The sequence below is a fragment of the Polaribacter pacificus genome (genome assembly GCF_038024035.1).
GTDB lineage: Bacteria > Bacteroidota > Bacteroidia > Flavobacteriales > Flavobacteriaceae > Polaribacter > Polaribacter pacificus.
The window spans coordinates 576,712-692,054 of record NZ_CP150664.1 but is presented as its reverse complement, the minus strand read 5'-3'; the positions used below and the strand labels follow the sequence as shown (position 1 = coordinate 692,054).

104 protein-coding genes and 1 tRNA gene (2 of these 105 only partly in view) are annotated in these 115,343 nt (G+C 34.0%); 47 read left to right on the top strand and 58 right to left on the bottom strand.

What is annotated here, in order from left to right:
- The 9 genes from WHC90_RS03110 to WHC90_RS03070 form a co-directional block, all read left to right on the top strand.
- Positions 1 to 690: the 3' portion of a Glu/Leu/Phe/Val family dehydrogenase gene (locus tag WHC90_RS03110; protein ID WP_188599460.1), read on the top strand. The gene continues 411 nt to the left of window position 1, outside the view; only the last 690 of its 1,101 coding nucleotides appear in the window; its start codon lies off the left edge, out of view; it ends in the stop codon at positions 688 to 690.
- A 78-nt stretch (positions 691 to 768) separates the two neighbouring features.
- Positions 769 to 1,707, top strand: coding sequence for a transcription antitermination factor NusB (nusB, locus tag WHC90_RS03105; RefSeq protein ID WP_188599461.1), 939 nt, complete (start codon positions 769 to 771; stop codon positions 1,705 to 1,707).
- Positions 1,708 to 1,739: 32 nt separating this feature from the next.
- Positions 1,740 to 2,198, top strand: coding sequence for a DUF1573 domain-containing protein (locus WHC90_RS03100; protein ID WP_188599462.1), 459 nt, complete (start codon positions 1,740 to 1,742; stop codon positions 2,196 to 2,198).
- Positions 2,199 to 2,209: 11 nt separating this feature from the next.
- A complete protein-coding gene (yajC, locus tag WHC90_RS03095; RefSeq protein WP_229664949.1) occupies positions 2,210 to 2,518 on the top strand; it encodes a preprotein translocase subunit YajC in 309 nt (102 codons plus the stop codon).
- Between the two features lie 103 nt (positions 2,519 to 2,621).
- Complete coding sequence (locus WHC90_RS03090; protein ID WP_188599463.1) at positions 2,622 to 3,593, top strand: hypothetical protein; 972 nt, start codon at positions 2,622 to 2,624, stop codon at positions 3,591 to 3,593.
- Between the two features lies 1 nt (position 3,594).
- Positions 3,595 to 4,185, top strand: a complete 591-nt coding sequence (gene coaE / locus WHC90_RS03085) for a dephospho-CoA kinase (RefSeq protein ID WP_188599464.1) — start codon at positions 3,595 to 3,597, stop codon at positions 4,183 to 4,185.
- 109 nt (positions 4,186 to 4,294) lie between these two features.
- On the top strand, positions 4,295 to 5,875 hold the full coding sequence (locus WHC90_RS03080; protein WP_188599465.1) for a sensor histidine kinase: 1,581 nt from the start codon (positions 4,295 to 4,297) through the stop codon (positions 5,873 to 5,875).
- An 11-nt stretch (positions 5,876 to 5,886) separates the two neighbouring features.
- Positions 5,887 to 6,582, top strand: coding sequence for a response regulator transcription factor (locus WHC90_RS03075; protein ID WP_188599466.1), 696 nt, complete (start codon positions 5,887 to 5,889; stop codon positions 6,580 to 6,582).
- Between the two features lie 88 nt (positions 6,583 to 6,670).
- On the top strand, positions 6,671 to 7,291 hold the full coding sequence (locus WHC90_RS03070) for an L-threonylcarbamoyladenylate synthase (RefSeq protein ID WP_188599467.1): 621 nt from the start codon (positions 6,671 to 6,673) through the stop codon (positions 7,289 to 7,291).
- A gap of 3 nt (positions 7,292 to 7,294) precedes the next feature.
- Here the strand turns inward: WHC90_RS03070 and WHC90_RS03065 are convergent, their stop codons facing one another.
- Together WHC90_RS03065 and WHC90_RS03060 are read right to left on the bottom strand one after the other, a co-directional pair.
- Entirely contained in the window at positions 7,295 to 8,293 is a 999-nt protein-coding gene (locus WHC90_RS03065) for a glycosyltransferase family 2 protein (RefSeq protein ID WP_188599468.1), read from the bottom strand.
- 55 nt (positions 8,294 to 8,348) lie between these two features.
- Positions 8,349 to 8,792: a type I restriction enzyme HsdR N-terminal domain-containing protein gene (locus WHC90_RS03060; protein WP_188599469.1), complete on the bottom strand. Its 444-nt coding sequence runs from the start codon at positions 8,790 to 8,792 to the stop codon at positions 8,349 to 8,351.
- Positions 8,793 to 8,809: 17 nt separating this feature from the next.
- On the opposite strand from WHC90_RS03060, the gene holA reads away from it, so the two are divergent.
- On the top strand, positions 8,810 to 9,811 hold the full coding sequence (gene holA, locus WHC90_RS03055) for a DNA polymerase III subunit delta (RefSeq protein WP_188599470.1): 1,002 nt from the start codon (positions 8,810 to 8,812) through the stop codon (positions 9,809 to 9,811).
- A 6-nt stretch (positions 9,812 to 9,817) separates the two neighbouring features.
- Here the strand turns inward: holA and meaB are convergent, their stop codons facing one another.
- Positions 9,818 to 10,894: a methylmalonyl Co-A mutase-associated GTPase MeaB gene (meaB, locus tag WHC90_RS03050; protein ID WP_188599471.1), complete on the bottom strand. Its 1,077-nt coding sequence runs from the start codon at positions 10,892 to 10,894 to the stop codon at positions 9,818 to 9,820.
- A gap of 100 nt (positions 10,895 to 10,994) precedes the next feature.
- On the opposite strand from meaB, the gene WHC90_RS03045 reads away from it, so the two are divergent.
- The 6 genes from WHC90_RS03045 to lgt all read left to right on the top strand — a co-directional run bounded on the left by WHC90_RS03045 (position 10,995) and on the right by lgt (position 16,285).
- On the top strand, positions 10,995 to 11,555 hold the full coding sequence (locus WHC90_RS03045; protein WP_188599472.1) for an RNA polymerase sigma factor: 561 nt from the start codon (positions 10,995 to 10,997) through the stop codon (positions 11,553 to 11,555).
- Positions 11,539 to 12,102: a hypothetical protein gene (locus tag WHC90_RS03040; RefSeq protein ID WP_188599473.1), complete on the top strand. Its 564-nt coding sequence runs from the start codon at positions 11,539 to 11,541 to the stop codon at positions 12,100 to 12,102. Before WHC90_RS03045 ends, WHC90_RS03040 begins: the two co-directional genes overlap by 17 nt.
- Positions 12,083 to 13,510: a hypothetical protein gene (locus WHC90_RS03035; RefSeq protein ID WP_188599474.1), complete on the top strand. Its 1,428-nt coding sequence runs from the start codon at positions 12,083 to 12,085 to the stop codon at positions 13,508 to 13,510. The genes WHC90_RS03040 and WHC90_RS03035 overlap by 20 nt, the downstream gene beginning before the upstream one ends.
- A gap of 104 nt (positions 13,511 to 13,614) precedes the next feature.
- Positions 13,615 to 15,096 carry a cysteine--tRNA ligase gene (cysS, locus tag WHC90_RS03030; RefSeq protein ID WP_188599475.1) on the top strand — a complete coding sequence of 494 codons (1,482 nt, stop codon included), beginning with the start codon at positions 13,615 to 13,617 and terminating at the stop codon, positions 15,094 to 15,096.
- Positions 15,097 to 15,120: 24 nt separating this feature from the next.
- Complete coding sequence (gene yidD, locus WHC90_RS03025) at positions 15,121 to 15,357, top strand: membrane protein insertion efficiency factor YidD (protein WP_188599586.1); 237 nt, start codon at positions 15,121 to 15,123, stop codon at positions 15,355 to 15,357.
- 64 nt (positions 15,358 to 15,421) lie between these two features.
- A complete protein-coding gene (gene lgt / locus WHC90_RS03020; RefSeq protein ID WP_188599476.1) occupies positions 15,422 to 16,285 on the top strand; it encodes a prolipoprotein diacylglyceryl transferase in 864 nt (287 codons plus the stop codon).
- Here lgt and WHC90_RS03015 read toward each other — a convergent pair.
- The 5 genes from WHC90_RS03015 to WHC90_RS02995 all read right to left on the bottom strand — a co-directional run bounded on the left by WHC90_RS03015 (position 16,265) and on the right by WHC90_RS02995 (position 22,748).
- Positions 16,265 to 16,777, bottom strand: coding sequence for a hypothetical protein (locus WHC90_RS03015; RefSeq protein WP_229664950.1), 513 nt, complete (start codon positions 16,775 to 16,777; stop codon positions 16,265 to 16,267). The genes lgt and WHC90_RS03015 overlap by 21 nt on opposite strands.
- 103 nt (positions 16,778 to 16,880) lie before the next feature.
- On the bottom strand, positions 16,881 to 19,094 hold the full coding sequence (locus WHC90_RS03010; protein ID WP_188599478.1) for a M1 family metallopeptidase: 2,214 nt from the start codon (positions 19,092 to 19,094) through the stop codon (positions 16,881 to 16,883).
- A gap of 136 nt (positions 19,095 to 19,230) precedes the next feature.
- Positions 19,231 to 21,363: a M1 family metallopeptidase gene (locus tag WHC90_RS03005; protein WP_188599479.1), complete on the bottom strand. Its 2,133-nt coding sequence runs from the start codon at positions 21,361 to 21,363 to the stop codon at positions 19,231 to 19,233.
- Positions 21,364 to 21,395: 32 nt separating this feature from the next.
- Complete coding sequence (locus WHC90_RS03000; RefSeq protein WP_188599480.1) at positions 21,396 to 21,890, bottom strand: DUF6702 family protein; 495 nt, start codon at positions 21,888 to 21,890, stop codon at positions 21,396 to 21,398.
- 51 nt (positions 21,891 to 21,941) lie between these two features.
- On the bottom strand, positions 21,942 to 22,748 hold the full coding sequence (locus WHC90_RS02995; protein ID WP_188599481.1) for a hypothetical protein: 807 nt from the start codon (positions 22,746 to 22,748) through the stop codon (positions 21,942 to 21,944).
- Between the two features lie 145 nt (positions 22,749 to 22,893).
- Between WHC90_RS02995 and pepE the strand changes: the two genes are divergently transcribed.
- Positions 22,894 to 23,595 carry a dipeptidase PepE gene (gene pepE, locus WHC90_RS02990; protein WP_188599482.1) on the top strand — a complete coding sequence of 234 codons (702 nt, stop codon included), beginning with the start codon at positions 22,894 to 22,896 and terminating at the stop codon, positions 23,593 to 23,595.
- A 36-nt stretch (positions 23,596 to 23,631) separates the two neighbouring features.
- Here the strand turns inward: pepE and ribB are convergent, their stop codons facing one another.
- From ribB to tpx, 6 genes are read right to left on the bottom strand one after another with little or no spacing between them, the layout of a single operon-like run.
- Positions 23,632 to 24,774: a 3,4-dihydroxy-2-butanone-4-phosphate synthase gene (ribB, locus tag WHC90_RS02985; protein ID WP_188599483.1), complete on the bottom strand. Its 1,143-nt coding sequence runs from the start codon at positions 24,772 to 24,774 to the stop codon at positions 23,632 to 23,634.
- Positions 24,767 to 26,209 carry an LptF/LptG family permease gene (locus WHC90_RS02980; protein ID WP_188599484.1) on the bottom strand — a complete coding sequence of 481 codons (1,443 nt, stop codon included), beginning with the start codon at positions 26,207 to 26,209 and terminating at the stop codon, positions 24,767 to 24,769. The genes ribB and WHC90_RS02980 overlap by 8 nt, the downstream gene beginning before the upstream one ends.
- 20 nt (positions 26,210 to 26,229) lie before the next feature.
- Positions 26,230 to 26,892, bottom strand: a complete 663-nt coding sequence (locus tag WHC90_RS02975) for a LolA family protein (protein ID WP_188599485.1) — start codon at positions 26,890 to 26,892, stop codon at positions 26,230 to 26,232.
- A 1-nt stretch (position 26,893) separates the two neighbouring features.
- Positions 26,894 to 29,308: an FtsK/SpoIIIE family DNA translocase gene (locus WHC90_RS02970; RefSeq protein ID WP_188599486.1), complete on the bottom strand. Its 2,415-nt coding sequence runs from the start codon at positions 29,306 to 29,308 to the stop codon at positions 26,894 to 26,896.
- Between the two features lie 40 nt (positions 29,309 to 29,348).
- Complete coding sequence (locus WHC90_RS02965; RefSeq protein WP_188599487.1) at positions 29,349 to 29,723, bottom strand: diacylglycerol kinase family protein; 375 nt, start codon at positions 29,721 to 29,723, stop codon at positions 29,349 to 29,351.
- Positions 29,723 to 30,223 carry a thiol peroxidase gene (tpx, locus tag WHC90_RS02960; RefSeq protein ID WP_188599488.1) on the bottom strand — a complete coding sequence of 167 codons (501 nt, stop codon included), beginning with the start codon at positions 30,221 to 30,223 and terminating at the stop codon, positions 29,723 to 29,725. The genes WHC90_RS02965 and tpx overlap by 1 nt, the downstream gene beginning before the upstream one ends.
- Positions 30,224 to 30,340: 117 nt before the next feature.
- On the opposite strand from tpx, the gene WHC90_RS02955 reads away from it, so the two are divergent.
- Both WHC90_RS02955 and WHC90_RS02950 read left to right on the top strand, forming a co-directional pair.
- Positions 30,341 to 31,717: an MATE family efflux transporter gene (locus WHC90_RS02955; protein WP_188599489.1), complete on the top strand. Its 1,377-nt coding sequence runs from the start codon at positions 30,341 to 30,343 to the stop codon at positions 31,715 to 31,717.
- A gap of 63 nt (positions 31,718 to 31,780) precedes the next feature.
- Positions 31,781 to 32,005 carry a hypothetical protein gene (locus WHC90_RS02950; RefSeq protein ID WP_188599490.1) on the top strand — a complete coding sequence of 75 codons (225 nt, stop codon included), beginning with the start codon at positions 31,781 to 31,783 and terminating at the stop codon, positions 32,003 to 32,005.
- A 23-nt stretch (positions 32,006 to 32,028) separates the two neighbouring features.
- On the opposite strand, the gene WHC90_RS02945 is transcribed toward WHC90_RS02950, so the two are convergent.
- From WHC90_RS02945 to WHC90_RS02935, 3 genes are all read right to left on the bottom strand, one after another.
- The gene (locus tag WHC90_RS02945; RefSeq protein ID WP_188599491.1) at positions 32,029 to 32,484 is read right to left on the bottom strand and encodes an OsmC family protein; all 456 of its coding nucleotides are present in this window, start codon (positions 32,482 to 32,484) and stop codon (positions 32,029 to 32,031) included.
- 26 nt (positions 32,485 to 32,510) lie between these two features.
- Positions 32,511 to 34,025 carry a sodium/proline symporter gene (locus WHC90_RS02940; RefSeq protein ID WP_188599492.1) on the bottom strand — a complete coding sequence of 505 codons (1,515 nt, stop codon included), beginning with the start codon at positions 34,023 to 34,025 and terminating at the stop codon, positions 32,511 to 32,513.
- Positions 34,026 to 34,297: 272 nt separating this feature from the next.
- Positions 34,298 to 36,505 (bottom strand): endonuclease MutS2, encoded by a 2,208-nt coding sequence (locus WHC90_RS02935; RefSeq protein WP_188599493.1) that lies wholly within the window; start codon positions 36,503 to 36,505, stop codon positions 34,298 to 34,300.
- Between the two features lie 36 nt (positions 36,506 to 36,541).
- Here WHC90_RS02935 and WHC90_RS02930 point away from each other — a divergent pair, with 36 nt between their 5' ends.
- On the top strand, positions 36,542 to 37,207 hold the full coding sequence (locus WHC90_RS02930) for a uracil-DNA glycosylase (RefSeq protein ID WP_188599494.1): 666 nt from the start codon (positions 36,542 to 36,544) through the stop codon (positions 37,205 to 37,207).
- On the opposite strand, the gene WHC90_RS02925 is transcribed toward WHC90_RS02930, so the two are convergent.
- The 12 genes from WHC90_RS02925 to rlmD form a co-directional block, all read right to left on the bottom strand.
- Entirely contained in the window at positions 37,168 to 38,208 is a 1,041-nt protein-coding gene (locus WHC90_RS02925) for a glycosyltransferase family protein (protein WP_188599495.1), read from the bottom strand. The two genes, WHC90_RS02930 and WHC90_RS02925, sit on opposite strands and share 40 nt — an antisense overlap.
- Before the next feature lie 3 nt (positions 38,209 to 38,211).
- Positions 38,212 to 39,078, bottom strand: coding sequence for a UDP-2,3-diacylglucosamine diphosphatase (locus WHC90_RS02920; RefSeq protein WP_188599496.1), 867 nt, complete (start codon positions 39,076 to 39,078; stop codon positions 38,212 to 38,214).
- Between the two features lie 261 nt (positions 39,079 to 39,339).
- Complete coding sequence (locus WHC90_RS02915) at positions 39,340 to 40,203, bottom strand: substrate-binding domain-containing protein (protein WP_188599497.1); 864 nt, start codon at positions 40,201 to 40,203, stop codon at positions 39,340 to 39,342.
- Entirely contained in the window at positions 40,200 to 41,072 is an 873-nt protein-coding gene (locus tag WHC90_RS02910; RefSeq protein ID WP_188599587.1) for a nucleoside phosphorylase, read from the bottom strand. Before WHC90_RS02910 ends, WHC90_RS02915 begins: the two co-directional genes overlap by 4 nt.
- Positions 41,066 to 42,013: a DUF1835 domain-containing protein gene (locus WHC90_RS02905; protein ID WP_188599498.1), complete on the bottom strand. Its 948-nt coding sequence runs from the start codon at positions 42,011 to 42,013 to the stop codon at positions 41,066 to 41,068. Before WHC90_RS02905 ends, WHC90_RS02910 begins: the two co-directional genes overlap by 7 nt.
- Positions 42,014 to 42,076: 63 nt before the next feature.
- Positions 42,077 to 42,424, bottom strand: a complete 348-nt coding sequence (locus WHC90_RS02900; protein WP_188599499.1) for a translation initiation factor — start codon at positions 42,422 to 42,424, stop codon at positions 42,077 to 42,079.
- Entirely contained in the window at positions 42,417 to 42,593 is a 177-nt protein-coding gene (locus WHC90_RS02895; RefSeq protein WP_188599500.1) for a hypothetical protein, read from the bottom strand. The genes WHC90_RS02900 and WHC90_RS02895 overlap by 8 nt, the downstream gene beginning before the upstream one ends.
- Before the next feature lie 73 nt (positions 42,594 to 42,666).
- Complete coding sequence (locus WHC90_RS02890) at positions 42,667 to 43,614, bottom strand: isopenicillin N synthase family dioxygenase (protein ID WP_188599501.1); 948 nt, start codon at positions 43,612 to 43,614, stop codon at positions 42,667 to 42,669.
- A gap of 60 nt (positions 43,615 to 43,674) precedes the next feature.
- Entirely contained in the window at positions 43,675 to 44,355 is a 681-nt protein-coding gene (locus tag WHC90_RS02885) for a DUF6048 family protein (RefSeq protein WP_188599502.1), read from the bottom strand.
- Entirely contained in the window at positions 44,336 to 44,818 is a 483-nt protein-coding gene (locus WHC90_RS02880; protein WP_188599503.1) for a DUF6452 family protein, read from the bottom strand. Before WHC90_RS02880 ends, WHC90_RS02885 begins: the two co-directional genes overlap by 20 nt.
- Positions 44,819 to 44,826: 8 nt before the next feature.
- A complete protein-coding gene (locus tag WHC90_RS02875) occupies positions 44,827 to 46,323 on the bottom strand; it encodes a TlpA family protein disulfide reductase (RefSeq protein ID WP_188599504.1) in 1,497 nt (498 codons plus the stop codon).
- A 16-nt stretch (positions 46,324 to 46,339) separates the two neighbouring features.
- Positions 46,340 to 47,752: a 23S rRNA (uracil(1939)-C(5))-methyltransferase RlmD gene (gene rlmD / locus WHC90_RS02870; RefSeq protein WP_188599505.1), complete on the bottom strand. Its 1,413-nt coding sequence runs from the start codon at positions 47,750 to 47,752 to the stop codon at positions 46,340 to 46,342.
- Positions 47,753 to 47,907: 155 nt separating this feature from the next.
- Between rlmD and rocD the strand changes: the two genes are divergently transcribed.
- A complete protein-coding gene (rocD, locus tag WHC90_RS02865) occupies positions 47,908 to 49,152 on the top strand; it encodes an ornithine--oxo-acid transaminase (protein ID WP_188599506.1) in 1,245 nt (414 codons plus the stop codon).
- A gap of 25 nt (positions 49,153 to 49,177) precedes the next feature.
- Positions 49,178 to 49,621 (top strand): DUF5362 family protein, encoded by a 444-nt coding sequence (locus tag WHC90_RS02860; RefSeq protein ID WP_188599507.1) that lies wholly within the window; start codon positions 49,178 to 49,180, stop codon positions 49,619 to 49,621.
- A gap of 57 nt (positions 49,622 to 49,678) precedes the next feature.
- Here WHC90_RS02860 and WHC90_RS02855 read toward each other — a convergent pair whose 3' ends face one another.
- The 3 genes from WHC90_RS02855 to WHC90_RS02845 are packed head-to-tail and all read right to left on the bottom strand — an operon-like array spanning position 49,679 to position 50,631.
- Positions 49,679 to 49,999, bottom strand: coding sequence for a CCC motif membrane protein (locus tag WHC90_RS02855; RefSeq protein ID WP_188599508.1), 321 nt, complete (start codon positions 49,997 to 49,999; stop codon positions 49,679 to 49,681).
- 6 nt (positions 50,000 to 50,005) lie between these two features.
- Entirely contained in the window at positions 50,006 to 50,296 is a 291-nt protein-coding gene (locus tag WHC90_RS02850; RefSeq protein WP_229664951.1) for a DUF2752 domain-containing protein, read from the bottom strand.
- Positions 50,297 to 50,307: 11 nt separating this feature from the next.
- Complete coding sequence (locus WHC90_RS02845; protein WP_188599509.1) at positions 50,308 to 50,631, bottom strand: YbaB/EbfC family nucleoid-associated protein; 324 nt, start codon at positions 50,629 to 50,631, stop codon at positions 50,308 to 50,310.
- Positions 50,632 to 50,694: 63 nt separating this feature from the next.
- Here WHC90_RS02845 and WHC90_RS02840 point away from each other — a divergent pair, with 63 nt between their 5' ends.
- The 3 genes from WHC90_RS02840 to WHC90_RS02830 all read left to right on the top strand — a co-directional run bounded on the left by WHC90_RS02840 (position 50,695) and on the right by WHC90_RS02830 (position 55,270).
- The gene (locus WHC90_RS02840; RefSeq protein WP_373284673.1) at positions 50,695 to 52,860 is read left to right on the top strand and encodes a S9 family peptidase; all 2,166 of its coding nucleotides are present in this window, start codon (positions 50,695 to 50,697) and stop codon (positions 52,858 to 52,860) included.
- A gap of 37 nt (positions 52,861 to 52,897) precedes the next feature.
- Positions 52,898 to 53,920, top strand: coding sequence for a PLP-dependent cysteine synthase family protein (locus WHC90_RS02835; protein WP_188599510.1), 1,023 nt, complete (start codon positions 52,898 to 52,900; stop codon positions 53,918 to 53,920).
- 99 nt (positions 53,921 to 54,019) lie between these two features.
- Positions 54,020 to 55,270 carry an aminotransferase class I/II-fold pyridoxal phosphate-dependent enzyme gene (locus tag WHC90_RS02830; RefSeq protein ID WP_188599511.1) on the top strand — a complete coding sequence of 417 codons (1,251 nt, stop codon included), beginning with the start codon at positions 54,020 to 54,022 and terminating at the stop codon, positions 55,268 to 55,270.
- Between the two features lie 71 nt (positions 55,271 to 55,341).
- On the opposite strand, the gene WHC90_RS02825 is transcribed toward WHC90_RS02830, so the two are convergent.
- Positions 55,342 to 55,415 (bottom strand) — tRNA-Met (locus WHC90_RS02825).
- Between the two features lie 108 nt (positions 55,416 to 55,523).
- Between WHC90_RS02825 and WHC90_RS02820 the strand changes: the two genes are divergently transcribed.
- Positions 55,524 to 55,907, top strand: coding sequence for an START-like domain-containing protein (locus WHC90_RS02820; protein WP_188599512.1), 384 nt, complete (start codon positions 55,524 to 55,526; stop codon positions 55,905 to 55,907).
- A 127-nt stretch (positions 55,908 to 56,034) separates the two neighbouring features.
- Positions 56,035 to 56,874, top strand: coding sequence for an aminotransferase class IV (locus WHC90_RS02815; RefSeq protein WP_188599513.1), 840 nt, complete (start codon positions 56,035 to 56,037; stop codon positions 56,872 to 56,874).
- On the opposite strand, the gene WHC90_RS02810 is transcribed toward WHC90_RS02815, so the two are convergent.
- From WHC90_RS02810 to WHC90_RS02790, 5 genes are all read right to left on the bottom strand, one after another.
- Complete coding sequence (locus WHC90_RS02810) at positions 56,867 to 57,424, bottom strand: YqgE/AlgH family protein (protein ID WP_188599514.1); 558 nt, start codon at positions 57,422 to 57,424, stop codon at positions 56,867 to 56,869. The two genes, WHC90_RS02815 and WHC90_RS02810, sit on opposite strands and share 8 nt — an antisense overlap.
- Positions 57,425 to 57,522: 98 nt before the next feature.
- Positions 57,523 to 57,795 carry an HU family DNA-binding protein gene (locus WHC90_RS02805; RefSeq protein ID WP_188599515.1) on the bottom strand — a complete coding sequence of 91 codons (273 nt, stop codon included), beginning with the start codon at positions 57,793 to 57,795 and terminating at the stop codon, positions 57,523 to 57,525.
- Between the two features lie 189 nt (positions 57,796 to 57,984).
- The gene (gene fmt, locus WHC90_RS02800) at positions 57,985 to 58,929 is read right to left on the bottom strand and encodes a methionyl-tRNA formyltransferase (RefSeq protein WP_188599516.1); all 945 of its coding nucleotides are present in this window, start codon (positions 58,927 to 58,929) and stop codon (positions 57,985 to 57,987) included.
- Positions 58,930 to 60,816 carry a RecQ family ATP-dependent DNA helicase gene (locus WHC90_RS02795; protein ID WP_229664952.1) on the bottom strand — a complete coding sequence of 629 codons (1,887 nt, stop codon included), beginning with the start codon at positions 60,814 to 60,816 and terminating at the stop codon, positions 58,930 to 58,932.
- On the bottom strand, positions 60,813 to 61,355 hold the full coding sequence (locus WHC90_RS02790) for an AAA family ATPase (protein WP_188599517.1): 543 nt from the start codon (positions 61,353 to 61,355) through the stop codon (positions 60,813 to 60,815). Before WHC90_RS02790 ends, WHC90_RS02795 begins: the two co-directional genes overlap by 4 nt.
- Before the next feature lie 81 nt (positions 61,356 to 61,436).
- Here WHC90_RS02790 and WHC90_RS02785 point away from each other — a divergent pair, with 81 nt between their 5' ends.
- The 5 genes from WHC90_RS02785 to WHC90_RS02765 are packed head-to-tail and all read left to right on the top strand — an operon-like array spanning position 61,437 to position 66,522.
- Positions 61,437 to 61,718, top strand: coding sequence for a DUF493 domain-containing protein (locus WHC90_RS02785; protein ID WP_188599518.1), 282 nt, complete (start codon positions 61,437 to 61,439; stop codon positions 61,716 to 61,718).
- A gap of 22 nt (positions 61,719 to 61,740) precedes the next feature.
- A complete protein-coding gene (locus WHC90_RS02780) occupies positions 61,741 to 63,354 on the top strand; it encodes a peptidylprolyl isomerase (protein ID WP_188599519.1) in 1,614 nt (537 codons plus the stop codon).
- A complete protein-coding gene (locus tag WHC90_RS02775) occupies positions 63,351 to 64,211 on the top strand; it encodes a hypothetical protein (protein WP_188599520.1) in 861 nt (286 codons plus the stop codon). Before WHC90_RS02780 ends, WHC90_RS02775 begins: the two co-directional genes overlap by 4 nt.
- 4 nt (positions 64,212 to 64,215) lie before the next feature.
- Positions 64,216 to 65,565: a peptidylprolyl isomerase gene (locus WHC90_RS02770; protein ID WP_229664953.1), complete on the top strand. Its 1,350-nt coding sequence runs from the start codon at positions 64,216 to 64,218 to the stop codon at positions 65,563 to 65,565.
- Positions 65,566 to 65,568: 3 nt separating this feature from the next.
- Complete coding sequence (locus WHC90_RS02765) at positions 65,569 to 66,522, top strand: AAA family ATPase (protein WP_188599522.1); 954 nt, start codon at positions 65,569 to 65,571, stop codon at positions 66,520 to 66,522.
- Positions 66,523 to 66,804: 282 nt separating this feature from the next.
- Here the strand turns inward: WHC90_RS02765 and WHC90_RS02760 are convergent, their stop codons facing one another.
- From WHC90_RS02760 to WHC90_RS02750, 3 genes are read right to left on the bottom strand one after another with little or no spacing between them, the layout of a single operon-like run.
- Entirely contained in the window at positions 66,805 to 67,347 is a 543-nt protein-coding gene (locus WHC90_RS02760) for an RsmD family RNA methyltransferase (protein ID WP_188599523.1), read from the bottom strand.
- Between the two features lies 1 nt (position 67,348).
- Positions 67,349 to 68,188 (bottom strand): DUF3822 family protein, encoded by an 840-nt coding sequence (locus tag WHC90_RS02755; protein ID WP_188599524.1) that lies wholly within the window; start codon positions 68,186 to 68,188, stop codon positions 67,349 to 67,351.
- Positions 68,151 to 68,891 (bottom strand): hypothetical protein, encoded by a 741-nt coding sequence (locus tag WHC90_RS02750; RefSeq protein ID WP_229664954.1) that lies wholly within the window; start codon positions 68,889 to 68,891, stop codon positions 68,151 to 68,153. Before WHC90_RS02750 ends, WHC90_RS02755 begins: the two co-directional genes overlap by 38 nt.
- Before the next feature lie 101 nt (positions 68,892 to 68,992).
- Between WHC90_RS02750 and WHC90_RS02745 the strand changes: the two genes are divergently transcribed.
- Positions 68,993 to 70,420, top strand: a complete 1,428-nt coding sequence (locus WHC90_RS02745) for an ATP-dependent DNA helicase (RefSeq protein WP_188599525.1) — start codon at positions 68,993 to 68,995, stop codon at positions 70,418 to 70,420.
- Here the strand turns inward: WHC90_RS02745 and WHC90_RS02740 are convergent.
- On the bottom strand, positions 70,417 to 71,358 hold the full coding sequence (locus WHC90_RS02740) for a lipid A deacylase LpxR family protein (RefSeq protein WP_188599526.1): 942 nt from the start codon (positions 71,356 to 71,358) through the stop codon (positions 70,417 to 70,419). The two genes, WHC90_RS02745 and WHC90_RS02740, sit on opposite strands and share 4 nt — an antisense overlap.
- A gap of 107 nt (positions 71,359 to 71,465) precedes the next feature.
- On the opposite strand from WHC90_RS02740, the gene ppk2 (WHC90_RS02735) reads away from it, so the two are divergent.
- Both ppk2 (WHC90_RS02735) and ppk2 (WHC90_RS02730) read left to right on the top strand, forming a co-directional pair.
- On the top strand, positions 71,466 to 72,323 hold the full coding sequence (gene ppk2 / locus WHC90_RS02735) for a polyphosphate kinase 2 (protein WP_188599527.1): 858 nt from the start codon (positions 71,466 to 71,468) through the stop codon (positions 72,321 to 72,323).
- 3 nt (positions 72,324 to 72,326) lie between these two features.
- Complete coding sequence (gene ppk2 / locus WHC90_RS02730) at positions 72,327 to 73,112, top strand: polyphosphate kinase 2 (RefSeq protein WP_188599528.1); 786 nt, start codon at positions 72,327 to 72,329, stop codon at positions 73,110 to 73,112.
- Here the strand turns inward: ppk2 (WHC90_RS02730) and WHC90_RS02725 are convergent.
- On the bottom strand, positions 73,109 to 73,768 hold the full coding sequence (locus WHC90_RS02725) for a hypothetical protein (RefSeq protein WP_188599529.1): 660 nt from the start codon (positions 73,766 to 73,768) through the stop codon (positions 73,109 to 73,111). The genes ppk2 (WHC90_RS02730) and WHC90_RS02725 overlap by 4 nt on opposite strands.
- A 62-nt stretch (positions 73,769 to 73,830) precedes the next feature.
- On the opposite strand from WHC90_RS02725, the gene WHC90_RS02720 reads away from it, so the two are divergent.
- Together WHC90_RS02720 and WHC90_RS02715 are read left to right on the top strand one after the other, a co-directional pair.
- Complete coding sequence (locus WHC90_RS02720; protein WP_188599530.1) at positions 73,831 to 74,379, top strand: Smr/MutS family protein; 549 nt, start codon at positions 73,831 to 73,833, stop codon at positions 74,377 to 74,379.
- Between the two features lie 21 nt (positions 74,380 to 74,400).
- On the top strand, positions 74,401 to 75,549 hold the full coding sequence (locus WHC90_RS02715; RefSeq protein WP_188599531.1) for a cysteine desulfurase family protein: 1,149 nt from the start codon (positions 74,401 to 74,403) through the stop codon (positions 75,547 to 75,549).
- 6 nt (positions 75,550 to 75,555) lie between these two features.
- On the opposite strand, the gene WHC90_RS02710 is transcribed toward WHC90_RS02715, so the two are convergent.
- The 3 genes from WHC90_RS02710 to WHC90_RS02700 all read right to left on the bottom strand — a co-directional run bounded on the left by WHC90_RS02710 (position 75,556) and on the right by WHC90_RS02700 (position 86,301).
- Positions 75,556 to 80,016, bottom strand: a complete 4,461-nt coding sequence (locus WHC90_RS02710; protein WP_188599532.1) for a GEVED domain-containing protein — start codon at positions 80,014 to 80,016, stop codon at positions 75,556 to 75,558.
- 158 nt (positions 80,017 to 80,174) lie between these two features.
- The gene (locus WHC90_RS02705; protein WP_188599533.1) at positions 80,175 to 85,739 is read right to left on the bottom strand and encodes a choice-of-anchor L domain-containing protein; all 5,565 of its coding nucleotides are present in this window, start codon (positions 85,737 to 85,739) and stop codon (positions 80,175 to 80,177) included.
- A 331-nt stretch (positions 85,740 to 86,070) separates the two neighbouring features.
- Entirely contained in the window at positions 86,071 to 86,301 is a 231-nt protein-coding gene (locus WHC90_RS02700) for a hypothetical protein (RefSeq protein ID WP_188599534.1), read from the bottom strand.
- Positions 86,302 to 86,558: 257 nt separating this feature from the next.
- On the opposite strand from WHC90_RS02700, the gene WHC90_RS02695 reads away from it, so the two are divergent.
- The 4 genes from WHC90_RS02695 (at position 86,559) to WHC90_RS02680 (ending at position 90,715) form a co-directional block, all read left to right on the top strand.
- Positions 86,559 to 89,366, top strand: a complete 2,808-nt coding sequence (locus tag WHC90_RS02695; RefSeq protein ID WP_188599535.1) for a PAS domain-containing protein — start codon at positions 86,559 to 86,561, stop codon at positions 89,364 to 89,366.
- On the top strand, positions 89,350 to 89,520 hold the full coding sequence (locus WHC90_RS02690) for an ATP-binding protein (protein ID WP_188599536.1): 171 nt from the start codon (positions 89,350 to 89,352) through the stop codon (positions 89,518 to 89,520). Before WHC90_RS02695 ends, WHC90_RS02690 begins: the two co-directional genes overlap by 17 nt.
- Positions 89,520 to 90,176 carry a response regulator gene (locus tag WHC90_RS02685; RefSeq protein WP_188599537.1) on the top strand — a complete coding sequence of 219 codons (657 nt, stop codon included), beginning with the start codon at positions 89,520 to 89,522 and terminating at the stop codon, positions 90,174 to 90,176. The genes WHC90_RS02690 and WHC90_RS02685 overlap by 1 nt, the downstream gene beginning before the upstream one ends.
- A 116-nt stretch (positions 90,177 to 90,292) precedes the next feature.
- Positions 90,293 to 90,715 (top strand): response regulator, encoded by a 423-nt coding sequence (locus WHC90_RS02680; protein WP_188599538.1) that lies wholly within the window; start codon positions 90,293 to 90,295, stop codon positions 90,713 to 90,715.
- 776 nt (positions 90,716 to 91,491) lie between these two features.
- Here WHC90_RS02680 and mnmE read toward each other — a convergent pair.
- Positions 91,492 to 92,886, bottom strand: a complete 1,395-nt coding sequence (gene mnmE / locus WHC90_RS02675; RefSeq protein ID WP_188599539.1) for a tRNA uridine-5-carboxymethylaminomethyl(34) synthesis GTPase MnmE — start codon at positions 92,884 to 92,886, stop codon at positions 91,492 to 91,494.
- A 101-nt stretch (positions 92,887 to 92,987) separates the two neighbouring features.
- On the opposite strand from mnmE, the gene WHC90_RS02670 reads away from it, so the two are divergent.
- Positions 92,988 to 93,323, top strand: a complete 336-nt coding sequence (locus WHC90_RS02670; RefSeq protein ID WP_188599540.1) for a DUF4870 domain-containing protein — start codon at positions 92,988 to 92,990, stop codon at positions 93,321 to 93,323.
- Here the strand turns inward: WHC90_RS02670 and WHC90_RS02665 are convergent.
- Both WHC90_RS02665 and WHC90_RS02660 read right to left on the bottom strand, forming a co-directional pair.
- Complete coding sequence (locus WHC90_RS02665) at positions 93,320 to 93,757, bottom strand: DUF4268 domain-containing protein (protein ID WP_188599541.1); 438 nt, start codon at positions 93,755 to 93,757, stop codon at positions 93,320 to 93,322. The two genes, WHC90_RS02670 and WHC90_RS02665, sit on opposite strands and share 4 nt — an antisense overlap.
- A 16-nt stretch (positions 93,758 to 93,773) precedes the next feature.
- Positions 93,774 to 94,355, bottom strand: coding sequence for a tRNA-(ms[2]io[6]A)-hydroxylase (locus WHC90_RS02660; protein ID WP_188599542.1), 582 nt, complete (start codon positions 94,353 to 94,355; stop codon positions 93,774 to 93,776).
- Between the two features lie 109 nt (positions 94,356 to 94,464).
- On the opposite strand from WHC90_RS02660, the gene WHC90_RS02655 reads away from it, so the two are divergent.
- Positions 94,465 to 96,297: a cation:proton antiporter gene (locus WHC90_RS02655; RefSeq protein WP_188599543.1), complete on the top strand. Its 1,833-nt coding sequence runs from the start codon at positions 94,465 to 94,467 to the stop codon at positions 96,295 to 96,297.
- Here the strand turns inward: WHC90_RS02655 and WHC90_RS02650 are convergent.
- Both WHC90_RS02650 and dnaX read right to left on the bottom strand, forming a co-directional pair.
- Positions 96,294 to 97,130 (bottom strand): glucosaminidase domain-containing protein, encoded by an 837-nt coding sequence (locus tag WHC90_RS02650; RefSeq protein ID WP_188599544.1) that lies wholly within the window; start codon positions 97,128 to 97,130, stop codon positions 96,294 to 96,296. The genes WHC90_RS02655 and WHC90_RS02650 overlap by 4 nt on opposite strands.
- A 60-nt stretch (positions 97,131 to 97,190) precedes the next feature.
- Positions 97,191 to 98,882 carry a DNA polymerase III subunit gamma/tau gene (dnaX, locus tag WHC90_RS02645; protein ID WP_188599545.1) on the bottom strand — a complete coding sequence of 564 codons (1,692 nt, stop codon included), beginning with the start codon at positions 98,880 to 98,882 and terminating at the stop codon, positions 97,191 to 97,193.
- 146 nt (positions 98,883 to 99,028) lie between these two features.
- Here dnaX and msrA point away from each other — a divergent pair, with 146 nt between their 5' ends.
- Positions 99,029 to 99,685, top strand: coding sequence for a peptide-methionine (S)-S-oxide reductase MsrA (gene msrA / locus WHC90_RS02640; RefSeq protein WP_188599546.1), 657 nt, complete (start codon positions 99,029 to 99,031; stop codon positions 99,683 to 99,685).
- A 58-nt stretch (positions 99,686 to 99,743) separates the two neighbouring features.
- Here the strand turns inward: msrA and WHC90_RS02635 are convergent, their stop codons facing one another.
- The 5 genes from WHC90_RS02635 to WHC90_RS02615 form a co-directional block, all read right to left on the bottom strand.
- Positions 99,744 to 101,519, bottom strand: a complete 1,776-nt coding sequence (locus tag WHC90_RS02635) for an AMP-dependent synthetase/ligase (RefSeq protein ID WP_188599547.1) — start codon at positions 101,517 to 101,519, stop codon at positions 99,744 to 99,746.
- A 72-nt stretch (positions 101,520 to 101,591) separates the two neighbouring features.
- A complete protein-coding gene (locus WHC90_RS02630; RefSeq protein WP_188599548.1) occupies positions 101,592 to 103,352 on the bottom strand; it encodes an AMP-dependent synthetase/ligase in 1,761 nt (586 codons plus the stop codon).
- An 89-nt stretch (positions 103,353 to 103,441) separates the two neighbouring features.
- Positions 103,442 to 104,149 (bottom strand): pentapeptide repeat-containing protein, encoded by a 708-nt coding sequence (locus WHC90_RS02625; RefSeq protein WP_188599549.1) that lies wholly within the window; start codon positions 104,147 to 104,149, stop codon positions 103,442 to 103,444.
- 54 nt (positions 104,150 to 104,203) lie between these two features.
- Positions 104,204 to 105,334 (bottom strand): sensor histidine kinase, encoded by a 1,131-nt coding sequence (locus WHC90_RS02620; RefSeq protein ID WP_188599550.1) that lies wholly within the window; start codon positions 105,332 to 105,334, stop codon positions 104,204 to 104,206.
- Positions 105,335 to 105,534: 200 nt separating this feature from the next.
- A complete protein-coding gene (locus WHC90_RS02615; RefSeq protein ID WP_188599592.1) occupies positions 105,535 to 106,905 on the bottom strand; it encodes a sigma-54-dependent transcriptional regulator in 1,371 nt (456 codons plus the stop codon).
- Between the two features lie 163 nt (positions 106,906 to 107,068).
- On the opposite strand from WHC90_RS02615, the gene WHC90_RS02610 reads away from it, so the two are divergent.
- From WHC90_RS02610 to WHC90_RS02600, 3 genes are read left to right on the top strand one after another with little or no spacing between them, the layout of a single operon-like run.
- Positions 107,069 to 108,313, top strand: a complete 1,245-nt coding sequence (locus tag WHC90_RS02610; RefSeq protein ID WP_188599551.1) for an efflux RND transporter periplasmic adaptor subunit — start codon at positions 107,069 to 107,071, stop codon at positions 108,311 to 108,313.
- A gap of 13 nt (positions 108,314 to 108,326) precedes the next feature.
- Positions 108,327 to 109,028 carry an ABC transporter ATP-binding protein gene (locus WHC90_RS02605; protein ID WP_188599552.1) on the top strand — a complete coding sequence of 234 codons (702 nt, stop codon included), beginning with the start codon at positions 108,327 to 108,329 and terminating at the stop codon, positions 109,026 to 109,028.
- A 39-nt stretch (positions 109,029 to 109,067) separates the two neighbouring features.
- Positions 109,068 to 111,482: an ABC transporter permease gene (locus WHC90_RS02600; protein WP_188599553.1), complete on the top strand. Its 2,415-nt coding sequence runs from the start codon at positions 109,068 to 109,070 to the stop codon at positions 111,480 to 111,482.
- Positions 111,483 to 111,562: 80 nt separating this feature from the next.
- Here WHC90_RS02600 and purL read toward each other — a convergent pair whose 3' ends face one another.
- Positions 111,563 to 115,222 carry a phosphoribosylformylglycinamidine synthase gene (gene purL / locus WHC90_RS02595; RefSeq protein ID WP_188599554.1) on the bottom strand — a complete coding sequence of 1,220 codons (3,660 nt, stop codon included), beginning with the start codon at positions 115,220 to 115,222 and terminating at the stop codon, positions 111,563 to 111,565.
- Positions 115,223 to 115,313: 91 nt separating this feature from the next.
- A protein-coding gene (locus WHC90_RS02590; RefSeq protein ID WP_188599555.1) for an endonuclease crosses the window boundary here: on the bottom strand, positions 115,314 to 115,343 show its final stretch. 1,059 nt of this gene lie beyond the right edge of the window; the window shows 30 of its 1,089 coding nt (coding positions 1,060–1,089); its start codon lies beyond the right edge, outside the window — the gene reads right to left on this strand; the stop codon is at positions 115,314 to 115,316.

Below are 115,343 nucleotides of genomic sequence, written 5' to 3'. Positions count from 1 at the left end.
GTTATTAGAGAAGTAACACCTCATGTTACAGGTATTTCAGAAAGCAAAGGTGGTTCAGGAAATCCTTCACCAATTACTGCATATGGAGTGTATATGGGAATGAAAGCTGCTGCCAAATACCAATTTGGGACTGATAATTTAGCAGGAAAGAAAGTCTTAGTTCAAGGAGTAGGTCATGTAGGAGAAACCTTGGTAAAACACATTACTGATGAAGGAGGTCAGGTAGTTATTAATGATATTAACTTGCCACGTCTAGAAGAATTAAGTAAAAAATACGGTGCAAATGTTGTTTTAGGAAATGACATTTATGGATTGGATGTAGATATTTATGCACCTTGTGCTTTAGGTGCTACAATCAACGATGCAACTATTCATCAATTAAAAGCAAAGGTAATTGCAGGGGCTGCTAACAATCAGTTAGCGGATGAAGTAAAACACGGTATGCTATTAAAAGAAAAAGGTATTGCCTATGCTCCAGATTTCTTAATCAACGCAGGAGGAATTATCAATGTTTATGCAGAGTTAGAAGGATACGGTAAAGATGAGATCATTAGAAAAACCGAAAACATCTACAATACAACTTTAGATATTTTTGCACTTTCAGAAAAAGAAAGTATTTCTACTCATAGAGCTGCATTTAACATTGCACAGAATAGAATTGACACCCGTAAAAAGGAGCAAAACAAATAGAAAATATCAATAAATAGTTATATTTTTGCAGAGCGATAGAATTTTTCTTTCGCTCTTTTTTTTAACAAGTTCTTTAGAATGATCAACAGAAGACATATTCGAGTTAAAGTGATGCAATCGGTGTATGCAATGACGACTGCAAAAACAGATGATTTAATCAGAGAAGAAAAATTCTTATCTTTTAGTACACAAAAACTTTTTGAGCTGTACGTTTTGCAATTATTAATGTTGATTGAGGTTCAAAAATTAGCAGCAGCTAAGATTGAAATTTCAAAGAAAAAGCATTTAGCAACCCCAGAAGATTTAAGACCTAACACCAAATTTATTGACAATCCAGTTATTAAAACTCTTGCAGAAAGTGAGTCTTTAAAAATATACCTTGATGATCATAAATTAGACAATTGGGTTTTAGATGATGAGTATGTAAAAATTGTTTGGGCAGCTTTGTCTGAGAGTGATTTATATGCCAATTATATGAGCTCAAAAGAGGATTCTTTTGTTGCTGACAAAAAATTTGTCATTAACTTTTTTAAAGAAATTATCGCTCCAAATGACAAGTTAGCCGATTATTTTGAAGATCAAAATATCAGTTGGTCTGATGACATCCCTTTTGTTAACACTTGGATCGTTAGAACCCTAGATAAAATTAAATCTGAAAAGGTTTTTGTTTTAGGTAAATTGTTTAAAGATGAAGATGATCAGAGTTTTGTGCTAGAATTGTTTAGAAAAGTGATGTTGCATCATACAAAATTCGAAGACGAAATCGCTGAAAAAACTCCTAACTGGGAGGCTGATAGAATTGCTGATATAGACATGATCTTAATTAAGATGGCTATCTGTGAGTTCTTGTATTTTCCTTCGATTCCAGTACGAGTAACCATCAATGAGTATATAGAAATTGCTAAAGATTATTCAACCGAAAAGAGTAGCTATTTTATCAATGGGGTTTTAGACAAACTCTCTAAAGAGTACAGTAGCACAGATCGTTTGAAAAAAATAGGAAGAGGATTGATTTAAATTTATTATTTTTACCCTTTAAATTAAGTAAAATGAAAAAAATTATAGGTTTAATTGTTGTTTTAGGAAGCTTAGTACTTGTTTCATGTACAGAGTCTAATGCAGCTGCAAAAGTTAACAAAGAGAATTTAGCAAGCGCTAAAAAAAGAGATTTAGATATTCATAAAGGAGCGCCTATTGCTTCTGTTGATAAAAAAGAATATAATTTTGGTACGGTTACCGATGGTGATATTGTAAAAACTACATTTGTGATTACCAATACTGGTAAATCTCCTTTGGTGATTACGGATGCAAAAACCACTTGTGGTTGTACAGTGCCTTCATGGCCTAAAGACAAGGCTATTGCACCTGGAGAAAGTACAGAGATTAAAGTAGAGTTTAACACAGCTGGTAAAGGTGGTGGAAGACAGATTAAAGATGTGACATTGTTTACCAACACAGCTAATGGTAGAGAAATTGTTACTCTTAAAGGAATTGTTAATAAAAAATAAGAGATATCACAATGATGATTTTACAAGCAAGTAGTGGAGGTTTAGGAAGTATGTTGCCTTTTTTGGCGATGATAGTGGTTATATATTTTTTTATGATAAGACCGCAAATGCAAAAACAAAAAAAAGAGAAGAAATTTCAATTAGAAATCGCCAAAGGATCTAAAGTTGTTACTAGTAGTGGGATTCACGGTAAAGTAGTTGAGTTTCACGATGATAATACTGTAACTATAGAAACAGGTGCGGGGAAAATTAGATTTGAAAGATCTGCTATTTCTATGGAGTTAAGTAAGCGCTATTTAACGCCTGTAGAAAAGAAGTAATCCTCTATCAGATATAAAAAAAAGTGAGCTTTCAGGCTCACTTTTTTTATGCAATAAAACCAATTTGCTCATTGTGATTGTTAAATGCTTTGTGTAAATTGCAATGAATCCAGATTCTATTTTAATGATTGCAAAAAAGGTCAGTACTCAAAAAATCCCTAAAACGTTTTTAGTTGCGTTGGGCTTTGCATTGTTGTTTTGGACCCTTATCAAGTTGTCAAAAGAATATGAAACTGTCGTTAGTTTCCCAGTAAGCTATGTCAATATACCACAAGACAAGCTTATAGAAGAGGGCCCCCTTCAACAAATAGAGATCTCTCTAAAAGCTTCGGGGTTTAAATTGTTCTTATTGGGGTTTAATACAAAGACACTTGAATTAAATTTGAGAAACATCAAAAACAAATCGGGATCCAATTATTATTTTTTGACGAGTAAAGAAGAACCAACTATTCGTAAACAACTTTCTGATTCTTATGTAATTGACTATTTTTTACAAGACACAATACATTTGAAAATTAGTCAGTTAACGTCAAAAAAAGTTGCGGTAATTGGTGATTTTGATTTGAAATACAAATTGGGATATCAATTGATAAACCCTTTGCAAATAGAACCAGATTCTATTGTAATTTCTGGACCTAGTTTACAAGTAGACAGTGTAAAGAGTTTAAAATTAGAAAAATTAAGTCTAGATGATATTGCCAATTCTATAGATAAAAAAATTAGGGTTAATACAAGTGCAATTCCTTCGTCTATTAAGTTTTCAGTGAAAGAAGTTAAGGTGCAAGGGAATGTTGGTCAATTTACAGAAGGGACCATGATTTTGCCTTTTGAGATTATAAATAAACCAGATGCGTTGTCTGTAAATACATTTCCAAAAACTGTAGAAATTAAATACTTAGTCGAGATTACTCGGTTTAAAGAGGTAACTAAAGAATCTTTTATGGTGGTATGTGATTATCAGCACGCCATAGCAAATGGGTTTAGGTATATGATACCAAAAGTAATTGTTAAACCAGATTTTGTTAGTTCTTTAAAAGTTTCTCCATCTCAAATTGATTTCTTAATTCAAAACTAATATGGTTGTAGGCATTACTGGAGGTATCGGAAGCGGGAAAAGCACAATGGCATCATTCTTAATGAGTCAAGGGGCTGTGGCTATCTATAATGCAGATGCCGAAGCAAAACAACTAATGCTTACTTCATCAGTAATACGAGGAAAGATCATAGAAGCTTTTGGAGCCGAATCATATACAGAAGATGGTCTTAACAGAAGCTATCTCTCAGAATTGGTTTTTAAAGATCCACATAAACTCAAGCAATTGAATGCAATTGTACATCCTGAAGTATATAAGCATTTAAATGAGTTTATAGTTAAGAACTCAACGAAGGATTATATCCTGTATGAAAATGCCATCTTGTTTGAAAATCACAGCGAAACACTTTGTGACTTTATTATTTTTGTCAAAGTAGATTTAGAGGTTCGGATAGCAAGAGTGATGAAAAGAGATGGGGTATCAAAAGAAACAGTTTTAGAAAGGATCAACAATCAATGGCTTGATGCTAAAAAAGAAATTCAATCTCATTATATTGTAGAAAACAATGATTTAAAAACAGCTCAAGATCAAATTATCAGCATTCATAAAAAATTAACAAATAAGCCAGTCTGAAATCATATTAATTCATTGGTTTTCTTAAAATTATCATATAAATGAACTATTTATGTTAATTTTCGTTAAAAACGTTAATTTAAAGATTCAAATCCTCTATTTTTGATCAATGGGTAAAAAGATTTTTGTTTTAATTGTTGTTTTGATGACCGTTTCTTTGGTAGGAATTGTCACCGTTCAAGTCTATTGGATTAACAATGCCGTACAGACCAAGCGCGATCAATTTAAAAATGACGTAAAATTATCTTTGGCCAGAGCTGTTGAACGTGTTAATGAGGATGAGTTTTCAGAATTTCAGCTAAAATACACGCCTATTTTAGAAGCTGCTAAAGATATTAACAGCACCGAGATTAGAAATATTATTTTACAACAAATAGACACTACTGGGAAACAAATACTTTCTTACGGGCAAACCATTATAGAAGAGGTCATCAAAGCTCCTGTAGATTTTTTAGCCAAAGATTCTTCATCTATTTATTTTAAGAAAGTACGTGGTAGGGTTGATATCACCATCAACAGCAATAACAATGCCGGTGCTGATTCTGATTTCTTAAATAACAATAACGAAATAAAGTATACCAATATTAAGCGATTTCCAGAGGTAGAAGAATCTTGGATGCGAAACGTATTTAGAGAATTTAAAGCCTTAACCCCGATCAATCAAAGGGTAAATAATCGAGAACTCAATAGCATCCTAAAAGATGAGTTCGCGAAAAGGAACATTAATATAGATTTTAAATATGGTGTTTATAGTCGCGATGGTTTTTTAACCAATCTAAAATCTGGATATTATACTATAGATAAAACAAACAGTATTGGCTATCCTTTTTTTATGGATGAAAATGACGAAACAGCTTTTACTATTTTCGTAACGTTTCCAGGTCAAAAAGAACATATTTTATCTGACATTTCTGATATCTTGTTGCTGTCCGTATTTTTTATTTTTATCATTGTTGTTGCATTCTCAAGTTCTCTTTATCAGTTAATTAGACAGAAAAAAATTTCAGAGATTAAATCAGACTTTATTAACAACATGACTCATGAGTTTAAAACACCTATTGCGACCATCAATTTAGCTTTAGATGCCATAAAAAACCCTAAAATCATTAATGATAATGAAAAGGTGATTCGCTATGCTAATATGATTCGAGAAGAAAATAAAAGAATGCATGGTCAGGTAGAAAACGTTTTAAGAATTTCTAGATTAGAGAAGAATCAACTTGAAATCAATAAGGTTGCTATAGATATGAATGATGTTATTGAAGAAGCTATCTCTCATGTTAGTTTACTAATCGATGACAAAGGAGGGTCTATCAATTGTCACTTTGAGGCTTTGCAATCAGAGATTTACGGAAATCAATTTCATTTAACAAATGTGGTTGTTAACATGTTAGAAAATGCCTTAAAATACTCAGAAGAGACGCCAAAAATTGATGTCTATACAGAAAGTACAGCTAAATACTTTATCTTTAAAATTAAAGACGAGGGAATTGGAATGAGTAAAAATGCTCAAAAATATGTGTTCAATAAATTTTATAGAGAGCACAAAGGAAATATACACAATGTAAAAGGCCATGGTTTAGGTTTGGCTTATGTAAAAGAAATTGTAGAAAATCATCACGGAACAGTGTTGGTAGAAAGTGAAAAAGGAAAAGGAAGTTTATTTACGGTAAAATTACCACTAGTTTAAAATTATTTAATATGGGAAGCAAAAAAATATTATTAGTAGAAGATGATCCAAATTTTGGAACCATTTTAAAAGATTATTTAGCATTACACGATTATAATATCACACATGCAAAAGACGGAATAGAAGGTCTAATTGCTTTTAAAAATGGTGAATTTGATTTGTGTATTTTAGATGTGATGATGCCAAGAAAAGATGGTTTTTCTTTAGCAGCAGATATTCGTTCTACCAACAAAGAAGTGCCAATTATCTTTTTAACTGCAAAAACAATGAAAGAAGATGTCTTAAAAGGATATCAAGTAGGTGCAGATGATTATTTAAATAAGCCTTTTGATTCTGAAGTGTTACTTTTTAAAATCAAAGCTATTTTACAAAGAAAAGAATCTGATCAAAACAAAGAATCTGATGAGTTTGAGTTTCAAATTGGTAAATTCTTTTTCAATTCTAAATTGAGACATTTAACCATCAAAGATGCTGAGCCTGTTAAGTTGTCGCCTAAAGAAAGTAAATTGCTAAGAATGTTAGCTGTTCATAAAAATGATCTAATGCCTAGAGAATTGGCCTTAACCAAGATTTGGAGAGATGACAACTATTTTACGTCAAGAAGTATGGACGTTTATATTGCTAAATTGCGTAAATATTTAAAACCAGATGAAAACGTTGAGATTTTAAATATTCATGGAGAAGGATTTCGTCTAGTAGAGAAGTAGTCAACTACCTTTTAATATATAAAAATGAAGCTCGATTGAAATACAATTGAGCTTTTTTAGTAACTTTGAAAAGCTAAGACGATAAACCATGGCAGAATTTATTAGAATTTATAACGAAAATCCCAATCCTAAAGAGATTGCCAAAGTAGTAAAAGTACTGCAAAATGGAGGATTGATTATTTATCCAACAGATACTGTATATGGCTTGGGTTGTGATATTACAAATAGCAAAGCAATGGCGCGGGTTGCAAAACTTAAGAATGTAAAACTAGAAAAAGCTAATTTTTCATTTGTATGTAATGATTTAAGCCATCTTTCTGATTATGTTAAGCAAATAGATACCGCCACGTTTAAAATTTTAAAAAGAGCCTTGCCAGGGCCTTATACTTTTATTTTACCAGGAAGTACTTCGCTACCAAAAGATTTTAAAAAGAAAAAAACTGTTGGAATTAGGATTCCTGACAATGCTATTGCTCAGGCAATTGTAAAAGCTCTAGGCAATCCGATAGTATCTACCTCTATACATGATGAGGATGATATTTTAGAGTATACAACAGATCCCGAATTGATTTTTGAAAAATGGCAGCATAAGGTTGATCTTGTAATTAATGGTGGTTATGGAGATAACGAGGCTTCTACCATAATAGATTTAACCACAGATGAGCCAGAGATACTTCGTGAAGGTAAAGGAAGCTTGGATGTGCTTTAAGAGCTATTTTAAATCTTTAAACTTAGTCCTTCTCAAAGCAAAGTATTGCCAAACAATACTGGTGTGAATAAAGTAATCTGATTTTTTTTGTAATCTTTTCCGTTTCTTTAAAAAGCGGTAAAAATTTTTATAAAAACTAATATGGGCTTTAAAGATTGCCCAAGTATGTATCGGTCGAAGCTCAAAAGCAAATTTTAATCCTGCAATACCATCCAAAATTAAACGAGAAAAAATAACCAATAAAAACCATTTTTTTGGCACATTTTTTACCACATTTAAAAGGCTATTTCTAAAGTTGAGATAGGTTTTTCTAGGATTGCTTTCTTGTAAGGTGGCTCCACCAACATGGTACACAGTAGCTGCGCCAACATATTTAATATCGTAACCTAAGTTTTGAGTTCGCCAGCAAAGGTCAATTTCTTCTTGATGCGCAAAATAATCCTCATCAAAGCCTTCTAATAGATGATAAACTTCTGACCGAATGCACAAACAGGCACCAGATGCCCAAAAAATAGGATAAGTATCGTTAAACTGGCCTTGATCAGCTTCTAATTGATTAAAAACTCGCCCTTTACAATAAGGGTATCCCAAAAGATCTACAAAACCACCACCAGCTCCTGCGTACTCAAAGTGAGTTTTCTTTTTGTAATCTAATAATTTGGGTTGGATAATCGCCGTGTTCTTCTCAGATTTAAAAACACTTAAGATAGGGGATAGCCAATTTGGAGTTACTTCAATATCTGAATTAAGTAAACAGTAAATATCTGCATCAATTTGGCTTAAGGCATCATTATATCCCTTTGCAAAACCACCGTTACTTGCATTTTCTACAATTTGAACGCTTGGGTAATGAAGTCTAATAAAATCAACAGAATTATCTGTAGATGCATTGTCAGCTACATAAATTACAGCTTCTTCTGCACTATAATTAATGACTGATGGTAAAAATTCTTCAAGGAGTTTTTGACCGTTCCAATTTAATATGACGATGGCTGTTTTCAAGTTTGCAAACTTACGTTTTAAATCTTAATTTGAATTGTAACAATTTGTTAATTTGCTATTTGTACTCTGGGAGTTCAGGTAAAAATACATAGCTCTCATTTTCTAAGTCCATCTTACAAAAATAATGCGTAATCCCGTTGGTAACCATCAAATAATCAGCATTTAAATTCAAGTTATATCTCGCTATTTGGTCAAAAGTATTTTGGGTAATTGGAATATGAGGTGCTTTGCATTCTACAATTATATGTGGTAGCCCGCTTTTGTTAAAAACAAGGATGTCAGTTCTTTTTTTTCGGGTATGAAGCAGTAACTGTTTTTCTAATGCAATTAAGCTGCTCGGATATTTTTTTTCATTCAACAAAAATTGAACAACATGTTGACGCACCCATTCTTCTGGAGTTAAAACAAAATATTTTTTTCTTAACATATCAAAAATAAGCGTATGTTTTTCGTTACTTTTGAGCTTGAAATTGTATGTAGGAAGATTGAGTACTTGCATCAATCAAAAGTAAGAAAATGAACGCAATAAATTCTATAGTAGCCCAGATTAAGAAGAAGGAAATAAAGCCCATTTATTTTTTAATGGGAGATGAGCCCTACTATATCGATAAAATTTCTGATTATATCGAGCAAAACGTTCTGGATGAGGCAGAAAGAGGTTTCAATCAGGTGGTCATGTATGGTAGGGATGTTACTATTGATGAGATTGTGTCATCTGCCAAGCGTTTTCCGATGATGGCAGAATATCAGGTTCTTATTGTAAAAGAAGCTCAAGACCTAAGCAGATCTATAGAAAAACTCCTCAGTTATGTAGAAAACATACAACCCACTACAGTACTGGTCATTAACTACAAGTATAAAAAATTAGACAAGCGAAAAAAATTATACAAAGCCATTGAAAAGGTTGGTTTGATTTACGAGAGTAAAAAAATGTATGATAATGAAGTCTCTGAGTGGATCCGAAGAGTCTTGTCAGGAATGCAATACAAAATAGAGCCAAAAGCAGCGTTAATGCTGGTTGATTTTTTAGGAACAGATCTAAGTAAGATTAGCAACGAACTAAACAAATTAACTACTATTTTACCTGTAGAAACCATTATTTCTCCAATCCATATTGAAGAAAATATAGGAATCTCTAAAGATTTTAACAATTTTGAACTTCGAAAAGCTGTAGGTGAGAAGCAAATTGTAAAAGCCAATAGAATTATCAATTACTTTATAGAAAACCCTAAGAACAACCCTCTGGTAATGACCATTGCCTTGTTAAATAGTTTTTTTACCCAGCTATTAATCTATCATGGTTTACCAACTAAGGACAAAGCAACAGTTGCTAGAAGATTAGGGATTAATATTTATTTTGTTGGTGATTATGTTACGGCCGCAAGAAACTACCCCATGCGAAAAGTATCTCAAATTATAGCTTTTTTAAGAGAAGCTGATGTAAAAAGTAAAGGAGTAGGAGCCAATCAAACTCAAGGTGATATTTTAAAAGAATTGCTGTTTAAAATTATGCACTAACATTAGTTAGCGATTAATTTTTAAAAGTTTTTCTGCAGCATTAAAAGGCGTTGTGGTGCCTTTTTCTAGATCTTCAATAGCTTTTGACAGCGCTTCGCTTACCAAAGTATTGTTGTAAAAATTATCTTTTAACTGCTGCTCAATAGTAGCAAATAACCAGTATTTGTTTTGTTCTTGTCTTCTTTTGTCAAAAGAACCATTGGTTTTAGTTAAGCTTAGATAATCATTGATCATGGCGTCTATTTTATCAACACCTTCATGATTTAATGCACTACAGGTAAGTACTTTTGGAATCCATTTGCTCTCTTTTGGCGGGTATAAATGCAGCGCTCTATTAAAAGCCGTTTTGGCAATTTTGGCATTTTGAACATTATCTCCATCAGCTTTGTTAATGACGATGGCGTCTGCCATTTCTATAATTCCTCTTTTAATTCCTTGAAGTTCATCTCCGGCTCCTGAAATTTTTAACAACAAAAAGAAATCAACCATAGAGTGTACAGCAGTTTCACTTTGACCTACACCTACAGTTTCTATGATAACAGTATCAAATCCCGCTGCTTCACAAAGAATAATAGTTTCCCGTGTTTTTTGGGCAACACCCCCTAGAGAAGTTCCTGATGGTGAAGGTCTAATAAAAGCATTAGGATCTGTAACCAAAGCTTCCATTCGTGTTTTATCACCTAAAATACTGCCCTTGTTTACACTGCTACTCGGGTCGATAGCCAACACAGCAACTTTTTTGTTTTGTGCCGTTAAATAGCTTCCATAGCTCTCTATAAAAGTGCTTTTCCCAACTCCGGGTACTCCTGTAATTCCTATCCGTACAGATTTATTGGCGTAGGCTAAACAGCGTTCTAAAATAGCATTGGCTTTTTCTTGGTGACTGGCTTTAGTGCTTTCTACCAAGGTGATAGCTCTGCTTAAAAAAGGGATACTTCCTGCCAAAATTTGGCTTACATACTCATCCACACTGTACTGTCTGTTTCTGGTTGCTTTTATTTTATCAGCCGCCATTTTATTGGTGGTTTCTGGTTGAGAAACTCCGTCTACTTCATGAAGTGCTGTTGTCTTTTTTTTAGTCATATAGAATTAACCAATAGAATATGTGTAAATTTATAAATAAATATGTACCCAAATTGCAACAGGGCCAAAAAAGTATCGTCTTTAGGGTAATATAATAAGAATGAATCAAACAGTAGATCTACACAATCATTTGATTGAAGCTTGTAAAAACAATGATGCAAAAGCACAAATGCTATTGTATGATAAGTATTGCAAGGCTATGTGCGCGATTGCATATCGCTATGTAAAAGATGTTTTTGAAGCAGAAGACATTATGCAAGATGCTTTTATTAAAGCTTTTCAAAAGATTGATAGTTTTAAAGGAGATGTTTCATTTGGCGCCTGGTTAAAAAGAATTGTGATCAATCAGAGTTTGGATGTATTAAAAAAGAAAAAATTAGATCTGATAGCAATTAATGATGAGATTCATCACAAGGTAGAAGAAGATGAAACCTGGGAGGTCGAAGTTCCGTACACACAAGAAATGATTTTGAGTGTTATTGAAACACTTAAAGAAAAATACCGAGTTGTATTGTCCTTGTTTTTACTTGAAGGATATGATCATCAAGAGATCTCAGAAGTATTAGGGATTTCAGAGGTGGCATCAAGAACCCATCTCTTAAGAGGAAAGGCACAATTAAAAGAACGATTAAAAGAACAGCATTATGTCGAAGGATATTAGAGAAATCATGGAGGACCAGCCGAGTAAAGACATTTCTTTATCGGAAAATCACAGAAATAAGTTTCAAGAACGATTGCTTAAAGAGGTTCATCAGCAGCCTAAAAAAAGAAGCTTTCTTTGGTTGCAAGTTGCTGCATCAATTGTGGTGCTAATGAGTTTGGCTCTTGGGTATTTTGGTATGGATACGAAACCTTCAGAATTACCCTCAGAAAAACCGACTAAAGAAGTGAGTCTTGGAAGTTTATCTCCAGAACTTAAATCAATAGAAAGTTATTATATAAACACCATCAATTACGAGATCAGTAATTTAAGTGTCGACGAAAATAATAAAGAAATTTTGGATGGTTATTTTGCAAAAATTGCAGAGTTGTCTTCTGAATACAAATCCTTAACTACAGAGCTTAGCACCAAAGGAGTTAATGATGAAATCATCAATGCATTGATAAACAATTTGCAATTGCGTGTACAGTTATTGCAACGATTAAAAAAACAATTAAACGATTTAAAAAATTTAAATTTAAAACAAGATGAAACTAAAAACATATAGTATAGTTGGATTTTTGTTTACCGCTTTTTTTATAAGCAGTTTACATGCACAAAAATTTGACAAAAAATTCAACGAAAAGTTTAGCGTAAATAAAGACGTTTTACTTGCAATTAATGCCACAAACTCAGATGTCAATGTTTCTACTTGGAACAGAAATGAAGTATCTGTAGAAGCCATCATTACTGTAGAAGGCTTGAGTAAAAAGGAAGCAGAAAAATTTCTTAAAAACTGGAAGTTTGAAGCCTTAGGTAATAAAAGTAAAGTTCAAATCAATGCCAATGCAAGTCAATTTTTAAATGTTGATAGCAATGACTTTAAATTTGATTTTGGAAATATTACAATTCCAGAAATCGATATCAATATTGAAGATTTTGATTTTGACTTTAAATTTCCTGAGTTAGACATAAAGATTCCAGAAATCAATATTGATTTTGATAAAATATTTGAGAATATCGATATTGAATTAGACAATCATAATTTTGATGATGCTGATGAGAAAACGTTTTCTTACAAATCAAATGGAAAGCAAAAAACTATCGTTATTAAGACTAGAGAAGAGTGGGAGAAGTTTAAAAAATCGAAAGATTATAGAGACATGAAAGCTAATATTAAAGAAGGTCTTAAACAAGCGCAAGAAGGAATCAAAAAGATTGACAAAGAAATGATTCAAGAGCAGCTTCAGAAAGCGAAGATTCAATATGAAAAACTTGATAAAGAGAAGATTAAACAAAATTTAGCAAAAGCAAAAGAGAGCATTGAAAAGATGAAGGTTCAAATGCAAAACAATTATAAAAATGGCAATAATATTATTGTTATTGAAGATGGAGATAGTAAAAAAGAAGTAAAAATCACAAGAAAAATTACAATCAAAGTACCAAAAAATGCAACCTTTGATTTAAACACAAGACACAGTAAGGTAAAATTACCAAAAGGAAAAACTTCTGGTAAAGTTTCTTATGGGTCGTTTAATTCTGAAGAATTAAATGGTGGAGATTTGTCTATTTATTATGCCCCAGTATCTGTTGCTGCTTTAACAGCAGGTACTTTATATTTAAACAACATTACCGATGCAACTATTGCATCGGTAATGAATACCAATGTCATTACCAATTCTTCTGGTTTACAGATTCAACAACTTGGAAATAACGTAAGTTTAACCAGCAAGTTTGGTGAGTTGACAATTTTAGATGTTGCAAAAGATTTAAAAGATTTTGAATTGAGTTTAAATTTTTCAGAAGCTTCAATTGATTTAAAAAACTACCTTAATACGTTTCCGGTTATAAAAACATCTAGCTTAAAAATATTGGAGAAAGGTTTTCTCTTTAATGGTAATTTTGATGTCAAAAACAAAACCATTGAGTTACAAGGAAAACAAAGTACACTCCAGGTTAAGAACGTAAGGCAATAACAGTGTTTTTAACCTGTATTCTTTTACAAAACTTCTACTAAATTCCCATTTCCTCTTTCCTTAAAACTCCTTATCTTTACGTTTCTATAAATGCAAGTCAATTCATGGAAATCTACAAGGAGAATCAACTTAAAATATACAACTCTCTTACTAAAAGTAAAGAGCTTTTTAAACCACTAATACCAGGTCGTGTCGGCATGTATGTTTGTGGTCCAACTGTTTATAGCAATGTTCACCTCGGAAACGTAAGAACTTTTATGTCTTTTGATGTGGTATTCCGCTATCTATTGCACTTGGGTTATAAAGTTCGCTATGTGCGAAACATAACCGATGCTGGTCACTTAGAAAATGACGCTGATGAAGGGGAAGACAGAATTTCAAAAAAAGCGCGGCTAGAAGAAATAGAGCCTATGGAAGTGGTACAACGATATACTGTTGACTTTCATGAAACCCTTGAAAAGTATAATTTTTTACCTCCTAGTATTGAGCCCACTGCAACAGGTCATATTGTTGAACAAATAGAAATGATTAAAGAAATCATGGACAAAGGCTTTGCGTATGAGGTTAATGGATCTGTATATTTTGATGTGTTGGCATACAATGAAAAAGGGAATAATTACGGCATTCTTTCTGGTCGTAAGATAGAAGACGCTATTCACAATACCAGAACTTTAGACGGGCAGTCAGACAAGAAGAATCCCCAAGATTTTGCTTTGTGGAAAAAAGCAGATGAACGTCATATTATGCGTTGGCCATCGCCTTGGAGTGAGGGCTTTCCTGGATGGCACCTAGAGTGTTCTGTAATGAGTACAAAATACTTAGGAGAACAATTTGATATCCACGGTGGAGGAATGGATTTAAAGTTTCCACACCATGAATGTGAGATTGCTCAATCACATACCTGTAGTGGTAAAACCCCTGTTAATTATTGGATGCATGCTAATATGCTGTTGTTAAACAGTCAAAAAATGGCCAAATCAACAGGTAATTTTGTGCTTCCTAATGAGATTTTAACGGGAAAGAATACTATTTTAAGCAAAGCATTTGCACCTAGTGTGGTTCGTTTTTTTAACATGCAAGCCCATTATAGAAGTATTTTAGATTTTTCTAGTGATGCCCTAGAAGCATCAGAAAAAGGGTATTATAAACTAATGGATGCGGTGCACACACTAAAAACCATTCAAGTAAGTAAAACATCATCTGTAGACATCGCTTCTTGGAAGAAACAATGTTATGCCGCCATGAATGATGATTTTAATACCCCTATTTTAATTGCGCATTTATTTGATGCTGTTAAAATGATCAATCAATTAAAAGAACAAAAAGAGAGTATTTCTGCTGATGATTTAGTAGATTTTGAAAAAACAATTCACGCTTTTGTTTTTGATGTTTTGGGCTTAACAGATGAGTCAAAGCAAGACAGCTCTGATAAGATTGATGGAGTTGTAGCCTTGTTGATTAAATTGCGAAAAGAGGCAAGAGATAATAAAGATTGGGCATTGTCAGATCAGATTAGAGATGAGTTACTAGCTTTAGGAATTCAACTAAAAGACGGAAGAGAAGGCACAACGTTTTCTATCAATTAATACATTTTAAGACCCTATTATACAATTTTGAAAGAAATTCTAACATATCCTTTTATACTTTTGGTTCGGTTTTATCAAACAGCGATATCTCCATTTACACCTTCAACATGTAGGTATTCACCGACCTGTTCTCATTATACAATTGAGGCATTACAAAAGCATGGATTGTTTAGAGGGGGTTGGTTAGCCATTAAAAGAATTTTTAGTTGTCATCCATGGGGTGGGCAAGGTTATGATCCTGTGCCAGAAAAGAAAAAATAATTTAGCTTGATTTTATACTGCCTTAACGTCAGTGTCATTTTAGAAGCTTATAAATAAAAAAAGAATGAATTTTTTATCAATTGTTTGGGACCCATCTTTAGGGATCGATTTAGGTTTTTATGTAATTAGATGGTACAGTCTAATGTTTGTGCTAACCTTTATTTTAGGGTTGCGATTGATGAAAAAAATGTTTATCAATGATTCAATACCTGTAGAAAAACTAGACCCGTTGTTTATGTACACCTTCGTTTCTATGTTAATAGGAATGCGTTTGGGTGATGTATTTTTTTACAGCTGGGATTATTACCAAGATCACTTGTTAGAAATTATTTTACCCTTTAAAGAAAATGCAAATTCTTCTGCCTTATTTGGGATGATTAAAGGCTGGGAATTTACTGGCTATACAGGGTTTGCAAGTCATGGAGCAGCTGTTGGAATCATTACAGCCTTGTATTTCTACAGTAGAAAAGTGATTAAAAAACCTTTTTTATTCATTTTAGATAGAATGGGAATCATGGTAGCCTTGGCTGGTTTTTTCATCAGATTAGGGAATTTCTTTAATTCTGAAATTTATGGAAAGCCTACAGATGGTAGCTTTGGCGTTATTTTTAAAGCTGCTGGAGAAACCGTTCCGAGGCATCCTACTCAATTGTATGAGGCCATTAGTTATTTAATCTTATTTGTAGTCCTTTGGAAGTTGTATTGGAAAACAAATGCGAAAGAGCAGCAAGGATATTTGTTTGGAATCTTTTTTGCTGTATTGTGGTCATTGCGTTTTATTATTGAGTTCTTAAAGGAGCCTCAAGTTCAAGAAAGAGGAGAGGAGTGGTTGTTTAGTCCGTTAAATACTGGTCAAGTATTGAGTATTCCACTAATCTTGATTGGACTTTACTTTGTGTTTAAAAAATCAAGACTTCAGACTAAATAGGCGTATTTCTAAACCCACAAAAAAGCTAAAGCGAAGTACTTTAATCTTTAGGTCACTTCTATCAACAAACTGTAACATACTGCTTAGTTTTAAACGTTTATTTAAAATTAATGCCAGAGATACTGAACCAGATAAACTTAATGAGTTTATATTCTTTCTGTGTATATTTCCTATGCCTATAGTAGGACTGAATTCTATTTTTTTGTTGTTTAAAGTATGTGTCAAAGCATATCCAAAACCCACACCTAATCTATTGTAATTGTTTTTTATACTTGCATTTTCGTATTCTAGATAATAGAAATAATATCCGTTTTCTCGTTCTTTACCTGAATATTTTAATCGAGTTAAAATATCTAATGTTCCAGCATTATTACCACGATTGTCCCCGATGGTTAATAGTCTTAAGTCTTGGTGAGCACTAAAACTAATAGCGTTTTGTGCAGAGATATGAGTCGAAAATAGCAATACCATAGGTACTAGCCATAAAAGCATTCGGTAATACATGTAGGGGATTTAAGATGTTGTTTAAATATAATAAAAAAATCCTAACTATTATTTAATAGTTAGGATTCTATATTTAAGAACAAATTAATTATTAACCTTTTACGTTATTTTTAAATTTGTTGAATTTTGAATCTTCTTTCTTAGGCCAGCTATTGTTTGATGTATCAACATCAGCTGTTTCAAAATCAGGATCAACTGTAAAACTTTTTATTTCTTTAGAAGAAGCAAAAACTCTGGTAGCAGAAGTGTCATTACTCATCCATATTTGTGCTGGGAAAGTTTGCTTTTCAGTAGTTCCATCAGCATAGTTCAATTGAACAATAAGTGGCATAACCAAACCTCCTGGTTTTTCAAATTCTACTTGGTAGATAAATTGAGGAACTTCTTTCATGTTTTTCACATGCTTAGACATTACTTTAGGATTTGAATCCTCTTTTTTATCTGTAATGTATACCAACTCACCCATTCTTTCAAAATATGCTTTTGCTTGTGGATTGTTTTTCATTATCCCAGCAATACGCTGACTTGGTTTGTCTGTTAAGTATAATTGTTTTACATCTTTAATACCTATGTCTGTTACATCAGTTGTGTAGAACCAACCTCTCCAGAACCAATCTAAATCCATTGCAGAAGCATCTTCCATAGATCTAAAGAAATCTGCTGGTGTAGGGTGTTTAAACATCCAGCGTTTTGAGTATGTTCTAAACGCATGATCAAATAATTCTTCACCCATGATTGTTTTTCTAAGCATATACAATCCTGCAGCTGGTTTAGAATATGCATTTGGACCAAATTGTTTTACGTAATCTCCTTGTGACATAATAGGAGAAATGTTACTTTGATCTCCACCCATATATCGTGTAATATTTTTTGCAGGGTTGATCGCAAATAATTCAGGATCGTATTTCAATGATGCTAAAATTTCTACAAAAGAGTTTAAACCTTCATCCATCCATGTCCACTGACGTTCATCAGAGTTTACGATCATTGGGAAAAAGTTGTGACCAACTTCATGTATAATTACACCAATCATTCCCTTTTTAGTTCTGTCAGAATAAGTTCCATCAGGGTTTGGTCTACCAAAGTTAAAACAGATCATTGGATACTCCATTCCTTGTCTTTCTGAGTGAACAGATACCGCTTTACTATATGGGTAATCAAAAGTTAATTTTGAATACTCAATTAAGGTGTTTGCAACAGCTCTTGTAGAGTGCTCTTCCCATAATGGGTTTCCTTCTTTAGGATATAAAGAAGTTGCCATCACTGTCTTACCATTGATATTAACTGCCATTGCATCCCAGATGTATTTTCTAGAAGTTGCAAAAGCAAAATCTCTAACTCTTTCAGCTTTAAAATGCCAAGTTTTAGTTTTTTTACTACGACCTTTTTCAGTTTTTTCAGCTTCTTTTTGAGTAACGATAATTACTGGATCTTTAAAAGATTTTCTCGCTTTATCAAAACGTCTTTGCTGTTCTTTTGTAAGAACTGTTCTTTCGTTTTGTAATTCTCCAGTTGCTTCAACGATATGATCAGCAGGTACTGTTAATTTTACATCGTAATCACCAAATTCTAAAGCAAATTCACTACGTCCCCAGAATTGCATATTTTGCCATCCTTCTACGTTGTCATATACTGCCAGTCTTGGGAAAAATTGTGCGATAGTATAGTTGTTGTTTCCGTCAGGGAAGCTCTCTAAACCAGAACGACCACCGTCTTTATTGATGTCGTTAATCAAGTAGTTCCATTTAATTCTAAAATCAAATGATTCACCTGGAGCAAGTGCTTTTGGTAAATTAATACGCATCATTGTTCTGTTAATTAGATGCGATAAGTTTTGACCATTGTGCTCAACTTTTTCAATTTTAAATCCAAATCCTTTTCCTTGGTTCATGTAAGAACTTTGAAAGTTGTCTGGCGTAATAAACTCAGCTACTCTAGTTGATTGAGTCAATGGAGTTTTAGAATCATCAGCTCTCATGTTTTGATCCAATTGAACCCATAAGTATTCTAAATGATCTTTAGAGTTGTTGTGATAGGTGATTTTTTCATCACCATAAATGCGATTTGAATCTTCGTCTAAACGAATATCCATTACATAATCCACCTTTTGTTGTGAATAGGTATGACCAGGAGCTCCAGACGCAGTTCTGTCTGTGTTAGGCGTAGCCAACACATCTTTCATTTGTCTAAACTTGTTTTGATCAGTGTGTCCTTGTTGTACTTTTTTCTTTGTTGTATTGACTTGTGCAAAAGCACCTGTAGCAATAAAAAACACAGAGAAAAGTAAGAGTGAAATTCTTTTCATTTGAGTATAGTTATTTTGATTAAATTAAGTGTATGTATTGTAAGTGGCGCTAATTTATGCCTTTTTTTTAAAAAAAGCTTTTTGTTAAAAAAAAAAGAGACAAAATAAAATGTATTTTGTCTCTTTTTGGCTTTTTTTAACCTTTAATATTCTTTTTAAACTGGTTAAATTTATTTTCTTGTTTTTTAGGCCAGCTATTATTGGTTACATCTACATCAGCAGTTTCTAAATCTGGATCTATAGTTATGTTGGTAATTTCTTTATCAGAATAGATGGCTTTTGTTACTTGATCATCTGATAATCTCCAAATTTGAGCTGGATAGGTTTTGCGATCTTTTGTTCCATCCTTATAGGTAAACTCTACAATGATTGGCATTACCAAACCTCCTGGTTTATCAAAAGTTACTTGATAAAAATATTTAGAAGTTGCTCTGTCTTTTGCCGTGAATGCTGCTCCTTCAGAAGTGTCTTCAACAAAATCTAAACGATCTTTTGAAGTTGATGATTTTGTATAAAATTTCTTCACACTTTTGATTCCGATATCAGTAACATCTGTTGTGTAAAACCAACCTCTCCAAAACCAATCTAGATCCATTGCAGAAGCATCTTCCATGGTTCTAAAGAAATCTGCAGGAGTAGGGTGTTTAAATTTCCAACGTTGTGCGTAGGTTTTAAAAGCATGGTCAAATAACTCAGGTCCCATAATGGTTTGACGAAGGATCCATAAAGCTGTTGCAGGTTTTCCATAAGCATTGTTTCCAAAACTATAGGTATTATCACCTTTAGACATAATAGGGGCAATTCTAGATTGATCACCGCTCATATATCTAACAATGTTTTTAGGTAATCCTCTTCCAAGTGGGTACCCTTCTTCGTAGTCCATTTGTGCAAACATTTGTAAAAACGAGTTCAAACCTTCATCCATCCAAGTCCATTGACGTTCATCAGAGTTTACAATCATCGGGAAAAAGTTATGACCTACTTCATGAATCGTTGTTCCAAGCATTCTGTATTTTTGTCTGTCTGTATAAGTTCCATCAGCGTTTGGTCTTCCAGGATTAAATGCAATCATTGGATATTCCATTCCCATTTGTCCATCTACAGAAATGGCTTTGTGATATGGGTAATCAAACGTATACTTTGAGTATGTTTTTAATGTTTGTGCAGCAGCTCTAGTTGAGTGGTCACCATATAAAGAGTTAGCTTCTTTAGAATAATATGAATATGCCATTACAGTTCTACCGTTAATATCTACAGCCATTCCATCCCAAATAAATTTTCTAGAAGTTGCAAAAGCGTAGTCTCTTACGTTTTCTGCGAAAAACTTCCAAGTTTTGGTTTTTTTAGATCTGCTTTTTTCAATTTTTTCAGCCTCTTTTTGTGTGTGAATCACTACAGGTTTGTCATAGCTTTTTCTAGCTTGTGCTAATCTTCTTTGTTGTGTTCTTGTTAAGACTTCATTCTCATTTAATAACAAACCAGTTGCACCAAGCATGTGGTCATCAGGTGTGGTTATGTTTACGGTAAAATCACCAAATTCTAGAGCAAATTCACTTCGTCCCCAAAATTGATCATTTTGCCAACCTTCAACATTGTCATAAACACAAAGTCTAGGGTAAAATTGAGCAATTACATAATTGTTGTTTCCATCTTTAGGGAAATGCTCATAACCAGAGCGACCTCCTTGCGTTCTGTGGTTATTGATAATGTACCACCATTTTACGCTAAATTGGAAAGTTTCTCCAGAAGCCAAAGGTTTTGGTAAATTAATACGCATCATAGTTTGATTAATGGTATGAGATAATTCACTACCGTCAATATTGGTAACGCTGGTAATTTTAAATCCACCATCAAAAGGGGCGCTTTCATAGTTTTTTGTGTAGGCATCCTTTGTGACACCTTTAGGGATTCTACTTTGTTCAATATCTGGAGTTTTTGAATCCGAAGCACGCATGTTTTGATCTAACTGCAACCACAAATAGCTTAACTCATCTGCTGAATTGTTGTGATAGGTAATTGTTTCACTACCCGTTATTTTTTGATTCTCATCATCCAAAACAATATCAATTACATAATCCACCTTTTGCTGTGTATAGGTCTTTCCAGGAGCTCCAGAAGCAGTTCTTTGGCTTGTAGGTGTAGCCAAGACATCCTTAAGTTGTCTAAATTTATTTTGATTTGTGTGTCCTTGCTGCGTTTTCTTTACCTGAGCAAAAGAAGCTGACGCAATAAATACTAGCGAGAGTACTAGTAAACCGAGTTTTTTCATGGTATGGTTTTGATTTGTAATTAGTAAATTATTTAGTACTTTAAAACAGCATGCTGCTCTTTTTTTGTAAGCAAGGCACTTTTGTGTTTGCCTCTAACCTTTGATTTGATTAAGTTTTGTTGTTCAGGAAACTCAGCAACGAGAATATCATTGGTTACATCAATTTCTTTTAAAGAGTTGATGTTTTTTACTTCTAAATAAAAGTATACGATATCTCCATCATATTCTTTTCCTATGAAGTCGTACAATACGGGTTTTCCGTCTATTTTAAATTGAACATGCTTTTTGAGATATTGATAAAAAAAAGTATCAGAATCTTTGGGCTCGTTTTTGGTGTCCAATTCAAATTTTTTGTGGTGAATTTCTTCCAATGCTTTTTCGATATCATCAATAAAAACATTGATAATAATTTCTAAAGATTTTTGCTTTTCATTATATTCTAACTGAGTTAAACTCAAATAGTATTTGTGGGTAGTAAACGCAAAAAGAGGTATTACTAAAAAGAATACAAGCACTTTGGATTTCATATAGTATGAATTGGGATAGTAAAATTAGAAATAATAAGTTGCAAAGCAACATTATTTTGATTTTTCTATCATTTTAAGATAGTTTATACTCTCTTTTTTAAAAATAGCAATCAATTCTAAGACCTTATCTTTTTTAAAGAGTGTCTCTATACCTAGATAGCTGCAGTAATTTATAAAATGCGGAAAACTTTCTTTTGGAATTTTAAGAGAAGTAAAGAAAAATTGCTCTCCCAATCTTTCTAAGAGTTTGTTTGCTAAACTGCGTTTAAAATCTAAAGCTTTGCGCTGAGCTCTTTTTTTTATAGAAGATTTGTCAGGGATCCCAACACTAGCAATTGGTACACCAGCAACTTTTGCAACTGGATCTGTTAGCAATTGAGAACTTGGTGGCTTTTTACTATGATCAAGAGGGATTTTAGAAAAGTCCATTTTAGAAAAGTCATAATAACCTTTGTCTAGTTTAGGCGTGGTATCAGCCTTTTTCTTAATCATATCATGTTTTAAAAAACCAGTAAGTTTTTTCTTGAGCTCTACTTCATTTAGTTCATTGTTGCGTTCTAGTAAATAAATTAAAATAATACCTTCTTTAATGTTGGTTTGTGATATTTTAATTTTTTTAACTTTGTATTGCAGATTTGTAATTTCTAACCAATCACCTAGTCTTACTGGGATTTCAAATTCTCCATCTTTGTTTGAAATCGTTCCTTTACTCGTATTAAGATTGATGATATGTGCGTCTTTTACAGGGAGTAAATAGGTGTTTTTGATAAGCCCTTTGATGCTTATTTTCTTTTCTTGCCCTGTTATGGAAAAACAAAGTAAGAAAGCGCATATAAATGCAGAGGCCTTTTTTTGCATGGTTCGTTAGGTTGGTAGTTCTTCTACAAAGAAACATTGTGTGGCTCTTAAAACTCTATTAAAAGACTTGTAAATTTTTGTTAAACCCCAAATTTAAATTAAGTTGAAAGAAAAATAGCTAATAAAATTCACCTATTTTTGAATTATGAGAAGAATACTAATTGCCAGTACATCCACAGTGCATTCTAGTGGGTATTTAACTTATTTACAACCCGCATTAAGCACCTTCTTTGAAGGCATTCAACAACTCCTTTTTATTCCGTATGCAAGGCCTAGTGGGATCACTTATGATGCTTATACCGCTAGAGTAAGTGAGGCGTTTAAACCACTCAATATAACTGTAAAAGGAATTCATGAATTTAAAAACCCAATAGAAGCTGTACAGAAAGCAGAGGCTATTTTTACTGGAGGAGGAAATACTTTTGAATTGGTAAATCAATTGTATAAAAACAATATGATGCAAGTTCTTAAATCAGCTGTGAATGCTGGCACTCCATATCTAGGGACCAGTGCTGGGAGTAATATTTGTGGTTTAACTATGATGAACACCAATGATATGCCCATTGTATATCCGCCTAGTTTTGAATCCATGGGGTTAATTCCGTTTAACATCAATGCTCATTATTTAGACCCAATAGAAGGATCTACTCATATGGGAGAAACAAGAGAGACAAGAATACAAGAATATCACACACTCAATCAAACCCCTGTTTTGGGCTTAAGAGAAGGTAGCTGGTTAGAAGTACAAGGATCCTTAATTGTTTTAAGAGGTTCTTATACAGCTAGAGTATTTAAAGCGGGTGCTACTCCGTTTGAACTAGAGAGTGGGAGCGAGGTGCTTTTGTAATTTGCTTTGTAAAGTAAGCGATATAAGTAGTGGTGATTAATAGTTTACATACTCAACAATCTCCAAACCATAGCCAATCATTCCAACTCGTTTTTCTTGCTCAGAATTAGAAATTAAACGCAATTTGTGTATGTTTAAATTATGTAAGATTTGTGCACCAATTCCAAAATCACGTTGATCCATCTTAATAGGAGGTGCTTTTAGTTGACCTTCTTCTTGAGATTTTTTGAGTAATTCTAATCTGTTTAATAAGTTTTGTGATTGATTTTGTTGATTGATAAACAAAATAGCTCCTTTACCAGCATCATTAATTACCTGAAACATTTTATCCAATTTATGATCAGCATTGTTGGTAAGGGTTCCAAGAATATCGTTGTTGACTAAAGTAGAGTTTACACGCGTTAACACTGGCTCATTTTTGGCCCAATTTCCTTTTGTAAGGGCAATATGAACCTGATTGTTAGTGGTTTGCTGAAATGCGCGAAGTCTAAAATTACCGAAGCGTGTTTGAATGTCAAAATCTTCTTTCTTTTCAATTAAAGAATCATGTTCCATTCTATAAGCAACCAAGTCTTCTATAGAGACAATCTTTAGGTCGAATTTTTTTGCAACCTTGATCAACTGAGGCAAACGTGCCATGGTTCCATCTTCGTTCATGATTTCTACAATCACACCAGCAGGTTGAAACCCAGCCAATCTTGCAAAATCAATGGCGGCTTCTGTGTGTCCAGTTCTTCTAAGCACACCTCCTTCTTTAGCGATTAAGGGAAAAATATGTCCAGGTCTTGCCAAATCAAAAGGCTTAGTGTCTGGATTTGTAATTGCTTCTATGGTTAAGGCTCTGTCATTAGCAGAAATCCCTGTTGTAACTCCTTTACCTTTTAAATCAACAGACACTGTAAATGCCGTTTCCATAGGATCGGTATTGTTGTTTACCATCATTCCTAGTTGAAGCTCTTTACCGCGTTTTTCTGTAATAGGTGTACAAATTAAACCACGACCATGAGTAGCCATAAAATTGATCATCTCTGGGCTCACTTTTTCTGCAGCAGCTAAAAAATCACCTTCATTCTCTCTGTCTTCATCATCTACTACAATTATAATTTTTCCATTGCGAATATCTTGAATGGCTTCCTCTATACTATGAAGTTGAATTTTATTTTCCTTAATTTTATTCATCGTTACTAATAGCGTTTGTGTTGCTTTTTGTGTTTAACTTTTTAAACAGTTTTGTAATCGGCTGTAAAAATACACCAATATTGAAGATACCCCTATCTTTTGTCGCTCTTCTTGTTAAGAAAAATGCAAATGGAATCATGATAATTGCAGAAATCCAAGAACCTAAAAGAGCAGTAACAGAACTTTCTTCGGCTAAGTTTCTTCCAAATGTGTTTGTAAAAAAATAGACTACGTAAATACAAATGGCTAGAATCATCGGCAAGCCAAAACCACCTTTTCGAATTATAGACCCTAATGGAGCACCTATAAAAAATAAGATTAGACAAGACAGCGAAAAAGCAATTCTGTTGTAGTATTCCGTTTCGTATTTGTTTAAAACAGTTCTCTTAAATTTCAGAAATGTTTTTTTGTTTTTGATAATATTAACTGCTTGGTCAGATTTTTGCGCAGCTGCACTTAAAATTCGCAATTGTGCTTGAGAATCAAAATTGTCTAAAATACCGGGTTTTAGTTTTTTATTGATTAAAGAATCTGGGTAAGCGTATAGTTTTTTTGCGTCAGAATTTCGATACAAATTAAGTGCTCTACCTTCAATGTACTCATCGTAATTAAGTTTAATACTAGGTAAGGTGTCATTTAACTGATCTAAACTTAATGTTTGATAACTTTTAATGGAGTCAATTTCTACATTACCGCTAAAAGAAGAAATGTTTATTAAAATTTCATATTCGTCAAAAGTAGCTGTAGAGGAAGGCATCTTATCAGAATTTCCTTTTACATGGTCTTCAAAGAAATTACCGTCGTTTAAAACTAATGACATGTACTTACTGCCTTTCTCTGATATTATTTTTCCTGTTTTTGCAGTGATGATCTTGTTATTTCCTTTGTTTTCTGACAGATCATATATTAATATATTGTCTAAAAGGTTTTCATCTTTTCCGTATTTTTTGTCAAATTTAATATGATAACCAGGGATTTCTGTATTAAAACTTCCTGCAACCAATGCCAGTGCAGGTTTCTTCTTTTTAATATTTAAGTACAGTCCTTTTTGCTTTCCCATGGCATAGGTATATACCTTGTTTAAGAATAGAAAATTGACAAAACTTAATAAAATAGTTAAAATAAGTAAAGGTCTAACCAAGCGTTGAAGTGAAACACCTGCTGATTTTATAGCTGCAAATTCATAGTTTTCTGCCAAATTACCCAAAGCCATAATAGAGGAGAGTAGTACCGCAATTGGCAATGCTTGTGGGGTAACAATTAAAGCTGTGTAGTACAGAAATTGCAAGATAAAAACTAAGTCAATTCCTTTACCGGCAATATCGTCAAAGGCAAGCCAAAGCGCTTGCATTACTAGCACAAACAAAACAATTAAAAAAGTCGCCAAAAAAGGCGTTAAATAACTCTTTAAAATATATTTGTCTAAAATTTTCATGAGCTAGGCGCTACAGCGGTTTAGTCTATGCTGTAGTTTTTTTTCAAATACTCAGCTTTATTTAAAGTAAAGGTGGTAGGTAAAAGTTTTTGATTGCTCTTAAAGTCCGTTATGGTTAGCGTTGTTTTAGCAGCATTTGCTCCCAACTGTATTAGCTGATAAATATGATTGACTTTAATATCTATTGCCAATTGCACTTGTACAATTTCAGATTCACTATCAATAGGGGTTAGGTCTATAAACTGAATTTTTTTTCCTTTGATGGTTTTTTTCGCCCCCAATTTATAAGTATATCCTTCTTTGTAAAAGCTAAACAGTTTAGATGGGTAGATAAAACCATCTTCATTGTCAAAATCACCTTCATTAATATTGATTTCTTTTTCATCGTGATTGATAACCACTAAATTTTTTCCGTTAAAAAGAAATGTAGTCCCAAGGTAATTTAATAAGTATTTTTCACCAGAAATAATAATATCACCTTTAATAGGAGGTTCATCACCTTCTAAAATGCCAGCTTCTTCATTAGTTAAACTCGATGAAAATTCAATACTCATATTTGAGTATGAAGTCATGGTTTTTGAAACCTTATCTAATAAAGTTTTTGCATCCGCTTGCTGCGCTTGCAGTCCAGATATTAATGTAAAAAAACTAAAAATAAAATAATATGCTATGTGTTTTTTCATGCTATGATTGTTCATTTTCAAAAAATTGATCAAGAGCAACAAGATCAGAAATTAGTACTTGTCTTGCTTTGCTTCCTTCAAAACCACCAACGATACCAGCTGCTTCTAATTGATCTATTAATCTTCCAGCTCTGTTGTACCCTAGTTTTAATTTTCGTTGTAAAAGCGATGCAGACCCTTGTTGGGCTGTTACGATCACTTCTGCAGCCTCTCTAAATAACTTGTCTCTTTCTGAGATGTCATTATCAAGAGTTGTGCCAGCTTCTTCACCAACGTATTCTGGCAGTTGATAAGCTTCTGCATAAGCTCTTTGCGATCCAATAAAATCAGTAATTTTTTCTACCTCTGGTGTGTCTATAAAGGCACACTGTATTCTTTGTATGTCATTACCCGCAGTATAGAGTAAATCACCACGACCTATTAATTGGTCAGCTCCTGATGCGTCTAAGATGGTTCTTGAATCTATTTTAGAGGTTACTCTAAAGGCAATTCTAGCAGGGAAATTTGCTTTGATAATCCCTGTAATAACATTAACCGAAGGTCTTTGAGTAGCTACAATTAAGTGGATTCCAATAGCTCTGGCTAGCTGAGCCAGACGCGCAATGGGTGTTTCTACTTCTTTACCAGCAGTCATAATTAAATCTGCAAATTCATCAATTACCAAAACAATGTAAGGCAAAAATTGATGTCCATCATTAGGATTTAATTTACGTGCTTTAAATTTCACATTGTACTCTTTGATGTTTCTAACCATAGCAGATTTTAACAAATCATAGCGGTTATCCATCTCTATACAAAGTGAATTTAAGGTGTGTATTACCTTGGTAGTATCTGTAATTATGGCATCGTCAGTGTCAGGCAATTTAGCCAAATAGTGACGTTCAATTTTGTTAAACAAAGTTAGTTCGACCTTTTTAGGATCTACCAAAATAAATTTGACTTCTGCAGGGTGTTTTTTATAAAGCAGAGAAGCTAAAACAGCATTCAATCCTACCGACTTTCCTTGTCCTGTAGCTCCAGCCATTAATAAATGGGGCATTTTTGCAAGATCTACTACAAAGGTTTCATTAGAGATAGTTTTCCCTAAAGCAATAGGTAACTCCATTTGTGATTCTTGAAACTTGTTTGAAGAAATCACAGAATGCATAGAAACTATGGTAGATTTTTTATTCGGCACTTCTATTCCGATGGTTCCTTTACCAGGGATAGGAGCAATGATTCTAATTCCTAAGGCAGATAAAGACAGCGCAATATCATCTTCTAAGTTTTTTATTTTTGAGATCCTAACTCCTGCTTCTGGTACAATCTCATACAAAGTAATTGTTGGACCAACAGTTGCTTTAATCTTATCAATCCCTATTTTGTAATTTTTAAGCGTTTCTAAAATCTTATTTTTGTTAGCTTCAAGTTCTTCAGGATCAATAGATATACTTTCGTTGTATTGTTTTAATAGATTTAGACTAGGGAATTTAAAATTCCCCAACTCTAATTTTGGGTCAAACTCTCCGAAGTCTTTGACCAACCTATCTGATAAATTTTCAGTAACATGATCTTCTTCTGACAACTCTTCTACATCAATGACAACCTCTTCATTTTCAGCCTCCTTAGGTTTAGGTACGGTTTCAGGTTGCTCTTTTTTACTGTCTTTAGCATCAGAAAAATTACTTATTGTCGGTTTTAAATCTTTAACAGACAATTCAAATTCAGAGGTTTTTTTAGTAGTATCTAAATCAATTTCTATTGGTTCTTCATTGCTTTTAGTAGGGTAGCTGTCTTTAAAATCTTCATCTTGTGGAGCTTCATCTACTGGATTAGATTCTTTCTTTTTACTTCTAATCTGAGCAATGACTTTTTCTGGTGTAATTTTAAATTTGATAATCAAATAGCTAAACAAAATAAAAGCTAAAGATAGGGTTAAGCCGGTGCTTCCTAAGAAAGTTTGTAAATATTCATTTAATTCAAAACCAACAATTCCAGAGAGTATTTTATTGCTTGCAAAACCAAAAGAAATGGCAATCCACAACATAAAGAGGATTCCCCAATTCCAATTTTTAACAATGGTTTTAAGGCTTACTTTAAAAAGTATAGAAATTCCAGTTAAAAAGATAAGCACAGGGATAATAAAGGCAGCCAAACCAAAACCACGAAAGATAAAAAAGTCACTAAGTTGGGTGCCAATTTTTCCGAGTAAGTTTTTGCTTTTTATTGTTTTATCTGCAAATTGGTTAAGTGTGCTTTGATCCTCTTGCCAAGAAAAGAAGAATGAAAAAAATGCAATGATTAAAAATAGCGCAAATACAATTAAAAATAAGCCAGCAACTGTTTGAGTCTGTCGATTTTTAAAAAAAGCCTTTAAGCCTTGAAATTTAGGCTTTTTTGCTGAACTTGTTTTTTTTGTGCTTGTTTTTTTTGCCATTCAATGAAGTAATAATGTAAATATACGTATTTGCTTAGAATTAGTTAATGATTTTAGGGATGTATATGATTCCGGCAATGATCAAAGAAATGATAGCTGCAAAACCAGGGCTTCCGGCAGCAATATCTTTGATGAATCCAATTTTTTGATGGTAGTCTTTGTGTACAAAATCAGCCATTTTCTCTACTGCTGTATTCATCGCCTCAGCAACCAAAACCAATGCAATTGCAATTAATTGAAACATCCATTCAGTTGCAGAAATATGAAAATAGAACCCAGCAATAATTGCTAAAACAGCCACGCTAAATTGTACTTTTATACTGTCTTCGGTTGTAAGCAAAAGCCACATTCCTTTAAACGCAAATTTAATGCTACGAAGTCTTCCTTTTACAAATCCATCGTTTGGGTTTTTCATTACTCTACTGCTTTTAGTGCTTTTGCGTAATCAGGTTCTTCTGTAATTTCTGGAACCTGTTCTGTATAAATTACTTTTCCGTTTTCATCAACAATAATAATGGCTCTTGAATGTAAATTTGTCAAAGGGCCTTCTAAGATTTCAAGACCGTAGTCTTTACCAAAATCACCAGTTCCAAAATCAGATAAGTTAATGACATTTTCTAAGCCTTCTGCACCACAAAAACGAGCCTGGGCAAAGGGTAAATCTCTAGAAATACACAATACTTTTGTGTTTTTAAGATTTGCGGCTTCTTTGTTGAAGTTTCTTACAGAAGCAGCACAGGTACCTGTGTCAATACTTGGGAATATATTTAAGATAATTTTATGTCCTTTAAAATCTTCTAAAGTTTTGGTTGATAAGTCAGTAGCTGTCAATTTAAAATTTGGAGCTTTTTTCCCTATTTCTACCAAGTTTCCAGAAGTTTGAATCTTGTTTCCTTTTAACGTAATTATAGCCATTGTTCTAAAATTTAAGTGTTCAAAAATACAGCTTTTTAACGAATAAATTGTATTCCCTTTTTGTTAATAATTGCCAAAAAATATGAATATCTTCGCAATCTCAAAAAAACAGTAGTCTTGAAATTAGCTCACTATACATCAGAGTTTAGATACAATTTAAAATTAGCAGCACCCGTTATGTTGGGTATGCTGGGACATACATTTGTTAGTTTTGTAGATAATATTATGGTTGGTCAGTTGGGTACTGCAGAATTGGCAGCGGTATCCTTAGGAAATAGTTTTATGTTTATCGCCATGTCTATTGGAATCGGTTTTTCTACAGCCATAACGCCTTTAACAGCCGAGGCTGATGCGGCACACAATATTGATCAAGCAAAAGCAACTTTTAAAAATGGACTCTTTTTATGTACTTCTTTAGGGATCGCTTTGTTTTTGATGGTGTTTTATGCAAAACCTTTGATGTACCTAATGAAACAACCAGAAGAAGTTGTTGAACTGGCGATTCCGTACTTAGACTTGGTTGCATTCTCTTTGATTCCACTTGTGGTTTTTCAGGCTATAAAGCAATTTAGTGATGGTTTGTCCATGACAAGATACCCTATGTACGCTACTATTTTAGCCAATGTAGTGAATGTTGTTTTAAATTATGTATTGATTTTCGGAAAGTTTGGTTTTCCAGAAATGGGAATCGTTGGAGCAGCATACGGAACTTTAATATCACGATTTATCATGGTTGCTTACCTGTGGAAGCTATTAAGCATCAAAGAGCATTCTAAGGCGATGGTAACCAAAATTAAGTTTTTTGTGCTCGATACTTTTATGATTAAAAAGATTATCAGTTTAGGAACTCCAAGTGCCATGCAAATGTTTTTTGAGGTTGCCATTTTCACCTCTGCTATTTGGCTTAGTGGATTGCTTGGTAAAAATCCACAGGCAGCCAATCAAATTGCCTTAAACTTGTCATCTATGACCTTTATGGTTGCCACTGGACTTAGTGTTGCATCTATGGTTCGAGTAGGAAATCAAAAGGGCTTAAAAAACTTCAAGGAACTAAGAAGGATTGCTTTTTCAATATTTTTATTGTCAATACTTTTTGCTGTTACTTTTGCACTGTTATTTTTTCTATTCCACAAACAATTGCCTAAACTCTATGTAGATTTTAACGATCTAAAAAACTTAGCAGACAATACAGAAGTGGTAGGTATTGCTTCTCAACTTTTAATTGCCGCAGCAATTTTTCAGATTAGCGATAGTATTCAGGTGGTAATGTTAGGAGCGCTAAGAGGACTCCAAGATGTAAAAATACCAACTATAATTACTTTTATTTCGTATTGGGTAATTGGATTTCCTATTAGTTTTTACTTTGGAAAAGAAGAACAGTATGGTAGTTTTGGTATTTGGATGGGTGTGTTAGCAGGTCTTTCTACAGCAGCAATTTTATTGTACATTCGTTTTAATTATTTAACTTTAAAACTGATAAGAGAAAACCATTAATAGGTTTGTACTTATTTATATATTTATTCAAATTAATCCATTAAGATATACCCAATTTAACCTATGGAATTACCAAAGTTTTTATTAGCAGACAACAGCAATTACCCAGAAGATATCTTTGTATTACATACAGATTTTCCACGTTTTCTTATCAACTTAAAAGATGATGAAATTGAATGGTATGATGATCTATCTGGTGAAAGCGAAGAAGATCTTGCCACAGAAGTAGCAGATTTAATGGACAAAGCAGGAGAGTTTTACGATACTGAAATGAAACAGTTTGAATAAGTCAAACTGTTTTTAATTCTTGCTTATTTTTTTCTCCAAGTACTTTCAATTTTACAACCACTAGAGCGTAACAAAGCTAAGATAGGACAACGAGCATCTACTTTTTGTCCCATCGTTTTTATTTGTGCATCCGTTGCTTCTCCAAGTACTACTGCATTAAGACGTACTTCTTTATAACTAGCATTTGAATTCTCTGACATTCCCATAAAACCTGAAAGATCAAGATCAATTTCAGTTTGTATATTGATTTGTTCAATATTCAAAGAAAGTTCTTCTGCAACCACTTGAGCTTGCTCATTTTGACACCCAGCCAAAGAAGCAATAAAGTATTGCATAGGATTCGGTCCTGAATTTAAGCCTCCGTCTTCTTTAGGTTCATCTAATTGAAGGTTCCATTCTGTGCCAATGATGTCAACTTTTGTTGGCCAGCCATTTCCTTGTGCTTCAGCTATAAAAGTTTCTATATGTGAATTTTCCATTTTTTATATTGTTTTAATTGTTTAGACTAATCCGTTTTTAGAGAGTCTGATGTAGTATTAAGGTCCTTTGGAGGATACATTTTTGAAACGATATACCCTACAAGCATCGCCAAGACGAAAGAAGGTGCAAGGACATCTAATTCTATAAAATATGCACCTACACTTTCGAGATTTGAGATTACAAATTTGAATAGTATTACAGATAAAAAACCAGTAATCATGGAGGCAATTGCTCCTTTTTCAGAATACCCTTTCCAGAATAGAGAAAGAATAATGACTGGACAGAAAGTGGCTGCGATTCCAGACCAACCAAAAATCATAATCCAAAAAACCTGTCTATCAGGATACAATTTGTATAATAGAATGGCAATACCAAGTGCAACCAATGCCATAGCAACAGTTACTAACCTTGAAAATTTCGTTAAGTCTTCATCTTTTAAATCGGGTCTAAATATTTTCTGATAAAAATCACGTGTTACAGCGCTAGAAGCAAGAATTAACAAAGAATCAATGGTAGACATAATTGCAGAAAGCACAATTGCAATAAAAATTGCGACTAGAATTGTTGGTAAGAATTCGTTGGTAATCATGCTTAAAACATTTTCTCCGCCATTTCCTAATACAACTTCTGGGTCTTGTCCTTCTGATGTAAAATAAATTCGAGCAAGAATACCAATGGTTACAGCAGCTGCATCTGTCAATAGTGTAAATAATAATGCAATCCACTTTCCTTTATCAATCTCTTTTTCACTTTCAATCGACATAAAACGGACATAAACTTGTGGTGACCCTAAGAAGCCCAATCCAATCATAGAGAAACCAAGAATGGTAAATAAATTCATCAACCAGTCATCACTTCTCCCCATTATTTGTGTTAGCGTTGGGTCAATAGCATTTAGCCCTACTGTAACTCCTGTTCCGTGATCCATAGAGAACCACACAACAATTGGCAGTAAAACCAATCCGAAAAACATTAAAATTCCTTGAAACATATCTGACCATACTGCTGCAACAAATCCGCCAATAAAAATATAGACTAAAACGATACAGAAACCAATCAGAGCACCAACTCGATAATCAATATCAAGCATCGATTCAAATGCTATTCCGGTCACATCCATTTGCGATGCAACATAAATAACAACGAAAACGACTAGTACGGAAGCAGAAATAATTCGCAGTGTGTTTGTAGAAGACTTAAAGTGACTTTGAAGATAATCGGGTATAGTGATTGCTTTAAAAGCATCAGAGCGTCTTTTAAATAGCTTGGCCATAAACTGCCAAGAAATAAAAACGCCGAGTAATTCTCCTAAAACAACCCAATAAGCAGAATAGCCCGCCATTGCACCCATTCCAGTTAAGCCAATTAGAAGCCAGCCAGATTCACCAGTAGCTCTTGCTGAAAATGCAACCGCCCAAAAGCCCATTTTTTTTCCACCTAAATAATAATCACTCATGCTTTTGACTCTTCTTGAAGCCAAAATTCCGATTAAGAATAAAACTGAGACATAAATTGCTAGGACGATAATTTTTGTAATCATAAAGTTTTTTAATAGTCCCGATGAAGGTAGTCTTTTTCTCGCAATTGAGTGAATAAGTAAGTTAAATCACTGATTTTAAGAAAATTAAATAAATTAATTACTGCATACATATTTTGTAATCATATACTCAGTAATTGGTTTTAATGTCTTTCCAGTTGTTGGGTGCAAGTCGAAATCAGTAAATAAATGTACTTTTTGATTATTTCTTTTTGAATACGAAACAATAGGTTCTTGTTTCTCATTGAAGAATTGTGTATTAGAATTTGGTGAAGCTATTTTTTTGCTTTTTCAACCAGCTCTAGCTGACTAACTTTTGCTTTGGTTGTAAAAAGACCGTAATTGATAAAGATGTTTTGTTTTTCAATTTTCTCAACAGTTCCAACTGCATTTCCGTCAATTAAACGCACACGGTCATTAACTTTAAAGACATAAGCCGCTTTTTCTTTGGCAATTTTGGCTTCGGTGATTTTTTTGACTTTACGAACTTCTACCACCTTTTTTAAGATCTCTTTTTCTGTCTTTTGTAAGACTTCTACTTGTTTTTGTTTTGTTATTTCAAGTGTTTTCTTTTCCTTTTTGCCCTTTGGTTTTTCAGGATTTTTCTTAAGGTATTTAGTTTTTTCAGAGGCAATCCACTTTTGTAAATTGCTATTAAGCTCTTTTTTATTATTGGTTTGAAAATAGTGATGCAGTAGTTCATTAACTTTTCTACCCAGGGTTAGCATTTTTTGATTGTTGTCATACAACTCTTGAAAATCGGCTAACTTATCTTGAATCTTTTGTTCTTTTTCTTGTAAGCTGTCGATATGTTCTTTTCCCTTGTTTTGTTGCCTCTCTAATTCGTCAGAGTTTTTTTGAAGTCTATTTCTTTCTTTTTGTAATTTTGAGATGGTCTTGTCTAGACGGATTTTCTCTGTTTCAACACGTTTTTTTGCCTTGTTGATCAAGCTAAATGGGATTCCATTTTTCTGAGCAACCTCAAAAGTAAAAGAACTTCCTGCTTGCCCAATAAACAGCTTGTAAAGCGGTTCTAATGTTTTTTCATTAAACTGCATGTTGGCATTGGTAACATTGGGTAGTTCATTGGCCAGCACTTTTAAATTGGAGTAATGGGTTGTGATGATTCCAAAAGCTTTTTTATAATAAAATTCTTCTAAGAAGATTTCAGCCAATGCCCCACCTAACTCTGGATCTGATCCTGTTCCAAATTCATCTATCAAAAACAGTGTATTTTGGTTGCATTTTCGTAAAAAAGAACGCATGTTTTTAAGGCGATAACTATAGGTGCTCAATTGGTTTTCTATGGATTGATTGTCTCCAATATCCGTTAAAATACTATCAAAAATATAGGTTTCACTTCGCTCATCGACAGGGATAAGCAAGCCAGACTGAAGCATTAGTTGCAAAAGCCCGATGGTTTTTAAAGTGATGCTTTTTCCTCCGGCATTAGGGCCTGAAATTACAATTATTTGCTGTTTTTCATTTAGCAAAATTGATTGAGGAACAGTAGTAATACCTTGCTCTTTATTTTTTTTCCACAATATAGGATGATAGGCTTTTTGAAAATCAATTTTCTTTTCATTGCTGATTTTTGGTAAAACAGCGGCCAAATCTTTTGCGTATTTTGCTTTTGAGGCGATGCAGTCAAGATGACTTAAATAAGATAGATAATCTTTTAAAAGTGGTGCAAATGGTCTAATGGTTTCTGCCAGCTGCTTTAAAATTTTAATGACCTCTTGCTGTTCTTCAAAAACTAAATTTTGTAATTCTCTATCAAAATTTAAAGTTGCCTGAGGAGCAATATATACGATGTTTCCTGATTTGGAAGCACCTAAAAAGTTTCCTTTCACTTTTTTTCTGTGCATGGCCAATACAGCCAATACACGATGATTGTCTATTACCGTCTCTCTAATTGCATCCAGATAACCCAAACTACTGTATTTGCTTAAGTCTCGAGTAAAACTACCGCCAATCTTAGCTCTGATAGTGCTAATTTCTTTTCGGATTTGTTTTAAAATCGGTGATGCTGTGTTAGACACTTCCCCGTAAGAAGTTATGATTTTATGGATGTCTAAAGAAATGCTAGTGTTTCCTTCTATCTCTTGGCTAAGAATTTGTAAATTAGGAAAATAGCTGTTAAATTTTTGAAAGAAAACTAACAACTCATTGACTGTTTCAGATACAGAAGCAATCTTTAAAAAAGCAGCTGCATCTAAAAAGCTATTTTCAATTTTTAAGGTGTCAACTTCTCTCGTAATATTATCAAAATGATGATTTGGAATTTTGTTTTCATTGATAAAAGAGGAGAGGTATTCATTTACTCTATAAAGCTCTTCAATTAATGTTTCCCGAGTTTCAATAGGTTTAATGGCTGTAATGAGTTCTTTTCCCAAATCAGAGTTGCTGTAGTCTGCCACATGTTTTAACACAGTGGTAAACTCTAAATCCTGTAATGTTTTCTCTGAAATATTCCTAGTCAAAATACTATCTTTGGTGTACCGCAAAAATAAGAAAGTATGGAGGTTAATATGCCTGAATCATGGAAAAATGTTTTAGAAAAAGAATTTACACAAGACTATTTTAAAGATTTGATAAGCTTTGTAGATTCTGAATATGATTTGGGAGTGTGTTATCCGCCAAAAGATCAAATTTTTGCCGCATTTTCTGCCTGTGATTTTACAGATGTTAAAGTAGTGATTATTGGTCAAGATCCCTACCATGGCCCTAAGCAGGCTAATGGTTTGTGCTTTTCTGTAACCGATGATGTATCACATCCACCTTCCTTGCAGAATATTTTTAAAGAGCTGTCTCAAGAGTATCCAGAGAGAGAACCCTCATCAGGAGATTTATCAAATTGGGCAAAACAGGGAGTGTTTTTATTAAATGCAACCTTAACAGTAAGAGCACATCAAGCAGGAAGTCATCAAAAGAAAGGTTGGGAGCAATTTACATCTGCTGTTATTGATGCGCTTTCTACCCATAGAAAAGAATTGGTTTTTTTATTGTGGGGAGGTTTTGCCAAGCAAAAAGGCAAAAATATAGATGCCCAAAAGCATGCTGTTTTTACGTCTGGACACCCTTCTCCTTTAAGTGCAAATAGAGGGTATTGGTTTGGAAATCAACACTTTTTGAAAGCCAATGCTTATTTAGAAAACGTTGGCAAAGAATCAATTGATTGGTAAATAGGCTTTTCTTCTTGAATGATATAGTTATGGAGTATTTGGTTGATAATCTGAGCAGTTTCATCTGGAAAATCAACTTTAATGTTTTGGCTACTTTTTAGCCATTTGTTTATTTTTCTCAATTGTTTTTTTCCAAGTTTTTTTAAAACGGGCACTCCAATTTCTCTTAACGCAACAGCGTTACACTGCTGCTCAAATTGATTTTTCATCGGGATTACCAAGAGTTTCTTTTTTAAAAACAAAGCCTCTGCAGGTGTTTCAAAACCAGCTCCACACAAAACGCCTTCGCAAGAAGCAATACTTTTTAAAAAGTGTTCATTTTCTATTGGCTGAACGATGATGTTGTTTTTAAAATAATAAGTGTCAGAGTTTTTAGAAAACACTTCCCATTTAATATTTTTAAAGCAAGATAAATGTTTAATGATTTTCTCATCGCTATAAGCAGGTAAATAGACAGTATAATGTTTTTTATTAGTTATTTGTAAGTCGCGTATTTCTTTGCGAATCACAGGAGTAAAGATAGAATCATCATATTTTTTAAAATGAAATCCATATTGATAGGTAGTGGGAGCGTAGTATTTTAAAAGCCAACGCTCAAATTGTACTTTTTTGTTCTGAGGACTTAAGGTGTTTAAAACGGCGTTTTGATGACTGAGCCCAATAGTAGGAATGCCTTTTAAATAAGCAGCCCAAGCGGCGATAGGTTCAAAATCATTGATAATTAAATCATACTGTTTAATTGGGATGGATCTCACCTCTCTAAATAGTTGTCTGAGTTTAAAGTTTTTGATGGTTTTAAAAAAATCAATCCCACCATTCTTGCCAAAAATAAAACTAAAACCTCTAAGTTTATAAGTCACCTCATAAGGCAAGCTAATATCGGCTTGAATTCCGCTAATCAAAATATCGACATCTCCTTTGGTTTTAAGCAGCGGAATAATGTCTTTGGCTCTGCTTAGGTGCCCGTTTCCTGTACCTTGTATTGCGTATAAGATTTTCATATATTATTTTGTTAGGTTAAACTCTTGTAGTAATTCTGCAAACAATTGATCGTGATTTTTATGTTCAGCTTTTAAGGAGGCTTTGCCCTTTTTTGCCCGTTGTGCTTCTTCATTTAATGCTGCTGGGTCCTTTGAGTATTCATAGAGCTTCCATGTTTTTTTATGATATTCTAGGGCTGTTAGGTTTTCAATCCAATCACCAGAATTTAAGTAGTTAACGGCAATCCCTTCTTTGTTTTTAATAGTCTTAATTTCTGGTTGATGAATATGACCGCAAACCACCGTGTCATAGTCATTATAAATTGCCATATCAGCAGCAACACTTTCAAAATCATTGATAAATTTCACCGCACTTTTTACACTGTTTTTTATTTTTTTTGATAGTGAAATTTTACCAAAACCAAATTGACAACTCAACCAATTGACAAAGGTGTTTATGACAATTAGCAAATCATATCCAATGCCACCAAGCTTTGCCAGCCATTTAGAATGCTTCATGGTTACATCAAAAACATCCCCGTGAAAAAACCAAGTTTTTGCCCCGTCCAAATCAAGGACTAATTTGTTTACAATTTCAAAGCTTCCCATTCTAAAACCTTTAAATTTCCGCAGCATTTCATCGTGGTTTCCTGTAATATAGTAGACCTTGGTTCCTGATGTTATGAGTTGCATGATATGCTGTACAACTTTTAGATGTGATTTAGGGAAATAACGCTTGTTAAATTGCCAGATGTCTATAATATCACCATTTAAGATTAGGGTCTTTGGCTTAATAGTTTTAAGATAATTAAGTAGGTTTTGTGCACTACAGCCAAAAGTGCCTAGGTGTACATCAGAAATCACAACGAGTTCTACTTTTCGTTTTTTCATATGGAGTATTTAAAATTATAGAGAGGTTTGTAATCAGACCTTTTCTTGAGGTCAACAAAATGCATGTAGAATAATGCTAAGTATGTGCTGTCTTGTTTTATAGGACACGTAATTTTATATCATCAAATGTAGCAGCACTTCCTTGTGTTATTGTTAACTAAAAATCAAATGATTATAAACTTTCAAGCTCATAAACGTCTAGAATGTTAACAAAAAAATCCGCCAATGAGGCGGATTGTATACTGTAAAGAATAGAAAATTTTATAAAGCGTGTACGTCGCTAATAATTTCTTCTGAAGGCATTGTGTGCTCTAACACTTTATAATGAACTAGTTTTTCTTGTATTTGATTAATATCAGATTTAGATATAGGCTTGCTGCTTTCCCATTCAGTTAATGAGAGCCACTCTTTTACGTCTACTAATTGTTGTTCATAGCGTTTAGATAAAAGCAGGTCTATGCCTAGTGTTTCTTTAAAGCCGTCGGTGGTACTGTTAATTATTTCGAGTACTTGCTCAATGGCTTTTGGATGGTCTCTTAGTACTTCATCTCTAACAGCAATAACAAAACAGGGCCAAGGAGTAGGGCAGTCGCCAACGCGTTTAAACGTACTATTGTCTACCCATGGTTTGGTGGTAAAATGCTCCCACATAAAATAATCGGCTTCTCCATTTTTAAGAGCTTCAATTCCTCCTTCTAGAGTTCCTACTACTTTAAAGTGTAGTGTTGATAGATCCCATCCTTGATTATATGCATTTACGATGGCCATTAGATGTGATCCAGAACCATAACGACTTATGGCAACAACCTTGTCTTTTAGGTCATCTATGCTTGTGTATGGTGAATCTCCAGCCACATGAACACCCCAAATTAATGGGCTTTTTACATAGGTCTGAACTATCTTAGAAGGATTCCCTTCAGAAATATCTTTTATAATCCCCTCAGTTAAAATTATAGCAATATCTACATCACCAGACCGAAGTGCTTTACACATATCGCCAGTACCTCCTGGAAAATCTGTCCAACGGATATTAATATCAAATGGAGTATAGGCTTTGTTTTTTAAGGTGATATACCAGGGATAATTAAAATGCTCTGGTACGCCGCCTATTTTTAAGTTTGTCATCTGTTACTTACTTTGTCTAAGGTATATACGATAAGTTCTTCTACAATTTTTTTAGGATTTTCACTAAAGGTTCCATTGGCTCTATTGGCTATGATTGCATTCATAGAACAGGCATGATGACCTAAAAGTTTTGCCAATCCATAAATGGCAGAAGTCTCCATCTCTAGGTTGGTAATCTGAACTCCATTATGGTTAAAACTGTCAATTTTATGGTTTAAACTTGGATCTGCTAAGGGCAGTCTTAAAATTCGACCTTGTGGGCCATAGAATCCACCAGCGGTAGCCGTCATTCCTTTAAATACTTTGTCTGAAGCAATACGATCTTCAAGTTTTTTACTGTTTTTTATAACAATTGGATAGCTTTTTTGTGTATGCCATCCGGTCTGAGCTACAAAGGCTTTTTCTAAATCACTATTGCGTATTTCATCACAGACATAAGAGTGCAGCATTCCGTTAATATCTAAGCCGTAGGTGCTCATTAAAAAACTATCAACAGGGATGTGGCTTTGTAAAGAACCAGAAGTCCCAATTCTAATAATATCTAATTGAGTAAGTGTTGTTTTGGCTTGTCTTGTTTTAAGGTTGATATTAACCAACGCATCTAATTCATTAAGAACAATATCAATATTGTCAGGACCAATTCCGGTAGAAATAACGGAAATTCGTTTTCCGTTTAAAGTTCCGGTTGTGGTCTTAAATTCTCTCTTTTGGGTGGTGAACTCTATGCTGTCAAAATGCTTGCTAACGCTCGCGACTCTATCTTGATCTCCAACAAAAATAACAGTATCTGCAATGTTTTCTGGATGTAAATTTAGATGATATACACTTCCGTCTGGGTTTAAAATCAACTCTGATTCTTGGATCATAATGTCGTAATTTTTAAGAGTTTGTTTGTACTGTTGTCATAAAGGAAATTGTATTTTTTTGCGCCTCCTAAAAAAGAAAAATCATTGCGCATATTTGCATAAGAATGCAAAAGATTTTGCTGTACTTTTTTACCGGTGTCGGTTAATGAAACTGATTTTGAAAACCGCAGATAGTCTTTAAGATCCATAAGGTATTTATGGTACTGAAGATCACCAAAACCGTAGACTTCTTGCTCTGAAAGCAGTTTTTTTACCAATTGATCTTTGCTTGAAAATTTCTGTTTTGAAACGGCAGTTAAAATGGTGTTTTCTACTGCATTAAGACCGTTTTCTATGGATGGAAATCTTTTTAAATGAGTAATTAAACTGGTGTTTAAATGTTTAAATGTTGTATTGGTTTGATAGGTTTTTGCCATTTCTATTTTAAGGGGATTGTCTGCACAGTACAACTGCCAAACATAATCAGCGTAAGCAATATCGTCTTCGGTTAAAACAGTTCTGCTTTTATAATGCTCTAATACCTGATCATTGGTTAAAGCAGAAAATCCAAATCGATTTGCAGGTATTTCTTCTGAAGTACAAGACACCAAGCTAATTTTTCGACCCTTTCGATATCTTTTAAGCCAGCTAATCACTGCAATCATGTTTATTTGGCAAAACAAATCACTGTCAAACCACAGCACAATTTCATCTTGTTTTTGCTGGTTGCAAAGCCTTCTGTACTCTTTTAATGTTTTATCTATAAACTGTTGCTTGCTTACTTTAAAATTGGTTTTAAGAAATTCGAATCGGTTTTTCCAAAAGTTTTCATCTCCTACGCCAACCTCAGTTTTTCCTTCGCAGAGCATTTCTCTCCAAGTAATTAAGGTTCCCGGAATGGAAATCTTTTGAAGTTGATCGGTGGTGCAATCACCGTTGGTTATATGAAGTATGTTTGAAGTCATTAGTATAAAACGAATCCCTTTAAATTTTATTTTTTTGAAACCTGTAATTTAATAGGTTTGATCTTATCCACCAACTCTTTTTACTCGGTATTTTTCTTTTTGTAAAATCGCTATGATTTTATCTCGGTAATTTCCTTGTATAATGATTTCTCCATCTTTAACAGAGCCACCTACACCACATTTGGATTTTAACAATTTAGCCAAATCTTTTAGTGCTGTTTCACTACCTACAAAGCCTTTGATTATGGTAACGGTTTTACCACCTCTTCCTTTGTTTGAAAAATGAGCCTCTAATAATTGTTCTTTGTTTTCTAAAGGTGTTTGCTCTTGGTCTGTTTCTGGTGAAAAATCATCATTTGTAGAAAAAACAAAGCCTCCTAAATCAGATAAACTTCCTAATTTTTTAGCCATTCTTTTTTATTTTTTGATAGGCATACAAAAGTATGCTCAAAGATTCTATAGTAATCCCTACGAATACCAAGGTGTAGTTTTCTACGATTTCATAATATTTTAACAGCAGTGCTAGTAATACTAGAACACAGCCTGCAATAAAAAGATATATGGTTACTTTAAGATTCATTATTTGTAGGGTTATCAACGATATTTTAAGTAGCAATACAACAATCGCTACTCAGAAGTCAATTAATGTTTTTTTATTTGATCAATCCAAGTTCTCGAAGACGTTCATTTAAGAAATCACCTGCGGTGATATCATCAAATTGTTTTGGGTGATCTTTATCTATACATCCCTCTAAAACATCCAGTTTCATTTGGCTAATAGGATGCATAAAAAAGGGTATTGAATAGCGAGAGGTACCCCATAATTCTTTAGGAGGATTGGTTACTCTATGGATGGTTGATTTTAATTTGTTGTTGGTATGACGAGAAAGCATATCGCCTACATTAATCATTAACTCATCTGGTTCTGCAATGGCATCAATCCAATCTCCTTGGTGATTTTGCACTTGCAGTCCTTTACCTTGAGCACCCATTAGTAAGGTAATTAAATTAATATCTCCATGAGCAGCAGCTCTTACAGCTTCTTTGGGTTCTGTTTTAATAGGAGGGTAGTGAATAGGCCTAAGTATGCTATTGCCATTTTTAATATAGCCATCAAAATAGTTTTCATCAAGGGCTAAATGTAAAGACAAGGCACGCAAAACGTATTTTGCAGTTTTCTCTAACATTTTATAAGCTTCTTTTCCAACTTCATTAAAATGAGCCAACTCTTTAACCTCAACATTATCCGGATACTCTTCTGCTAGCTTTGGGTCATTCTCTACATACTGACCAAAATGCCAAAATTCTTTTAAATCACCTTCTTTTTTTCCTTTTGCACTTTCTTTACCAAAAGAAACATAGCCTCTTTGACCTCCAATTCCAGGGATTTCATAACCTTGTTTGACCTCTAGAGGTAAATCAAAAAAGTTTTTTACTTCTGTATAAAGATCATCAACCAATTTTTGGTCTAAAAAATGACCTTTCAATGCTACAAAACCTATGTTTTCATATGCATGTCCAATTTCGTCTATAAACTTTTGTTTTCGTTTTGCATCGCCAGATAAAAAATCAGCAAGGTTTACGCTAGGAATTTTATTCATTGGGTTGGTATTAAAAATTAAAGGATGATAAAGTTACAAAAACAAGTGATATCCCCGCAATTATTTTTTGAAAAAGGGAATCGTATAAGAAATGGTATAATTAAAACCAAAACCTGTTTTACTTTCAAACACACGGTTAAATCCAGGCACGTAAAGTGTTTTAAACCCTTGTGGATCATCAACGCTAAAAAGGATGTTGTATGAGATTGAAAATCCGAGGTATAAGTTTTTAAGGGTTTCTGCCTTGACACCTAAGACCAGTTCAGCCCAATGTGCCTTTAAATCGGTAGAAGTAGCTCCAACAGAATTTAAATCACCAGGAAAATAATCAGAGCCCGTGTTAATAGTATAGCTGTTCAATGTTTGATCAAAGTTGCTAAAGGCATAACGAAAGCCAACTAAGATTTCATTATTCATGTCTAACCAATTTTGATAGGCATTTATATTGACCCCTACTTTTGCATAAGATCCTTTTGCGGTCGTGGCAAAATAATCATCTGTAGTGGTATTGGATTCGTTTCCAATTTCTGCAGCTAGGTACATATTTTTACGAAGACGATAATCAGCAACAACTTCAAAACCGCTGTAATTCTTGTCGATTAAACCCAAAATAGGTTTACTCAAATCAATTCCCAAACGAATCCCATAAGCTGTCTTATAGTCAGTGCTGTCTTTTTTTTGTTGACCAAAACCTTGAAAGACAAAAAACAAAACTAAAATACTAGTGAAATACTTGTGCATGAGCTTTTGTTTCATCGTTAATACTTACATCGTTTGCAGGTGTTACTGTTTGGATCCAATCATTGTTGATACTAAAATTCACCGAGTTAAAAAGTATTTTAAACCCACATGAGCGCGATACAAATACCTCTTCTTTAGCATAGTTGATAGTAATGGTCGCATACTCATTGTTAATTTTGTTTCCAGAAACCGTATTTCTTTTAAGATGATAGATGGTTTGAGTAGCATTAATATCTAATGGCAAAGCGATAGAGTCTGTGCTGATGCTTTTATAGCCTGTCAACGTATCTTTATTTGCAGCCCAAACAGATAAGCGTTGAACTGTTTTTGTGTCGGTAGGATTGTTGTTATCGTAAAAACGCAAGATTAACTTAGGCGTTGTTGGCTCTAAACAGATATCGTCCTTTTCGCAAGAACTAGCGACCAAGGTAAAAAGGAGTAAGGCTACTATTGTTTTTTTCATCTATTCAATTATTCTTTTATAAGCGCTGTTAATAGTTTTGTAGTGATGGTTTCACTAGGTCTAAATTGAAAACCCGAATGTACAATTTCTCCTTTTTTGTTGATGAGATTATAGGTTGGATAACCTGTAATATTTAATAGTTTTGTTAGCACTTTATTTTGCTCATCGGTAATAAAATAATGCTTCCCTTGCACCTTGTATTGAGAGATGGTTGGAAGGTATAAGTTTTTATCAGACAGATGGCATAAGTACACAAATTCTACATCTTCAGAAAATTTCTCTTTTAATTGTGGAGTCGCGTTTTTAAACTGTTCTTTACACGGACTACACCAGGTTGCCCAGTTGTCAATGTAAATTACTTTGCCGTTGGCATTTTTGATGATTTCGTCTAAAAAAGTGGTCGCATCATCAGAAGAAAACTCTAACAATTCTGTATTCTCAGGTAGCTGAGGACTTTCTATTAAGTTCTTAGTGCTTGTGTATTTTTCTTGAATCGCCTTTTCATATACGGTGTTTTTAAAGAGGCTATCTATGGTTTTTTGATGTGTATTGTAAAAACTTAAATCATTATTTTTTAATGAATTGTTTAAGCGATCAAAATACAATATCCGTATAAAAGCAGGGTTGTTTTTAAAGCTAAAAATCTCTTTAGAATAAATAATTGAATCTGCTTTTACCCAGGGAACTTGGTATTTGCTTTGTACATACTGACCCAAATACGCATTGTAATAATTGGGCAAGGTTGTGTACACATCATTATTGACAAAGCTTTTATCTGTTAAGATAGGAAGATTGTCAATTCTGTCTGTAAAAGCTTTTGGAAAATTGTCTTTATATGGAGTCTCTTTTGAGGTGGCTCTAAAATGAAACACAGCGTATTGCAAATAATCAATAATAGGCTTGAGTTCTTTTTCTATTTTAAGCCAATTTTTAATGCTTTTTGGCGGATTGTTTTCTTTGATAAAGTTATCAATATAGGGTGCCTTCTTTTGATCGTACAGCTCAGACAAATACACTTGAATTTCTTCAGGGCTTGTCTTTGAAGACATCATGGTGTTTAGCTCATTATAATCCAAAGGATCATTTAGCAGATACTTTTTGAGTAGCTCATTTTCCTTGGCCAACTCATTTGTAAAACGCAAAGAATTTAAAAACTCTTTTTTAGTTGCCGCTTTGGCATCAAAAGTTAGGTCTAAAGTACTGTTTGGTGACACAAAAAGATTCGAAGATTGTTTAAATCTAAAAAACAATACCTGGTCATAAGCGCTTAAAAATTGTAGTGAAAAATGACCATTTTCGTCTACAATTGCTTGGTGTTCTTCTGCCCAATCATTGGTTAAAAAATCATAGGAATATACTTTTACATCCTCTATAGAATCTTCTTTAGAAAAGTTTTCTATCACTCCATTAATAGTAACCATTTCTGGATTATAAAATGATTTTTTCTCTTCATTACAAGCAGAGATACTGCTAATGAGTAGAAGTAAATAGAAGAACTTTTTCATATTCAATATGGTTTTTTTAATGTGTCAATTCCAAAAGTACAACATTTTCTACATGATGTGTCTGTGGAAACATGTCTACGGCTTGGGTTTTAACAATTGTGTACTGTTCTTTCATTAAGGCCAAGTCTCTTGCTTGGGTTGCAGAATTACAACTTACATACACGATGCGTTTAGGAGCGATGCTTAAAATTTGCTCGACAACCTTTTTGTGCATTCCATCTCTAGGAGGGTCTGTAATGATTACATCAGGTTTTCCGTGCAAATCGATAAACTCTGAGGTAAACACGTCTTTCATGTCTCCTACATAAAACTCACAATTGTCAATTTTATTGAGTTCTGCATTCTTTTTTGCATCTTCTATGGCTTCTGGCACAGATTCTACACCTACTACTTTGGCTGCCTTTTTAGAGACAAATTGAGCAATTGTTCCTGTACCTGTATACAAATCGTAGACCAACTCAGAGCCGCTTAAACCTGCAAAATCTCTAGTAATTTTATACAATTCATAGGCTTGAGCAGAATTTGTTTGGTAAAACGATTTTGCATTGATTTTAAATCGAAGTCCTTCCATTTCTTCAAAAATATGATCGCGGCCTTTAAATAAGACAACCTCTTGATCATAAATAGTATCATTGGCTTTTCCGTTAATTACATATTGTAAAGAGGTGATTTCTGGAAAGCTAGTAGCCATATACTCTAAGAGTAATGTTCTTTTCTCAAGATCATCGCTGTAAAACTGCAGAACCACCATAATCTCTCCTGTAGAAAGGATGCGTAACATCAAAGTACGTAAAAGCCCCGTTTGTTCTCTAGGGTCAAAAAATGAAATATCATTCTTAATGGCAAATTCTTTTACAGAATTACGTATGCTGTTAGAAGGATCTTCTTGTAGGTGACAGCTGTTAATGTCTAATATTTTATCCCACATTCCAGAAATGTGAAAACCCAAGGCGTTCTTAGAATCTACTTCATCTTCTGATCGAATTTCTTCATAGGTCAACCAACGATTGGCTGAAAAAGAAAACTCCATTTTATTTCTGTAATAATAGATTTCTTTACAACCTAGGATAGGAGTAACCTCTGGAAGCTCTAGATGTCCAATTCGGCTTAAGTTTTGAGTAACTTCTTTTTCTTTGTAAAACAGTTGATCTTCATAGTTCATATGTTGCCATTTGCAACCACCACAATATTCAAAATGTTCACAAACAGGAGTTGTTCTTTTGTCAGAATATTTATGAAAATGGATAGCTTTACCTTCATAGTAAGCTTTTCTTTTTCTACCTGTCTCAATATCAACCACATCACCAGGAACGGTGTTGGTTAAAAATATAACACGACCATCAGGGGCTTTTGCAATGGTTTTTCCTCTTGCTCCAGCATCAATGACTTCTATATTTTCAAATACCTGTCTTTTGTTTCGTCTACTCATGCTGCAAAAATAGCATATTTTACGGAAGATATCCTTTAAAAAATGTTGAATATTTACTATCTTGCGGCGACTACTTTTGGATGATTTCTCTCCAGCTCAATTTAAATTGAGACAAGCAAGGAATTGTTTTATATACATATTAAAATATTTACAAAATGGCTGTTTTATCACCAAAAACATCAACAGAAGCAATCGAATTAGAAAACAAGTATGGCGCGCACAATTATCACCCATTACCAGTGGTATTAAATAAGGGAGAAGGCGTTTATGTGTGGGACATCGAAGGAAAAAAATACTATGATTTTTTATCGGCCTATTCTGCCGTTAACCAAGGTCATTGTCATCCAAAAATTGTGAATGCTATGATTTCACAAGCACAAACTTTAAGTCTTACTTCTAGAGCATTTTATAATGATATGCTAGGGAAGTATGAGAAGTTTGCAACTGAGCTTTTTGGATTTGATAAGTTATTGCCTATGAATACTGGGGCAGAAGCTGTTGAGACAGCTTTAAAACTATCTAGAAAATGGGCATATGAAGTAAAAGGAATCGAAGAAAACAAAGCAGAAATCATTGTTTGTGAGAACAACTTTCACGGTAGAACAACAACCATAATTTCTTTTTCAAACGATCCTGTTGCTCGTAAAAATTTTGGACCATACACCAATGGGTTTATTAAAATAGCCTATGATAATTTACAAGCTTTAGAAGAAGCTTTAAAGAGCAGTAAAAACATCGCTGCATTTTTAGTGGAACCTATCCAAGGTGAAGCTGGGGTTTATGTGCCATCTGAAGGATATTTAGCAGCTGCAAAAGCGCTGTGTAAAAAACACAATGTATTGTTTATTGCTGATGAAGTACAAACCGGAATCGCTCGTACAGGAAGAATGTTGGCAGTTGATCATGAAGAGGTAAAACCAGATATCTTAATTTTAGGAAAAGCGCTTTCTGGAGGTGCATATCCTGTTTCTGCAGTTTTAGCAGATGACGCTGTGATGAATGTTATTAAGCCAGGAAATCACGGTTCAACTTTTGGAGGGAATCCTATTGCTGCAGCAGTTGCAATTGCTGCTTTAGAGGTTGTTTTTGATGAGAAACTTGCAGAAAATGCAGAGCGATTGGGGATTATTTTTAGAGAAGAGCTATCAGCATTCGCAAAAGAAAACGAGCTTGTAAAGTCTGTTCGTGGTAAAGGCTTGTTAAATGCCGTTTTAATCAACGATACAGAAGAAAGCTCTACTGCTTGGGATATTTGTATACAACTTAGAGATAATGGTTTATTAGCAAAACCAACCCATGGTAATATCATTCGTTTTGCACCACCATTGGTGATGACAGAAGCACAGTTAAGAGACTGTATTGAGATTATCAAAACAACGATTAAAAATTTTAAGAGTTAGAATAAAAATCAATTAAGCAAAGCATATGGAAGAGCACAAAGGTTTGGATTTAAAAATGTCATTAAATGATGCAAGTAAAGCGTATCTGAAAGAAACTGCAAAATGGTCGCAGTTTTTAGCAATCGTTGGTTTTGTTGGAATCGGTATTATGGTGATTGCCTCTTTTTTTATGGGCATAATTTTTAGTGCTTTGCCAAACAATGAAGAGTTGCCAGAAGATTTTGGACCATATATGACCATAGTGTATTTGATAATGGCACTTATATATTTTTTTCCAGTGCTCTATTTGTATAAGTTTTCAGTAAAACTAAAACAAAGTCTCCAAAGTCAAGATGAGGATGTTTTATCAGAAGCTTTTTTAAATTTAAAATCAATGTTTAAGTTTATGGGAGTCTTAACCATTCTGCTAATCGCTCTTTATATTTTGATCTTTTTGTTTGGAATTATAGCAGTGTTTATCGCTATGTAATAAGCACCAAACAACATATATAAAAAAAGACCTTCGGAATTCCGAAGGTCTTTTTTGTTAAAATCCTTTTAAACGCTCTTGCAGTAAAGCTGGGTCTTGCAGTGCTTCCCAACCTATAGAGTACAGCATATAAAAAAAATAGGCCAAATACAAAGCATTGATAATCATTACCACTAGGGCTATAATTTTACCTGTATAAATATTGTCTTGATTTGAGTAAATTTCTGGGTTGGTGTAAAACTTCTTTAACTCAGAACGCGCTATAAAATAAGCGATCCCAGAAGGTAAAATACCGAAACCGGCACAACAGCATAAAGGCAAGCCCAAGACAGCTAGAATATAGATTAAGGTACTGTATTGTAGAGGTTGTTTTTCCATGGTATATTAATGTATTTTGATATAATAGCTTAGCACAATTACCAAGATAGAAAGTATGGCTAGAGCGATGATTATTTTTTGACCGTATTTAAATTTAAATTTTAGGTTTGCAAGAGCAAATACACCTAAAAAAGTAAGTGGGTAAATAGCTGGGTACAATTTAAAAGCTTCGTAAAAGTCTCCTTGTATCAGCAAGATAAATGCTCGTTGAAAACCACAGCCAAAACATTCTACTCCAAAGAGTTTTTTGTTGATGCAGGGTAGCATATAATCTTCTAATTGCTGAAAAAGTGTCAAGATACTGGTTGTTATTTAAAGAGATCCATTCCTGGGATTGAAGGCATTCCGCTTTTAGCCGCCATGCCCAATTCATGATCATTGATTGCTGTCGCTTTTTGAATAGCCTTATTAATGGTAAGAATTAAATAATCTTCTAACTCTTCCTTATCAGTTAATAAAGACTCATCAATCTCAATTTTTTTAATCTCGCGATTTGCAGTGATGGTTATTTTTAATTTTTCATTAGCACCAGTCTCATCTACTAAGACCGAATTTAGTCTTGTTTTTGTTGCTTCAACTTTTTCTTGGGCCTCTTTAAGTTTCCCCATCATTCCTGCCATATCTCCAAACATACGATTCAATTTTTAAATTCTTTACAAATTTACTACATTCACTAGAATTTTTTATCGAAAAAAATGAAGAAAATAGTTTTTTACACTACCGCTTTTAGCCTTATTTTTGCAAGCGCTTGTAAAACAGACTTAATGAAGAACACGGAACTCAAAGCACCGATAGCAGATAAAATACCCACAAATTTAGAAATTCACGGAGATAAAAGAATAGACGATTATTTTTGGATGCGTTTAACAGATGCACAAAAGAATGCAGATGTTAAGGATGATCAAACAACAAAAGTTATTGATTATCTAAATGCAGAAAATGAATATTATCAGAAAATAACAGAAGACACCAAAGATTTTCAAACGGCCTTATTTGAAGAAATGAAAGCCAGAATTAAGGAAGATGATGAATCTGTCCCATATAAGAAAAATGGTTATTATTATATTTCTCGCTTTGAAAAAGGAGATCAATACCCTATTTACACTCGAAAAAAAGGAAGCCTAACAGCTGCTGAAGAAATTATTTTTGATGTTAATAAAGAAGCCAAAGGCTACGATTATTTTCAGATGGGTGGCCTAACTGTTAGTCCAGATAATAGCTTGGTAGCTTTTGCGACTGATACAGTAAGTAGAAGGCAGTATTTTTTAAGAATTAAAGATTTAACTACCGGTAAAATCTATAAGGACATCATAGAAAATACTACAGGTGGATCTGTTTGGGCCAACGATAATAAAACCTTGTTTTACACCAAGAAAAACCCAAAAACACTGCGCAGTGAAAAGATTTTTAAACACGTATTGGGTACAGATAGTTCTGAAGATGTTGAGGTGTACCATGAAAAAGATGAAACCTTTAATGTTACTGTTTCAAAGTCAAAATCAAATGCTTATATATTTATAGCATCTTACAGTACTGTTTCTTCTGAATACAGGTTTTTAGACGCCAATAATCCAAATGATTTGCCTACCATAATTCAGCCTAGAGAGCGTAATTTAGAATACAGTGTTTCGCATTTCGAAGACTCATTTTATATTTTAACAAATAAAGATGCTGCTCTTAACTTTAAGTTGATGAAAACACCTGTTTTAAAAACAACTAAAGAGCATTGGGTTGATGTAATTCCTCACAGAGAAGACACGCTTTTAGAAGATATTTCAATTTTTAAAGAATACTTGGTTTTAGAAGAGCGCACCAATGGCTTAAACACCATCAGAATTAAACGTTGGGATAATACAGCCGATTACTACCTTCCATTTGATGAAGAAACCTATACCGCAGACGCCTATTCAAATCCTGATTTTGATACTCATATATTAAGGTATTCGTACAATTCTATGACAACTCCTAGTTCTGTCATTGATTTTAATATGAAAGATCATACCAAAGAAGTTAAAAAAGAGCAGGAAGTTTTAGGCGGTAATTTTGATAAAAATAATTATACCAGTAAACGTGTTTGGGCTACCGCAAGAGATGGTCAGAAAATTGCTATTTCTTTAGTGTATAGAAAAGACACCAAACTTGATAAAAACACACCATTGTTACAATATGGCTATGGTTCTTATGGGTATACAGTATCAGATGGATTCTCTACAACCCGTTTAAGTTTGTTAGACAGAGGTTTTGTATGGGCATTGGCTCATGTTAGAGGTAGTGAATATTTAGGAAGATCTTGGTATGAGGATGGTAAATTATTGCACAAAAAAAATACCTTTACAGATTTTATAGACTGTTCAAAACACTTAATAGCAAATAATTACACTTCAGAAAAGCACTTGTATGCTATGGGAGGTTCTGCAGGAGGCTTGTTAATGGGAGCCATAGTAAACATGAACCCTGAGTTGTATAACGGAATCCTTGCTTCTGTGCCATTTGTTGATGTTATTTCTACTATGTTGGATGAAAGCATTCCTTTAACTACAGGCGAGTTTGATGAGTGGGGAAATCCAAAAGACAAAGAATATTATGAATACATAAAAAGCTACTCACCGTATGATCAGGTAAAAGCACAAACCTATCCACACATGTTGGTAACGACGGGCTTTCATGATTCTCAAGTTCAATATTGGGAGCCTGCAAAATGGGTGGCTAAATTAAGAGCCTTAAAAACAGGGTCTAATATTTTGTTGTTAAACACCAATATGGAAGCTGGACACGGAGGAGCCTCTGGTCGTTTTAATGCACTTAAAGAAACAGCAGAAGATTATACTTTTCTCTTAGATCTAGAAGGGAAGGTAAAGTAGTTAATCGACTGTATTTTTAGAAATATAAATAGTAATCATGACAAGAAATCAAGGGATTAATCATTCCATTTTGGAGTTGGTAGGTGAGACGCCATTAGTACAATTAAACTGTATAACCAAAGACTTAAAAGGAACCTATTATGCAAAAATTGAGGCCTTTAATCCAGGCCATTCAGCCAAAGATAGGATCGCGAGTTATATTATTGATAAAGCAGAACGAGATGGTGTTTTAAAGGTTGGTGATACCATTGTAGAAACCACCTCTGGTAATACTGGTTTTAGCTTGGCAATGATTAGTATGGTAAAAGGATATAAATGTATTTTAGCAGTGAGCTCTAAGTCATCTCAAGACAAAATAGACATGCTAAAAACGATGGGAGCAGAGGTGCACGTTTGTCCTGCAAATGTTCCTGCAGATGACCCTAGATCTTATTATGAGGTGGCCAAACGTATCCATTTAGAAACACCGGGTTCAATTTATATCAATCAATATTTTAATTCTTTAAATAGCGAAGCACATTACCACTCTACAGGACCAGAAATATGGAAGCAGACCAAAGGTCAAGTAACCCATGTAGTTGTTGCTAGTGGAACAGGAGGTACAATTTCTGGTGTTGGAAAATATTTAAAAGAAATGAACCCTAATATAAAAGTATTAGGTGTAGATGCTTATGGATCTGTGCTTAAAAAATATCACGAATCTGGAGAGTTTGATGAAAATGAGATTTTTCCTTATAAAATTGAAGGTCTTGGAAAGAATTTGATTCCATCTGCAACAAATTTTTCTGTAATCGATCAATATGAAAAGGTTACCGATAAATCTAGTGCATTAACAGCGAGAAGAATCGTAAAATTAGAAGGGATTTTTGGAGGGTATACCAGCGGTGCAGTTATGCAGGCTACTTTGCAATATCACGATAAAGAACTCTTTGACGAGAACAGTAAAGTTGTATTGATATTTCCAGATCATGGATCGAGGTATATGAATAAGATTTACAGTGATATTTGGATGCGCAAACACGGCTTTTTAGAAGAGGTGTATAAAGAAAGTGCTATTTGATTTGCATAATATATGTATAAAGCTTAATATATGCACCTATATATTTTAGCAAATTAACAAATTTCAGTACTTTTGCCCCTACAAAATTTCAAGAGAAAAATGACAAAAGACTTATTTGAAAGAATATATGACGACAAAGGACCTCTAGGAAAATGGGCTAAGCAGGCAGAAGGGTATTATGTATTTCCAAAATTAGAAGGACCGATTTCAAATAGAATGGGTTTTAATGGTAAGAAAGTAATTACTTGGAGCATTAATGACTATTTAGGTTTAGCAAATCATCCTGAAGTTATAAAAGTTGATGGTGAAGCGGCATCTGTACACGGAATGGCTTACCCTATGGGGGCCAGGATGATGTCTGGACACACAGAATTTCATGAACAATTAGAGCAAGAATGCGCAGAGTTTGTAGATAAAGAAGCTGCTTACTTGGTGAATTTTGGTTATCAAGGAATGGTTTCGGCTATTGATGCTTTAGTAACCAAGCACGATGTGATTGTTTACGATATGGATACACACGCTTGTATTATTGATGGGGTACGTTTGCATTCTGGTAAAAGGTTTGTTTACAAACACAATGATATTGAAAGTTTCGAGAAAAATTTACAAAGAGCAACTAAGATGGCCGCAACTACAGGTGGTGGTATTTTAGTGATTTCTGAAGGTGTTTTTGGAATGAGAGGAGAGCAAGGTCGTTTAAAAGAAATTGTTGCCTTAAAAGAAAAGTATAACTTTAGATTGCTGGTAGATGATGCTCACGGTTTTGGAACTCTTGGAGAAGGAGGAAGAGGAACTGGTTTTGAGCAAGGAGTTCAAGACGGTATCGATATCTATTTTGCTACTTTTGCCAAGTCTATGGCGGGTATTGGAGCCTTTTTTGCAGCTAGTAAAGAAGTTATTCAATACTTACAATACAACATGCGTTCTCAAATGTTTGCTAAATCGTTGCCAATGGCAATGGTTAAAGGAGCTTTAAAACGTTTAGACATGTTAAGAACCATGCCAGAGTTAAAAGAAAGGTTATGGGAAAACACCAACGCTTTACAACAAGGATTGAGAAATGCTGGTTTTGATTTAGGAACCACTCAAACCTGTATTACACCTGTTTATTTAAAAGGTGATATACCAGAAGCGATGGCGATGGTAAATGATTTAAGAGAAAGCTATGGCGTTTTTTGCTCAATTGTAGTGTATCCTGTAATCCCAAAAGGCTTAATTATTTTGCGATTAATCCCAACGGCAACACATACACAAACAGATATTGATGAAACAATCACTGCATTTTCAGGGATTAGATCTAAATTAGAGTCTGGAGTCTACAAGCGAGTTGCAGCTGCTATGATGCAGTAAATCGCTGGAAAACAAAACACTATAAAACACAAAAAACCGAGAATTTAAATTCTCGGTTTTTTTATTGCTTGTAGCGAAGACGGGATTTGAACCCGTGACCTCAGGGTTATGAATCCTGCGCTCTAACCAACTGAGCTACCTCGCCTTGATTATGCGGCTGCAAATATAGTATTTTTTTGTTTTTTTACAAGCTAAGAATTTAATTTTTTTAAAAAAGAATATTTACCTATATTGGCTGACTAAGTAGAAAAAAATGAGTAAAATTAAAATCGAATTAGAGTTTCCAATTCATGCTTCACCAAGTATGTTATATACGTATTTTGCAACTCCATCAGGTTTAGAAGAGTGGTTTGCTGACAAAGTTAATTCTCGAGGAAAAAAAATCACTTTCATTTGGGATGATTCAGAAGAAGAGGCATTGATTTTGGCCAATAGAAATGAAGATAGAATTAAATACAAATGGGTAGAAAGCGAAGGCGATGAAACTTATTTTGAATTTAAAATTCAAGTAGATGCCTTAACCAAAGACGTTTCTTTAATGGTTACTGATTTTGCAGATGATGAAGAGGATGCAGAAGAATCTAAAAGGCTTTGGGAAAATCAAATAGAACAATTAAAACACACCATTGGCGCATAATAATCAGCCAAGCATAATTTTATATAATCCTTGCTTTTATGTAAGGATTTTTTTTTGAGATATAAAGTCTAAGAAATTCGATATTTGTCTACTTTTCTTTTAATTTTGCAAGGCTAAAAATAGACCCATGTTAAATTTCAACGGTACCTTATTTCAAGAAGACACTTTTCAAATAACAACCGCTAATAGAGCTTTTAAATACGGCGATGGAATTTTTGAAACCATTGCAGTTAAAAACGGACGTATTGTTTTTTGGGAAGACCATTATTTTAGGTTAATGGCTTCTATGAGAATGCTTCGTATGGAAATTCCGATGAGTTTTACTTTAGAGTTCTTAGAAGAAGAAATTTTAAAAACTCTTAAGAGCAATCCGGCGTTTAATAATGCTCGCGTTCGACTAACAGTTTTTAGAAAAGATGGAGGGCTTTATACCCCAAAAACGAATGCAGTTGATTATCTAGTAGAAGCAGGTGAGAACACCTACAAAACAAAAGAGGTTTATACCATTGACCTGTTTAAAGATTTTTACAATTATTCTGGGCTTTTATCGACTGTAAAAACAACCAATCGCATGCTTAACACGCTAGCAAGCGTTTATATGCAAGAAAACAATTTAGATAATTGCGTATTAATAAATGAGCGAAAAAGTATCGTTGAGGCTACAAATGCAGCTATTTTTATTGTGAAGGGGACTCAAATTAAAACTCCAGCATTAACAGAGGGTTGTATAAAAGGAATCGCCAGAAAGAAAATTATAGAGATACTTACTAGAAATCCAAACTATACCTTAGAAGAAACAGTAATATCTCCTTTTGAATTGCAAAAAGCAGATGAAGTTTTTATTGCAAATACCATTATAGGTGTTCAGCCAGTTACTCAGTATAGAAAAAAGACATTTGATACTGTAATTTCTAAAAAAATTGCTGCGAGTTATGCCTTAGAGATGGTTGCAGCTTCTGCTAGTTAAGTTGAATGTTTTCTGGTGCGTTTGCCCAGATAGCGTAATCGCCTCCACGCTCTAATAATTTATTTTTCCAGGCCTTTTTTTCATCTACAGTAAAAATGTTTGAATACGAGTTTTCTGAAATAAACCAAGAATTTGTTGCGATCTCATCTTTAAGTTGATCGCTAGACCATCCTGTGTAGCCTAAAAAAAAGCGAATTTCATCTGCTTGTATTTCTTTAGTATCTAATAGTTGTTTTAAACTATCAAAGTTACCTCCCCAGTACACACCGTTAGACACCTCTATGCTGTTCGGAATTTTATCAGGCACATTGTGTACAAAATACAAGTTATCCTGCTCTACAGGTCCTCCTTGGTATATAGTAAAGTCATTGTCTATTTCTGGGATTAGATCATTTACTGTATAGCCTAGAGGTTTGTTTATAATAAAGCCAATTGCGTTTGTTGAAGTGTGCTCTGTTAATAAAATGATAGACCTATTAAAAGAGTCATCATTTAAGATAGCGGGTTCTGCAATTAGTAACTTTCCTTTTTGAGGTTGTAAAATATTCATATATATTGATTTCCTATCTTTTAAAGGTAAGAAGATTTTATCAAAAAAAAACTCCCTTAGTAAACTAAGAGAGTTTTTATATACAAAAAGTTGTATGACTAGTTTACTGAATCACTTAATCCAGCTCCAGCTTTAAACTTTACAACGTTTTTAGCTGCAATTTGGATAGTTTTTCCTGTTTGTGGGTTTCTTCCTGTTCTAGCAGCTCTATTAGATACTGACCAAGTTCCCCATCCAACTAAAGCAACTTTGTTACCTTTTTTTAGAGAACTAGTAACGTTAGAAGTTAAAGAATCTAAAGCAGCCTTTGCAGCAGCTTTTGAAATTCCTGCGTCTGCAGCCATTGCATCGATTAAATCTGATTTGTTCATAATGTGTAATTTTTAAAATTAATTGATCTAAATTTTTTGCTTAACTAAGCTTAACAAATATAGCAGGAATAAGGGCTCGTGCAAGAAAACCAGTAAAAAAAGCATGTTTTTGTTAATAAAAGACTTAGAATTGTTAATAACCTGCGGTTAAAATAGGCGAAAATGATAAATCCCTACCAACAAAGGGCTTTAGACCATTTTAGCTTGCTTGGATAAATCAAAACCATTTAACAGGCTTTGAACATCCATATGTTTTTTTCCAGAGAGTTTTAAATCATGTATAATAAGGTAGCCATCTTTAACAGCAACCAACAGTTCTTTTTTAGTACTTTGAATGCTTCCGATAGGATCTTGGTGGTTTTCGTAGCGTTTAGAAACTTTGTACAATTTTACATTGATTTTTTCTGTACCATTGTCTAAGATTGACCAAGCAGACGGAAAAGGATTAAGACCTCTAATTTTATTGTAGATGCTATCTAAAGGAGCTGTCCAATCAACTTTGCAGTTTTCTGGAAACAATTTATAAGCAGTTTTTTCTTCTTGTTTGGGCTGTTCTTGGGTTTGTACTGGCCCTTTTTCTATTAAAGAAACAGTCTCAACAACCAAATCTGCACCTAAGTGCATTAATCGATCGTGTAATTGCCCAACGGTTTCATCATCTTTAATGTTACATTCTTTTTGAAGTATGATAGCCCCTGTATCAATTTTTTCATCGATAAAAAAGGTCGTTACACCCGTAGTTTTTTCACCATTGATGATAGCCCAATGAATAGGGGCAGCCCCTCTGTAGGCAGGTAATAAAGAAGCGTGTAAATTAAAGGTTCCGTATTCTGGTAGGCTCCAAACAGCTTTGGGTAACATTCTAAAGGCAACTACGATTTGTAGGTTGGCATTTAAGCTTGTTAATTGGTCAAGAAATTCTTCACTTTTTAAGTTGGTAGGTTGTAATACCTGAAGACCTTGGCTCAATGCATACGTTTTTACGGCAGATTGATTGAGTTTTCTACCTCTTCCAGCTGGTTTATCTGGTGCAGTTATCACTCCAGCAATTGTGTATTGGTGTTTGATTAGCTGTTCTAATATTGCAACAGCAAAATCAGGTGTGCCCATAAAAACAATGCGTAAATTTCTCATTTATGTACTATAGTATTGATTGGTTGCATTAACTGCGATTAATTCTTCGGCTAAAAGATGACGCAAATTTACTAAAACTACCTTTTCGGGCTGCTCTAAATGCAAATAGATTTGTTTTGAATCTAAAGGTCCATGAGTTTTTAATAACTCTAGGATTTCTTCAGGGCTTGCAATGCTGTTATTTTTACTTCTGAGACAGACATCACAGATACCACAAGGCTTGCTTTTGGTTTCTCCAAAATAGCGAAGGATTTGTACGCTTCTACAGACGTCATCTGTATTTATAAAATTTAACATCTCAGCCAATTTACGTTTCTTTTGCTCCAAATACGATTCAATGTTTTTACCGATACGATTGATAGACTTATCATCTTCTCTTGGGGTTAAAAAGGTAAGTTTAGCTACAGCACTGGCTTTTTGATAAGAGATAAGTTCTTCATCGTGCATTTGCGTTAAGAGCTCATAAACAACCTGAACAGGAAGCTTGGTCTTTTTTGCCAACCAATATTCATTTATTTTACTAGCCTGCTCAAACAATCCTCCGTAACTTCTTAAAATGTTTTTTAAGAGAGCTCCTTTACTATTTTTCAAAGAGCTGCTTTTTAGGATGGTATTTTTTGATGCAATAATTTCAAGGGTTGAATACTTTTGATGATGATCAGAAATATGAATAAGACCGTTGTTTACTAAAAGCTGAAGTATGGTGTTTAATGCAATCGGTCTCATTTGATATCGATCTGCAAAAGCATTGATGTTAAAATCAAAAGTAGTTTCAGGGAGTTCTCCCTGTGCAATTTGAAAAAACACACATAATTTTTTATAGTAGTTTTTTACTTCAGACAGACTCGGTATTTGCAAAGAGAGTTGCTCTTTTGCTACTCGAATATCATTTGCGTTGTAAAGTACCACAGAAAATGCTTTAGCACCAGATCTTCCGGCTCTTCCTGCTTCTTGAACATAGTTTTCTATAGTACTAGGGATATCAAGATGGATGACCACTTTTACATTGCTTTTATCGATCCCCATACCAAAAGCATTGGTGGCAACCATGATCGGTTTTTTTTCGTCCATCCAATCGTTAAAAGCTACCTGTTTTTCACTAGAAGTCATACCACCATGGTAGTGGTTTGCTAAAAAACCATTGGCTTCTAAAAAGGCAGCAATTTCCTTGGTTTTGTTTCTGCTTTTTACATAGACAATAGCTGGAGCTTTGGTTTTGGTAAAAATCTGAAGTAGTTTCCCTAATTTATCTTCGGTATCAAAAAATTGATAGGCGAGATTTTTCCTATAAAAGGATTTTTTAAAAAGTTGCACCTTGTCAAGCTCTAAATTGCTTTCTATGTCTTCAATAATCTTTTTATTGGCAGAAGCGGTCAAAGCAATCCAATTTGCATTGGGTTGCAGTGTCTTTAAAACCTTTGTAAGTCGATAAGAGGGTCTAAAATCATGTCCCCACTCAGAAATACAATGTGCTTCATCGATAGCAATTAACGAAATGCTTAACTGTTTAATTTTTTGTTGGATAAATGAAGATTGCAACCGCTCTGGAGACAGGTATAAAAACTTGTAATTCCCAAACCGAAGGTTGTCAAAAAAGGTAATCATATCATCCTCTGACATACCTGATGGAATGCTAGCTGCTTTGATGTTTTTTTCTGCTAACTGTTGTATTTGATCTTGCATTAAAGCGATTAACGGAGATATCACGAGGCAGATTCCATCAAGAATCAATGCGGGTATTTGAAAACAAATAGATTTACCACCTCCTGTTGGCAAAAGAGCAATGACATTCTTTTTTGCAAGTAAGGCATCTATAATTTCTTCTTGCGGTTCTCTAAAAGAAGGATGCTGCCAATAGGTTTGTAATATTTCTAATGGAGTGTTCATAATTCGCTTTGAAGCGAGTTTAAAATATAGTTAGCACGATCTTTAACGCTCCCAAAAGGGACTGTTATAATCTGGTATCCAATTTCTTGATAGGCATTTGTGAGGTGCTCATGAATAGCAATGGCTTGTTCAAAACTTTCATAGCGTTCATTGTCAGATGTATATATTTCTTGCCATGGTGGCAACATAAACACTTTATGGTATAAGTATTCTTTGCTTTTTGAGATAAAGTGTTCAGGGTAATCTGATTCTAAAAAATTTAAATACGCAAAAACATCTGGGATGCCTCGATCAAAAAAAACAAAGGGTTTCTTTTCTTTATGGGCCTTTAGGTATTGTTTTTCTCTGCCTTCTAAGAGCATATTGCTAAAGAGTAAGGGGTCTGATAAAAACAATTGGTCGATGCCTTTTTGTTGAGCTTCTAAAATTACTTCTCTTGAAATTTCAGGCATACAGAAGTGACCGCGATCAATCAATTCATTTAATACGGACGATTTCCCGGTACCCGGACCACCTATAAGGACGATTTTTTGTTGCATTTAGCAAAAATAAAGGATTCTAATTATAAAAATAATAATATAATGTAATTTTGCAGTTCTAAATAAAGATATTAAACAATCATGACAGATAAAGAAAGTTTTTACATCAAGCTAAAAGACAGTTTAGAAGACACAACTAGTTTTCCTGCAGATTATTTGTACAAATTTATTGTACCTACAGCTGGAGATCAAGAAAAAGAGGTGGAGGCAATTTTTAAAGCAACAGCAGCTACTTACGATACTAAATTTTCAAAAACAGGTAAATATGTTAGTGTTTCTATAGAGTTGGTTGTTGAATCTGCTGACCAGGTAATTGCTTTTTATAAAAAAGCAGAAAAGATTGAAGGAATTATTTCGTTATAAACTTAGGCCTAATTATTTACAAATGAAAAAAAATATCTTTTTTAGCTGCTTGCTTTTGCTCTCTGCAACTTTGTTTGCTCAGCAAAGCAATGATTTTCTTTTTTCGATAGATGGAACTCCCGTTTCCATAACTTCCTTTAAAAAGGTGTATGAAAAAAATGCAAACCCAGACGCTAAGAAATCAACAAAAGAGCTTAAAGAGTATTTTGATTTGTATGTAAATTTTAAACTAAAAGTGAAAGAAGCTTATCAGTTAAAGTTGGATACTTTGCCAACAATTACCAGAGAACTTAAGAGTTTTCAAAATCAATTAGCTGAACAATTTACTAAGGATGAAGAATTTGGTGAAAAACTTTTGGAAGAAGCCTATCAGCGGAGTAAGTACTTAATAAAAGCGAGTCATATTTTAATTAAAGTTCCAGCGTCAGCTTCGCCAACTGATACTATTGTTGCATATCAAGAAATTCTAAAAGCCCGTAATGAAATTGTAAAAGGTGCTGATTTTGCTACAGTAGCAAAAGGTTATTCTCAAGATCCTACCGTTGCAGAAAATAATGGTAGTCTGGGGTATTTTACGGTTTTTAAAATGGTTTATCCCTTTGAAACGGTTGCCTATCAACTAACCAAAGGACAAGTTTCTATGCCTTTTAGAACTGGTTATGGATATCATATACTAAAAGTAGAAGATGTTAAAATGAGTAAAGGTGAGCGTGAAGTTGCGCAAATTTTAATTTCAGATACTAGTAATTCAGGAAAACAAAAAATAGACAGTCTATACACTTTACTTTCTAATGGAGCTAATTTTACAAATTTAGCTAAAGAGTTTTCTAACGATACAGGTTCTGCTACAAGCGGAGGGAAGCTTCCGCGTTTTGGATATGGAAAAATGATATCCGAAATAGAAGAAGTAGCTTTTTCTATCCCTAGTGAACTTCAATTTAGCAAACCTTTTAAGACTCGATATGGTTGGCATATTCTTCAGCTGATAAAGAAATACCCTCCTCAAAGTTTTGAAGAGGCAAAACCAATTTTGCAACGTAAAATAAATGCGAGTGGTAGAGCAAAATTATCCAATAAAGCCCTTTTAGCTCGTTTAAAAAAGAAGTACTCAATTAAGGTGTTTGATAAGGCAAAATTAGTGTTTAACAAAACCAGTATAAGATCGATACCTAATGATTCGCTGCAAGGTTTGCTTATAGAGATTAATGAAAGGAAAATATATCAAGAAGATTTTAAGTATTATATCTATAGCCGAAGACAGACACCCTTGGCTCAATTGTTTGATGCTTTTTTTGAAGAGAGCATACTACAGTATTACAAAGACCAACTCTTTAAAACAAATAAAAAATTTGTAGAAAGCTTTGAAGAATACAAAGAAGGTATTTTACTTTTTGAGTTGATGAATACTAAGGTTTGGAGTAAGGCAGCTAATGATTCAGTGGGTTTGAAAGCTTTTTTTGATACTAATAAAAATAAATATACCTTTAAAGAACTCTCGGAGGATAAAACCACCGTGTTAAACGACTATCAAAAACACTTAGATAAGCAATTAATAGAAAAGCTTAGAGCCAAATTCAGCGTAGTAATATCGGATGAATCATACAAGTCTTTGCTTGAATTTTATCAAGAAAAATGAAAAACAAACTTAGTTTTATAATAGCAATATCTTTGCTAGTTTCTTGCCAGTATTTAGGGATAGAGCAAAAGAATACGCACAAAGATGCTCCCATTGCACAAGTGCATGACTCATATCTGTATTTGAGTGACATTAAGCATTTGATTCCAGAAAACACTAGTAAAGAAGATAGTCTTTTGTTGGTAAAAGGTTTGATTACGAGTTGGGCTAAGAAAGAATTATTTTTATACAATGCATCCTTAAATTTAAGCGAAGAAAAGAGTAATCAATATGATAAACTTGTGCAGGATTACAGACAAAGTTTACTTATTAATGGTTATAAAGAAAGATTGGTTCAACAAAAACTAGACACCACTGTTAGTCCTGAAGAAGTTGCTACCTATTACGAGCTTAACAAGAGTAATTTTAAACTCAATGAAGAGCTATTAAAAATTAAGTATTTACACTTTGGGAAAGATCTTTTAGATAAAGAAGAGCTAATCACCTTGTTTAAATCAGATGATCCAGAAGACATGCGGATCTTAGAAAATCAGGGAATAAACTTTAAAGAGATTAGCCTTAATGATTCAACTTGGGTAAAATTAGAAGACGTTTTGTTAAAAATTTCAAAATTTAGAGAAATACCCAAGGAAACCTTGTTAAAAAAAACAAAATTTTTACAAAAAGAAGATTCTTTAGGGTTATATTTGGTGGCTGTAAAAGATGTGTTGAAAAGGAACGATATAGCCCCTCTAAATTATATCTCACCAACCATCAGACAAATAATTTTACACAAAAGAAAATTAGAATTAATTAGAGAGATCGAAAAAACGTTAATTAACGATGCAATACAAAATAAAAACTTTAAAGAATATTAATTTAATGAAGAAAGCAATTTTCACCATCGCATTTTTAAGTGTAGTTACGCTTCAAGCCCAAATGAATAAAATTGATGGGGTAGAGGTCGTGATAGGGAAAAACATTGTGTTGGATTCTGACATTGAAAAGTTTAAATTAGACTTGGAGACTAGAACAGAAGGAAAGGTTGATATAACTGATTGTGAAATGCTAGAGCAATTGATGATGCAAAAATTATTAGCTCACCATGCAATCATAGATAGTGTATTGGTAACAAACGAAGAAGTAAACGCTACGGTAAATAGAAACATCTCTTATTTTACACAACAATTTGGGAGTATCGATAAAGTGATTTCTACTTACGGTTTTAACGATATAGAAGACTTAAAAAAAGAGATCTTTAAGGTAGAGAAGGAGAATGCTTTGGTTCAGAAAGAACAAGAAAAGATTAATGAAAGAATTGATGTGACTCCAGAGGAAGTTCGTATCTATTTTAACGGATTAAAAGCTAAGAATGAATTGCCAGAGTTTCAAGCAGAAATAGAAATGGCTCAAATAGTTCTCTACGCTCAGCCAACACAAGAAGAAATTAATCGTGTGATTGCTAAATTAAACGAATTAAAAAAAGAAATAGAAAGCGGTAACAGTTTTAGAATGGCTGCTATTTTAAATTCTGAGGATACTGGAGTTGTTCAAAATGGTGGGAGATATCCTGTAACACAAGATGATCCAAGATTAATTAGAGAATTTAAAGAAATGGCTTTTTCTTTAGATGTTGGTCAGATTTCAGAGCCTTTTAAGTCTGATTTTGGTTACCATATCATGCAATTGGAAGAAATAAAAGGAAGAGAAAGAATTGTTTCTCATATTTTAATTAAGCCAAGTATCCCTGAGTCAACTTTAAGAGAGATTGAGAAAAAGGTGGCAGATATTCGAAATGAAATTTTAGCAAAAGAAATCACTTTTGAAGAAGCTGTAGAAAAATATTCTGAAGACAAAGACACGAAGCTTAATAAAGGAGTTATAGTGAATGCTCAAACTAATGAGACCAAATTTGATTTAACAAGAATGGACCCTTCATTGTATGCTAGAATTGGTGATTTACAAAAGGATGAAATTTCTGATCCTTTTTACGATGAAACTCAAGGAGGTAAAAAGATGTTTAAAATCATCTTAATGAAAGACAGAACCAATACGCATACTGCTGATTTGATTGACGATTATGTTAAGATTCAAAAATTAGCCTTGCAAAAGAAAAAAGAAGAAAACATCACTAAGTGGGCAAAGAATATCATTAATGATACCTATATTAAAATTAGTGATAAGTACAAGAAATGTACTTTCGAAAAAAATTGGAAAAAGGAAATTAACTAATACATGTCTGATATTGCCGCTATACATAGCTTAGTTGATAAAACCAAGCAATTAAAAGAAGAAATAGCAAAAGTCATCGTCGGACAAGATGCCGCAGTAAACTTTGTGTTGTTATCTGTTTATTGTGGTGGACATTCATTATTAATAGGAGTTCCTGGTTTGGCAAAAACCCTACTAGTCAATACCATCTCTGATGCCTTGGGTTTGCAATTTAAGAGAATTCAGTTTACGCCTGATTTAATGCCTTCTGATATATTAGGAAGTGAAATCTTAGATGAAAACAGAAAGTTTACATTTATCAAAGGGCCTATTTTTAGCAATATCATTTTGGCAGATGAAATTAATAGAACACCGCCAAAAACACAAGCAGCTTTGTTAGAAGCAATGCAAGAACGATCTGTAACCGTTGCAGGACATTCCTACAGTTTAGATCTTCCGTTTTATGTACTTGCTACTCAGAATCCAATAGAGCAAGAAGGAACATACCCTTTGCCAGAAGCGCAATTGGATCGATTTATGTTTTCTATTCATTTAGAATATCCAACTTTTGAAGAAGAAGTAACCGTTGTAAAAAACACAACTTCTACCGAGGTACAAGAAATTACCCCTTTGTTTTCTAGTCAAGAGATTCTTGAGATTCAGAAATTGATTCGAAAGATTCCGGTAGCTGACAACGTAGTTGAATATGCTGTTCGATTGGTTGGTAAAACTCGACCTAAAAGCCCAGGTGCTACAGAATTTATAAAAACCTATGTAGATTGGGGAGCAGGACCAAGAGCCTCTCAAAACTTAATATTAGCAGCCAAAGCACATGCAGCTATATCTGGTAAGTACTCTCCGGATATAGAAGATGTAAAAGCAGTTGCCATTCCTATTTTAGCACATCGTGTGGTTAAAAATTACAAAGCAGAAGCAGAAGGGGTCTCAATTTCTCAAATCATCAATACAATCCTCTAACAATGAAACTTAAAAAAGAATACATCATTGCTATAATCGTGTTTGTGGTTACTTTTGTTCTTGCTAGCTACCTATTTTCTTTACTTAAAAAATAATTTCCAGATTCGTTTACTTTGAGTAATACACTCACAAATACTATTCGTATTGTAATTTTAAGCCTATAGTCATAAAGATTTTCTCTTTGTAAGACTATGTAATTTTGTTGCTATAAAAAGTATAAAACAGCCTTAAAAATGCTTCTATGAAGCCTCTTTGCAAGTTCTTAATATATTTGTTTGTTTTTTATGAGGTGTGTTCAAAAAAGCTAAATACGTTTCCTCCGTATTTTTTATCATAACTAAACTGTGGGTGACCAGACAAGTCTGTATGTTTAGAATGTTCTATAATTAGCAGACCTTCCTCTTCTAAGATGTTTCTCTCAAAAATTAGGTCTGCAATTTTTAAAAACTGACTAGCTTCAAAATCATATGGCGGATCAGCAAAGATGACGTTTGCTTTGACATTTGTCTTTCCAAGAAAAGTATATACATCACTTTTAAATGTTGTGATGTTAAAATTAAAATCTTTAGCAACCTGATTGATGTATTTGATACAGGCAAAATGCTGATCAATACTGTAAATTTCTTGAGTTCCTCTAGAGGCAAACTCAAAACTTATATTACCGGTACCAGAAAACAAATCTATTACAGAAATCCCGTCAAAATAAAAATGATTGTTAAGGATATTAAATAAGGATTCCTTAGCCATATCCGTTGTCGGTCTAACAGGTAAGTTTTTGGGAGCTGTTAACCTTCTCCCTTTGTATTTTCCAGAAATGATTCTCATATTAGGGAATATTGATATAATAGTTATATGCGTTCAGGGTTTTATCTTGTTCAAAAAAATCATTTTTTATCTCTAAAAAAGTAATATTCCGAACATATTGATAGGCAAAGGTATACAATTCAGAGTCTTTATCTATCCAGCCTGTAAAGCTTAGTTCAAATTCTTCAGGGTTTAGCTCTAATTGCTCTGCAGTAAATAAAATATAGTACAAAACATCTTCTTTTGTTTCATACGAAAATGAGTTGTATAGGTGCAACTGTCCATCTTTTAAGACGATAATCTCTATTTGTTTTTTTTCTACATGAACGTAAAAATGGTCTTTTTGGGTGTTTTTAGCATGCAATAATAACTTATCAATTAAAACAGTTGCTTGGTGCTTGTACTCAAAGGCTCCGTATTTTTGAAAAAAGAAATTATTGATGTTTACATAAGGAACATACACATTATTAATAGCTGCTTGTTCAAGACTATCGTAAGCAATATAATCTGTAGAAAATGTCTTAACTGTGTAAGTCAGATAGGTAGAGAGTTGTTCTTTATCAAATAGGGTACTGGGTACCAGTGTAGCTAAGTTGTTTTGATGAATTAAAACAACAGATTCAAAATCTTGATTTAAAATAGCGCTTTCCTTGGTAATTTTTTCAATCTCAGTGAGTAAGGCCACTGGATTTGCACAAGATTGTTTAAAAGGGTGGCTCTCAAAATGAAAAATTTCTTGAGTAGCTAAGTTAGATATACAAAAAGAAAATCCATCCAAACTAAATTGGATGGATAGATTCTTTCTATAACTATCTTTTGATATGTTACTTATCTTCTTTTTTATCACGATCTCCTTTGTCATAAGATGGAGGCCAGTTTCCACCAGTTGTTACTTCTGATAAAGAACCTACAGACACATAAGCTCCTCTGATTTCATCCGTAGAAAGTACTTCTTTTTCTACTTTAACTAAAGAAGCATCCATTCCTGTTAAGATATCGTCTTTTGCAACTTTGGCTTCAAAAACTGGAACCACTAAACCTTGTACTTTTTCTAAAGTTCCTACCTCAATAGTAAACTTCTTGTTTGTCCCTGGAACGTTAAACATGTTTTTGTAGTCTCTTCCAGTAAATCTAGAAATAACCGGTTCATAACCAATAGTATCAGTAACTCTTTTCTCTACTTCCACCATTATCTTTTGATATCTGGTTCCTTTGTTTACTTCTTCAGTAACGTTAATGGTTTGTGTAATAGCTATTTTACCTGTATCGATGAATTTAATTAATGCATCCATATCTTTGGTGTATTGACCAGTAGCTTCTTTATGAGCAATCTCAGCATCTCTGATCATTTTTAATTGTTTGATGACTTTGGTGTAAATTACTTTTTTCTCTTTGTCAAAGTTGATAGGCTTCATTACCCCATCATAAATTTTCCAAGTTAAAAATCCTGCCAAAACGAGCAAAATAATTGAAACCAAAGGTTTAAGTTTTAGCGGCAAGTATTTTACAATAAAAAATGCAAGCACAGCAGCAATAACAATAGCGGCAATAATAGTAATTAACATTAGTATAGTTTTTAAATGAATATTCGCAAATCTACAATTTTTTTTTAATCATAAAAACTTTTAAGCATAAATCAATTCTTATCTTTGATTTTTCTTTTTTTATGATAAAAACAGCCCCAGAATTTTACCGCGAACTCTTAAGTAAGTTCCCGTTTGACCCTACAACCAAGCAAAATGAATTATTGCTAAAATTGTCTAATTTTGTTTTTGACAACAATAATCGTGCCTTATTTTTACTAAAAGGCTATGCTGGTACCGGAAAAACCTCAGTAATTAGCGCTGTTGTTAATTCACTTTCAAAGATCAATACCAAATATGTTTTATTGGCACCAACCGGTAGGGCCGCCAAAGTGATAGCGGTTTATGCAGGAAAACAGGCATTTACCATTCATAAAAAGATTTATTTTCCTAAAAAGCAAGGAAACGGTTCCATTAATTTCGTTAAACAGCCTAACAAACACACCAATACTTTATTTATTGTTGATGAGGCATCTATGATTCCAGATAGCAGTAATAAAATTAATTTATTTGAAACTGGAGGCTCTCTTTTAGATGATTTGCTAGAGTATGTCTACTCTGGAAAAAACTGTAAAGTAATTTTTATTGGAGATACCGCTCAGTTGCCTCCTGTTAAATTAACGGTCAGCCCTGCTTTAGAGCATACAACACTTCAAAATGATTATGATAAGGATGTAACAATGATTGAGCTAGATGAAGTAATGCGTCAGCATCAAGACTCTGGAATTCTTAGCAATGCAACACATTTGCGACTACTCATAGAAAACAATGCTACCGAGCTTCAGTTTGATTTGGGCTATCCAGATATCATTCGATTGATAGACGGTTATGAAATTGAAGATGCCATTCACAGTTCTTATGATAACAACGGGGTAGAGGACACTGCTTTTATTGTTCGTTCAAACAAAAGAGCCAATATGTACAATGAGCAAATCAGGACCAGAATTAGAGGTCAAGAAAATGAAATTTCTGCTGGAGACTTTGTTATGGTGGTTAAAAACAACTACTACTGGCTTAAAGATAGCTCTGAAGCTGGTTTTATTGCCAATGGTGATATCTGTGAAGTCCTTCGATTAAATGCCATAAAAGAGCTGTATGGCTTTAAATTTGCCGAAGTAGAACTTCGGATGATAGATTATCCCAATCAACAACCCTTTGAAACCGTTTTGCTGTTAGATACATTAACAAGTGAGCAACCTTCTTTAAGCTATGAGCAATCAAATGAATTATATCAGGCGGTAAAAGAAGATTACGCTCATGAAAGTTCTAAGTACAAGCAATTGTTAGCAATAAAGAACAACAAGTATTTTAATGCACTCCAGATTAAGTTTTCTTATGCCATGACTTGTCATAAATCTCAAGGGGGCCAATGGAAAACAGTCTTTATAGAGCAACCTTATTTAGTAGATGGTATCAATACAGCTTATTTGCGTTGGTTGTACACAGCAGTTACAAGAGCACAAGACAAGTTGTATTTATTGGGTTTTAAAGACGACGCCTTTAGTGATTAATTAAAGTTATAACCAATAAAAATACTACCGTAATTGTTGGTAGGGTCTATTTTAGTATTGTCTGCCTTTTTTGTATATAAATGATAGGTATAACCGTAATCAAAACGCTTGGCAGCGTAACGATAACCAATTGCTAGACTAAATTGAAATGGCACAGTATTAAAAGTAATAGGACTCTCATCGTTTAAAAAACTACCAGACACAGTTGCATCATAGGCATAGTAGCCTAGCATTGGTTTTACAAAAATAAAGGATTCTTTAACTTTTTGCTTGTGTTTAGAAATATTTGATTGAAAGCCAATGGTTTCGTAGTTTTTTTGCAAGGATTTAAAACCAAATCGGAGATAAAGACCTGTAGAGATGTCTGTAAACAAAGTTCCTAGATTGGCCTTTGAATAAGAGCTTATATCAAAATTACCAGCACTATTTCTGCTTAAAAAATGCACATAACTTAGATTAAGATTTAGCACCAGTGCTTCTTTAATTTGATATTTCCAACCCACTGCTTCTGGAAAACCATAGATAGAATGTATGTAATTTTGCAGTTCTTTAGCTTTGCTGCTTGGTCCAAGGATTCCTAGCTGTACTTGACTGCTAAAAATATGTTCATTTTTATAATAGCGATGATTGCCATATTGGGCAAATAAAACACCTGCAAAAGGTCTGTCGTGACTGCTTGGAAAAATTAAGGTTGATTTGTACGGTGTGTACATTAAGTGACCAATTTCAAAACTGTGGATTTTTTTTTCGATCTGATTGGCTTCTGTAGTCCCTAAATATTGAAACTTAACAAATAAGCCATTAGAATAATAACGATCCCGATAGGTAGATGTATACAAATCATTGTCAGTAACTAGGCTGATTGATTTGCTGTAGTTTTTTTGAGAATAAACCCAACTAGTACTTAGCAATAAGAATATAAAAACAAGGTATTTCATAAAAGTTAAACAAATATATTGTTTGTAATATAATATAAAGTTGAATTCAACTAAAAATTGAAAAAAAATATTATTTTTAGAGACCTTAATAATGATGTACTATAAGAATGAGTAAAAGCGGAAGAATTACAATTGATGACTTGGCATCTATCAAGACAAGAAAAGAGCTGAGTAAGCTAATTAAAGATAAAAATATTGATGACGAAAAGCTAAACAAAGAACTGGTTTACAATAGAGAGTTGAGATCTCTACAGGTAGAGCTTGTAAAGCTACAACGTTGGATTTCTGAGACAAACAAAAGGGTTGCTGTTATTTTTGAAGGTAGAGATGCAGCAGGTAAAGGAGGGAATATTAGACGATTTATGGAGCATCTAAATCCTCGTGCGTCTCGATTGGTTGCCTTAAATAAGCCCACTCAAAATGAGAAAGGACAGTGGTATTTTCAACGATATATAAAAGAACTTCCCAACCCTGGAGAGATTGTTTTTTTTGATAGAAGCTGGTACAATCGGGCAGTGGTAGAACCCGCAATGGGCTTTTGTAACAATGATCAATACAAAGATTTTTTGGTTCAGGTACCAGAATTTGAGCATATGCTCTATGAAGACGGTATTGTGATTATTAAATTTTGGCTATCAATTTCTAAAGATGAACAACTTAGAAGGTTTGAATCTCGAATGAAAAACCCACTAAAAAGATGGAAGTTTAGTCCTGTAGACAAGAAAGGACAAGAGCTTTGGGATGTTTATACCTACTATAAAGATGAAATGTTTACAAAAACACATACCTCTTATAGTCCGTGGATGGTGGTAAAAACCAACGATAAAAATACTGCTAGACTTGAGTGTATTCGATATGTGTTGTCAAAGTTTGACTACCCCGGAAAAGAAGAAGCAGCGACCTCAATTTCACCAGATCCAAATATCGTAATGCGTTATTTTAGATCAGTACAACAAATGGATTAAGACATGGATGAGAAAACGATAAAAGCAACAGAGAATAAACTGAATACTACAAAAGGTTTAAAAGCTCTTTTTTCTAAAGAGCCAATCAATGTAGAACGCGCAGTGAGATATATAGATTACGAACGTAAATTAAAGAAACTTCAGGTTGAATTAATTAAGCTTCAAAAATGGGTCATTAAGAATGACGAACGCATTATTGTTGTATTTCAAGGAAGAGATGCTGCTGGAAAAGGGGGAGCAATTAGACGGATTACTGAACGAATCAATCCCCGTTTTATGCGAATAGTGGCACTGCCAAAACCCAGTGATGATGAGCAGACCCAATGGTATTTTCAGCGTTATGTAGAGCAGTTACCTAAGGCTGGAGAAATGGTTTTTTTTGATAGGAGTTGGTACAATAGAGCAGTAGTGGAGCCAGTAAATGGCTTTTGTACTCCCAAGCAGTATGATATTTTTATGAACCAGGTAAATGACTTTGAAAGAATGATTTTAGAATCGGGTATACATTTGGTAAAAATATACATGTCTATCTCTAAGAAAGAACAAGCAAAACGCTTTCAAGAAATTAAAACAGATCCTTTAAAGCAATGGAAAATGACCAAGGTTGATGAGAAAGCTCAAGAACTATGGGATGAATACACCAAATACAAGGATTTAATGTTTGAAAAAACGCATACAGAAAACTCTCCTTGGAAAATTATTAGAGCAAACAAAAAAACTGAAGCTAGGGTAAACGCTATTAATCACATTTTAAAAAGCATCCCTTATCAAAAAGACATTGAGATTTAAACGATGCTCCTCTGGGGTACACGTTCTTTTAGCGCTTGCAGTGTTTCAAAGAGTAGATATACTTCGGCGGCGATGCTTTTAGAAGTTTTTAAATAGGCTTCTTTTTTGCTTTCTTTAAGATTGTATTTTGTAGGGTCATCAAACTCTAAATGAAAATGCGCTATGGCCTTGGGAATATAAAGCTCACCGGTTTCATTATCATTACAGGTGGTAATTGCAAAATAGGCTCCTTTATTGATAGGATTGTCATAACGTTTAGAAAAACCCAATAAGGATCTAGTGGTCCTGTTAAAATTGATTGCATAGGTTGGGTTTTGATGATCAAAATGCAAAATATTAAACTGAAAACCTGCTGACTGTAACGCTCGTACAGTGTTTCTGTGAAAAGAACTTACACGAGTGCCTCCAGAATAAGAACTTATCGGAAGATCAAAATAATAGGCGGCATAATAGGCCCATACTTGAGCGAATTGGCTGCTTGTTGCGTTGTGAGTGCAAATAAAATTAAGCTGGATATTCGCAAAATCACCTGCTGCTATCTCGTACATGCTTTTAGCCATTCTGACTATCATACTTTTTCGATCTTCTGAAATACAATGATCTACAACTGCATTTTTAAAGAATATTTCTATTTTTTGTGTACCAAACAAAATCATCTAATTACTTTTGTGTAAACTTAGATGAAAACAGACTTATAATTATTAATTAAACATTAAGAATGGCTTTTGAAATTGGAGATAGCGTAGCGGTATTAGATGATGTAATTAAAGGCGTAGTTACAAAGGTTACAGCAACAGAAGTTGTTTTAAGAGACGGCAGTGGCTTTGTTTTTAGTTATTTAGCCAAAGAATTGGTGAAAATTTCTGAAGATCAGAATGAGCTAACAAAATTCTCAGATATTAACAATCATTTGCTGCAAAGTAAAATTAATGATAAGAAACCTAAAAAGCAGGTTTTTACGACGACAAAAAAAGAAGTGATCTTAGAAGTTGATCTTCATATTCATCAATTGACTAAGTCTACCAAAGGGATGGATAATTATGATATGCTCAATCTTCAAATTAATACAGCTCAGCAAAAATTAGAGTATGCCATACAGAAAAAAATCTCTAAACTTGTTTTTATACACGGGGTAGGTGAAGGTGTTTTAAAAACAGAATTGACGTATTTATTTCAAAAATACCCTGTTAAGTTTTACGATGCATCTTATCAAAAGTATGGTTTGGGTGCTACAGAAGTATATGTTTTTCAGAACCCTAAACACTAAACTTTTGACTATTTTTGCCTTATGAAATCGATCTATTTAGACAATGCTGCAACCACACCGATACTTCCAGAAGTAGTTGAGACTATTTGTGCATCCATGCAGGCAAATTATGGCAACCCATCTTCTACACACCATATAGGAAGACTGGCTAAATCTGCTGTAGAATCTGCTAGAAAGTCTATTGCCAAACATTTTAATATAGGCGCTGGAGAGATTATTTTTACTGCTGGAGGAACAGAAGCTGATAATTTAATACTCTATAATGCTGTTCTTAATTTGGGTGTAAAAACCATTATCAGCACTAAAATTGAGCATCATGCGGTCTTGCATACAATAACGCATCTACAAAAGACCTATGGAATTAACGTTTTGTATCTAGATCTAGATACCAATGGCAATCCCAACTCATCCCAACTTGAAAAGCTTTTAGCCACACAACAAGAAGAAGGAAATACCTGTTTGGTGAGTCTTATGTATATTAATAATGAGATCGGGAATATACTAGCCATAGATCAGATTACTACTCTCTGTCATAAATATGACGCGTATTTGCATTCTGATACCGTACAAGCTATTGGACATTACCCAATAGATTTAAAAAAAACTCCAATAGATTTTATTGCAGCGAGCGCACATAAATTCCATGGTCCTAAAGGAGTTGGTTTTGCCTATTTTAAAAGAGGTGTTGGGATTATTCCTATGCTACATGGAGGTGATCAAGAAAAAGGGGTTCGATCTAGCACAGAAAACGTACATAGTATTTTGGGTATGGAAAAAGCCTTAGAAATTGCTATAAAACATATAGATACAGATGCACAAGCTATTGAATCTGTAAAAAAGTACTGTATAGCATCACTTTTAAAAGCCTTTCCTACTGTACAATTTAATGGTAATTCTGAAGATCTCACCCAAAGTAGTTATACCATCTTAAACGTTCAATTTCCTGTGGTTGATAGCATGTTACTTTTTCAATTAGATTTGGCAGGAATCGCTGTTTCTGGAGGTAGTGCTTGTCAAAGCGGAAGTAGTTTAGGCTCTCATGTACTCACAGAAATTTTAAGTAATGAAGAAGCAAATAACACCTCTATTCGTTTTTCTTTTAGCAAATTAACCACCAAACAAGAAATAGATTATTTGGTGGCTACTTTACAGCGTTTAATAAACAAATAAGGGGTATTAATACACGACTATTTTTTTAGAAAACTGTCCATTGCTTGACTGTAATTTTACAATGTAAATACTGGTTGGTAACTTTTGAATTTTGAATCGCTGTTCATCAGTTCCATCTTGAAGTTCCCATTGACTAACTTTTTGTCCTAAAATAGAATAGAGTTCAACCTTTTGTAATTGTGTGTTTCCTTTGTTTTTGATGACCAACTCTTTGCTAATTCCATCAAAGTATACCTGTGTATTGTTTTCTAAGTAAACATCTTCTACGTCAAGTGTTTTGTTTTTAAAAGTAATCACAAAACGATCTGTAAAGGTGCCTGCATTCAATTGAAATTTAGCCGGAGCTTCACTTAAGTTATAAAGCGTGTTGCTGAGTTTATCGTTAAGATAAATATCAAAATCTAAGTTTTCAAGTTCATCAATTTTAATAGTAATGTCTTTTAAAACATCTGTTGTGAGCTCTAAAGGTATTTCTAAATCTAAACTTACATCTTGAACACCAGCAATCACATAGTTTAAGTTGCTCTCAGGAAACTTCCAAGACATATCTGTTGTACTTAGATCATACATTTCACTATCATAGCCATTTTCATGGGCAAAACTATTTCCGCTTTTAAAAGAGATGGCTATTTGTCTATGGAATTTTAAATTGTTAGCAGTTAAATAATCCATGCCCAATTTTAATATTTTTAAGGGAGCGCCTCTATTTGATTTGGCTTGTTTTGCGGATATAGCTTTTGAGCTTCCTTTAAAGAAAAATGATTCGTCTCCTTTAATTACATTTTCACGCTGACTGTTTTTAAAACGAAGGGTACCGCCATCATCATCAGAGGCAATAAAGAAACCTTGTCCAACAGCGATGTATTCTTTAGGTGTATTATAAGAAAAATAAATATCAACAAAAATCTTATCAAAAGATGTTTTTACGGTGTCTTTAGATTTTAATAAAATATCTGAATTTTTAGGCACATTTACCAGTACATCAATAGTATCATAGGCGACAGTTTTAGGCAATGTAACCGTTTTTGCTAAACTATTGTTGATGTATATATCTATACCCTTGTCATTAAACAGGCTACTATACTCAATTCTTAATGTGTCTACAGCTTGGCTAATTCCAATTTGTTCAAAGGTTAAACTGTCATTAACTGCTTTAAAAACGACTGCGCCTAGTTCTTTTTTAGCATTACCTCCAAGCTCAGCGTCTTCTGCTTCAAATTTATTGGTAAACATATTTAAAGCCTCTTGCTCTGCTCCACTAGCAGGGACAGCTGCTGATAAATTAACCGTTGCATAACCGCCGACATATCCATCAGAAAAATGCCCTTCATCTCCAGAGGATTCTTTTTCTCCGGCTTGTTGCCAAAAATAAAGTGTTCCTGTGGTTGAAGAGAGATTGTCTCTAATAAATTTTTTGGCATCCATAGCAGAAGGATATGGGTTACCCACTAAGACATCAACTAAACCAGGTAAAGTATAGGTATAATCACCATCGTTTGGTTTGCCGGTAAAGGTGTAGTTTTGTTCACGACCCGGCCCTTTAAACAAATAGCCTTTTCCAGGTTTTATGGTTCCTGATTTTCCAACTTGTACAAATTTTTCATCAGCACTTCCAGCTGCGTTTTCGTCATAGATGTAAATCCAATGTTCTGCCAAACTAATCGCTTGGCTTGGAGAATTGTTGTAATTTCCGTTATAGCCTCCAATAAAATTAATGTTTTTTGGTACCGAAGTAGTAGAGGTAGGGATGGTTCCATCCTTAAAAACACTAAGTAAGTTGTAAGTGTTTGTTCCGCTAGTCACTACCGGAGAAGACATATAATTAAAACGGTAGACACTGGCGATATCTGAATCTTGATCTATATACATTAAACCACTACCGGTACCTATGGTAGAGGCCCCAGTATGGGTCATTACTAGCTGTGAATTACCTGATAGTCTTATTGATCCTCCAGATTTAATATTAATTTTATCTGTTACAAAGATGGGAGCATCAATCAAGGTTAGTGCGTTTCCTGATTCAATAACCAGTTCTCTTGCAGACAAGCTATAATTTTGTGAATAGTTCTCATTAATAACAACAGTCCTTGATCTATCCGGCACACCATTTGTCCAGGCGTTTCCACTTCTAATAGCCTCATTAGTTCTATGATAACCTAAAAGGACATTGCTGTTAGCGCTAGCGTTTAAAACATCTAATACAGTTGGGTCATGTGGATGTCTTTCTGGAGTGTCTGCATAAGGGTCTAGTAAATTATCTACAAAGGTAACCCACTCTGATGATGAGAAATTTTTATTGTAAGTAATTGCATTGTCTTTTCTAACAACGGATGTTTTATTTGCAAAGCCCGTAAAAACATCAAACCTGTTTTCCCAAGCAGTTGCATCGCTTTTTTTACTAATAATTAAAATGTCATTTGAGCTATCAAAAGCCGTCAGAGCACTACTTGTGTTTGCAGTTCCTTGAACATTGTTTAAGACAGAACTAGAATTCTTTATTAAAATGGATGCTTTTGGGCTTAAGGCACTAGGGATTGTATAGCTAGCTGTTGGTGTATTCCCTGTTTGGTCAAAAGCAGAAGTATTGTTAAAGAACCCCAAATGCAATGTATTAGCCGGAATCGTTACCGTTGAGTTGGTATTGGTAATTTCAATCCATTTTTCTGAGCCATACATATATACCTGTGTAATCATTGCAGATTCATATGCCGTGTTGTTTGCAGCTACCAGATAGACATCATAGTCTTCAATTTCTCCTGTTTGGTTGTTAAAATTACAGGCAGAAGAGGGAACTCCAGTATGTTTAACACCGACACGCATTCTGGTTTTACCCAAGGTTGCGGTTTGCGGGACTTGTATATTGCTAAGGGTTTCTACAATTGTTGTAGAAGTGCTTCCTGATGTTTTTTTGCTATAAATTTCTTCACCCGCATCATCAAAATCCCCATCATTATTAAAATCAAGCCAAACTTTTAAACCAGTGGTATTGTAGTCATCTCTTTTATAGGTGATGGTACCAGAAAAAGTTTCGCCAATCACCAAGTTGGTGGTTGGACTTGTGTAATAGCTGTACAAGGGTTCTGAAGATGTCGTCGTTTTATTAATGGTCCCTATACTTACATTAGAGATGTAATAATCGGTACTGTTGCTTAAATAAACTTGGCTATTACAATAAGCAACATCAATGGTGGTAAATGTTATTGAAGAAGAATACGCTGTACAACTAGCATCTATACTTACCTGAACCTCATATTGAATACCATCATCTAATCCTGTAATGTTTTTGGTTTTTGTTGTTGATGTAATTTCTGTCCAAGTGGAAGTACCAACTGGTCTGTATCGAATTCTATAGTCACCAGACTGCGTAGAACTCCAACTAAGTGTTGCTGAATTTTCTGAAACATTGCTAATGGCTAGCGAAGTAGGAGCTATAGGATTAATAATTTTTACTCTTTGTGTACTTGTAGTAGAGGTAGTGCCGTTATCAAAAGTCCATGTAATTAAATAACCGTCAGGGTCTGTTGATGGTGTTGAAAAACTTGTCTGATCAGTGGTTGTAGCGGTAATTATCTGACCACATTGATAGTTCATTTCTGGAGCTGCTGCAGTATAAGCACAGTAGGCCTCAATATCATTTAAATCTGGTGAATTAAACGTTCCGTCATAAGGCAAAATTGTTACATTAGTTATACAGCTTGCGCTCTTTCCATCAGAGTCTGTCACAGTTAAGGTTACTGGTAACGTATTGTTTAAATCACTACAAGAAAAAGTGCTTCTATCTATTGAATAATTTAAAGGAATCCCCTGGCTATCATCATAGGCATCCGTTGATCCATTGTCTATTTGATCAGCAGTGATCACAGCATTCCCTAAGATGTCTAAACGTACAGACAAACTACCAACACAATTTACTACAGGTGGTTCTGCTTTAGGTTTGATGGTAATTACATAATCTTCTGCTTCTCCATTTTGATAACTAAAATTACAAGCTGTAAAACCAGAACTTCTGTTGATTCCAACTCTCATTCTAGTAACTCCTTCACTGGCACTTTCAGGAATGACAATCTGAAAGGTATTTACAACACCAGAGCTACTGTTTGAACTTTTATAGGTAACGGGTGTAATAATTTCTTCTCCAGCATCATCAAAATCACCATCTCTATTATAATCTATCCAAACTTTTAGCGTTGCATTGTTGTAGTTGGTGTTTTGATAAGTTATAGAAAGAGCAAGTGTCTCTTTTTGTGTAATAAAGGTAGATGCATTGTTATAATAGGTGTATTGATTAGCTCCGCTGTTGCTGGAGTTGTTAATAGTACCAAAAGTGACATTGGTAATATTATATCCTGCATTTCCACCCATATTAGAAGGAGTACAATAGCTTTGGCCGCTAGCTTCATTATAAAGAAGCAGGCATAAGAATAGGTTTAGTATAATCAGTTTTAAATTTGAACTATTTAAAGGCATAATTATAAAAAGTTTAATCTTCTAATTGGGGATAATCACTAATAAAGATACAAAAATCACCATATGTTTTGTATCGATTAAGGGTATTTATTTAAAATTTTAACATTAAAAAGCACAACAAAACTTGTTGTGCTTTTTTTAATATGTTTAGTTTTATACTAGTGTACTATTATCTTCTTAGAGTACGTACCAGCTGCAGTTTCTACCTTAACAATGTATATTGATGTTGGCAGTTTTTTAAGCTGAACTCTAGTCTCTTTTACATTGTCTTTTTGTACCCAAGTTTGTACTTCTTTTCCTAACACTGAGAACAAGCTTATTTTTTTAGTTGCATGAATAGACGTGTTTTTTACAACCAACTCTTTAGAACTTGCATCAAAATACGTTTGAAGCTCATTATTGGTTAGCAACTCATCATCAACATCTAAAGATTTACCAAAACTCACATAAAAACGATCTAAATAAGTTCCTGGATCTAATTCTAAGTGAACAGGGTTAGACAAGTCATATACCTGACTGGTTTGTTTATCTGTTAAGTACAAGCTTCTATCAATATTGTTTTTCTCATCAACTTTAAGATTGATAGAACCGTTTTTCTTAATTTTGATTGCGATCGGGAACTCCAAATCATCTGTTATTTCTTGAATACCAGCTATAACAAATAGCTCACGAACATTTTCAAATTTAAAGAAGATATCTGTGTCTTCAACCTCAAAAGGAGAACTGTCATATCCAGCATCTAAGCCGGTTGAATTTCCACTTTTAAATGAAATAGCAATTTGTTTTTTAAAGACTACATTTTTGTCGTTGTAGTATTTAAGACCAAATTTTATCAACGGCAATGCATCACTTGCATTTTTAGAAAAAGCTCCTCTATAAAAATGTGATTGAGACCCTTCTGGGACATATTTTCTCATAGCATTACTGAAAGTAACTGTATTAGATCCTTGTATATTAGTTGCTTCTGCAAAGAATCCTTGACCAATAGCAATGTATCTTGGAGGCACAGTGTACTCTATTTCTTCTTCATCTACATCTAAGATTCCATCACCATCATCATCATCATCAGCTTCTTCACCAGTAATTCCATCACCGTCTAAATCGACACCTTCTGGTTCACCTTCATCAGGAATCCCATCATTGTCATCATCAATATCTACTGAGTTTTTTTCACCGTCACCGTCTGTGTCAGGGTCTGTAGTGTCAATATCTCCTGAAGGAGCTGTTCCAGCTACAGCTGCACTTAGATTGTAAGTTGCGTATCCACCTACATAAGCATCACTATTGTGACTATCTGCTCCTGCAGTAGAGATGTGCTCCCAGTAAAAGACGGTATTTAATATTCCATCATTTACACCAGTAAACAATCCGTTAGCATCTATAGCCGATGGATAAGGATTTCCAATTAAACTCATATGACCAGGAGAGATCGTAGTTGTTATAGTACCATCATTTGGTTTCCCTACATAGGTATAGTTTTGGTAAGAAGGACCTTTAAATAAATACCCTTCTGCTGGTTTTAAAGTTGAACTTTCAAGCTTTTCAATCCATCCATCATCTGTGATGTTGTTAAAGTATGACCAAATCCAATAGTTTGCAATAGTAATTGGTGAGGTAGTAGCATCAGCATCATAACTTGCTGCTGTATAGTTCATAGTAGGAGGGTTAGACGTTAATGAAGTTGGCGTAGTACCATCTTTCATTACAGATTTAACCGTATAGTTACTTTTACCTTGAGTTAATACAGGAGAACTAAAGTAGTTGTACTGATACATGGTAGGAGCAGATGCTTTTCTATCAATGTATAAGTTTCCAGAACCTGTTACTGTGCTGGCTCCAGTATGTGTTTGAATTAGCTGAGCACCGCCTATTAATCGAAGCTCTCCATCCATTTTTAATTGGTTGGCTATTTCTAAATTTATAAGATCACCCACAGCTAATTTAGACCCTGTGCTAATCCACACACAACCTACTTTTGCATTGGCTGTAAGAGTAGGGTGGTTGTTAGTCCCTTCTGCATCAATAATCATTAATTGTCCGTTGTCTACAAAATCTGTTGATGGAGCTCCTCCTGGACCATTACCACCAGACCAAGAACTAGTACTTCCTTTCCAAATAATACCGCTTGTTTCTGCAAACGTAAAGTATTTGGTTCCATCAAAATCAAAACTTGCTGTATAGCTTGTAACGCCATTAACAGTTTCTACTGCCAATGGAACAAATTGTACATTGGTCGTTAGTGCAGCGTCATCTGCAATTTTTAAAACTTTACTAAAAGTAGCATTGTTTAAATAAGTGTCAATAGTTGATTTACTTACTGCTAGCTTAGTTGTACCAACAGTTCCTGTTTCAACAATTTTCCATTTTCTGTTTAATTGTAAATCAGTTGCACACAATACTCCTGGTTGAGAAGTTGCTCCTAATGCAGTGCCATTATTACCCCAAACTAAGAAGTCCTTGTCTGTGGCAAAATTATTTGCATTAGTACCATTATTACTTGCAATAGTACCCAAGCCAATGGTGACTAATGAATTTGGATTGCTAGATTTTGATTGTTTTTGCACAAAACTTTGCGTATCATCTCTACCAATACCTGCTACATCATTATGGTAGCTGCTATTGGCTGTGTAATTCCACACCTTAGTAATACCATTAGAGAGGATATAATCTCCCTCTATTATAGAGCCATTATTGTTAGTCTTATCTAGGGTAAATCCATATTTTAAAGCCAAATAACTTTGTGTTTTTTGTTGTTCCAAAGCTGTTGGTACATCTGCAAACACAATGATTTCTGCAATTTCTCCATTTATAAACCTACCGCTAGTACTTGCGTCATAAGAGCCAATAAAGAAATCTTGAGCATCATTACTTAAAACGCTACTACCGTTATTGTCTGTACCTATTCTTAATCCGTTTCTATAAATTGCTTTTTTAGTACCAGAAGGGGTAGAGGTTCCTGTACTACTTCCTGCATTCCATAGGTAAAATTGACCCGTAGCTGCTCCCCAAGCTGGCTCTAGAGCGCCTTCTGAACCAAATTTAAAGGTAGCCTTTGATGATTGGTTAGGTGTTAAGAAATAAAATCTTGTAGCTCCACTTCCTTGAGATATGTTGTAAGTGTATCTATTTTCATTTGTTTTTGAAACTGAATAGACCCAAATATTGTTGTAGGTCGTATTATTACCTAAGATACCCCCATCAATGACCATATAATCATTACTTCCGTTAAATTCAAAGGTTGGGTTAAAGTTTAAGCCATTGTCTTTTTTTGAAGGTTGATTAGTAGCTGTAGCATTATGACCACTACCTGATTGATCTTGCCATAAGTTGGTGGCAGCGTCCTTATCTGCTCTTAACCATAATACGTTTCCAGAACCAAGTGTAACAGTTACTGTATCATCTCTCATATCAACATCTCCACCAGAGTTTCTATCAGAATCAGAATCTGGTAACTCGTTGGCTGGATCGTTAAAGATACCGTTTACATCACTGTAGTTTGTGGTGGTGAGTACAGCAGTGTCTAAACCATTGTCTGCAATGCTTCCGTTTAAAGTGATTCCTGCTTCTAAAGTATCGCTATTGCCGTCGTTGTCTGAGTCTAAATCTAGATAATCAACTTTATCTGTACCGTCTGAATTTACTGGGGTTAGTCCACCAGCGTAAACATCATTTACTCCATCATTATTAGCGTCTGTAAAGGTACCAGGAGCTATATACCCTAAGGTAGTTTGCGCTTCTACATTATCAGGAACTCCATCACCATCAGAGTCTAAATCTAAGTAATCGTAGATTCCGTCTCCATCCGTGTCTAAAGTTGCATTACAGCCTGAGTAACTAACTTGATTAAATGAGTAGCTAATAAAATCAACTTCTGCTCGGCCATTTCCACTTTCAACCAACATAGAAATTTTAATATGAGTTGCTGCTGTACCAGTTATAGTATATGAAAAGTCTCTCCAAACATTATCATCATTTAGGTCACCGGTAGAAACTGGATTTGATGTTACTGTACCATTGGCATTAGATTGCTCAAATTGTAAGGTCTTATCATTATTGTTGTTTTTATAAGCTCTTATGGTTATAACTGTTCCAACTGGCACTGTATTTCCAAATGAGACAACTAAAACATCACTAATGTTATCAAACTCTGCACCATCGTTGTTTTGAGTATAAATTCTTTCTGGTCTATTTACATTGTTATTATAGGTTAATAAGCCAGCACTGTTTGAACTACCAGAAATAGTAGTATTAGTCACTGTACAATTTTGTTCAATAGCATCTAAAATTCCGTCATTATCATCATCCAAATCTGCATCGTCTAAAATACCATCACCATCATTATCACCAAGGGTTACTGCATCTCTAAAATCTACATCGCCACCAGTACCTAAATCACTATCTGCATCTGGTAGGGTGTTTGGGTTGTTTAATGTTCCGTTTACATCTAGATAATCATCAACATTTTCATAGGCATTGTCTAAACCATTACCACCTCCGTTACCAGAAAGTGTTAGGCCGGCCTCTACAGTATCAGATGTACCATCACCATCAGAATCAGTATCTAAAAAGTCAGGACCACCAGTACCATCAGTATCTACAGGTGTTAAGCCTGTTCCGTAAGCGGTGTTTACACCTTCTAGTGTATAAGTTGCTGCCGGGGCAATATAACCATTGGTGCTTTGCGCTTCAACATTGTCAGGGATTCCATCACCATCAGAATCCAAATCTAAGAAATTTGGGATTCCATCACCATCAGTATCAGTTGGGTCAGTTAAAGGGTTATCGTCACCATCTGTATTTAAATCTTCTACAGAATCAAGGATTCCGTCATTGTCATCATCTAAATCTGCATCGTTGGCAATTCCATCATCATCATCATCAGGAAACCCACTAATTAAGTTAATTAAAATAGCAGAATCATATCCACCATCAGAAGAATCCGCAATGGCTAATTTTACATGGTAGGTAGTTCCAGGGATCAAATTGGTTGCAGATGCTCTAATTTTTTTAGTCATTCCATCATATTCAACATTCACAGCACCTCCGCTGTTTGTTATAAACTGATCTGACTGTGTTAAATCTATACAACTATTTGAGTTACCATTTGATCCTCTTGTACCATTATTAATAGAGTTGATAGATACTCCATTGTTGGTACCAGGAACTTTTGCAATGTTTGAATATCCTGTATATGGAGCAGTGGTATCTGAAGTTACAAAATATCCAAAGACATCATTAAAACTAGAACATACATATTCATTGTACTCTTCTGACATAAATTGATAGTCAATAGTTAAAACAGTTGCCAAAGCATCCAAGCTAACATCAAATTCTAGAATAACCACATCACGAGTTGCTTGAGCATAAATTGCCTTTAGCTCATTGTCATCATAAGTAGTGCCTGGACCAAGTGAACTACTACCAGAACTATTGCTAGTAAAAGATTCTGTAACGGTCCCTGTAGTCATGATGATACCACCATCAATTTGAAGGTTAGAATCTTTTCCTTTTGCAAAAGTTCCTACTTGATTAGAGGCGCCAGATGTAATCTGCAGGTTACTAATCGTAATTCCTGGTCCTTCTAATTGAGATTTTAGTTCTGTAAGCCCAGCACCTTCTACATAGGTAGTTTGGCTATATGCCTGCGTTAAAGATAAAAAAGCAATTAAAACAAATGCTTTAGCATAACGCAAAGGTGTTGTAAAAAAAGTAATATTCCTCATTTTCTAATTTTCTAAAAATAATAAATTGTAACACTAAAAATTTCATTGGGGAATAATATTGCAAAATTAATCAATTTACAGCAGATTAAAAAAATAAACTGCATTTAATTAAGGAGTTAGCCTATTTTATTGGTTTTAGGTATGTTAAAAGACCTAGTGTCAATAAAAATAAGCAAACTATTGTTCTGGAGGAGAATGATTTTTGCAAGCTTTTCCAATGGTTTAAACTTGCATTTTAGCAGGGGTTATTAACAATCAATACGTTATTTATTATTGATAAATAACAATGTAAATTTAAGTGTATTGTTATAAAATAATACAGATAAATTGCTTAGGCAGTTAACCTTCCTTTTAGCCTTTTTTCTAGTTTAACTTTAATTGCAGAAATACGTTTCATTAAATCCATTAACTCTGCGTCGTTAGTCTCTTTATAAAATTGATTGATTCCTAATACAATTTCTTTGGCCTTCTTTGAGGCTATTATTTTTTCATTTCTGGTTTTAAAGGTTTTATAATCTCTTTCAAGCTCTTGAGCTTCTTCAATTAATTCTCCGATTGTCATTTTAGCAAATTTTATAGATTAACAAATCTTATTTAACAGTAAGCCACACCTTCCTCTTGTTATGAATTAGGGAGAAGTGTTAATTTTGAAATATAAGAAAAATATTTAAACTGCGCAAGTGTAAATAAGATTAAATTTATATTTTTTTTAATCAGAAAACTACGGTGTTTAAAACCAATAGTTTAGGATAATTTTACAAACAAGGCAGTTAGCTTCTGTTTTTTTTGTATTTTTAAAATTCCCATTTAGCTCCTTGCATGAAAAAATATATAAAGAAGTCCACTAAGTTTATTGTCATTGGATATTTTATTATTAGTTGTTTGTATATTGTAATTTCTGATTGGATTTTACAGTATTATTATCAAGAGAATATCTTAGTAGCCCAGTGGCAAGAAATTCAATCTTATATAGGAGTTGGGTTTGTATTCATTACAGCGACAGCACTTTTTTTTATCTTAAAACGAAGGGATTCTTTGGTAGAAAAGCAGCTTAAAAAGCTCAAGGAGAATGAAAACAGTTATTACAGTTTGTTTAATAATATGTCTCATGGAATAGCTTATGCAAATCCAGAAGGAATAATTACTTCCGTTAATCAAGCCTCTTTAAATATTTTAGGTGTTACAGAAGCCGAGATGGTTGGCAGTTCTGTTAACTCGGATGAATGGAAACCTGTTTATGAAGACAATTCTGGTCTCTCACCAGAAGATCATCCTGGATTTGAAGCAATTAAAACTGGTAAGCCTGTACATAATAGGATTTTGGGAGCGCTTAATCAAGAGACAAACACCTATACATGGTTGAGTTTAAATTCTATACCAGAATTTAAACCAGGAGAAAGCAAGCCATTTAGGGTATGTATTATTTTTACAGATATTTCTCAATTAAAAAATTCTCAAGATGAACTTAAACTTTCTCAAAAAGTTTTAAAAGAATCCTTGAAAAAGGTAGAAATGAGTGAGTTTCTATTAAACGAAGCTAGTAAGATTTCTAAAATTGGGGCCTATGAATATCAAAATGATGGTGATCAATGGTTTTTCTCAGATCAGGTTTATAAAATTTTCGGTTTGCCCAAATCTAATCCACCTCCTTTAAAAGAGCTCTCAAATATCATTACTGTAGAAACCAATAAAAGATTAATAGAAGCTTCAGAAAAATGTATGAAGCAAGGTGTTCCATTTGATATTGAGTTTGAATTGATCCAAGAAATTACAACCTGGGTGCGAGTAATGACAATACCCATCTATAATGATGATAAAGAAATTATTGGTAGGAGAGGTGTGGTTCAAGACATTACAGATTTAAAATTGTTTGAAAATGAGCTCAAAAAATCAAAAGAAGAACTGGAGGTTAATCTAACGACTGTACAAAGAAGTGAGTTTTTATTAAGAGAGGCTGGTAAACTAGCAAAGATTGGTGCTTATGAACTAAATGGTGAAACCAATAAATTGTATTGGTCAGATCAAATGTTTGAAATTCTTGGGTATGATGGGCAAAAAGCTCCAAATTTAGAAGAGTTGATGGTGCTCTTAACAGAAAAATCAAAAGAGAAAATGAATAAAGCTTCTTTTGAATTAGTATCTAAAGGCATTCCGTTTGAATTAGAACTCGAGCTGATTAATTTTAAGAAAAACCATCTGTGGGTTCGAATTATAGCTGAGCCAATTTTTAATAATGAGCAAAACGTTATTGGTAGAAGAGGTGTGTTGCAGGATATTAGTAACTTAAAAAAATCACAATTTGAACTAGAAATTTCTAAAAAGAATATCCAGGCTTCCTTAGAATTGTTAGAGAAGAGTGAACTTTCATTAAGGCAGGCAGGATTAATGGCAAAAGTTGGCTATTGGGAGCACGATGCAATCACTGACAAAGTTACTTGGTCAGATGTTGTTTATCAAATCTACGGAACCACACCAGAAAATGGTGCTCCAGACTTAGAAACCATACTTACTATTTTTGATGAAGAATCTATGGAGAGGCTAAGTAAAGCTGCTCATGATTGTATCACAAAAGGAATTCCGTATGATTTAGAATTGCAGCTAGTCAACTTAAAGAATGAAAAATTGTGGATTAGAAACATGGGAAAAGCCATCTACAATGATCAAGGTGAGTTTATTGGCAGAAGAGGTGTTCTACAAGATATTACAGAGCATAAAACAAATCTAGAGCTGGCCCAAAAATCAGAGGATATGTATCGATTGTTGGCTGACAATACGAGTGATTTAATTTGTCTACACAACCCAGATACTTCATTTAGGTATTTAAGTCCATCCTTAAGTTATTTGATGGGCTATGATCAAATTGATCTAATTGATAAAAAAATAGATGTGGTTGTTCATCCAGAAGACTTGCATATTTTAGTAGATGCTTTTGGTGATATGGTTAAAAACGGCACTAAAGTAGGTGCTCTGAGTTATAGAGTAAGACATAAATCTGGTAATTATATATGGTTTGAGTCTTTAGGAAATCCTATTTTTAAAGAAGGCGTTGTGGTTGCTTTTGCAACAACCAGTAGAGATATTAGCCAATGGATGTCAGCAAAAAAAGTGATTGAAGATTACCAACTGTCACTACAAAAATTAACGACAGAAATTTCATTAATAGAAGAAAATCAGAAAAAACAAATTGCAGCTAATATTCACGACCATCTAAGTCAATCTTTGGTTATCTCGAAAATGAGAATAACTGAATTAGAAAAAAGACCAGGGTTAGAAAGCATTCATCAAGATTTAGAATTTGTAAAAAACCATATTTCTGAGGCTCTTGACAATAGTCGTAAAATTACGTACGAGCTCTCGCCTCCTGTATTGTATCAGTTAGGGATTATTGATACCTTGTATTGGTACACTGATGAAATTGAAGAAAAATACAATATTAAAGTTAAGTTTCACAGCAATGTATCATCAATAAAACTAAGTGATATTAATGCAATTTTAATTTTTAGATGTATACAAGAGGTGGTAACCAACACTATAAAATATGCAAATGCATCTTTGGTTACTATAGATTTTGACAAAGATAAAACTGGTGTTTCTATCAATATAATGGACAATGGGGGGGGGCTTTGAAACCAAAAAACTGCAAAACCCAAGCAATCACACCAATTCTGGATTTGGTTTGTTTGCAGTAAAAGAAAGAATTCAGAACATGAATGGTAAATTTAGCATTGTATCAGAAATTAATGTTGGGACAACTGTAAACTTTTTTGTACCTTTATCTTAATGAGTTTTGGAAAAGAAATAAAAATATTATTAGTTGATGATCATCAAATGCTTCGCGATGGGCTAAGAAGTCTTATTGAGCAGAAGAGTCATTTAAATATAGTTGGAGAGGCTTCTGATGGTAGAGAAGCTATAAAAAAATGCGTAAAACTAAACCCTGATGTGGTTGTTATGGATGTGGCAATGTCTGGATTAAATGGTATTGAATCTGCAAAACAGATTTGCAAGTCACACCCCTCAATTAAAATTATTGGTCTTTCTATGCATGCCAACAAACAGTATATCCAGAGCATGTTTAATGCGGGTGCCTATGGTTATTTATTAAAAGATGGTGACGCTAGTGAGTTGATAACAGCTATTGATAGTGTTATGCGAAACAAAAAGTACTTGTCCAAAAACATCAATCAAGAATTTTTATCCTTATTAAAAGAATCAGATGGCTTGGATGACAAAAATCTAAGTTCTAGAGAGACGGAAGTTTTGCAACTGCTTGCAGAAGGAAAATCTTCAAAAGAAATAGGGGAGTTGTTGTTTTTAAGTTCAAAGACAGTTGATGTTCACAGAAACAACATCATGAAAAAGCTAGACCTTTTTACCATTCCAGAGTTAACCAAGTATGCCATTCGTGAAGGCTTAACATCCTTAGAAGACTTTTAGTTTTTTGTTTGATTTTCAGATAAATAAGTTAAACAATTAAGCATATTGCTTATTTTTTACTCAATTCTTATTGCCTAGCTTTACCTCAGTATTTTAACAGCTTAAAATTTAATTTTTTGCAAACAAACAACAACAACAACAACAACAACAACAATAATATCATCAGCAACCTTTTGATTGTAGAAGATGATAGTAGAATCCGTGAAAAACTATTTTCTAGGATTAAGAAAATACCTTCTGTTTCAACTATTCATTTGGCCAGTACCTTAAAGGAAGCTACAGATGTCATTGAAAAAGTTTATTCAGAAATTATTGTTTTGGATTTAAACCTACCTGATGGAAATGGCATCCAGCTACTTCGATGGATCAGAGAAAAGAATATCAACTCTCGAATTCTGATTTTCTCAATAAACAAAGAATTAAAAAATTTGTGTTTAAAAAATGGAGCTTGTGCTTTTTTCGACAAATCAAGAGATTTTGATTTGTTAATGAAAACTATTGAGAATTTTGAATTAAATTCTGCATTGTCTCCTTGCTAAAAAAAAAGAACACCACTGTTTAATGTATTTCGTTCCTTTTTTTAGTCTATCTATGTTATAGAAACTTCCTAAAATTCATTTACCTGTCTTACTGATAAAACATTTTATAAAACGCTTATCTTTTAGTGATTTTAATAATCTGATATAGATATTTTTCTTAAAAAAACAAAAAGCTAAACCTAGGGGGAAGTTTAGCTTTTGATTAAATACTTTAGGGGATTAAAAAGTTTATTGGGGGATTAATTTTTTTATAAAGATATATCCAATTGGTTAACCAGACAATAAGCAATATTCTTAATTCGTTTTTTTTATCCTTTCTACCCCAACTTTTAAAAGTATAGGATACTAATACTTATGTAAGGTATTTTTTTATCAGAACTTCTTAAAAAACAAAAAGCTAAACTTGGGGGGAAGTTTAGCTTTTGGTTAAATAAAATGGATTAAATAATTTAAGGGGGATTAAATGATTTAAAAGGGGGATTAATTTTTTATAAAGGTATATTTAATTGGTTTACAATATAATAAGCAATTTCCTTAATTAGTAGTTAACTAAATACTTAATAATCTACTTGTGTAAATGTAGACCTGTTTTACAAAGTAGCCAATAGGTAATTTCCTTAAAGTTGTTTATTAAATTTTTTTAAGCTTCCACAACCTTTAAGCTAAAGCATAACTTTCTCAAGGAACCCTTTATTTAATGAAAGAAAGACTCTCTTTTGTTTTTAATTAATTGTTTTAAAGAGTTACAATTATTTACAGGAGTTAAACAGCTATACTTATTTACCGATACAAAAATTTGAGAATATATGACCTAAGATGTCTTTGTCTACGTCGTATTCACCAGTAATGTTTCCGAGATGACGTAAACATTCTCTAATATCGATAGAAAACAAATCGGTAGAAATACCCAAATCAATACCTTCTTGTACAGATCTTATGGCAACCAGCGCATTGTTTAAGGCTTCAAAATGTCGAGAGTTGGTAACGATGGTTTCATTATTGCTTAATGCACCAGTGTTTACCAATGAGGTTAAGGCTGATTTTAATTCATCAACACCAGTTTTTTGTTTTGCAGAAAGTAAAATTACATCTTCTATTTCTGATTCTAAAACAGCAGCATCATGACAAGAGAGTGTGTCAACTTTATTGGCAATAACCAGTAAACGTTTGCTAGGAAAGCGCTCTTTAATGGTGTTAATTTCTTGTATTATAATATCACTTACTTCTGAAAATTTATTAGCATCGATTAAGTAAATAATCAACTGCGCGTTTGCTGCTTTTTCATAGGTTTTTTTAATCCCGATGCTCTCTACCACATCTGTGGTATCTCTAATACCAGCTGTATCAATAAAGCGAAAAGCGACACCTTCTATAATAATTTCGTCTTCAATGGCATCCCGAGTAGTACCTGCAATATCAGAAACAATGGCTTTTTCTTCGTTTAAAAGTGTGTTTAATAAGGTTGATTTCCCAACATTTGGCTCACCTATAATGGCAACGGGAATACCGTTTTTCATAGCATTTCCAAAAGCAAAAGAATCAATCAAGCGCTTTAAGACTGTAGTGATTTTTGAAACCAACTCTTTAAATTTGGTGCGATCGGCAAACTCAACATCCTCACCAGAAAAATCTAGTTCCAATTCAATTAGCGCGGCAAAATCTAACAGTTGAGCACGCAGTTCTTTTAATTCATTGGTAATCCCACCGCGCATCTGTTGGATGGCCATTTGATGGCTAGCAGCCGAATTTGATGCAATTACATCTGCAACGGCTTCGGCCTGGCTCAGGTCCATTTTTCCATTTAAAAAGGCTCTCATGGTAAACTCACCATTGTCTGCCATTCTACAGCCTTTTTGCAAAAATAATTGAATAATCTCTTGCTGAATAAACAAAGAACCGTGGCAAGAAATTTCTACAACATTTTCTCCGGTATATGAGTTTGGGTTTTTAAAAACAGTCACCAAAACTTCATCCAAAACAAGCCCGTTATTTACAATATGTCCTAAATGAACACTATGTGATTTTTGAGTAGATAAACGCTTGTTTTTACGTACAGAACTAAAATTTGCATCAACTAATTTGATGGCATCTTCTCCTGAAAGACGAATAACAGCAATAGCTCCTACACCAGAAGGTGTGGCTAAAGCAATGATGGTGTCGTTTTGAATCATGCTGCAAATATACGGAGTTAAATTAGGAACAAAAACAAACTATTTGTAACAAATACATGATTTTATTGTCTTATAATTGTAACTATAAAAAATCGACACCCATGAAAGAAAACAAACAATTACTCGTACTCACACATTTAAGTCAATTATTAGATTTTGTTTCAGGAATCGGTGGCTTTGTGGTGCCTTTAATTTTGTGGCTCTTAAAAAAGGATGAGGTTGTTGGTATGGATGAGCACGGTAAAGCTATTTTAAACTTTAGGGTTACGATGTTTATCTTTATTTTAATTTGTATTCCGTTTATCCTATTCTGTGGTTTAGGAATCGCTGGATTGATAGTTATAAGTGTTTTTTACTTGGTTTTTCCAATATTAAATGCCATTAGAGCAAATAACAATCAGCCACCAAGTTATCCGTTTAGCTTTAAAATTTTTTAACGGATTGCCTGTTTAATATGGTCTTCATATTCATAAAAGAAAAACTCAAAAAGATTCATTTTTTCTACAAAAAACTCAAAACAAGCCTGCCAAGTATTCTTGTTGTGGATGCTAAATTTCTGATCAAACGGAATATAGATTCTGTGGATGATTTTGCCGTTCTCTAGCTCATAAGTATCATCAAAAATGACCTCTGGGACATCTTGCTCTAACAAGGACCTTAAGGATAACAGTTGGTCATACAAAAGTTCATTGGTAATTTCATCAGAGTGTTCGATGTCTAAACAAACCGCTGCCTGTTTTTTGTTGGCCAAAAACTTAAAAGAAAAACCTTTAATTTGTGTGTTGTACAGTAGCCATTTTCTGGGAAATGATTTCCCAAAACTGGTCCAAAATTCTTTGCGGAGTTGAGCGGCTTCTTCTTTAGTAAACATTAAGATCAATTATCAATTATCCATGAATTTTTGCTTCAGAACCTCTACTTTTCATCATCTCTGCTTCAAAAGCCAGTAGGGCATTCCATTTTTCATTGACAATTTCACGGTCTTGATACTCACGAGCAAAACCTAAAAAAACAGTATAATGATTGGCTTCTGAGATCATTAAATCCTTATAAAACTTAGACAGTTCAGTGTCTTCCATATTTTCTGAAAAGACTTTAAATCGCTCGCAACTTCTGGCTTCAATTAAGGCAGCAACCAACAAGCGTTGAATTAGGGCTTCGTTTCTGTCTTTGGTTTTAGGAAAGAATTTTTGCAACTGAATGGCATAATCGTTTTTTTGTTCTCTTCCTAGTACCATGCCCCGTTTTACCATAAAATCATGGACCATTTTAAAATGCTGCATTTCTTCTATGGCAATAGCACTCATGGCTTCGACAAGCTTCGTTTCTTCTGAGTAATTGATAATCAAAGAAACTGCGTTAGAAGCAGCTTTTTGCTCTAAAAAAGCGTGATCTGTAAGAATTTGTTGTAAATTATTTTTGGCGATATCGGCCCAATTGGTCTCAGTTTCAAATTGTAATCCTAGCATAATAAATGGCTCTAAATAGAAAAATCAAAATTAAGGATAAAATCATTGAAGTATATGGCTGTTTTATGGTTTTTTTTATAACTTCACGACCGAACAATAAGGAGTCAAAATGTTAGAATTAGCAGGAATTATCATCTTAGGGATCTTGGCACAATGGGTTGCTTGGAAATTTAAAATCCCAGCCATCTTACCATTAATCTTAATTGGTCTTTTAGTAGGGCCTATTGCTGCAGAGTTTATTACAGAAGATGGCTCTAAATGGATAGAACCAATTTGGGATGGAACCAAAGGTTTGTTTCCTGGAGATGGCTTGTATTATTTTGTCTCACTAGCTATTAGTATTATCCTTTTTGAAGGTGGTCTTACCTTAAAAAGAGAAGAAATAAAAAATGTAGGACCCGTTATTACCAAACTGATTACCTTAGGTTCTGCCGTTACTTTTTTTGGTGCTGGTGTTTTGGCACATTATTTATTTGATTTAAGCTGGGAATTGTCATTTTTATTCTCAGGTTTAATCATTGTAACTGGGCCCACTGTAATCACACCTATCTTAAGAAATATCCCATTAAAAAAGGATGTTTCTGCGGTGCTTAAATGGGAGGGAATCCTTATTGATCCTATCGGAGCTTTGGTTGCCGTATTGGTTTTTGAGTTTATCAGTGTTGGAGGTGATAGTGGCTTTACCAAAACTGCCTTTACTGAGTTTGGAAAGATTTTACTATTCGGAACCACCTTTGGGTTTACATTCGCCCATGCCTTGGCCTTTGTTATCAATAAAAAATTAGTGCCACATTATTTATTAAACGTGGTGTCTTTATCAACTGTCTTATTGGTTTTTGTTGAGTCAGAAGTATTTGCACATGAATCTGGTCTTTTGGCTGTAGTGGTTATGGGGATGGTTCTTGGAAACGGAAAACTAAAAAACCTTAAAGAGTTGCTTTACTTTAAAGAGTCTTTAAGTGTACTCTTAATTTCAATACTCTTTATTTTACTCGCGGCCAATATCAATATTGATGATTTGATGTTGCTTTACAATTGGAATACTGCCATTTTGTTTGCGCTGATTGTTTTTGTTATTAGACCAGTAGCAGTCTTTTTAAGCACCTATAAATCGAAGTTGCAAACCAATGAAAAGCTCTTTATTAGCTGGGTTGGTCCTAGAGGAATTGTTGCTGCAGGGATCGCTTCTTTATTTGGAAGCAAATTACTAAAACAAGGTGTAGAAGGAGCAGAATATATTACTCCTTTGGTTTTTATGATCGTTTTAGGAACGGTGTTGTTAAACGCAACCACAGCAAGACTTTTTGCTAAAGTTGTTGGGGTTTTCTTAAAAACTTCTAACGGAATTTTAATTATCGGAGCTTCTGATCCATCGCGATTAATTGCCGCATATTTAAAGAAAAACGGTAGAAGAGTGGTTTTAATTGACAGCAATTCAATCCATATTAAAAAGTGTAGAGAAGAGGGCTTAGAAGCTATTGAAACTAATATTTACGATGAAGATCTTACAGAGAATATAGAGTTGAATGACATTGGCTTCTTGATGGCTTTAACGGGGAGTTCTGTGGTAAATAAATTTGCTTTAAATGAGTTTTCTGATATTTTTGGAGAACAAGGAGCCTATCGTTTAATTACTACCGAAGAGATGAAAAACCCATCAGAAACACCAGCAGCTGGTCTGTTTTCACATACTGATGACTTTATCAACTTGAGCGAAGTAGTTAGGGATTATCCAGATATTAATGAACTGGTTTTAAGTTCTAAGAAACACTATTTAGAGCTGATAGAAAAACTAAATGAAGAAGTTAACTCTATACCTGTTTTTGTAAAGAGTAATGACGGCGTAATTCATATCATTCCATCCTACTCAGAAGAGTTAAACGTAGAAGAAGGCAATGTGTTGATGTATCTAGGAAAACCTTTGGCGGTAATTAATAACTAGTTAATTTTCCAGGCATTTTCAAAACTTATTTTATTGTAAAGCTTGCTTGTCAAATCTGTTAGACCGGCATTTTTAATAATATACACCACTTTTTTAGGCCATGTTTTTCTGAAATTGTACGAATTTTTTTTCCCACCAATTTCATAAATAAACTGTATAGCTGTTTCTTCTTTTAATAAGATCTCTTTTCCGTGTACAGCAACCAAACTGTCCATTTTTTTACGTGCATCTCGATAGGCCTTAATCTTGCTTTTTCTAGCAATAAACACGGTAACAAAATCTGTGATATTGGCTATGTGTGCAGCCTTCTTTTCTTTTGGGTGGTATTTAAAATAGGCCAAGTTGTATGGGGTGCCTGCCCAAGGCTTTGGACGGTAATCCTTTTTTAAACTCTCCGGACGATTCTCCCATTTTAATTCTTTATCTGTGTATTTTGCTATCTGCAAAGAATCAAATAGAATTTGTTTGTTTTTAAGCAAACGAGGCAGTCTAAGAGCAGGAAGCTCTGTATCACCTCTTCTGGTGCCTAAACTAAGTATATTACCTGTAATTTGCCCAATATAGCCTTTGTTCCAGCCAGATTCTAATGCGGCTATAGCTAATAAAGAAGCAGGAGGGATGTTGTGTTCTAAACAAATTTGAGTTGCTCTAATAGAAATGCCTTTGTAAAACTCTTTTACATGGGCATATTTTCTTAGTGAATAGCGATATTTTTGTTGATTGTCAGTTTGAGAATTTAGTAGCTCTAGAGTTATTTTTTTTGTTGGAGCCTTATCATTGGCAAAGCAAAAAACCAAAAGAAATCCAAGAATTATACTATTAATACGTTTCATACTTATCTTGTTACAATAATTAAAGAACGCTAAATATATAAATAAAAAAAAGAGTGAATATTAGAGGTCTAATTTAAAGGCTTCTTTTAAAGCAGCCAAAGCTGGGTTTAGTTCTAAGAGTTTTTCATACTTTTCTTGAGGAGTATAGGCAAACTTTTTGGTGACTTCTTCATTTATATGTATTTGAAGCTGAATCCCGTAGTTGTTTAGGGCTTCTCTTAGAAATTTAATCAATTTGGGTTTACTGCGTTCTAATTGATCAGCCATTAATTTGTTTGGCAGGGTAAGAGAAACTTCAAAATTGTCTAATAATTTAGGTGAGTCTGCCATTAGAATCGAAGCAACACTCTTTTGCCCTTTTGAAATTAGCTTGGCATGATAGGTTTTCCAAAACTTATTTAGCAACTCTTGTGTAAATGGTGTTCTTGGGTGGTTGTCGTAGTTTTCTTCTAGTGTATCTGATGAGAGCTCTTCCTTTTTTTCAAGCACACTTTTTAGAGACAAAGAAGAACTTCTTCTGCGTACATTTTTTAAAGCAGGTGCAGTTGGTTTTGGAGTTAGCGTTTCTTCTTTAATTTTTGCAATTGGCGGAACTGCTGCTTTTACAGTAGGCTTTTCTACTTGAGTTGCTGGTTTAGATAGGCTAGTAAAAAAAGCAGAAGGTACTATGAACTTAGCTGACTTTTTTTTTTCTCCATCAAAAGTGATAGAGGCAATTTGCATTAGAGTTAACTCTACAAGCAGTCGTTGATTTTTACTGACTTTATAATTTAAATCACATTCATTTGCCTTGTCTATGGCAGCCAATAAAAAAGGAATGCTGGTTTTGGTAGCCTGTTCTAGATAATTTTTTTTAGCCACATCTCCAACTTCTAGCAAATCTATGGTTGCTTTGTCTTTGGCAACTAAAAGATCTCTAAAATGACTTGCCAATCCACTAATAAAGTGATGACCTTCAAATCCTTTGCTCAAAACAGAATTAAATGCCAACAAAACTTCTGGTATGTTGTTGTTTAACAACAGAGAAGTCATGTTAAAATAGGTATCGTAATCTAAGATGTTTAAGTTCTCTGAAACGGCTTCTCTGCTTAGGTTATTTCCAGAGAAACTAACCACTCTATCAAAAATAGATAAGGCATCTCTCATGGCACCATCTGCTTTCTGTGCGATGATGTGTAAAGCATCGTCATCTGCAGTGATTCCCTCTTTTTGGCAAATGGTTTTTAAATAGTTCTTAGCATCTAATACCCCAATTCTTTTAAAGTCAAAAATTTGACAACGCGATAAAATGGTTGGAATAATTTTGTGCTTTTCTGTGGTAGCTAATATAAAAATAGCATGTGCAGGTGGCTCTTCTAAGGTTTTTAAAAAGGCATTAAATGCTGATGCCGATAACATATGTACCTCATCAATAATATACACTTTGTATTTTCCTGTTTGTGGTGGAATCCGTACTTGTTCTGTTAGATTTCTAATATCATCAACAGAATTGTTAGAAGCGGCATCCAACTCAAAAATATTAAATGCAAAATCTTCATCGGCTGTGGTTGCATCTTGTTGATTGATGCGTTTAGCTAAGATTCTAGCACAGGAAGTTTTTCCAACTCCTCTAGGACCAGTAAACAATAAAGCTTGTGCTAAATGATCGCTTTTGATAGCGTTTTCTAAGGTATTGGTAATGGCTTGTTGCCCAATTACATCTTCAAAATTTTGAGGACGATATTTTCGAGCTGATACAATAAAGTGTTCCATTACAAATTTGCTATTTTTACAGTAACAAATGTAAGTAACTCATCCTTGTTTTACAAGGATTCTTTTGGCGGGAAACTCAAAGTTTTTAACAATTGTATGATTTCTTTTTTTATCTCGACCAAAGGATGAACTAAAACTATCGATCTATGAAGTTTAATAAAATTGCAAGCCTGTTTATTGTAGTAATTTTTTTAACTGTTTTTTTATCGTTTTCACAGAAAACAACAAATAAGACACTACCAGTTATTTCACAAAAATTAGAAATCGCCTATTTTGCAAGTGGCTGTTTTTGGTGTGTAGAAGCTATTTTTGAAAGTGTAGAAGGAGTAGAAGAGGCTGTTTCTGGCTATGCAGGTGGTTTTACTAAAAACCCAACCTATCAAACCATAGGCACCGGACGTACTGGTCATGCAGAAGCTGTGGCAGTCTATTACAACCCTAAAAAAGTAAGTTATGCTACTTTGGTAAACGTTTTTTTTGGATCACATGATCCCACTACAAAAAATGGACAATATCCAGATTTTGGAACCCAATACAGGTCTATTGCTTTTTATCAAAACACTACACAAAAGGCTATTATTGAAGCTAAAATCGCGTTTTTAAATAAAGGTGTTTATAAGGGGAATATTGCAACAGAAGTAACCAAGTTGCAAAAATTTTACCCTGCAGAAGACTATCATCAAAACTATGAGCGATTGCACCCAGAAGATCCCTATGTAAAAAATGTATCCATACCTCGCTTAAATAAATTCAAAGCTAAGTTTCCAGAGCTATTAAAAGCTTCTGCAAAGTTGAAAGAGTAAGTTTTTTATAGCATATATGATAAAAAAAAAACACCCGATTGGGTGCTTTTTTTTATCATTAAAATCTATAAATCCTTTCGTATAAGTTTTTATAAATTTCTTTTATCACTTTTCGTTTCATCTTCATGGTAGGTGTTAAATGACCTCCATCAATAGACCATTCATCCTCCGTAAGTTCAAACTTTTTAATTTGCTCCCATTTTCCAAAATGTGAATTGCATTCATCAATCTCTTCTTGGATTCTAGCGCGAACTAGGTCAGAATTTACAATGTCTTTATTAGTCAAGTTTATCGATAGGTTTTTTCTTTTGATCCATTCTTTAACAAAATCAAAATTTAGCTGAATCAATGCTGCAGGCATTTTCTCACCTTCACCAATCACCATAATTTGCTCTATAAATCTCGATTCTTTTAATCGACCTTCTAAAAGGGCAGGGGCAACATATTTACCACCTGATGTTTTAAACATTTCTTTTTTACGATCAGTTATCTTTAAAAATCCATCTTCAGAAACCTCACCTATATCACCCGTATGGAAATAATCACCAGTCATTACTTCTTTGGTTTTTTCTGGGTCTTTAAAATAGCCCAGCATAATATTTGGACCTTTGGCTAAGATCTCACCATCTTCTGCAATTTTAACTTCAACATTGTTAATGATTCTACCTACAGTTCCGATACGGAATCCACCATCTTTATGGCAGTTGACAGAAATCACAGGAGAGGTCTCTGTTAAACCGTAACCTTCCATGATAGGCATGTCAGCAGCTGCAAAAAAACGTGTAAGTCTTGGTTGCAAGGCAGCACTACCAGAAACCATGAGGTCTAAATTACCACCCATACCTTCTTTCATTTTAGAGAAAATAAGCTTTCTTGCAATGGCTAATTTTTTTTCATACCACCAACCATTGGCGCCATAAGGCTCGTAAGAAAGGCCAATCTCGATAGCCCAGTAAAACAATTTTTGTTTAACTCCAGATAACTCAGAACCCTTAGCGTAGATTTTATCAAATACCTTTTCATACAGTCTAGGCACTGCTGTCATTACGTTAGGCTGTACCTCTTTAAGGTTATCACTCATTTTTTCTATACTCTCAGCAAAATAAATACTAACACCACAATACTGATATAAATACAAGATCATGCGCTCAAAGATGTGGCAAATCGGTAAAAAACTTAGACCAACTGCTTTTCCATAATCTAGAGGAACTCTTTGCTCACTAGCGATGACATTTGAGACGATATTCTTATGAGACAACATAACTCCTTTAGGTCTTCCGGTGGTACCAGAGGTGTATATTAAGGTTGCTAGATCATCTTCTGTAACGGCATCTTTGTGTGCTTCTACATCTGCTTGGTTGCTAGTATCTTCTCCTAATTTTAAGATTTCAGACCAATTTTTTTCGCCAGAAATCTCATCAAAAGTAAAGACTCCTTTTAAAGACGTTTTGTCTTTTATTTGGTTTAGTTTTTCTAGAACACTAACATCAGAAACAAAACAATAGCTTGCTTCAGAATGATTTAAGATGTACTCGTAATCTTCTTTAGAAATAGTAGGGTAGATAGGCACATTTTGAGCCCCTAATTGAAGGATTCCTATATCACATACATTCCACTCAGTTCTATTGGTTGTAGAAATGACTGCGATTTTGTCATTGGGTTTTACGCCCAAACGCAGTAAACCCCTGCTAATTGCATTGGCTTGATTGATGTACTCTTGTGTACTTATAGATTGCCATACACCGTTGTATTTAGTGTTTAGAGCTTTTGTTAATTTGTAGGTGTCTAATTGATGATACGGAAAATCAAATAGGCGTCGTATTTCATGCTGCATATATTCGTAAAATTTGAAGTATTGCAAAGTAGGGAAATTCAAACACTTTTACAAGAGTAAATGTCAGCCTTTTTAGGAAGTATAGATTTTATCAATCAAATGTTGGTACATTTTTGTAATTGCTTTCCTTCTCATTTTTAAAGTAGGTGTTAGATGTCCTGCTTCGATGGTCCAAAGGTCTGGAGTGATCTCAAATTTCTTAATTTGCTCCCAACGCCCAAACTGTTGATTAAAGTGGTCAATCTCTTTTTGTATTCGAGCGATGACCCGAGTATCAGACACCAGGTTTTCTATTTGATAGTCATGACGTCTAGCCCATTCTTGAAGAAACTCCATATTAGGTTGAATCAGTGCTGCTGGCATTTTTTGCCCTTCTCCAATCACCATAATCTGCTCTATAAAACGAGATTTTTTAAAATTAGCTTCTAGATATGCAGGAGCAATGTACTTGCCGCCTGAGGTCTTAAACATTTCTTTTTTTCTGTCAGTGATTTTTAAGAAACCATCTTTATCTAATTCACCAATATCACCCGTATGTAAATAACCATCTACGATGGTTTGATGGGTTAATGCATCGTCTTTATAATAGCCTTTCATTATATTAGGTCCTTTGACTAATATTTCTCCATCCTCAGCAATTTTAACCTCAACATCATCAATTACTTTTCCAACCGTTCCTATTTTAAAACCGTTGTTTCTCATATCAGCAACAGAGACAGCCGGAGAGGTCTCTGTCATTCCATAGCCCTCAAAAACAGGAATTTGTGCCGCTGTAAACACTCTAACCAGCCTATCTTGCATAGGGGCGCTACCAGCCAGCATAAACTCTAATTGTCCTCCAAGCGCATCTCGCCACTTGCTAAAGATAATCTTGTTGGCGATCTGTAATTGTGACTCATACCAAAAGCCATTTTTTTTGTAGGGTTTATAACGCTCTCCTAAGGCTAAAGCCCAGAAAAAAAGATTCTTTTTAATGCCGTTTAAATCACTGCCTTTGTCTACGATTTTATCGAATACTTTTTCTAGCAATCGAGGAACAACAGCCATAAAATTGGGTTTAATTTCTTTTAGGTTTTCACCCAATTTGTCTATGCTTTCTGCAAAATGGATTTCAAAGCCCATATATTGACAGTAATAAGAGGCAGCTCTTTCAAAAATATGACAAACAGGTAGGTAGCTTACGACCCTTTTTTTGTTTGTATGCAAATCTAACTTGTTGCCTGTGGCAAAGACATTGTGCACGATGTTGTGATGAGTTAAAAGCACTCCTTTAGGAGTCCCTGTGGTACCAGAGGTGTATATAATGGTTGCTAAATCTTCTCCTTTAACTTGGCTTTTTAGTTGGTCAACTTGGGTTTGTAAGCCCATATCACTGCCTAAATCTAAAAAAGTATTCCATCCATGAGATTCTTCTATTTCTTGAAAGGTGTAAAGGGCTTTAATTTGAGTTTTGTCGATTACTTTCTGTACTTTATCATACAAAACAGCATCCGAAACAAAACAATAAACAGCATCAGAATGGTTTAAGATATACTCGTAATCCTGTTCTGAAAAGGTCGGATAGAGTGGAACATTTTGTGCTCCGATTTGCAAAATACCAATATCCAACATATGCCATTTTGGATCATTGTTGGTTGTTATGATTGCGATTTTATCGTTGGGTTGAACTCCCAAGTGTAGCAAAGCGCGACTGATCTCATTGGCACGGTCTAGATACTGCTGAGTAGAAATAGCAGACCATTGATTATTTTTTTTAGAAACCAAGCAATTTTCTTGAGGATACTGTGCTAATTGATGATATGGAAAATCAAACAATCGGGTAGGTTTTGTCATAAATAAGAAGCTAATTGATATCCGAATATACTAAAAAAAGCGTTACTTTTTTAGAAGTAACGCTTTGTGTAAGTTTTATGTATGGAAGCTTATTTTTTATTGTACCTAAATTTTTCGCCATTGATACGGGTGTATTTGCTGTCAATACCATAGGCGACATCCATTCCGCTAATTTCAAACTTTCCTGATACGGTACTGTATTTTATGTTTAAATCATCTTTAAATCGTGTGTTTTTAAATGAAAGCCCCTTATTAAATTTTGCATATTTAAAATTTGCAGATTCATTAAATTCTGCTTTTGTAAAATCTGCCTTATGTTTAAAAACTGCATATTTAAATGTATTAGCGCTTCTAAACTTTGTATTGCTAAAGTCTGTTTGACTATAAAAAGTTGAGTACTTAAAAAGTGCCATTTCATTAAAGGTACAATCGGTAAATGCTACGTTTTCTGTAAAATTGGCTGTAAATGTGTAGCCACTATCTTCATCGTGAATATAGGCAAAAACAGGATCTTGAAAAACACAGTTTTCAAAACGAATTTTATTGGTGATTCTATTTTTAACTGTATTGTTACTCCCGCTGCTAAACCAACCTGTTCTTCTTTTAGGCAACTTGGTTAAGGCTTCTTCCATAAAAGTAAAATCTAAAACTCCAACAATGGTTGCATTTTTATAGACAATGTTTTTTCCGTTTTTGATATCGTGCATGATATCAGATGCATGTATTTTTTTCTGTGCTTGTAATTGGATGCATGCAAACAAAAGAACAAGGCTTAAGACAAGGCTAATTTTTTTCATGGTATTTGTTTTTTATACTTTAAAGACTTGCTGGGTTTTAAAATGTGACACTGATTAGGTTAAAAAGGTTAAAACAAAAGAGGTCTGTTGGTCTTTGCTAGCAAAAGAGATGCTTCCTTGGTGGGCTTCCATAATGTTTTTAGAAAGAGTTAAGCCGATTCCAGAGCCTTCTTTTCTGGTGGTAAAATAAGGCACAAAAAGGTTGTTTTTAATTTCGTTTGAAACACCTATGCCGTTGTCTGTAAAAGTAATATGGACTCTGCTGTTGTTTTGAGTCATGGTAATTGTTATGCTTGGGTTGTCTGTATTTTGTAAGGCATACAGACAGTTAGAAATCAGATTTATAAAAACCTGTTCAATCTGATTTTGATCGATGTTAAGGAATAATGAATCTGGTGCTATTAGATTTGTTATGATCTGTTGTTTTTTAAATTCATCCTTAAAAAGAAGGAGGGTGTTGTTGGCTAAAAGTACAATATCAACTGTGTTTTTGATGGGTAAAGGGAGTTCTGCTAATTTTCTATATGTGCTAACAAAATCGGTTAAGTGTATGGATCGTTTTTTGATAATTTCTAAGCCTTTTGAAAGTTCTTCTAAGCTCTCAGCATCTGGTTCATCATCGCTTAATAAACCACCTAAATTGCTTGCCAAACTGCTTATCGGGGTAATGGTATTGATAATTTCATGCGACATGACATTGAGCAATCGATACCAGGATTCTTTTTCTTTTTTATCAATGAGCTGTTGCAGTGTTTCTAAAGAAATAATATAATAATCAAACTCTTTGGTTTTGGTAATTGCCGTTTTTAGATAAAAGGTTTCTTCTTGTCCGTCTATACGCAAACTAATAACATGCTTTAAGGTTTGCCAATCTTGAGGTTGGATAATATCAACCAAGGGTTTAATTTTATTTTTTAGCAAATCCCAGTGATAGTATCTAGGAATCTGTAAAAAATTGGTAAATGCAGTATTCATTTGATATACTTCGATGACTTTTTGCTGATCTCGACGTAAAATAAGTATCCCAGTTGTAAAGCTTTCTATAATGGTGGTAAACACGATGCTTTCTGAAGCTTGAGCAAAAGCACGACGCTTTGATTTTTCTAAAAGCAAGGCCATTTTTTTTTGGAGTTCACTTTTTTGTTTATCTGCAGGTAGGCTTAGAGAAAAGTCATCTACTAACAAGCAATCTAGGTTTTTTTCAAACTCATATAGTTGTTTGTTTTGCCACTCAAAAAGCAAATAAATCAGAAAAAATAAAAAGAGTATTAATACTATTGGAGTTATGGTATAGTGGGCCGTAAAACTAAGGTAGATTAATATGCTCGTTGCGATTAGCAATGACATTAGTATAAAAAATCGGATGTACTTTTTATTCTTCAAGTTTATAATTGATGTTTGTCTAGCCTTCTATACAAGGCAGTTCTGGTGATGCCTAAATCTTTGGCAGCCCTACTCATATTGCCTTGGTGTTTGTCTAAAGCGCTTTGTATTAAAGCTTTTTCTGTTGCTTCAAGGTTTAAATTGTCTGTAGCGATAGGTGTAGACTTATCGGTAGAAAAATAAAAATCATCGGTACCTAATTCTTGTCCTTCTGTAATAATGACTGCCCGCTCTACCATATGCTCTAATTCTCTTATGTTTCCTGGCCAGTGATAGGCTTCTAAACGCTGAATAACTTCTTTAGTGAACCCCTGAATCGTTTTCCGGTATTTCGCAGACATTTGCTTTAAAAAATGCATGGCTAATAACAATATGTCTTCTTTGCGATCTCGGAGTGCTGGTAAATTTAACTCAATGGTGTTAATTCTGTAGAGTAAATCTTGTCTAAAATTTTGATCCTCTACCATTTTATGGATATCGGCATTGGTCGCACAGATAATCCGAACATCAATGGCTCTTTCTATGGCTTCTCCCAAACGTGTTACTTTTCTGTTTTGAATAACAGTAAGTAGTTTAGATTGTAAATGCAGGGGTAGATTGCCAATTTCATCTAAAAAAATAGTGCCTCCCTTGGCTAGCTCAAACCTTCCTATGCTGTCTTTGTTTGCATCGGTAAAAGCTCCTTTGGCATACCCAAACAACTCGCTTTCAAATAAGTTTTCATTTAATGCGCCTAAATCGACATGGATAAAAGGTTGATTCTTTCTATGAGATTGCAAATGAATCTCTTTTGCAAAAACGTATTTTCCAGTTCCGTTTTCTCCAAGTATTAAAATATTTGCATCTGTTGGAGCTACTTTTTGTAGCATAGAGATGGCCTTGGTCATGGCAGGAGACTTACCTATAAGATGCTCTGTTTTTTGAAGAAAATCTTTGTTCTTATTATTCTGAATCGCTTCTAATTGTGTGTTTTTTCTTTTTGATCTGGCAAGTTCAACACCAGCCAATACAGAAGCATACAGCTTTTCTGTATCCCAAGGTTTTAAAACAAAATCAGAAGCACCTTGTTTAATTGCTTCTACAGCCAGATTAACGCTTCCAAAAGCAGTCATTAGTAAAATGGTTGTTTCTGGGCTTATTTCTTTAATCTGTTTTAGCCAATAGAGTCCTTCTTTACCATCTTCAAAGCCTCTGTGGTAATTCATATCCAACAAAGCAACATCAACCGTTTCTGAAGCGATCAGGTTTAGTATAGTCTTAGGGTTGTTTGTGGTGATAAATTTTGTAAAATGTTTTTTTAGGCTCAACCTAGCAGAAAACAAAATATCATCATCATCGTCAACTAATAATATGGTGGCTTCCTTTTTTCTCATATGCATAAGTACATAGATGTTTGATTCTGAACAAGAGATTGTCCGATAACGAACACTTTATTTTTATATAATTATTTTAATCACCTGATAATTAATGAATTATAATTTTTTTTTAGCTGGCATATTTATGGTATCTAGCTAATCAAACAATTGAAATTGATTCATGGATAAACAAATTACAAATCAAAAAAATAAATATACAAAAAAGGCATTGATCTTCCTTTTGATAGGAGTTGTCTTAATTTTTATAATTCTCAATTTTAGCAGAACTAAACAGGTAAACTTACCCGTAGATGAGTTAGCAATTAAAGAAGTTGTGTCTGGAGATTTTGAAGATGTGGTTTTAATCAATAGCAAAGTAGCGCCAAAAACTTCTGTATTGGTCAATGTTATACAAGGGGGCTCTGTAGCAGAAGTTTTTGTAGAAAGTGGTCGCCTTGTAAAAAAAGGTACTCCCTTGCTAAAAGTTTATAACCCTAATGCAGAGTTAAACTACCTGACACAAGAAACAGCCATGATAGAACAAATTAACAATTTGAACAGTATTAGAGTTTCAATTAAAAATCAACAACTCAATTTGGATGAACAATTATTGAGTATTGATAATTCTTTTAAAAATGCCAAACGCAAATACGTGCTAGATTCAACGTTGTATTCTAAAGGAGTGATAGCAAGAAATGATTACGATATCTCAAAACAAGAATACCATTTTCAAAAGGAGCGCAATGAGGTCATTAAAAAAAGTGCTGCACTTGAAAAAGCAGATAGTTATGTACAATTAAACAGCTTAAATGTCTCTTTAAAAAACATGCAAAAGAGTCTTGGTTTGTTAAGGAGTAATAAAGACAATTTTACCGTAAAAGCACCAATTGACGGATTCCTGTCTTCATTTAATCCACAACTAGGAAGTACCTATACTCAAGGTCAAAATATTGGAAAGATAGATGTGCTAGATGGGTATAAACTACTGGCTAAAATTGATGAATACTATATTTCTACTTTAGAAGAAGGTATAGAAGGAACTGCTTCGGTAAATGGTGTAGATCATAAAATACAGTTGACAAAAATATTTTCTGAGGTGGTTAATGGGCAATTTGAAATCGAGTTGTCTTTTAGTAATCCAGATGATTTAACAGAAGTAAAACGAGGGATGTCTTTAAGAGCCAAACTGTTCTTATCTAATAATAGCAAAGCTTTGTTATTGCCTAAGGGTTTGTTTTATCAAAGTACTAATGGAAAATGGGTCTTTGTGCTTGACAGCGATAATCACGCAGTAAAGAGAACCGTAAGAATTGGTAGAGAGAACCCATTTTATTATGAAGTACTGGAGGGCTTACAAGCTGGTGACCGAGTAATTACCTCAAGCTATGATGATTTTGATGAAATAGAAGAAATAAATATTCAATAAAAAATATATAAAGATGATTGTAATTAAAGATTTAGTAAAAACGTATAGAACCGAAGAAGTAGAAACGACTGCTCTCAATTCATTGAGTTTAGAGGTTCAAAAAGGAGAATTTGTTTCTATCATGGGAGCCTCTGGTTGTGGTAAATCAACCTTGTTAAATATTATTGGATTGTTGGATGCACCAAACTCTGGAAGTTATCAGTTTGATGGAGAAGAAGTTGCAAAGTATACTGAGAAAGAACGTTCGGGTTTGCGCAAAGCCAATATTGGTTTTGTTTTTCAGAATTTTAATTTGATTGATGAACTTAATGTGTATGAAAATGTTGAGCTACCGCTTATTTACAATAAGGTTCCTTCTAAAGAGCGCAAAGAGCGTGTGAAGCTCATTTTAGAACGGATCGGAATCGCACATCGTGCAAAACATTTTCCGTTACAACTTTCAGGTGGTCAACAACAAAGAGTTGCTGTAGCAAGGGCTTTGGTTACAAATCCAAAATTAATATTGGCCGATGAGCCTACCGGAAACCTTGATAGTAAAAGTGGGAATGAAGTAATGGAGCTACTTACAGAATTGCATCAATCAGGAGCTACTATTATCATGGTTACACACTCGTCATACGACGCCCAATTTTCAAGTAGAGTGGTCACCTTAAAAGATGGTGAAATTATCTCAGAACACAGCAATGAAAACAAGATGGACATTTTGGTTCAATAGTTTTAAGAAGAAATTAAACACACAAAAAAACACAAGAGAATGCTACAAACTTGGTTAAAAATATTTTATAGAAATAGCAAAAAAAACTGGCTCAATGTGGTCATTAATATAGTGGGGCTAACCCTTGGTTTTGCTGGTTTGTTAATGGTGATGTTGTATTTAAATGATGAACAAAGTTATAACCAGACAAACCAACATGCTGATAAGGTGTTTAGGGTAATCCATCAACTTTCTGATGGTGATGTTTGGTCTAGTAGCACAGACGTTGAGGGTACTAAGTACAAAGAAGAGATCCCAGAGGTAACAGACGTGTATTTAAACGATGGTTGGTATGGTGATTTTGTCGTAAAAACAGGATCTAAGGAGTTATATGTAACTGACATTTTGAGAGGGGCTAATAATTTTTTTGATTTTTTCCCTTTTCAGATCACCAATGGAAGCTCTGAAGCTTTTAAAAAAGCGAAAAATCATGCAGCCATTTCAGAAAAACAAGCGGTTATTTTATTTGGAAATGAACCAGCTATTGGTAAAACGATTACTTTTAATGGAAGATCTCATATAATAACAACTGTCTATAAGATTGAAGGCAAGCATTATTTTATGCCATCTATCATTATTCAGTATGATAAAGAACCAGAAGGGCACTGGGGAAATTTCTCAAAAATTTTATTTGTAAAAACAAATAAGAACACCACTTCAGAGACGCTAAAGACAAAAGGATTAGCTGTGTGGTATAAATACGCTGTATTACCTGGTGCAAAAGCTGATGGGATTACTCCAGAACAGTTTATAGAAAAACACGGAACAACCCCGGTTTTTGAACCATTAACAGAGGTACGCCTAAAAACAATTACAGACGATGCAGGGCCAGAGGGTAAAGGAAACTATCAATTGATTATTATTATGATGTCTCTGTCTGTTTTATTAATCATTATTTCTTGTGTAAATTTCATCAATTTATCCATAGCCTCTGCAACGCAAAGAGCTAAAGAAGTAGGCGTAAAGAAAACCTTGGGAATGTCTAAAGGAACCCTTACAAAAGAGTATTCCTTAGAAATTGTTTTTCAAGGAGTGATTGCCTTTATTTTTTCGTTAATACTCGTTGAGTTTATCTTGCCTTCCTTTAATGATTTTATGAAAAAGGATATTGATATTTTAAACATGACATTGTTGAGTAAAAATGCCATTGTAGCCATCGTTGTTTCGCTTTTAATTGGTGTGATTGCAGGAGTCTATCTTTCAAATTTTAAATCTGTAGAAGTATTAAAAGGAAATATTTCTAGAAGTAAAAAAGGAATTTTAGCTCGAAATATCATGTTGGGGTTTCAGTTTTTGATTTCTGGTTTTTTCTTGACGGGCTCTATCATTATTAATAACCAAGTTAATTATATGATTCATAAAGATCTAGGTTTTGAAGGAGATCAAATTGTTATGGTTTCTATGAATCAATATGATAATCGATATAAAAAATATGAATTGGCAAAAAAAGTATTGATACAGCACCCTAATATTGAGGCCATCACGAGCAATTCATTTACTATAGGTGGAGGAAGTTCAAATTCTACAAATTTTAATTATAAAGAGCTATCAATTCAAACAAATGCCAATGCCATTGATTACAATTATCTTGATGTAATGAAAATTAAGATTCTTAAGGGTAGAGGCCTAAATGAAGATTTTGCTTCTGACACCATCAAGAACATACTAATCAATGAGACACTTGCTAAAAACTTGGGTATTTATGACGATCCAATCGGAAAAAAATTGAATGCTGGTTTTGGAGATAAAGACAATGATGGTAAAAACTTGGTCATAATTGGAATGGTAAAAGATTACAATACTTTAGGTTTGGATACTAAGATTCCGCCTACTGCATTTATGCATTGGAACAGCTTTGATTGGATGAAGCAAAATTTTTGGAAAGTTCAATTCAAAATTAAACCGAACAATGTTCAAGAAACTCTAAAGTATATAGAAAGTTATTGGAAAGAAAATATAGAACAAGGCTATCCTTTTGATGCTCAGTTTTTAAATAAACGCTTTGCTAGTACGTATGTAAAGTATCAAAAACAACAAACCCTATTTTTTATATTGACCAGCATCGTTATTATTATGTCCCTTTTAGGGTTATTTGCATTGGCCAGTTTAACGATACAACAGCGTCTAAAGGAGGTTGCCATCCGAAAAACCTTAGGTGCTTCGGTAAACGAAATCATGTATCAATTGATTAAAAGTTTTTTAAAGGTGACCCTTATAGCTTCTGTAATTCTAATTCCGATATCTTATTATTTTATGCAAAATTGGTTGGATAATTTTGTGTACAGAATTGGGTTGCCAATTATACCTTTTATAATTACTCCATTGATTTTAATTCTGTTGGTTTTTGTTGTAGTGGGTCTAAAAGCGTATAAGGCCACAAAAATAAATTTGATCAAATATTTAAAATTTGAATAAGCCTTAGAGTCGTAAAATAAAAACAGCTTTTGAAGTAATTCAAAAGCTGTTTTTTTATAAACGAAATTTAAATTTGAACCTTATTTTTTGTTTACGATCCAATTTTTAGCATTGACAAAGGCTTCTAACCAAGGAGAAACTTCATCGTTTCTTCCATCAGGGTAGTTTGCCCAGTTCCATTGAAAAGTAGAACGCTCTATATGTGGCATCATTACCAAATGACGACCTGTTGCATCACACATCATTGCGGTGTTGTAATCAGATCCATTTGGGTTAGAAGGGTAGGCCTCATAACCGTATTTTGCCACGATATTGTACTGATCTTCTGGCATTGGTAAATTAAATTTACCCTCACCATGAGAAATCCACACACCTAAAGTGTTTCCTGCAAGGCTAGAGAGCATTACAGAGTTGTTTTCTTGAATTTTTACCGAGGTAAAAGCACTTTCGTGTTTTTTAGAATCATTGTGCAACATCTTACCATGAGTTTCGTGCTCAGGATTGATGAGTTCTAACTCCATCCACAATTGACAACCATTACAGATTCCAACCGATAAGGTATCATCTCTCTTAAAGAAGTTCTTTAAGGCGGTATTGGCTTTTTCATTGTATAAAAAGGCACCTGCCCATCCTTTGGCAGAACCTAAAACATCTGAGTTAGAAAAACCACCCACAGCTCCAATAAATTGAATGTCTTCTAGGGTTTCTCTTCCAGAAATTAAATCGGTCATGTGTACATCTTTTACATCAAAGCCAGCCAAATGCATTGCATTGGCCATTTCGCGCTCAGAATTACTTCCTTTTTCACGAATGATGGCAGCAAGTGGTCTTTTTCCTTGATGTATTGGAAGTTTCCCAGTAAAATGTGTTGGGAAAGTATATTGCAAAGGCTGATCTGCAAAAGTATCTCTACGTTCTTTGGCCAAGCCATTTGCGGTTTGTTTTTGATCTAATAGGTAAGAGGTTTCGTACCAGTGTGCTCTTAACGCTGCTACAGACAACTTAAAATTAGCAGCACCGTTTTTAATAGTAACCATTCCAGAGATATTGGCTTCTCCAATTTTAGCAAAAGGTACGCCTGCTTGTTTTAATACAGTCTCTACCGATGCATCAACAGCTTGAAAAACAATTCCTGCATTTTCTGCAAACAATAGTTTTATGCTGTCTGCTTCTTGAAGCTCAGATAAATCATAGCTTGCACCTAAGTTGTTTTCTGCAAAACACAGTTCTAATAAGGTGGTGATTAAACCACCAGAAGCGACATCATGTCCAGCAATAATGGCATTCGACTTGATGAGTTTTTGAACAGTATCAAAGGCTGTTTTAAACAATTGATTGTTGGTGATGCTTGGAGCATCTGTACCCACTTTATTGAGGATTTGTGCAAAAGAACTACCGCCTAATTGATAGCTGTCTTGAGAAAAATTAATATAATAGATAGCGCCACCTTGAGGTTTTAAGACAGGTTCTACTACCTTTTTAATATCCGTACAATTTGCTACCGCAGAAATGATGACAGTTCCAGGAGAAAGTACTTCTTGGTCTTTGTATTTTTGTTTCATTGATAAAGAATCTTTCCCTGTTGGGACATTGATTTCTAAATCAATAGCAAATTCTGAAATGGCTTGTACTGCTTCATACAAACGAGCATCTTCACCTTCATTTTTACAAGGCCACATCCAGTTTGCAGAAAGTGAAACACCTTTTAAATTGTCTTTTAAGGGTGCCCAAATAAGATTGGTTAAGGCTTCTGCTATAGAATTTTTAGATCCTGCAGTAGGGTTGATCAAACCAGAGATAGGAGAGTGACCAATAGAGGTTGCAATTCCTTCTTTTCCTTGATAATCAAGAGCCATCACACCTACATTATTTAAAGGGATTTGCAAGGCTCCAACACATTGTTGTTTGGCAACCTTACCACCTACACAACGGTCTACTTTGTTGGTAAGCCAGTCTTTACAAGCCACAGCTTCTAACTGTAACACTTGTTTTAGGTAGCTTTCAAACTCAGCGCTGTTATAAGCAACATCTTCATAGGTTCTTTTAACGCTTTTGTCTGTAATGATGGTTTTTGGAGAGCTTCCAAACATATCATTTAGGTCTAAATCCATTGGTTTCTCTCCAGTGGTTTTAGATTTAAAAGTAAAGCGATGATCGTTGGTTACTTCACCAACGGTGTACATTGGAGAGCGTTCTCTTTCTGCAATTTTTTGCAGTGTATCTACGTTTTCTTTACCAATGACCAAGCCCATACGTTCTTGAGATTCGTTTCCGATAATTTCTTTTGCTGACAGGGTTGGATCTCCAACAGGTAAAGCGTCTAAATCAATTAGACCTCCAGTTTCTTCAACCAACTCTGATAGACAGTTTAAATGTCCGCCAGCACCGTGATCATGAATAGAAACGATGGTGTTTTGCTCGCTTTCTATCATACCTCTAATGGCATTGGCAGCACGTTTTTGCATTTCTGGATTCGATCGTTGGATGGCGTTGAGTTCTATTCCCGAAGCAAAGGCTCCAGTATCTGCAGATGAAACTGCAGCTCCACCCATACCGATTCTATAATTGTCTCCACCTAGGATGACAATTTTATCACCTTTCTGAGGCGTGTCTTTTAATGCTTGATCAGCCTTTCCATAACCGATACCACCAGCTTGCATGATTACTTTATCAAAACCGAGCTTTCTGGCGTGTTCTTCGTGTTCAAAAGTAAGGACAGAACCACAAATTAAAGGTTGACCAAACTTGTTTCCAAAATCAGAAGCACCATTGGATGCTTTGATTAAAATATCCATAGGAGTTTGGTATAACCAAGCTCTTTCATCCATGGCGTTTTCCCAAGGTCTTTGTTCGTTTAAACGCGAGTAAGAGGTCATGTATACTGCTGTTCCAGCCAGCGGCAAAGAACCTTTTCCTCCAGCCAAACGATCTCTTATCTCACCTCCAGAACCTGTTGCAGCTCCGTTAAATGGCTCTACAGTAGTAGGGAAGTTGTGCGTTTCTGCTTTTAAAGAGATGACTGATTGGTAATCTTTAATCTCGTAAAAATCAGGTTTGTCTGCTGTTTTAGGAGCAAACTGCTGCACTTTAGGTCCTTTTACAAAGGCTACATTGTCTTTGTAAGCAGAAACGATGTCATTTGGATGTGCTTCAGAAGTGTTTCTAATTAATTTAAATAAAGAAACAGGCTTTTCATCTCCATCAATAACAAAGGTTCCGTTAAATATTTTATGACGACAGTGTTCTGAGTTTACTTGGCTAAAACCAAATACTTCAGAATCGGTTAATTTTCTATCTATTTTTTTTGCTAGGTTTTCTAAGTAGTCAACTTCTTCATCACTTAAAGACAAACCTTCTTGAAGATTATAGGCAGCGATGTCATCAATCTCTAAAACAGCTTCTGGCTTAACATCTACCTTAAACATTTCTTGATTTAGCTGATTAAATTTTTGATCAATCATAGGATCAAAATCGGTAAAATCTGCTAAACAGCTTCTAAATTCTTCGATCCGCAAGATGCCTTCTATACCCATATTCTGAGTGATTTCTACGGCATTGGTACTCCAAGGAGTAATCATTGCGGCACGAGGTCCAATAAAAAAAGCGTCAAGTGACGCCGTAGTTAGTTTAGATTGATTGCCAAATAACCAGTTTAATTTGCTGATATCTGTAGCCGATAATTCTTTTACTGTTTGAACTGCAAAAACTTTGCTGTTTTGGTTTCCAAAGAAATGAATCATTTATTCTGAGTTTGTATGTTGTGTTGAAAATGCAAATTTACTTTTTTCTATTGAATTATATCGACTAAAAGAAGCGCAAAATTTTAAAAATCTAGTTGTTTTTAATCAATTTTTCATGTGT

Excerpts from the sequence above, each read along its gene's own strand:
- nusB (WP_188599461.1), top strand. The coding sequence starts at position 769 with ATGATCAACAGAAGACATATTCGAGTTAAAGTGATGCAATCGGTGTAT.
- WHC90_RS03100 (WP_188599462.1), top strand. The coding sequence starts at position 1,740 with ATGAAAAAAATTATAGGTTTAATTGTTGTTTTAGGAAGCTTAGTACTT.
- yajC (WP_229664949.1), top strand. The coding sequence starts at position 2,210 with ATGATGATTTTACAAGCAAGTAGTGGAGGTTTAGGAAGTATGTTGCCT.
- WHC90_RS03090 (WP_188599463.1), top strand. The coding sequence starts at position 2,622 with ATGAATCCAGATTCTATTTTAATGATTGCAAAAAAGGTCAGTACTCAA.
- coaE (WP_188599464.1), top strand. The coding sequence starts at position 3,595 with ATGGTTGTAGGCATTACTGGAGGTATCGGAAGCGGGAAAAGCACAATG.
- WHC90_RS03080 (WP_188599465.1), top strand. The coding sequence starts at position 4,295 with ATGGGTAAAAAGATTTTTGTTTTAATTGTTGTTTTGATGACCGTTTCT.
- WHC90_RS03075 (WP_188599466.1), top strand. The coding sequence starts at position 5,887 with ATGGGAAGCAAAAAAATATTATTAGTAGAAGATGATCCAAATTTTGGA.
- WHC90_RS03070 (WP_188599467.1), top strand. The coding sequence starts at position 6,671 with ATGGCAGAATTTATTAGAATTTATAACGAAAATCCCAATCCTAAAGAG.
- WHC90_RS03060 (WP_188599469.1), bottom strand. The coding sequence starts at position 8,792 with ATGCAAGTACTCAATCTTCCTACATACAATTTCAAGCTCAAAAGTAAC.
- holA (WP_188599470.1), top strand. The coding sequence starts at position 8,810 with ATGAACGCAATAAATTCTATAGTAGCCCAGATTAAGAAGAAGGAAATA.
- meaB (WP_188599471.1), bottom strand. The coding sequence starts at position 10,894 with ATGACTAAAAAAAAGACAACAGCACTTCATGAAGTAGACGGAGTTTCT.
- WHC90_RS03045 (WP_188599472.1), top strand. The coding sequence starts at position 10,995 with ATGAATCAAACAGTAGATCTACACAATCATTTGATTGAAGCTTGTAAA.
- WHC90_RS03040 (WP_188599473.1), top strand. The coding sequence starts at position 11,539 with ATGTCGAAGGATATTAGAGAAATCATGGAGGACCAGCCGAGTAAAGAC.
- WHC90_RS03035 (WP_188599474.1), top strand. The coding sequence starts at position 12,083 with ATGAAACTAAAAACATATAGTATAGTTGGATTTTTGTTTACCGCTTTT.
- cysS (WP_188599475.1), top strand. The coding sequence starts at position 13,615 with ATGGAAATCTACAAGGAGAATCAACTTAAAATATACAACTCTCTTACT.
- lgt (WP_188599476.1), top strand. The coding sequence starts at position 15,422 with ATGAATTTTTTATCAATTGTTTGGGACCCATCTTTAGGGATCGATTTA.
- WHC90_RS03015 (WP_229664950.1), bottom strand. The coding sequence starts at position 16,777 with ATGCTTTTATGGCTAGTACCTATGGTATTGCTATTTTCGACTCATATC.
- WHC90_RS03010 (WP_188599478.1), bottom strand. The coding sequence starts at position 19,094 with ATGAAAAGAATTTCACTCTTACTTTTCTCTGTGTTTTTTATTGCTACA.
- WHC90_RS03005 (WP_188599479.1), bottom strand. The coding sequence starts at position 21,363 with ATGAAAAAACTCGGTTTACTAGTACTCTCGCTAGTATTTATTGCGTCA.
- WHC90_RS03000 (WP_188599480.1), bottom strand. The coding sequence starts at position 21,890 with ATGAAATCCAAAGTGCTTGTATTCTTTTTAGTAATACCTCTTTTTGCG.
- WHC90_RS02995 (WP_188599481.1), bottom strand. The coding sequence starts at position 22,748 with ATGCAAAAAAAGGCCTCTGCATTTATATGCGCTTTCTTACTTTGTTTT.
- pepE (WP_188599482.1), top strand. The coding sequence starts at position 22,894 with ATGAGAAGAATACTAATTGCCAGTACATCCACAGTGCATTCTAGTGGG.
- ribB (WP_188599483.1), bottom strand. The coding sequence starts at position 24,774 with ATGAATAAAATTAAGGAAAATAAAATTCAACTTCATAGTATAGAGGAA.
- WHC90_RS02980 (WP_188599484.1), bottom strand. The coding sequence starts at position 26,209 with ATGAAAATTTTAGACAAATATATTTTAAAGAGTTATTTAACGCCTTTT.
- WHC90_RS02975 (WP_188599485.1), bottom strand. The coding sequence starts at position 26,892 with ATGAAAAAACACATAGCATATTATTTTATTTTTAGTTTTTTTACATTA.
- WHC90_RS02970 (WP_188599486.1), bottom strand. The coding sequence starts at position 29,308 with ATGGCAAAAAAAACAAGCACAAAAAAAACAAGTTCAGCAAAAAAGCCT.
- WHC90_RS02965 (WP_188599487.1), bottom strand. The coding sequence starts at position 29,723 with ATGAAAAACCCAAACGATGGATTTGTAAAAGGAAGACTTCGTAGCATT.
- tpx (WP_188599488.1), bottom strand. The coding sequence starts at position 30,223 with ATGGCTATAATTACGTTAAAAGGAAACAAGATTCAAACTTCTGGAAAC.
- WHC90_RS02950 (WP_188599490.1), top strand. The coding sequence starts at position 31,781 with ATGGAATTACCAAAGTTTTTATTAGCAGACAACAGCAATTACCCAGAA.
- WHC90_RS02945 (WP_188599491.1), bottom strand. The coding sequence starts at position 32,484 with ATGGAAAATTCACATATAGAAACTTTTATAGCTGAAGCACAAGGAAAT.
- WHC90_RS02940 (WP_188599492.1), bottom strand. The coding sequence starts at position 34,025 with ATGATTACAAAAATTATCGTCCTAGCAATTTATGTCTCAGTTTTATTC.
- WHC90_RS02930 (WP_188599494.1), top strand. The coding sequence starts at position 36,542 with ATGGAGGTTAATATGCCTGAATCATGGAAAAATGTTTTAGAAAAAGAA.
- WHC90_RS02925 (WP_188599495.1), bottom strand. The coding sequence starts at position 38,208 with ATGAAAATCTTATACGCAATACAAGGTACAGGAAACGGGCACCTAAGC.
- WHC90_RS02920 (WP_188599496.1), bottom strand. The coding sequence starts at position 39,078 with ATGAAAAAACGAAAAGTAGAACTCGTTGTGATTTCTGATGTACACCTA.
- WHC90_RS02915 (WP_188599497.1), bottom strand. The coding sequence starts at position 40,203 with ATGACAAACTTAAAAATAGGCGGCGTACCAGAGCATTTTAATTATCCC.
- WHC90_RS02905 (WP_188599498.1), bottom strand. The coding sequence starts at position 42,013 with ATGACTTCAAACATACTTCATATAACCAACGGTGATTGCACCACCGAT.
- WHC90_RS02900 (WP_188599499.1), bottom strand. The coding sequence starts at position 42,424 with ATGGCTAAAAAATTAGGAAGTTTATCTGATTTAGGAGGCTTTGTTTTT.
- WHC90_RS02895 (WP_188599500.1), bottom strand. The coding sequence starts at position 42,593 with ATGAATCTTAAAGTAACCATATATCTTTTTATTGCAGGCTGTGTTCTA.
- WHC90_RS02890 (WP_188599501.1), bottom strand. The coding sequence starts at position 43,614 with ATGAATAAAATTCCTAGCGTAAACCTTGCTGATTTTTTATCTGGCGAT.
- WHC90_RS02885 (WP_188599502.1), bottom strand. The coding sequence starts at position 44,355 with ATGCACAAGTATTTCACTAGTATTTTAGTTTTGTTTTTTGTCTTTCAA.
- WHC90_RS02880 (WP_188599503.1), bottom strand. The coding sequence starts at position 44,818 with ATGAAAAAAACAATAGTAGCCTTACTCCTTTTTACCTTGGTCGCTAGT.
- WHC90_RS02875 (WP_188599504.1), bottom strand. The coding sequence starts at position 46,323 with ATGAAAAAGTTCTTCTATTTACTTCTACTCATTAGCAGTATCTCTGCT.
- rlmD (WP_188599505.1), bottom strand. The coding sequence starts at position 47,752 with ATGAGTAGACGAAACAAAAGACAGGTATTTGAAAATATAGAAGTCATT.
- rocD (WP_188599506.1), top strand. The coding sequence starts at position 47,908 with ATGGCTGTTTTATCACCAAAAACATCAACAGAAGCAATCGAATTAGAA.
- WHC90_RS02860 (WP_188599507.1), top strand. The coding sequence starts at position 49,178 with ATGGAAGAGCACAAAGGTTTGGATTTAAAAATGTCATTAAATGATGCA.
- WHC90_RS02855 (WP_188599508.1), bottom strand. The coding sequence starts at position 49,999 with ATGGAAAAACAACCTCTACAATACAGTACCTTAATCTATATTCTAGCT.
- WHC90_RS02845 (WP_188599509.1), bottom strand. The coding sequence starts at position 50,631 with ATGTTTGGAGATATGGCAGGAATGATGGGGAAACTTAAAGAGGCCCAA.
- WHC90_RS02840 (WP_373284673.1), top strand. The coding sequence starts at position 50,695 with ATGAAGAAAATAGTTTTTTACACTACCGCTTTTAGCCTTATTTTTGCA.
- WHC90_RS02835 (WP_188599510.1), top strand. The coding sequence starts at position 52,898 with ATGACAAGAAATCAAGGGATTAATCATTCCATTTTGGAGTTGGTAGGT.
- WHC90_RS02830 (WP_188599511.1), top strand. The coding sequence starts at position 54,020 with ATGACAAAAGACTTATTTGAAAGAATATATGACGACAAAGGACCTCTA.
- WHC90_RS02820 (WP_188599512.1), top strand. The coding sequence starts at position 55,524 with ATGAGTAAAATTAAAATCGAATTAGAGTTTCCAATTCATGCTTCACCA.
- WHC90_RS02815 (WP_188599513.1), top strand. The coding sequence starts at position 56,035 with ATGTTAAATTTCAACGGTACCTTATTTCAAGAAGACACTTTTCAAATA.
- WHC90_RS02810 (WP_188599514.1), bottom strand. The coding sequence starts at position 57,424 with ATGAATATTTTACAACCTCAAAAAGGAAAGTTACTAATTGCAGAACCC.
- WHC90_RS02805 (WP_188599515.1), bottom strand. The coding sequence starts at position 57,795 with ATGAACAAATCAGATTTAATCGATGCAATGGCTGCAGACGCAGGAATT.
- fmt (WP_188599516.1), bottom strand. The coding sequence starts at position 58,929 with ATGAGAAATTTACGCATTGTTTTTATGGGCACACCTGATTTTGCTGTT.
- WHC90_RS02795 (WP_229664952.1), bottom strand. The coding sequence starts at position 60,816 with ATGAACACTCCATTAGAAATATTACAAACCTATTGGCAGCATCCTTCT.
- WHC90_RS02790 (WP_188599517.1), bottom strand. The coding sequence starts at position 61,355 with ATGCAACAAAAAATCGTCCTTATAGGTGGTCCGGGTACCGGGAAATCG.
- WHC90_RS02785 (WP_188599518.1), top strand. The coding sequence starts at position 61,437 with ATGACAGATAAAGAAAGTTTTTACATCAAGCTAAAAGACAGTTTAGAA.
- WHC90_RS02780 (WP_188599519.1), top strand. The coding sequence starts at position 61,741 with ATGAAAAAAAATATCTTTTTTAGCTGCTTGCTTTTGCTCTCTGCAACT.
- WHC90_RS02775 (WP_188599520.1), top strand. The coding sequence starts at position 63,351 with ATGAAAAACAAACTTAGTTTTATAATAGCAATATCTTTGCTAGTTTCT.
- WHC90_RS02770 (WP_229664953.1), top strand. The coding sequence starts at position 64,216 with ATGAAGAAAGCAATTTTCACCATCGCATTTTTAAGTGTAGTTACGCTT.
- WHC90_RS02765 (WP_188599522.1), top strand. The coding sequence starts at position 65,569 with ATGTCTGATATTGCCGCTATACATAGCTTAGTTGATAAAACCAAGCAA.
- WHC90_RS02760 (WP_188599523.1), bottom strand. The coding sequence starts at position 67,347 with ATGAGAATCATTTCTGGAAAATACAAAGGGAGAAGGTTAACAGCTCCC.
- WHC90_RS02755 (WP_188599524.1), bottom strand. The coding sequence starts at position 68,188 with ATGACAAAGGAGATCGTGATAAAAAAGAAGATAAGTAACATATCAAAA.
- WHC90_RS02750 (WP_229664954.1), bottom strand. The coding sequence starts at position 68,891 with ATGTTAATTACTATTATTGCCGCTATTGTTATTGCTGCTGTGCTTGCA.
- WHC90_RS02745 (WP_188599525.1), top strand. The coding sequence starts at position 68,993 with ATGATAAAAACAGCCCCAGAATTTTACCGCGAACTCTTAAGTAAGTTC.
- WHC90_RS02740 (WP_188599526.1), bottom strand. The coding sequence starts at position 71,358 with ATGAAATACCTTGTTTTTATATTCTTATTGCTAAGTACTAGTTGGGTT.
- ppk2 (WP_188599527.1), top strand. The coding sequence starts at position 71,466 with ATGAGTAAAAGCGGAAGAATTACAATTGATGACTTGGCATCTATCAAG.
- ppk2 (WP_188599528.1), top strand. The coding sequence starts at position 72,327 with ATGGATGAGAAAACGATAAAAGCAACAGAGAATAAACTGAATACTACA.
- WHC90_RS02725 (WP_188599529.1), bottom strand. The coding sequence starts at position 73,768 with ATGATTTTGTTTGGTACACAAAAAATAGAAATATTCTTTAAAAATGCA.
- WHC90_RS02720 (WP_188599530.1), top strand. The coding sequence starts at position 73,831 with ATGGCTTTTGAAATTGGAGATAGCGTAGCGGTATTAGATGATGTAATT.
- WHC90_RS02715 (WP_188599531.1), top strand. The coding sequence starts at position 74,401 with ATGAAATCGATCTATTTAGACAATGCTGCAACCACACCGATACTTCCA.
- WHC90_RS02710 (WP_188599532.1), bottom strand. The coding sequence starts at position 80,016 with ATGCCTTTAAATAGTTCAAATTTAAAACTGATTATACTAAACCTATTC.
- WHC90_RS02705 (WP_188599533.1), bottom strand. The coding sequence starts at position 85,739 with ATGAGGAATATTACTTTTTTTACAACACCTTTGCGTTATGCTAAAGCA.
- WHC90_RS02700 (WP_188599534.1), bottom strand. The coding sequence starts at position 86,301 with ATGACAATCGGAGAATTAATTGAAGAAGCTCAAGAGCTTGAAAGAGAT.
- WHC90_RS02695 (WP_188599535.1), top strand. The coding sequence starts at position 86,559 with ATGAAAAAATATATAAAGAAGTCCACTAAGTTTATTGTCATTGGATAT.
- WHC90_RS02690 (WP_188599536.1), top strand. The coding sequence starts at position 89,350 with ATGGGGGGGGGCTTTGAAACCAAAAAACTGCAAAACCCAAGCAATCAC.
- WHC90_RS02685 (WP_188599537.1), top strand. The coding sequence starts at position 89,520 with ATGAGTTTTGGAAAAGAAATAAAAATATTATTAGTTGATGATCATCAA.
- mnmE (WP_188599539.1), bottom strand. The coding sequence starts at position 92,886 with ATGATTCAAAACGACACCATCATTGCTTTAGCCACACCTTCTGGTGTA.
- WHC90_RS02670 (WP_188599540.1), top strand. The coding sequence starts at position 92,988 with ATGAAAGAAAACAAACAATTACTCGTACTCACACATTTAAGTCAATTA.
- WHC90_RS02665 (WP_188599541.1), bottom strand. The coding sequence starts at position 93,757 with ATGTTTACTAAAGAAGAAGCCGCTCAACTCCGCAAAGAATTTTGGACC.
- WHC90_RS02660 (WP_188599542.1), bottom strand. The coding sequence starts at position 94,355 with ATGCTAGGATTACAATTTGAAACTGAGACCAATTGGGCCGATATCGCC.
- WHC90_RS02655 (WP_188599543.1), top strand. The coding sequence starts at position 94,465 with ATGTTAGAATTAGCAGGAATTATCATCTTAGGGATCTTGGCACAATGG.
- WHC90_RS02650 (WP_188599544.1), bottom strand. The coding sequence starts at position 97,130 with ATGAAACGTATTAATAGTATAATTCTTGGATTTCTTTTGGTTTTTTGC.
- dnaX (WP_188599545.1), bottom strand. The coding sequence starts at position 98,882 with ATGGAACACTTTATTGTATCAGCTCGAAAATATCGTCCTCAAAATTTT.
- msrA (WP_188599546.1), top strand. The coding sequence starts at position 99,029 with ATGAAGTTTAATAAAATTGCAAGCCTGTTTATTGTAGTAATTTTTTTA.
- WHC90_RS02635 (WP_188599547.1), bottom strand. The coding sequence starts at position 101,519 with ATGCAGCATGAAATACGACGCCTATTTGATTTTCCGTATCATCAATTA.
- WHC90_RS02630 (WP_188599548.1), bottom strand. The coding sequence starts at position 103,352 with ATGACAAAACCTACCCGATTGTTTGATTTTCCATATCATCAATTAGCA.
- WHC90_RS02625 (WP_188599549.1), bottom strand. The coding sequence starts at position 104,149 with ATGAAAAAAATTAGCCTTGTCTTAAGCCTTGTTCTTTTGTTTGCATGC.
- WHC90_RS02615 (WP_188599592.1), bottom strand. The coding sequence starts at position 106,905 with ATGAGAAAAAAGGAAGCCACCATATTATTAGTTGACGATGATGATGAT.
- WHC90_RS02610 (WP_188599551.1), top strand. The coding sequence starts at position 107,069 with ATGGATAAACAAATTACAAATCAAAAAAATAAATATACAAAAAAGGCA.
- WHC90_RS02605 (WP_188599552.1), top strand. The coding sequence starts at position 108,327 with ATGATTGTAATTAAAGATTTAGTAAAAACGTATAGAACCGAAGAAGTA.
- WHC90_RS02600 (WP_188599553.1), top strand. The coding sequence starts at position 109,068 with ATGCTACAAACTTGGTTAAAAATATTTTATAGAAATAGCAAAAAAAAC.
- purL (WP_188599554.1), bottom strand. The coding sequence starts at position 115,222 with ATGATTCATTTCTTTGGAAACCAAAACAGCAAAGTTTTTGCAGTTCAA.